This is a genomic window from Agarivorans sp. QJM3NY_25 (assembly GCF_050870875.2).
In the GTDB taxonomy this organism is placed as follows: domain Bacteria; phylum Pseudomonadota; class Gammaproteobacteria; order Enterobacterales; family Celerinatantimonadaceae; genus Agarivorans.
Genome location: NZ_CP194041.2, coordinates 2,015,247 through 2,130,589, shown reverse-complemented (window position 1 = coordinate 2,130,589; position 115,343 = coordinate 2,015,247). Strand labels below are relative to the sequence as shown.

Annotated in this window: 101 protein-coding genes, 1 tRNA gene, 1 other RNA gene and 2 pseudogenes (2 of these 105 cut by a window edge); 36 read left to right on the top strand and 69 right to left on the bottom strand. The window is 43.6% G+C overall.

What is annotated here, in order from left to right; genetic code table 11:
• The 5 genes from ACRRSW_RS09865 to ACRRSW_RS09845 form a co-directional block, all read right to left on the bottom strand.
• Positions 1–598, bottom strand: partial view of a phosphotransferase gene (locus tag ACRRSW_RS09865; protein ID WP_432459235.1) — the 5' portion only. 182 nt of this gene lie to the left of the window's left edge; only the first 598 of its 780 coding nucleotides appear in the window; it begins with the start codon at positions 596–598; the stop codon falls past the left edge of the window.
• Positions 599–875: 277 nt separating this feature from the next.
• Entirely contained in the window at positions 876–2,372 is a 1,497-nt protein-coding gene (locus ACRRSW_RS09860; RefSeq protein WP_432459234.1) for a DHA2 family efflux MFS transporter permease subunit, read from the bottom strand.
• A 12-nt stretch (positions 2,373–2,384) separates the two neighbouring features.
• On the bottom strand, positions 2,385–3,578 hold the full coding sequence (locus ACRRSW_RS09855) for an efflux RND transporter periplasmic adaptor subunit (protein WP_432459233.1): 1,194 nt from the start codon (positions 3,576–3,578) through the stop codon (positions 2,385–2,387).
• Positions 3,579–3,598: 20 nt separating this feature from the next.
• Positions 3,599–5,044: an efflux transporter outer membrane subunit gene (locus tag ACRRSW_RS09850; protein WP_432459232.1), complete on the bottom strand. Its 1,446-nt coding sequence runs from the start codon at positions 5,042–5,044 to the stop codon at positions 3,599–3,601.
• On the bottom strand, positions 5,041–5,529 hold the full coding sequence (locus ACRRSW_RS09845; protein WP_432453395.1) for a MarR family winged helix-turn-helix transcriptional regulator: 489 nt from the start codon (positions 5,527–5,529) through the stop codon (positions 5,041–5,043). The genes ACRRSW_RS09850 and ACRRSW_RS09845 overlap by 4 nt, the downstream gene beginning before the upstream one ends.
• A 1,035-nt stretch (positions 5,530–6,564) precedes the next feature.
• On the opposite strand from ACRRSW_RS09845, the pseudogene ACRRSW_RS09840 reads away from it, so the two are divergent.
• Positions 6,565–6,705, top strand: a pseudogene (locus tag ACRRSW_RS09840) (IS3 family transposase); the annotation flags it as partial.
• A gap of 224 nt (positions 6,706–6,929) precedes the next feature.
• Here the strand turns inward: ACRRSW_RS09840 and ACRRSW_RS09835 are convergent.
• On the bottom strand, positions 6,930–8,372 hold the full coding sequence (locus ACRRSW_RS09835; protein WP_432459231.1) for a DUF2971 domain-containing protein: 1,443 nt from the start codon (positions 8,370–8,372) through the stop codon (positions 6,930–6,932).
• Between the two features lie 214 nt (positions 8,373–8,586).
• Between ACRRSW_RS09835 and ACRRSW_RS09830 the strand changes: the two genes are divergently transcribed.
• Both ACRRSW_RS09830 and ACRRSW_RS09825 read left to right on the top strand, forming a co-directional pair.
• Positions 8,587–8,802 carry a phage integrase N-terminal SAM-like domain-containing protein gene (locus ACRRSW_RS09830; RefSeq protein ID WP_432459230.1) on the top strand — a complete coding sequence of 72 codons (216 nt, stop codon included), beginning with the start codon at positions 8,587–8,589 and terminating at the stop codon, positions 8,800–8,802.
• A complete protein-coding gene (locus ACRRSW_RS09825; protein ID WP_432459229.1) occupies positions 8,799–9,128 on the top strand; it encodes a tyrosine-type recombinase/integrase in 330 nt (109 codons plus the stop codon). Before ACRRSW_RS09830 ends, ACRRSW_RS09825 begins: the two co-directional genes overlap by 4 nt.
• A 4-nt stretch (positions 9,129–9,132) precedes the next feature.
• On the opposite strand, the gene ACRRSW_RS09820 is transcribed toward ACRRSW_RS09825, so the two are convergent.
• The gene (locus ACRRSW_RS09820) at positions 9,133–10,257 is read right to left on the bottom strand and encodes an ISAs1 family transposase (RefSeq protein WP_432459228.1); all 1,125 of its coding nucleotides are present in this window, start codon (positions 10,255–10,257) and stop codon (positions 9,133–9,135) included.
• Between the two features lie 93 nt (positions 10,258–10,350).
• Here ACRRSW_RS09820 and ACRRSW_RS09815 point away from each other — a divergent pair, with 93 nt between their 5' ends.
• From ACRRSW_RS09815 to ACRRSW_RS09805, 3 genes are all read left to right on the top strand, one after another.
• Positions 10,351–10,716: a tyrosine-type recombinase/integrase gene (locus ACRRSW_RS09815; RefSeq protein WP_439037772.1), complete on the top strand. Its 366-nt coding sequence runs from the start codon at positions 10,351–10,353 to the stop codon at positions 10,714–10,716.
• 2 nt (positions 10,717–10,718) lie between these two features.
• Positions 10,719–11,759 (top strand): IS91 family transposase, encoded by a 1,041-nt coding sequence (locus ACRRSW_RS09810; protein ID WP_432459226.1) that lies wholly within the window; start codon positions 10,719–10,721, stop codon positions 11,757–11,759.
• Between the two features lie 457 nt (positions 11,760–12,216).
• Positions 12,217–13,167, top strand: coding sequence for an IS110 family transposase (locus ACRRSW_RS09805; protein WP_432452353.1), 951 nt, complete (start codon positions 12,217–12,219; stop codon positions 13,165–13,167).
• A gap of 28 nt (positions 13,168–13,195) precedes the next feature.
• Here ACRRSW_RS09805 and ACRRSW_RS09800 read toward each other — a convergent pair whose 3' ends face one another.
• The 3 genes and pseudogenes from ACRRSW_RS09800 to ACRRSW_RS09790 all read right to left on the bottom strand — a co-directional run bounded on the left by ACRRSW_RS09800 (position 13,196) and on the right by ACRRSW_RS09790 (position 15,747).
• Positions 13,196–13,561, bottom strand: a complete 366-nt coding sequence (locus ACRRSW_RS09800) for an SMI1/KNR4 family protein (protein WP_432459225.1) — start codon at positions 13,559–13,561, stop codon at positions 13,196–13,198.
• Between the two features lie 104 nt (positions 13,562–13,665).
• Complete coding sequence (locus tag ACRRSW_RS09795; RefSeq protein ID WP_432459224.1) at positions 13,666–14,271, bottom strand: hypothetical protein; 606 nt, start codon at positions 14,269–14,271, stop codon at positions 13,666–13,668.
• Between the two features lie 247 nt (positions 14,272–14,518).
• Positions 14,519–15,747, bottom strand: a pseudogene (locus ACRRSW_RS09790) (ISL3 family transposase).
• A 592-nt stretch (positions 15,748–16,339) separates the two neighbouring features.
• On the opposite strand from ACRRSW_RS09790, the gene parS reads away from it, so the two are divergent.
• Positions 16,340–16,762, top strand: coding sequence for a type II RES/Xre toxin-antitoxin system antitoxin (gene parS, locus ACRRSW_RS09785; protein WP_432459223.1), 423 nt, complete (start codon positions 16,340–16,342; stop codon positions 16,760–16,762).
• Positions 16,762–17,223: an RES family NAD+ phosphorylase gene (locus ACRRSW_RS09780; protein WP_432459222.1), complete on the top strand. Its 462-nt coding sequence runs from the start codon at positions 16,762–16,764 to the stop codon at positions 17,221–17,223. The genes parS and ACRRSW_RS09780 overlap by 1 nt, the downstream gene beginning before the upstream one ends.
• 176 nt (positions 17,224–17,399) lie before the next feature.
• On the opposite strand, the gene ffs is transcribed toward ACRRSW_RS09780, so the two are convergent.
• An RNA gene (ffs, locus tag ACRRSW_RS09775) (signal recognition particle sRNA small type) lies at positions 17,400–17,496 on the bottom strand.
• Positions 17,497–17,618: 122 nt separating this feature from the next.
• Here ffs and ACRRSW_RS09770 point away from each other — a divergent pair.
• Positions 17,619–18,347 (top strand): DUF547 domain-containing protein, encoded by a 729-nt coding sequence (locus ACRRSW_RS09770; protein ID WP_432459221.1) that lies wholly within the window; start codon positions 17,619–17,621, stop codon positions 18,345–18,347.
• A gap of 52 nt (positions 18,348–18,399) precedes the next feature.
• On the opposite strand, the gene pfkA is transcribed toward ACRRSW_RS09770, so the two are convergent.
• Entirely contained in the window at positions 18,400–19,362 is a 963-nt protein-coding gene (gene pfkA, locus ACRRSW_RS09765) for a 6-phosphofructokinase (RefSeq protein ID WP_432461108.1), read from the bottom strand.
• A 456-nt stretch (positions 19,363–19,818) separates the two neighbouring features.
• Here pfkA and ACRRSW_RS09760 point away from each other — a divergent pair, with 456 nt between their 5' ends.
• Entirely contained in the window at positions 19,819–19,959 is a 141-nt protein-coding gene (locus tag ACRRSW_RS09760; RefSeq protein WP_432453397.1) for a hypothetical protein, read from the top strand.
• A gap of 54 nt (positions 19,960–20,013) precedes the next feature.
• Here the strand turns inward: ACRRSW_RS09760 and ACRRSW_RS09755 are convergent, their stop codons facing one another.
• The 9 genes from ACRRSW_RS09755 to sdhC form a co-directional block, all read right to left on the bottom strand.
• Positions 20,014–22,101, bottom strand: a complete 2,088-nt coding sequence (locus tag ACRRSW_RS09755; protein ID WP_432453398.1) for a hypothetical protein — start codon at positions 22,099–22,101, stop codon at positions 20,014–20,016.
• Positions 22,102–22,503: 402 nt separating this feature from the next.
• The gene (sucD, locus tag ACRRSW_RS09750) at positions 22,504–23,376 is read right to left on the bottom strand and encodes a succinate--CoA ligase subunit alpha (protein WP_432459220.1); all 873 of its coding nucleotides are present in this window, start codon (positions 23,374–23,376) and stop codon (positions 22,504–22,506) included.
• The gene (sucC, locus tag ACRRSW_RS09745) at positions 23,376–24,542 is read right to left on the bottom strand and encodes an ADP-forming succinate--CoA ligase subunit beta (RefSeq protein ID WP_432453400.1); all 1,167 of its coding nucleotides are present in this window, start codon (positions 24,540–24,542) and stop codon (positions 23,376–23,378) included. Before sucC ends, sucD begins: the two co-directional genes overlap by 1 nt.
• 92 nt (positions 24,543–24,634) lie before the next feature.
• A complete protein-coding gene (odhB, locus tag ACRRSW_RS09740; protein WP_432453401.1) occupies positions 24,635–25,825 on the bottom strand; it encodes a 2-oxoglutarate dehydrogenase complex dihydrolipoyllysine-residue succinyltransferase in 1,191 nt (396 codons plus the stop codon).
• 22 nt (positions 25,826–25,847) lie between these two features.
• Positions 25,848–28,649, bottom strand: a complete 2,802-nt coding sequence (gene sucA / locus ACRRSW_RS09735; RefSeq protein ID WP_432453402.1) for a 2-oxoglutarate dehydrogenase E1 component — start codon at positions 28,647–28,649, stop codon at positions 25,848–25,850.
• Between the two features lie 121 nt (positions 28,650–28,770).
• The gene (locus ACRRSW_RS09730) at positions 28,771–29,484 is read right to left on the bottom strand and encodes a succinate dehydrogenase iron-sulfur subunit (RefSeq protein ID WP_432453403.1); all 714 of its coding nucleotides are present in this window, start codon (positions 29,482–29,484) and stop codon (positions 28,771–28,773) included.
• A gap of 9 nt (positions 29,485–29,493) precedes the next feature.
• The gene (gene sdhA, locus ACRRSW_RS09725) at positions 29,494–31,263 is read right to left on the bottom strand and encodes a succinate dehydrogenase flavoprotein subunit (protein WP_432453404.1); all 1,770 of its coding nucleotides are present in this window, start codon (positions 31,261–31,263) and stop codon (positions 29,494–29,496) included.
• Positions 31,264–31,268: 5 nt separating this feature from the next.
• On the bottom strand, positions 31,269–31,610 hold the full coding sequence (gene sdhD / locus ACRRSW_RS09720) for a succinate dehydrogenase, hydrophobic membrane anchor protein (RefSeq protein WP_432453405.1): 342 nt from the start codon (positions 31,608–31,610) through the stop codon (positions 31,269–31,271).
• On the bottom strand, positions 31,604–31,981 hold the full coding sequence (sdhC, locus tag ACRRSW_RS09715) for a succinate dehydrogenase cytochrome b556 subunit (RefSeq protein WP_432453406.1): 378 nt from the start codon (positions 31,979–31,981) through the stop codon (positions 31,604–31,606). The genes sdhD and sdhC overlap by 7 nt, the downstream gene beginning before the upstream one ends.
• 402 nt (positions 31,982–32,383) lie before the next feature.
• Here sdhC and gltA point away from each other — a divergent pair, with 402 nt between their 5' ends.
• Positions 32,384–33,655: a citrate synthase gene (gene gltA, locus ACRRSW_RS09710; protein ID WP_432453407.1), complete on the top strand. Its 1,272-nt coding sequence runs from the start codon at positions 32,384–32,386 to the stop codon at positions 33,653–33,655.
• An 84-nt stretch (positions 33,656–33,739) separates the two neighbouring features.
• Here gltA and ACRRSW_RS09705 read toward each other — a convergent pair whose 3' ends face one another.
• Genes ACRRSW_RS09705 through ACRRSW_RS09680 form a run of 6 tightly spaced genes read right to left on the bottom strand, consistent with a single transcriptional unit; the run spans position 33,740 to position 40,156 of the window.
• On the bottom strand, positions 33,740–34,216 hold the full coding sequence (locus ACRRSW_RS09705) for a DUF2947 family protein (RefSeq protein WP_432459218.1): 477 nt from the start codon (positions 34,214–34,216) through the stop codon (positions 33,740–33,742).
• A gap of 32 nt (positions 34,217–34,248) precedes the next feature.
• Positions 34,249–35,013: a 3-deoxy-manno-octulosonate cytidylyltransferase gene (kdsB, locus tag ACRRSW_RS09700; protein ID WP_432459217.1), complete on the bottom strand. Its 765-nt coding sequence runs from the start codon at positions 35,011–35,013 to the stop codon at positions 34,249–34,251.
• Entirely contained in the window at positions 35,010–35,198 is a 189-nt protein-coding gene (locus ACRRSW_RS09695) for a Trm112 family protein (protein ID WP_432453410.1), read from the bottom strand. The genes kdsB and ACRRSW_RS09695 overlap by 4 nt, the downstream gene beginning before the upstream one ends.
• Complete coding sequence (gene lpxK, locus ACRRSW_RS09690) at positions 35,182–36,168, bottom strand: tetraacyldisaccharide 4'-kinase (protein ID WP_432453411.1); 987 nt, start codon at positions 36,166–36,168, stop codon at positions 35,182–35,184. Before lpxK ends, ACRRSW_RS09695 begins: the two co-directional genes overlap by 17 nt.
• Positions 36,168–37,916, bottom strand: coding sequence for a lipid A export permease/ATP-binding protein MsbA (gene msbA, locus ACRRSW_RS09685; RefSeq protein WP_432459216.1), 1,749 nt, complete (start codon positions 37,914–37,916; stop codon positions 36,168–36,170). The genes lpxK and msbA overlap by 1 nt, the downstream gene beginning before the upstream one ends.
• Positions 37,917–37,972: 56 nt before the next feature.
• Positions 37,973–40,156 (bottom strand): DNA internalization-related competence protein ComEC/Rec2, encoded by a 2,184-nt coding sequence (locus ACRRSW_RS09680; protein WP_432459214.1) that lies wholly within the window; start codon positions 40,154–40,156, stop codon positions 37,973–37,975.
• Positions 40,157–40,224: 68 nt separating this feature from the next.
• On the opposite strand from ACRRSW_RS09680, the gene ACRRSW_RS09675 reads away from it, so the two are divergent.
• Positions 40,225–40,728, top strand: coding sequence for a DUF2062 domain-containing protein (locus ACRRSW_RS09675; RefSeq protein WP_432453414.1), 504 nt, complete (start codon positions 40,225–40,227; stop codon positions 40,726–40,728).
• Between the two features lie 206 nt (positions 40,729–40,934).
• Here the strand turns inward: ACRRSW_RS09675 and lolE are convergent, their stop codons facing one another.
• The 3 genes from lolE to ACRRSW_RS09660 are packed head-to-tail and all read right to left on the bottom strand — an operon-like array spanning position 40,935 to position 44,093.
• Complete coding sequence (lolE, locus tag ACRRSW_RS09670) at positions 40,935–42,173, bottom strand: lipoprotein-releasing ABC transporter permease subunit LolE (RefSeq protein WP_432453415.1); 1,239 nt, start codon at positions 42,171–42,173, stop codon at positions 40,935–40,937.
• 2 nt (positions 42,174–42,175) lie between these two features.
• Positions 42,176–42,874 (bottom strand): lipoprotein-releasing ABC transporter ATP-binding protein LolD, encoded by a 699-nt coding sequence (gene lolD, locus ACRRSW_RS09665; protein WP_432453416.1) that lies wholly within the window; start codon positions 42,872–42,874, stop codon positions 42,176–42,178.
• Positions 42,867–44,093 carry a lipoprotein-releasing ABC transporter permease subunit gene (locus ACRRSW_RS09660; protein WP_432453417.1) on the bottom strand — a complete coding sequence of 409 codons (1,227 nt, stop codon included), beginning with the start codon at positions 44,091–44,093 and terminating at the stop codon, positions 42,867–42,869. Before ACRRSW_RS09660 ends, lolD begins: the two co-directional genes overlap by 8 nt.
• 170 nt (positions 44,094–44,263) lie before the next feature.
• Here ACRRSW_RS09660 and ACRRSW_RS09655 point away from each other — a divergent pair, with 170 nt between their 5' ends.
• The 4 genes from ACRRSW_RS09655 to ACRRSW_RS09640 are packed head-to-tail and all read left to right on the top strand — an operon-like array spanning position 44,264 to position 49,832.
• On the top strand, positions 44,264–44,845 hold the full coding sequence (locus tag ACRRSW_RS09655; RefSeq protein WP_432453418.1) for a PilZ domain-containing protein: 582 nt from the start codon (positions 44,264–44,266) through the stop codon (positions 44,843–44,845).
• A gap of 7 nt (positions 44,846–44,852) precedes the next feature.
• Positions 44,853–48,308, top strand: a complete 3,456-nt coding sequence (gene mfd / locus ACRRSW_RS09650; RefSeq protein ID WP_432459213.1) for a transcription-repair coupling factor — start codon at positions 44,853–44,855, stop codon at positions 48,306–48,308.
• On the top strand, positions 48,292–49,440 hold the full coding sequence (locus ACRRSW_RS09645) for a peptidoglycan binding protein CsiV (RefSeq protein WP_432453420.1): 1,149 nt from the start codon (positions 48,292–48,294) through the stop codon (positions 49,438–49,440). Before mfd ends, ACRRSW_RS09645 begins: the two co-directional genes overlap by 17 nt.
• An 8-nt stretch (positions 49,441–49,448) precedes the next feature.
• Entirely contained in the window at positions 49,449–49,832 is a 384-nt protein-coding gene (locus tag ACRRSW_RS09640; RefSeq protein ID WP_432453421.1) for a DUF2919 family protein, read from the top strand.
• 42 nt (positions 49,833–49,874) lie between these two features.
• Here ACRRSW_RS09640 and ACRRSW_RS09635 read toward each other — a convergent pair whose 3' ends face one another.
• The 6 genes from ACRRSW_RS09635 to ACRRSW_RS09610 all read right to left on the bottom strand — a co-directional run bounded on the left by ACRRSW_RS09635 (position 49,875) and on the right by ACRRSW_RS09610 (position 55,443).
• Positions 49,875–51,170 carry an NAD(P)/FAD-dependent oxidoreductase gene (locus ACRRSW_RS09635; protein ID WP_432453422.1) on the bottom strand — a complete coding sequence of 432 codons (1,296 nt, stop codon included), beginning with the start codon at positions 51,168–51,170 and terminating at the stop codon, positions 49,875–49,877.
• Positions 51,171–51,353: 183 nt separating this feature from the next.
• Positions 51,354–51,902: an alpha/beta hydrolase YcfP gene (gene ycfP, locus ACRRSW_RS09630; protein WP_432453423.1), complete on the bottom strand. Its 549-nt coding sequence runs from the start codon at positions 51,900–51,902 to the stop codon at positions 51,354–51,356.
• A gap of 44 nt (positions 51,903–51,946) precedes the next feature.
• Positions 51,947–52,978, bottom strand: a complete 1,032-nt coding sequence (gene nagZ, locus ACRRSW_RS09625) for a beta-N-acetylhexosaminidase (protein WP_432459212.1) — start codon at positions 52,976–52,978, stop codon at positions 51,947–51,949.
• 13 nt (positions 52,979–52,991) lie between these two features.
• Positions 52,992–53,582 carry a penicillin-binding protein activator LpoB gene (lpoB, locus tag ACRRSW_RS09620; RefSeq protein WP_432453425.1) on the bottom strand — a complete coding sequence of 197 codons (591 nt, stop codon included), beginning with the start codon at positions 53,580–53,582 and terminating at the stop codon, positions 52,992–52,994.
• A gap of 14 nt (positions 53,583–53,596) precedes the next feature.
• On the bottom strand, positions 53,597–53,989 hold the full coding sequence (locus ACRRSW_RS09615) for a YcfL family protein (protein WP_432453426.1): 393 nt from the start codon (positions 53,987–53,989) through the stop codon (positions 53,597–53,599).
• Between the two features lie 14 nt (positions 53,990–54,003).
• Positions 54,004–55,443: a COG3014 family protein gene (locus tag ACRRSW_RS09610; RefSeq protein ID WP_432459211.1), complete on the bottom strand. Its 1,440-nt coding sequence runs from the start codon at positions 55,441–55,443 to the stop codon at positions 54,004–54,006.
• Between the two features lie 638 nt (positions 55,444–56,081).
• On the opposite strand from ACRRSW_RS09610, the gene ACRRSW_RS09605 reads away from it, so the two are divergent.
• Entirely contained in the window at positions 56,082–58,118 is a 2,037-nt protein-coding gene (locus ACRRSW_RS09605; protein WP_432453428.1) for a methyl-accepting chemotaxis protein, read from the top strand.
• 46 nt (positions 58,119–58,164) lie between these two features.
• On the opposite strand, the gene ACRRSW_RS09600 is transcribed toward ACRRSW_RS09605, so the two are convergent.
• Positions 58,165–59,046, bottom strand: a complete 882-nt coding sequence (locus ACRRSW_RS09600; protein WP_432453429.1) for a 6-carboxytetrahydropterin synthase — start codon at positions 59,044–59,046, stop codon at positions 58,165–58,167.
• 147 nt (positions 59,047–59,193) lie between these two features.
• Between ACRRSW_RS09600 and ACRRSW_RS09595 the strand changes: the two genes are divergently transcribed.
• Entirely contained in the window at positions 59,194–59,889 is a 696-nt protein-coding gene (locus ACRRSW_RS09595; protein ID WP_432453430.1) for a PilZ domain-containing protein, read from the top strand.
• Positions 59,890–60,121: 232 nt separating this feature from the next.
• Here ACRRSW_RS09595 and ACRRSW_RS09590 read toward each other — a convergent pair whose 3' ends face one another.
• The 5 genes from ACRRSW_RS09590 to yejK form a co-directional block, all read right to left on the bottom strand.
• A complete protein-coding gene (locus tag ACRRSW_RS09590; protein WP_432453431.1) occupies positions 60,122–61,258 on the bottom strand; it encodes an ABC transporter ATP-binding protein in 1,137 nt (378 codons plus the stop codon).
• Positions 61,259–61,347: 89 nt separating this feature from the next.
• Positions 61,348–62,238, bottom strand: coding sequence for a maltose ABC transporter permease MalG (gene malG / locus ACRRSW_RS09585; protein ID WP_432453432.1), 891 nt, complete (start codon positions 62,236–62,238; stop codon positions 61,348–61,350).
• A 12-nt stretch (positions 62,239–62,250) separates the two neighbouring features.
• The gene (gene malF / locus ACRRSW_RS09580; RefSeq protein ID WP_432453433.1) at positions 62,251–63,882 is read right to left on the bottom strand and encodes a maltose ABC transporter permease MalF; all 1,632 of its coding nucleotides are present in this window, start codon (positions 63,880–63,882) and stop codon (positions 62,251–62,253) included.
• An 86-nt stretch (positions 63,883–63,968) separates the two neighbouring features.
• The gene (gene malE / locus ACRRSW_RS09575) at positions 63,969–65,150 is read right to left on the bottom strand and encodes a maltose/maltodextrin ABC transporter substrate-binding protein MalE (protein ID WP_432459209.1); all 1,182 of its coding nucleotides are present in this window, start codon (positions 65,148–65,150) and stop codon (positions 63,969–63,971) included.
• Positions 65,151–65,433: 283 nt separating this feature from the next.
• A complete protein-coding gene (gene yejK, locus ACRRSW_RS09570; RefSeq protein WP_432459208.1) occupies positions 65,434–66,438 on the bottom strand; it encodes a nucleoid-associated protein YejK in 1,005 nt (334 codons plus the stop codon).
• Positions 66,439–66,512: 74 nt separating this feature from the next.
• Here yejK and ACRRSW_RS09565 point away from each other — a divergent pair, with 74 nt between their 5' ends.
• The 4 genes from ACRRSW_RS09565 (at position 66,513) to fabV (ending at position 70,442) form a co-directional block, all read left to right on the top strand.
• The gene (locus ACRRSW_RS09565; protein WP_432453436.1) at positions 66,513–66,731 is read left to right on the top strand and encodes a DUF1414 domain-containing protein; all 219 of its coding nucleotides are present in this window, start codon (positions 66,513–66,515) and stop codon (positions 66,729–66,731) included.
• A 28-nt stretch (positions 66,732–66,759) separates the two neighbouring features.
• Positions 66,760–68,574: a DUF3413 domain-containing protein gene (locus tag ACRRSW_RS09560; RefSeq protein WP_432459207.1), complete on the top strand. Its 1,815-nt coding sequence runs from the start codon at positions 66,760–66,762 to the stop codon at positions 68,572–68,574.
• An 87-nt stretch (positions 68,575–68,661) separates the two neighbouring features.
• A tRNA-Pro gene (locus ACRRSW_RS09555) sits at positions 68,662–68,738 on the top strand.
• Positions 68,739–69,236: 498 nt separating this feature from the next.
• The gene (gene fabV / locus ACRRSW_RS09550) at positions 69,237–70,442 is read left to right on the top strand and encodes an enoyl-ACP reductase FabV (RefSeq protein WP_432453438.1); all 1,206 of its coding nucleotides are present in this window, start codon (positions 69,237–69,239) and stop codon (positions 70,440–70,442) included.
• A gap of 122 nt (positions 70,443–70,564) precedes the next feature.
• On the opposite strand, the gene ACRRSW_RS09545 is transcribed toward fabV, so the two are convergent.
• The 6 genes from ACRRSW_RS09545 to ACRRSW_RS09520 form a co-directional block, all read right to left on the bottom strand.
• Complete coding sequence (locus ACRRSW_RS09545) at positions 70,565–70,927, bottom strand: hypothetical protein (RefSeq protein ID WP_432453439.1); 363 nt, start codon at positions 70,925–70,927, stop codon at positions 70,565–70,567.
• A gap of 66 nt (positions 70,928–70,993) precedes the next feature.
• Entirely contained in the window at positions 70,994–72,883 is a 1,890-nt protein-coding gene (gene ppiD / locus ACRRSW_RS09540; protein ID WP_432459206.1) for a peptidylprolyl isomerase, read from the bottom strand.
• 88 nt (positions 72,884–72,971) lie between these two features.
• Positions 72,972–73,244, bottom strand: a complete 273-nt coding sequence (hupB, locus tag ACRRSW_RS09535; protein ID WP_432453441.1) for a nucleoid-associated protein HU-beta — start codon at positions 73,242–73,244, stop codon at positions 72,972–72,974.
• A gap of 212 nt (positions 73,245–73,456) precedes the next feature.
• A complete protein-coding gene (gene lon, locus ACRRSW_RS09530; RefSeq protein ID WP_432453442.1) occupies positions 73,457–75,805 on the bottom strand; it encodes an endopeptidase La in 2,349 nt (782 codons plus the stop codon).
• Between the two features lie 124 nt (positions 75,806–75,929).
• A complete protein-coding gene (ruvC, locus tag ACRRSW_RS09525) occupies positions 75,930–76,451 on the bottom strand; it encodes a crossover junction endodeoxyribonuclease RuvC (RefSeq protein WP_432453443.1) in 522 nt (173 codons plus the stop codon).
• A 6-nt stretch (positions 76,452–76,457) separates the two neighbouring features.
• Entirely contained in the window at positions 76,458–77,201 is a 744-nt protein-coding gene (locus ACRRSW_RS09520; RefSeq protein WP_432453444.1) for a YebC/PmpR family DNA-binding transcriptional regulator, read from the bottom strand.
• A gap of 473 nt (positions 77,202–77,674) precedes the next feature.
• Between ACRRSW_RS09520 and ACRRSW_RS09515 the strand changes: the two genes are divergently transcribed.
• From ACRRSW_RS09515 to ACRRSW_RS09505, 3 genes are all read left to right on the top strand, one after another.
• On the top strand, positions 77,675–78,073 hold the full coding sequence (locus ACRRSW_RS09515; protein WP_432459205.1) for a hypothetical protein: 399 nt from the start codon (positions 77,675–77,677) through the stop codon (positions 78,071–78,073).
• Positions 78,042–79,247, top strand: a complete 1,206-nt coding sequence (locus tag ACRRSW_RS09510; RefSeq protein WP_432453446.1) for a hypothetical protein — start codon at positions 78,042–78,044, stop codon at positions 79,245–79,247. Before ACRRSW_RS09515 ends, ACRRSW_RS09510 begins: the two co-directional genes overlap by 32 nt.
• Positions 79,248–79,325: 78 nt before the next feature.
• On the top strand, positions 79,326–81,824 hold the full coding sequence (locus ACRRSW_RS09505) for a putative bifunctional diguanylate cyclase/phosphodiesterase (protein ID WP_432459204.1): 2,499 nt from the start codon (positions 79,326–79,328) through the stop codon (positions 81,822–81,824).
• A gap of 67 nt (positions 81,825–81,891) precedes the next feature.
• On the opposite strand, the gene aspS is transcribed toward ACRRSW_RS09505, so the two are convergent.
• The gene (gene aspS / locus ACRRSW_RS09500; protein WP_432459203.1) at positions 81,892–83,652 is read right to left on the bottom strand and encodes an aspartate--tRNA ligase; all 1,761 of its coding nucleotides are present in this window, start codon (positions 83,650–83,652) and stop codon (positions 81,892–81,894) included.
• A 251-nt stretch (positions 83,653–83,903) separates the two neighbouring features.
• Between aspS and cmoA the strand changes: the two genes are divergently transcribed.
• A complete protein-coding gene (gene cmoA, locus ACRRSW_RS09495; RefSeq protein ID WP_432453449.1) occupies positions 83,904–84,632 on the top strand; it encodes a carboxy-S-adenosyl-L-methionine synthase CmoA in 729 nt (242 codons plus the stop codon).
• Between the two features lie 33 nt (positions 84,633–84,665).
• On the opposite strand, the gene ACRRSW_RS09490 is transcribed toward cmoA, so the two are convergent.
• Together ACRRSW_RS09490 and ACRRSW_RS09485 are read right to left on the bottom strand one after the other, a co-directional pair.
• On the bottom strand, positions 84,666–85,085 hold the full coding sequence (locus ACRRSW_RS09490) for an HIT family protein (protein WP_432453450.1): 420 nt from the start codon (positions 85,083–85,085) through the stop codon (positions 84,666–84,668).
• Between the two features lie 278 nt (positions 85,086–85,363).
• Entirely contained in the window at positions 85,364–87,229 is a 1,866-nt protein-coding gene (locus ACRRSW_RS09485) for a methyl-accepting chemotaxis protein (protein WP_432459202.1), read from the bottom strand.
• A gap of 78 nt (positions 87,230–87,307) precedes the next feature.
• Here ACRRSW_RS09485 and ACRRSW_RS09480 point away from each other — a divergent pair, with 78 nt between their 5' ends.
• The 5 genes from ACRRSW_RS09480 to ACRRSW_RS09460 all read left to right on the top strand — a co-directional run bounded on the left by ACRRSW_RS09480 (position 87,308) and on the right by ACRRSW_RS09460 (position 92,447).
• Positions 87,308–88,075, top strand: a complete 768-nt coding sequence (locus ACRRSW_RS09480) for a hypothetical protein (RefSeq protein ID WP_432459201.1) — start codon at positions 87,308–87,310, stop codon at positions 88,073–88,075.
• Positions 88,076–88,199: 124 nt separating this feature from the next.
• Positions 88,200–89,174, top strand: coding sequence for a tRNA 5-methoxyuridine(34)/uridine 5-oxyacetic acid(34) synthase CmoB (cmoB, locus tag ACRRSW_RS09475; protein WP_432453453.1), 975 nt, complete (start codon positions 88,200–88,202; stop codon positions 89,172–89,174).
• Positions 89,175–89,245: 71 nt separating this feature from the next.
• Positions 89,246–89,962, top strand: coding sequence for an ATP-dependent zinc protease family protein (locus ACRRSW_RS09470; RefSeq protein ID WP_432453454.1), 717 nt, complete (start codon positions 89,246–89,248; stop codon positions 89,960–89,962).
• A gap of 5 nt (positions 89,963–89,967) precedes the next feature.
• On the top strand, positions 89,968–91,491 hold the full coding sequence (locus ACRRSW_RS09465) for an inactive transglutaminase family protein (protein WP_432453455.1): 1,524 nt from the start codon (positions 89,968–89,970) through the stop codon (positions 91,489–91,491).
• Positions 91,491–92,447 (top strand): alpha-L-glutamate ligase-like protein, encoded by a 957-nt coding sequence (locus ACRRSW_RS09460; protein WP_432453456.1) that lies wholly within the window; start codon positions 91,491–91,493, stop codon positions 92,445–92,447. Before ACRRSW_RS09465 ends, ACRRSW_RS09460 begins: the two co-directional genes overlap by 1 nt.
• 86 nt (positions 92,448–92,533) lie before the next feature.
• Here ACRRSW_RS09460 and purF read toward each other — a convergent pair whose 3' ends face one another.
• The 10 genes from purF to fabB all read right to left on the bottom strand — a co-directional run bounded on the left by purF (position 92,534) and on the right by fabB (position 104,449).
• On the bottom strand, positions 92,534–94,057 hold the full coding sequence (gene purF / locus ACRRSW_RS09455) for an amidophosphoribosyltransferase (RefSeq protein ID WP_432453457.1): 1,524 nt from the start codon (positions 94,055–94,057) through the stop codon (positions 92,534–92,536).
• 14 nt (positions 94,058–94,071) lie between these two features.
• Positions 94,072–94,563 (bottom strand): CvpA family protein, encoded by a 492-nt coding sequence (locus tag ACRRSW_RS09450; RefSeq protein ID WP_432453458.1) that lies wholly within the window; start codon positions 94,561–94,563, stop codon positions 94,072–94,074.
• A 76-nt stretch (positions 94,564–94,639) separates the two neighbouring features.
• Positions 94,640–95,173, bottom strand: a complete 534-nt coding sequence (locus ACRRSW_RS09445) for an SPOR domain-containing protein (RefSeq protein WP_432459200.1) — start codon at positions 95,171–95,173, stop codon at positions 94,640–94,642.
• A 13-nt stretch (positions 95,174–95,186) separates the two neighbouring features.
• Positions 95,187–96,449, bottom strand: a complete 1,263-nt coding sequence (gene folC, locus ACRRSW_RS09440; RefSeq protein WP_432459199.1) for a bifunctional tetrahydrofolate synthase/dihydrofolate synthase — start codon at positions 96,447–96,449, stop codon at positions 95,187–95,189.
• A 1-nt stretch (position 96,450) separates the two neighbouring features.
• The gene (gene accD, locus ACRRSW_RS09435; protein ID WP_432459198.1) at positions 96,451–97,389 is read right to left on the bottom strand and encodes an acetyl-CoA carboxylase, carboxyltransferase subunit beta; all 939 of its coding nucleotides are present in this window, start codon (positions 97,387–97,389) and stop codon (positions 96,451–96,453) included.
• Between the two features lie 131 nt (positions 97,390–97,520).
• The gene (truA, locus tag ACRRSW_RS09430) at positions 97,521–98,309 is read right to left on the bottom strand and encodes a tRNA pseudouridine(38-40) synthase TruA (protein ID WP_432453462.1); all 789 of its coding nucleotides are present in this window, start codon (positions 98,307–98,309) and stop codon (positions 97,521–97,523) included.
• Between the two features lie 170 nt (positions 98,310–98,479).
• Positions 98,480–100,735, bottom strand: coding sequence for a FimV/HubP family polar landmark protein (locus ACRRSW_RS09425; protein ID WP_432459197.1), 2,256 nt, complete (start codon positions 100,733–100,735; stop codon positions 98,480–98,482).
• Positions 100,736–100,919: 184 nt separating this feature from the next.
• A complete protein-coding gene (locus ACRRSW_RS09420; protein ID WP_432453464.1) occupies positions 100,920–101,930 on the bottom strand; it encodes an Asd/ArgC dimerization domain-containing protein in 1,011 nt (336 codons plus the stop codon).
• 12 nt (positions 101,931–101,942) lie between these two features.
• Positions 101,943–103,055 (bottom strand): 4-phosphoerythronate dehydrogenase, encoded by a 1,113-nt coding sequence (locus tag ACRRSW_RS09415; RefSeq protein ID WP_432459196.1) that lies wholly within the window; start codon positions 103,053–103,055, stop codon positions 101,943–101,945.
• A gap of 176 nt (positions 103,056–103,231) precedes the next feature.
• Positions 103,232–104,449, bottom strand: a complete 1,218-nt coding sequence (fabB, locus tag ACRRSW_RS09410; RefSeq protein WP_432459195.1) for a beta-ketoacyl-ACP synthase I — start codon at positions 104,447–104,449, stop codon at positions 103,232–103,234.
• A 114-nt stretch (positions 104,450–104,563) separates the two neighbouring features.
• Between fabB and mnmC the strand changes: the two genes are divergently transcribed.
• The gene (gene mnmC, locus ACRRSW_RS09405) at positions 104,564–106,591 is read left to right on the top strand and encodes a bifunctional tRNA (5-methylaminomethyl-2-thiouridine)(34)-methyltransferase MnmD/FAD-dependent 5-carboxymethylaminomethyl-2-thiouridine(34) oxidoreductase MnmC (protein ID WP_432459193.1); all 2,028 of its coding nucleotides are present in this window, start codon (positions 104,564–104,566) and stop codon (positions 106,589–106,591) included.
• Here mnmC and ACRRSW_RS09400 read toward each other — a convergent pair.
• Positions 106,577–107,149, bottom strand: a complete 573-nt coding sequence (locus ACRRSW_RS09400; RefSeq protein WP_432453468.1) for a DUF922 domain-containing protein — start codon at positions 107,147–107,149, stop codon at positions 106,577–106,579. The genes mnmC and ACRRSW_RS09400 overlap by 15 nt on opposite strands.
• A gap of 287 nt (positions 107,150–107,436) precedes the next feature.
• Here ACRRSW_RS09400 and ACRRSW_RS09395 point away from each other — a divergent pair, with 287 nt between their 5' ends.
• Together ACRRSW_RS09395 and ACRRSW_RS09390 are read left to right on the top strand one after the other, a co-directional pair.
• Positions 107,437–108,498 carry a response regulator gene (locus ACRRSW_RS09395; RefSeq protein ID WP_432453469.1) on the top strand — a complete coding sequence of 354 codons (1,062 nt, stop codon included), beginning with the start codon at positions 107,437–107,439 and terminating at the stop codon, positions 108,496–108,498.
• The gene (locus ACRRSW_RS09390) at positions 108,479–109,441 is read left to right on the top strand and encodes a diguanylate cyclase (RefSeq protein ID WP_432453470.1); all 963 of its coding nucleotides are present in this window, start codon (positions 108,479–108,481) and stop codon (positions 109,439–109,441) included. Before ACRRSW_RS09395 ends, ACRRSW_RS09390 begins: the two co-directional genes overlap by 20 nt.
• A 167-nt stretch (positions 109,442–109,608) precedes the next feature.
• On the opposite strand, the gene ACRRSW_RS09385 is transcribed toward ACRRSW_RS09390, so the two are convergent.
• From ACRRSW_RS09385 to prmB, 5 genes are all read right to left on the bottom strand, one after another.
• The gene (locus ACRRSW_RS09385; RefSeq protein ID WP_432459192.1) at positions 109,609–109,797 is read right to left on the bottom strand and encodes a hypothetical protein; all 189 of its coding nucleotides are present in this window, start codon (positions 109,795–109,797) and stop codon (positions 109,609–109,611) included.
• A 70-nt stretch (positions 109,798–109,867) separates the two neighbouring features.
• Positions 109,868–111,031, bottom strand: coding sequence for an ATP-NAD kinase family protein (locus tag ACRRSW_RS09380; protein ID WP_432453471.1), 1,164 nt, complete (start codon positions 111,029–111,031; stop codon positions 109,868–109,870).
• Between the two features lie 13 nt (positions 111,032–111,044).
• Positions 111,045–111,572 carry an elongation factor P hydroxylase gene (locus tag ACRRSW_RS09375; RefSeq protein WP_432453472.1) on the bottom strand — a complete coding sequence of 176 codons (528 nt, stop codon included), beginning with the start codon at positions 111,570–111,572 and terminating at the stop codon, positions 111,045–111,047.
• A 54-nt stretch (positions 111,573–111,626) separates the two neighbouring features.
• Positions 111,627–112,715, bottom strand: coding sequence for a chorismate synthase (gene aroC, locus ACRRSW_RS09370; RefSeq protein WP_432453473.1), 1,089 nt, complete (start codon positions 112,713–112,715; stop codon positions 111,627–111,629).
• Between the two features lie 11 nt (positions 112,716–112,726).
• Positions 112,727–113,650 (bottom strand): 50S ribosomal protein L3 N(5)-glutamine methyltransferase, encoded by a 924-nt coding sequence (gene prmB / locus ACRRSW_RS09365; RefSeq protein WP_432453474.1) that lies wholly within the window; start codon positions 113,648–113,650, stop codon positions 112,727–112,729.
• A 62-nt stretch (positions 113,651–113,712) separates the two neighbouring features.
• Here prmB and smrB point away from each other — a divergent pair, with 62 nt between their 5' ends.
• Positions 113,713–114,252, top strand: coding sequence for an endonuclease SmrB (gene smrB, locus ACRRSW_RS09360; protein ID WP_432453475.1), 540 nt, complete (start codon positions 113,713–113,715; stop codon positions 114,250–114,252).
• 30 nt (positions 114,253–114,282) lie between these two features.
• On the opposite strand, the gene ACRRSW_RS09355 is transcribed toward smrB, so the two are convergent.
• Entirely contained in the window at positions 114,283–114,492 is a 210-nt protein-coding gene (locus ACRRSW_RS09355) for a DUF1107 family protein (RefSeq protein WP_432453476.1), read from the bottom strand.
• A gap of 186 nt (positions 114,493–114,678) precedes the next feature.
• A complete protein-coding gene (gene sixA, locus ACRRSW_RS09350) occupies positions 114,679–115,143 on the bottom strand; it encodes a phosphohistidine phosphatase SixA (protein WP_432459191.1) in 465 nt (154 codons plus the stop codon).
• A gap of 156 nt (positions 115,144–115,299) precedes the next feature.
• On the opposite strand from sixA, the gene ACRRSW_RS09345 reads away from it, so the two are divergent.
• On the top strand, positions 115,300–115,343 hold the 5' end (the start) of the coding sequence (locus ACRRSW_RS09345; protein WP_432459190.1) for an insulinase family protein. The gene runs 2,746 nt beyond the window's last position; 44 of the gene's 2,790 nt are visible here — the first part of the coding sequence; it begins with the start codon at positions 115,300–115,302; the stop codon falls past the right edge of the window.

Below are 115,343 nucleotides of genomic sequence, written 5' to 3'. Positions count from 1 at the left end.
ACTGGACACGCTCGGAATATGGCAAGCCATATGAATCACAAAATTGCTTTGCACGAATGGATTGCAGCCTTAAATCCCCCAAGGCATCATTCGGTTTAGTCTTAAATGGTGCCCAGCAATAAACAGCGTAAGCGACATCCCAAATTCTTGGAGCTGGATGCGCGGTATCAAAATCAAAAATACCAACCACTGTATTTCCATTTAATGCCACATTGTATGGTGCATAATCACCGTGGCAGATAACTTCTTGTGGTTCTCTTGCCGGTAGCAACCACTTTAATTGATTGCTTTGTCCACACTGAACAAATGAAACGGTGGCATCGTGATATAGACGTAAAACAGCGGCTGCAGAACATAATGCAGCTTTCGTTGCGATAGCACCGACCAATGGGTAGTTGTAAACATCACCAAGTATATAAGATAGGATCTCATGTCCCTGCTCATCGAAACCAAATGATTCTGGAGCGCCGTAAAACTGCTCACGTTTTAAGTGCCTGAGTAATTGATGAATCGATTGCGACCAAAATCCACAGGGACGATAAACCTTGTCTGCTAAACGAAAAACCGAGCCTTTTCGGCCACCTTGAAGTTCTTCCATAAGGCTCCTGCTGTCTCATATTTGATGCATTGATTACTAGGTGTGTTATCACGACTTCATATTGATTTCAGTAGCATCAATCATAAATCAACAACTAAGTTATGCTAAAAAGGATTATTGTCGATGGAAGAACAACATTAGAACCAAGTAAAAATCACAGTTAAAATAGTACTCACCTGCAAAACAGAAAACCCCCAAATATAAAGAAAAGCCAGTCATTTCAATTGACTGGCTCTACACTTAAAAGAGCGATTGAAAGCTTACTCAGCAACAGTATTTAAGCATGTTTCACCGCCTTCCTGGTCAAGAAGATAAACGGAACTAAGGCGATAAATAACACCATCAAAATGGTAAACAAGTCAATCGTCGACATCATGAATGATTGCGTCGTAATTGAACCATTTAAAATGGCTAAGGTAGTTTCAGAATGTCTCTGTAGCGAAGGCGCAATCAAAGGATTATACGGAGAGATATGCTCCGCCATAACCGAATGGTGTAAGCTAGCATTTCTCGACCAAATCCAAGTGGTCAACGACGAAGCAAAGCTAGCGCCAATGGTGCGTATAAAGGTCGACAATGAGGCGGCATCAGAGACATCGGGCCCACTAAGATCTGACAACAAAATAGTTGTCATCGGCATAAAGAACAACGAAATACCGATCCCCATAAACAGTTGAACCGCCGCGATGCTCGCAAAATCAATCTCGATATTGAATTTAGCACGCGCGTAACAACTGATCCCAATGACCAGAAATGATGTCGCGGCTAATTTCCGCATATCAAGATGACTACCAAACCGTCCCAGAATAGGAGTCATAAATAGCGGTATCACGCCCAATGGTGCCGCTGCAAACCCAGCCCATAAAGCGGTATAGCCCATTTGACTTTGTAACCACTGCGGCAGGATCAAGTTAATACTAAAAAAGCCAGAATACCCCAAGGTCAATAAAATAGTACCAATGCAAAAATTACGATTGGCAAAAAGGCGTAGGTTGATGATTGGATTCTCATCGGTGAGCTCCCAAATCACCATAAATACCAGCATAATCACCGCAAATACGGTGCCGCCAATGATCCATGGGTTTGCAAACCAATCCAGCTCATTTCCTTTATCCAGTACAATTTGTAAGGCACCGACCCCTAAAGCCATGGTTGCTAAACCAATAATATCCAGTCTTGACTTAACCGGCTTATGTGGACGGTCTTTGAGCTGGGTCAAAATAACCATCACGGTAAATATACCGATAGGAATATTGATTAAGAAGATCCATGGCCAACTATAGTCGTAGGTTAACCACCCACCTAAGATAGGCCCAACAATCGGACCCACTACCGCCACCATCCCCAGCAATGCCAAAGCCATACTGCGTTTTTCTTTGGGAAAGATAGACAACAGCAAGACTTGACTCATCGGAAACAGCGGTGCAGCGGCAAAACCTTGCAAAGTACGGAATAACACCAGCTCGCCCATACTTTGCGAAATACCGCAGAGGAAGGAAGTGACACTAAAGGCGATTAGCGCACCAACATACAACTGTACTTCCCCTACTCTACGACTCAACCACGCGGTAATCGGCAAACCAATGGCATTACTCACGGTGAAGGAGGTAATGACCCAAGTCCCTTGATTGAGACTCACGCCCATATTCCCCGCAATTGTCGGTAGTGATACGTTGGCGATCGTAGTGTCGAGTACTTGCATGAACACACCAAGCGCAATTGCAAATACACACAGGCCCATATTGGCGGGTCGAAACCCCTGTTGTTCACTCATTTCACTACCTTTCTATTTCTGGGCAACGTATAACTCGCCCAAAATATCGTTTTCAGAAATAATGTGAACGATCAAATCATCAACGCCTTGCAACGATTGTGCGTATACATCGGTTTGGTAACGCGCTACCGCCTTTGAGTTCTTTTGCGCCAATAACTGACCACTGGTGTCTTTGGTATCAACGTGTACCATCATCGATAAACCGATCCGCAGTGGCGATTTTTCAATTTCGCGTTTATCTAAGGCAATTCGCACCGGTAAGCGCTGTACCACTTTAATCCAGTTACCAGTGGCGTTTTGCGCCGGAAGGATAGAAAAGGCACTACCAGTACCAATCCCTAAACTCTCAACCGACCCGTGAAACTCCACCTCATCACCATACAAATCAGAGGTGAGAGTCACTGGCTGACCAATCCGCATATCATTGAGTTGCGTCTCTTTGAAGTTGGCATCAATCCATACTTCATCCAATGGAACCACAGCCATTAAGGTTGAACTTTGATTAATCCGTTGACCCACTTGCACATTGCGCTGTGCGACATAACCTGAAACCGGAGCAACCAAACGAGTACGTTGCTTCGCCAAATAAGCTTGTTTCACTTTAGTGATTGCAGTTTTGACCAAAGGATGGGTTTCAACAGTGGTGTTATGGATCATCGCTTGGTGGGATTTCAACTGCTGCTCTGCAACTGCCAGTGTTTTCTTGGCTGAATTCACCATGTCTTTGGCATGGCTTAGATCTTCTTGAGAAAGACCACCCGCTTTCACCATATCTGCACGACGTTTTAAATCACTTTTAGCTTTATTTAAGGCGATGGTCTTCTCATCAACCACAGCTTTTGCTTGTGCAACATTGTTAAACAAACCACGAACTTGGCGAACCGTTTGCGCTAGGTTTGCCATCGAACTTTCAAAAGCGACTTCGGCATCGGCATCATCAAGACGAACCAATTCTTGGCCTTTTTCAACATAATCACCGTCGTCGGCCACAATTTTAGTAACAGTCCCGCTAATTTCTGGGGTGATTTGAACCACGTTACCATTCACATAAGCATCTTCGGTTTCTTCATTGTCTACGACATAATTTGTGTAGTAATAACTCACGCCTACACCCGCAAGCAACAGCACTGCTGCAAAAATAGTGAAACTTTTTTTACGCTTACCTTTTTGGGGAGACGCTACATTTTCAATATGTGTATCTTGCATTCTTATAACCTTAATAACGACTAGTTATCAGCACGAGTAGAGGGAACTGATTGCGCTTGGCGAAAGCCACCGCCTAAAGCCCGCACCAGTAGCACTTGCTGTTCTTGCTGCTGATTTTTTAACAATGTAAACGACGATTCAGCCAAAATAAGTTGCTGCTCCGCCATAAGAACTTCAAGCTGGCTTCCCATCCCAGCTTCGTAACGTTTTTCGGTGATCACGTAACTCTTGTCTGCCAAGTGCATACTTTCGTGAGCATCTTTGAGCTGAGTCTGAATAGACTGGAGGGACAAAATGCTATCACTGACTTCACCCAGCGCATTCACCAAGGTTTTGTTGTACTGCGCGACAGCAGTATCGTAACCCGCTGTTTTTTCGATTAATGTTGCTTTTAAGCCAGTGGTGAATAGCGGCAGAGAAATCGCAGGTTGCACGCTCCAAGCACGACTCGCATCTTCAAACACTGCATCACCAAGCATGGCTTTAAATCCAGCGGTCGCACTAAGATTCACATTTGGATAAAAACGCGTTTTTGCAGAATCAATTTCTTTACTCATGGCTTCTACCCGCCACTTCGCAGCCACAATATCGGGACGGTGAGAAAGTAAGTTTGCAGGCACCTCGCGCGGTAACGCTAAGTGAGTATCCATATGGACGCTTGGACGATGAATGCTCGTTGCAATATCTGGACCTTGGCCAACTAAAGTCGCTAAGACATTTTTAAGTTGCTTCACCGCCAGTGTGCGTTTCTTTAGGGTTTGCTTAGCCGACGCAGCACCGCTTTGTGCAGTGTAGAGTCGATCTTCAGAAGTTAAACCGTGTTTAAACAGACGTGATGTAATATCAACAATCCCCACAGTACGATCTAAATCTTTCTGCGCCAAATCTTGCAAAGCGTAGGCATTCGAGAGTTGAACATAGCGATGAACAATCGCTGTCGACAGGGTAATTTTCGCGGCCTGATGATCAACTTCAGCCGCCCGTTGGTTATTCACCGCAGCTTCCCAGCTATCGCGCTCTCCCCCCCACAAATCAAATGAGTAATAGCCATTCAAACCAAGGTTATAAACAGTGCCATAGCGATTCCCCTGCAAACTATAATCTTGGGAACGGGACAAACGCGCTCTTGATACACCGGCGTCGGCGGTAATCACCGGATCAAATTGAGCGTCTGCCGCCATCACCATCGACGACGCATTGACTAAAGCTGCATTTGCCAACTGAATATCTGGGCTATTTTTTAAAGCTGTTTTAATCAAACGCTCTAATTGAGGGTCATCAAGTGGTAGCCACCAATTCTCGGCGGGCCATAGTGCAGGTGACAAATGCTGTGCATTAAGAGCTTCACTGTGCTCAATTATCGATTTTTCGGCCAATTGATTGTGGGGCTGGATATTTTTCGGTGCAGCACAACCATATAACAGCAGCGTCACCATCACTGGCGTTAACTTTGTGTATTTTCTCATTCAGGATCTGTACCTTTCAAATATTTTTTCTGGCAATTCTCAGGAATTTTAGAAGTGACAATCTTTATCAGACAATGACGAAATTGCTCGATTTCTTGCTTCGATAGCGCTTGAGTTAACTCATCGATAGCACTTTTCGCAAGCGGTAGCGAACGTTCGACCACCGAACTCCCTGTCGGGGTTAAATGGATGATCTGCGAACGACGATCCGTAGGGTCTGGGACTCGTTCTATAAGTGATTTTTTTTCAAGTCTATCCAACATTCGAGTAATCGCACTATTATCAACATTGAGCGATTTTCCTATTTCTGAAGGCCTATTCAGGCGAAAATGATAAATCTGAAACAAGACCTTTGCCTGGGTAGACGTAATGTCCTCGGGGATAAGATGTTGGTCTAAAAGCCTATCTTTGATGTAACAGCTTTTACCTAGCAAAAAGCCGATATTATCTAGCATAAAATCTTTTTGTTCTTTGGTTACGGTCATCACTCACTCACAAAATGATTGCCACTGCATTAGTTGCCTATGCAATTATTGTTACTGCAATGATAATTCCAAAAAATGTGATGTCAATCGATATATCTCATTTGAGGATAAAACCGGCTATAACTCATTGGGAAAATGCCTGTAAAAACCTTCACGATTGCTGAAGCTGCGCTATATCTGAATGAGGCTGATAAAACACGAGCATCACTTTCACACAAAATAAAATGTGTTATTTATCAGGTATTAAACTAAGTTATAAGCTCGATGAAGGCATTAATTTAAATGATAAGTAGAAAGCATTTAGCGAAGGCGTATCTATCGGATTGAAGCTAAGAAAAACTAAGTTTGGACCGCTATTCAAATAAATAGACGTTCAAATAGTGCTAGTGAGGCAAGCTTATACCAATCTGATTCATTATATGATCAACTTATTGCGCCGAGTAAATCTGCCGATAACCAGCCATGAAATGCAGTAACTAGTGACTCTAATTACAAGATACATCATACATTTAGCGCTGATTTAGGTTAACAAGAATGAACAATTAATGAGTTCGATTGGCATTAGGCCAGCCCAAGCTCCAAAACGCTATTGGTATAGCCTACGCCGCAAAAAAGACTAAGCTAAGTGATATAAGCAATCGACTGATTCAATTGAAATTTATGGAATGTAATAGAATATGTGGCTTGCAATTGAAGTTGACATATGGGGTAGCTAAGAATCAAGCGATTAGCCAACATTTTGCATATGATATTGGCATAGAATTGCAGTAAAAGATGACATAATTCTGCTTTCATCAATTTAGATTAAAACGAATGAAAGAAATTAACTTACAACTTATCAGAGATTACTTTATTGTATGAACCCACCGCCCTGCCAAAAAGGTATTTTGGTAAGGGTAAATGTAATTCTCCTAACGCTTGCACCGCACTAATAATTAGGTATTTATGAATCGCCTAGTTCAACCGCTGAAGCACGTTTTTGTCGGATAGGCGACACTTGTTACCAAGTGCCGCCCTCCTAAGAACCGTACTATGAGGTTTGGCTTAGTGAGTAAGTATTTGTTTGACACACTTGAAGAGGTTCAAGGTCGGGCGACCCAATGGTTATGGTTCTACAATCATCAACGACCACACCTTGCAAATGGAGGGTTCCCACCACTAAAAACGGCAGCATGAATTCTACGAATAAATGCGGTTAATAATGGGAGGATTACCCTGTGCAGCTCATTGTCTCCGTATCCGACCGGACTGAGGAGTCATGGCGCAAAAACAGAAGCCATCATTGGAATGCAAAGGAGCTAATCGGCCGTTGTATTTTAACCGTTTTCAGGAAACGCCCTGTGCGGAGCCGCATGCAGGGTGTTGTGGGGGCTGGAGGTTAGATTCCTCCGGCTACCCGATTACACCACTGATTTATATTTAAGTAGCCCCATTTCAGAATAATTAACACATTTCTCTACTGATGAGTAATGAGCCTGATAAAATTTAAAATCAGTTCTACCAATTTCTCGGCATTTGTTTTCAATTATTTTTATAATTTCTAACTTATCTTCTGTTTTCGTTTTAATTCCAAATATGATCCCCTTTAATGACTGAAAGTCATAATTTAAAGACCGATCTTTTGGCTCTGAGAAGCTCCCCAGCATATTAGTTAGTATTAGTCGGTGTTCATTTTCGTATTCCCAATCTTTGGATTTTATTGTTATATCCCTATAAAAATTGTTCCAATAATTCTCTCTCCACTGATCTTCCGCGTTAATCATATCATCAGCACACTTGCTAACTTTACCATCTAATGAATACCACATAGAATTAAGCTTTGGTACAGGTAAACGACCAAGCATTCTGAAAAAATCTATTTGGCCATAACCTTCTTTATAGTCAACTTCATAAAACTCTCGGTTAGCAAATCCATAAGTTGCACCAGATGACGAACTACAACCATTTCTTCCTTTCATACTTAAATATTTTTTTTCAGCAATAACTTCCGCATTAAATATTAAACATGCACCAGAATGATTATCCCCATAATGCCCCCAAACAGATGAGCTTTTACATTCAGACATAAAACAGGCGGTATACCATTCAGGAAAAACAAGTTTTTCAAGTTGAGAGATATATTCATCGGAGAATTCAATGACCACTAAGTTTCTATTCTTCATATCATTATCGACATTGCCGTTATGACGATAAATCAGATCCATTTGAGAATGAGAATGTTTTTGTGCTGAGAATACTGCACTGACAATTTTCTCGTCTCCATTATTTTCAAACATGCTTTTTTCAAGCATTCCAATGAAGTCGCTCGAAACTAAATCTTCTATTATTTTTCCTGCCTCTGAATTCTTTATGTCTCTCTTGGGAATTAAACCTTTAGATTCATATTTATCGTAGATTACCTCAAGTGCGAAACTATGAGTGTTACTCAGATAGAAAAATAGTTCATCCCTTCTAACAGGCGATGTTCTTTCAGATATAGACTTTATAAGAGTTATAAGATTCTTATTTTCAAAGAAACTAAGTAATATTTCATTGAATAGTTCTTTATACATTGGAGTTGGGAAATCTTCTTCACCGCAGAATATTGGCATATCATCTTTTGATATAGGATGCTCTTCTCCTGAGATTAACAATTGCGAACAGAGCCTTTCTAGGCATAATAGGTAATGCTTAAATAAGTTTTTCCAAACGATGTAGTCCCCACTCCAGTACATATCCCGAAACCCTTCCATAGGGTCATTTAATGATTCAGGCTCAGCAAAGTAAATACTTTGATTCTTTAACTCTTCAAACTCACCAATTAAACTACTAATACGTCTAAACCTGTAAAACTCATTGCTCATAGAAAGTTACTCTGATTGAAGTGGTGTAACGCCAGCTTAAGCGGACTAAAATAGTTGGCTATAATGTGGAGCGAAGCGAAACGTAGCCAACTGTTTTTATTCCGACTTAAAGCTCTTGTTGAACGAAGCCGCTCTGCGGCAGAGTGCATAGCACCTGATATCTCATACTCAATGTGACACGGCCAATCGGTCGTGATGAATCGGAGTATGCAGCATGAACCCTACCCAACAACATCGTTATCATGTCTTATATAAACAACACCTTACCAATTTAACCTTACAAGGGAAACGACCAGCCACCATTGATGCGTACTCGCGTGCGGTACGTCGGATTTCTGCCCACTTTGACCGCTCCCCCGATACCTTAAGCACCGCTGATTTAAAGGCCTATTTTGCTCAACTGATTAGCAGCCATTCTTGGAGCCCGTGAAGCTAGACCGCAATGGCTTGCAATTTTTTTATCACTACACCCTCGAGAAACAATGGCAGTGGTTAAACATTGTAAAGCCTCCTCAAGTGAAGCGCTTACCCGATATCTTAAGCCCTGCGCAAGTCGGCTTCGTGATTAGCATGACGTCGCAACCCCGCTATCAAGTCTTCTTCTTGGTGTTGTATTCCATGGGGCTGCGCTTGAGCGAGGGCTTACACTTAAGCATTCATGATATTGATAGTCAGGCCATGCAAATCCATGTGCGGGATGCTAAAGGCGGTAAAGACCGCTTCGTGCCCATGCCACATCGCAGGGTGAGAGCGTGAATGGTTACTTTTTGCTCTCATCCCGCGAGAACCCTGCCGATAGCACCTGTTCAAGGTAAGTCGTATTCATTGCCGCGATATTTTGCTTACGTCTGATACTGGCCTTTTTACCCTTTTCCTGTCGCAGCAGGTTCAGTGCTATATGGCGGATAATCGCCAAAAGCTCAGCAGCGTTCTCTCGGTAGATTTGGCAGTCATCTTCGTTGAACGATGTATCAAGCACCCAGTGAAGGCTGTTTTCGATACCCCAATGGCCTCGCACTGCATCAGCGAATTGTTCTTTGTTCAACTCTGCCGAGCTGATGTAGTAGCGGTACTCTAGCGACTCTTTGCCGTTAGCTGCCATGCGATAACCCATTGCAACACCGAGCGTTTTCAGCCCGGGCCAATGCGCGAACTCTTTCGCCAGCTCGTTGGCAGGCAGCACCGCATAGGCTCTCGCCTCCTTGCGGCCTCGGCCTTTCTCTATACATACAATGGGGTCATCAATTACGGGGTTCAGTTGAGCTTGCACAGCGTTATAGAGTGACTCTTGATTACCTTTTACTGCCAGCAAGTAATCCGCTTTTCTGTCTGTTATGGTTTTTGCGATATTGGTTTGGCAACCCATGGCATCTATCGATACAAGCGCCCCCTTGAGCTCTAGTGCATTGAGCAGCTCTGGGATAGCGGTAATTTCGTTGGATTTAGCATCGGTTTTTACTTGCCCCATTACGACACCATTGGCGGTGGCAAACGCGCTGACCATGTGTATCGTAGACTTGCGGTCATCCCGACTGTAGGAGCTGCGGAGCACCTTGCCGTCTACTGCGATTAGCTGCCCACCGGTTTGCTCACTCACCGCTAACATCCACTTGCTGAAGCACTGCTGAAACTGCGATGGGTCAAGCCGTGAAATCAACCGAGCAATGGTATCGTGTACTGGTAGGCCTGAAGCAAACAGGCCCTTTTCACGTAACCAGTTGAAGTGGGCTTCACCAAAATCTTCGATATCCTCCCAACCTTTGGCTCCGCCAATAGTTGCACATACGGTAAGGAACATCACATCGAACAGCGGATAGCTTACTTTAGCGCTTTGGCGAGGATCTTTAATGCTGGCGAAATGCTCAAAAAATACGTCGATGGTCATGGAGGGCTCCCGAAAAAGGGAGTATAAGATCACAGCGCGAACGTCAGGTCAAATAGCTTGTGCTTGCTCAAAAAACGTTCGCGATCTCACCCTGTGCCACATCGCACCCTTCAGGTTTTACGTCACCATTGGCAAAGCCATCGCCATGCTCGTCTGCTGTTTCCACGCCAAGGTAAACAGGTGGATGTGCCTATGGATAAAGGCGGCGTACAAAAAGCCTTGAAGCGGGTATTGCGCGATTGCGGTATTCATAAAACCATTAGCCCGCATTCGCTGCGCCATTGTTATGCCACCCATCTGCTTGAACAAGGCTTGGATTTACGCTCCTTGCAACACTTGCTGGGACACGCCAGTTTAAATACCACTGCACGTTATACCCAGTTGACCCAAGTGAAGCAATTAGATGCCGTAAAGGCAGTGAATAAACTCACTGACTCTCTCACTCTCATGTGGCCGTAACCATGAGCACCTTTATTGATTTACTTCACCAACATGAGGCCGAGCTTGCACCGCTTTTAAGGGCGGATGCTAAACGGGCAATGTATGCCATGCTGCGTTGTAAAACTGAGCAACAAGGTCACAGCCTTTGGCAGTGTGAACATTGCCCGCATCAAGACCAATTGACGCTGTCTTGCGGCCATAGGCATTGCCCGCAGTGCCAACACCATTGCACCACTGGCTGGTTAACTCGCCAACAACACAAGCTGCTACCCACGACTTACTTTATGGTGACCTTCACCCTGCCTCATGAGCTAAGGGCTTTAGCCCGCGTGCAGCCTAAAGCCTTATACCAAATCATGTTCAAGGTGGTATCAAGCCTGTTAAAGGACTTTGCCAAACGCCAGAACCAGGGGGAATTAGGGTTTACCGCCGTACTGCATACCCATAGCCGCCAGCGTAATCTGCATCCCCACTTACATGTATTGGTGGCCGGTGGGCGCTATCACCGTGCGAAGCAGCAGTGGCATCACTGCAACAAGAAGTACTTGTTTAACGCCTTTGCGCTGGCCAAGGTATGGCGAGGGAGAATGCTAGATGCGCTCAATCAACACCCAAACATCAAGTTGCCCCCGCATATCCCCACCAAATGGGTGGTCGATTGTCGCAACGTAGGTTTTGGGCTGCCCGCGCTACAGTACTTATCTCGCTACTTGTATCGCGGGATCTTATCCGATAACGACATCATCAGTACCGATAATGACCAAGTGAGTTTTAGGTATCTAGATAGCCAAAGCCACACCACCAAAATCCGCACCTTGCCTACCTTAAGGTTCTTAAGGCTTATCTTGGCGCATGTATTGCCCAAGGGATTACAGCGGGTGAGAGATTATGGTTTTTTACGGGGCAACGCCAAACACATATTGCGGCGCATTCAGTTACTCCTGCGAGTGCCGCAACGCGTGAACCTCGCCGCGCTCCAAACCGACAACCACAGCGCGACCCGGCCATGCCCTTGCTGCCAGCACCCCATGCACTGCACAGGCGTGAGTCGAACGAGCTAGCCGAAAGGCGAACAGGATAAGGAGAATGGCAGGGCTTAACATGAGGATGAATACATACAAAAAATAACAGCTTAGCACCATGTATGACAGGCAAAGGCTTAACGCCATTCACCCAGTCTTAGCCAAACTCGCCTTGTAAAAAGTAACAAGGCCTTGGCCCCGCCAACATCAATACCGTTATTTACTATAGAAGGGAGCATCGGGCTTGTTCAACACCCGAATAAGGTGGCGGCTACGCGACACCTATTCTTATTGTATGGATAATTATTAAGAAATATGAGTAAAGTGAGACTCAGGCTTAAGCAGCAACTTAAGCTTCTATTTAATAGCTCGATATTCTTAAGGCTCCTTTCAAAGGCCGATAACAAACGTGAGCATTAAGTGGAACTCCAAGCACCACACTCGAATAGTCTACAGGGTCTAGAACCCGTATTACGCAATATAGAGTCAGCTTATTATGAATACAGTAACAAATAAATGTATTAACGTCGGTGTCGATACAGGTAAAGAACAACTTGATGTTTATATTAGACCCCTCGACATTTTCTTCACTGTCTCCAACGATGATAAAGGTATCAAGCAAGCCATAAAAATCATTCAAAAACACACGCCATTACGAGTCGTGATTGAAGCTACAGGTCGATTAGAAATGCCTTTTATTATAGCTTGTCACAATGCCAAACTACCGTATGTAATAGCCAACCCTGTTCATGTAAGACGTTTTGCAGGCGCTATCGGGCAGAGGGCTAAAACAGACAAACTTGACGCAAAACTTATCGCGCACTACGCCGAAGCTATAAAGCCCAATTTAACGACACTAAAGCCAGATTCTATGCGACTCATGGCAGATTTAGTCATCCGAAGAAACCAGCTTCTTTCGATGCAAACAATGGAAAAAAATCGCATGAAAATTATGCCCTCGCAACTCATTCTGACGATTAAACCTATTTTAACTGCGTTTAAAAATCAGATAGAGAAAATTGAAAGCAAGATTATCAAGCTAATTGAAAGTAACCCTGAGTATCAAGCCAAGAATGAGATATTACAAAGCATGCCAGGAATAGGGAAAATTGCAGCGGCGTCTATCATTAGTAACCTTCCAGAGTTAGGGTTAATAACCAATAAACAAGCCTCATCTCTCGTCGGAGTGGCCCCAATGAACCGAGAAAGTGGCCGCTATAAAGGGCTCAGAAAAATTCAAGGGGGACGAGCTCAAGTAAGAACCGTTTTATACATGGCCATGATGTCAGCCATCCAATGTAACCCCATTTTTAAGAGCACATATCAGAGGCTTTTAGCTGAAGGGAAACCTAAAAAAGTAGCCATCATTGCATGCGTAAGAAAGATGGTAACCATCCTAAACTCAATGCTACGAGATGGCGCCTTATGGGATGCAAAAATAATTTAATCTAACTTATTGACACCATAGTCGTTTGTTAGTTGTTTTGACCCGAGTTATCAGAAAGCAAAGAAAGCAGTTCTGTATAATTAGCAGCAACCCTTTCGAGCGAGTCTATTCCTACAATAAGATCACATACGTTGATAGAGTTATCACTCATATTTAGAAAGTATGTTTCTCCTCCACCATTTGAACCAATTGCTAGGAGTGATGAAAAGTCGGAATCATAATCTGGTTGGTAATTTTCAACTTCATCTTTGCCCCATAAAATGAATGGTGAATACCAATACTTTTCTTCGTTTTTAAAGTCCAGTTCCCAAGTTGCATCACTCAATAGTGCTTTTTGGTAATCATTAGGAAGAGATACTAACAACTGTTCCATATTTTTAGTCAAACTACTCATTATGAAATTCCATGAACAACTAACGCCACAATAACCGAGCGGAGCTAAGCGTGGTATTGTGAGCAAAGCGAACCACGCTTAGCAGAGTCCGGTTGATTGTTTTGTTACGTGCTGATTTTGCACAACTGCTTGATCGCTTTTTCATGCTCTTTACCCACCAATCCAACGTCTTGATGAAAACGAAACCCGGATCTTTTTACTTTGGCCGAATCCAGTGCTTTTTTCGCTTCAGCACCATCATTATTGATTAATGCTTTAGAAGCATGCCACTTAAAATAATCAAGTGGAAACGTGAGCCTATCAATATGTTCATCTAGAACATCGAGCGCGCCGACAAACTCATGCTCTATTCTTTGCATTGCCACCAAATACGGATAATCAAGATACACCCCTGTTTGGTGGTTAGGGAATTCTCGCTCTCTCTGCAGTACTTTTTTGTAAGTAGCCAAACACCCTTCTAAATCACCTAGCGCGATAAAAGCATTAGACTTTGCTAACAAAGCACGGACGTCATCATATTTCTCTTTTCTTGATTCGAAGTACTCATCAACTAATCGGAGTGACACCTTTGGGTGCTTGTCAGTCAAGGTTAGAGCTTGAATCACCAAATACTGATCCCTTTGTGATCTAGCTCGCTTTAACTTCGAATAGAAATTCTCTTCGATTGATTCGTTCCAATCTTTATTTCTATACCAATCATCAGATGACACGATGACTCCTTAAGGCACGTAACGCTAAGTAGGCCGCACGTGCGGTCTATCCCATTCAATGAGCGCGCGGCCTATCACAAAAAACATGACCTTCATCACATTCGCTCATCAATTAGTGATTTGATATTAACCCATTGTCTACCATAGTTTTTTACTCGGCATCAATCAATCGTCGATCCATTTCTTTCATTGATTGCTTTGACAAATGACGCAAACGAAACTAAAAATACTGTATGTATATGGCTCTTCACCGTTCTTGGTGGAAAGTCATATCAAGCCCTCCAAAGTGAAATAAAATAGCTCGCTTAAAGTGTTCTTTATTTCTAAAACCCATCGAACGTATTTTTAGGCGCTGAATGTTTCCATTTATCGCTTCCGCTAAGCCATTTGATACCTTATAACGCATCGCATTGATGATGCCCTTTAAGTGCGTTTTCACGGTTTCTGCTGCTGTCATCATCGGCCTGATTTGACTGACCTTTATGAGTGCTAACCAATCATTCCAAGCCGCTTTGGCGTTAGCTGCATGGCCATACCAAATGGCTCTTGCTTGCTCTTTAAATATCCAGCTCAAGCCAGTATTTTGCATCATTTTGGCCAGCGCATTCACTCTTTCTCTCAATGTCCCATGTAGGTGGCTGTTTCGTTTTAACCATCCATACCGTGTTTGGTGGCACTCTCTTTTTAAATGCTGGGGCAACGCCATGAGTTCGCTTTTTCTCACTTAATTCACCGCTTTAGTGAGCACCTTTGCGATATGAAAATGGTCTATGGCTATCACCTGCTTAGCCCGCTCACCGAAGTAGTCATATGCTGCGTTTATATATGCTCTGCTCATGTCCATCGATATGGAACGTGTAACCATTGTTGACTCAGGGGGCAATGCCTTAAAGCAAGCAGATAGGCTCAGGCCTGTTCGACCGTCTTCAACCGATATCACCTGACCATCACGATTGGATAATACCGTGACATAGTCATGGCCTTTCTTAAATGCCGTTTCATCGACCAACAGGTCTTGGTAGTTGATGGTGGTTCTGGCTGTCAGGCCGCGTTGAACGGCCCGCGTCATCATGCGGTCAATGGCTCCCCAGCTAAGCCGATAGGTTTTACTCACCGCGTATCATGAACTGACTTTAAGCATGTCTATAACGCGAGTCTCAAACAGCTCTGTGTAGCGACTATGACTGGTAGCCCAAGGCACTTGAAGTGTTTGTACCCCATGCTCTGGGCAATCAGCCCTAGGTACTTCAGCCTCAATGCGCGTTTCAAACTGACAGGTATCTAAATGTCGCCAAACCCGCCGCCGAGTATCGTGTCGACGAACAGCCTTACCGCAAGAGGGCAAGCCGTTAATGAGCCTCGGTCATAGTCAACGCGTACGGTGATGGTTTGGGTTAACTCATTGAGTTCAACAGATGAAACAGCTCAAGGATGAGTTAATCCAAGAATGGATTGATAAAGCGTCGTGTCTTGCATAGTCGCGAGGTATTCATGAACGTTTACTTATTATCTCGCTCATTCATGTTTGTTGAAAGTGTTTCCACTACATTCGGTGAAGAGCCGCAAATACACAGTTAAAAAGTGTGCAAACCTTGGAAGCTCAACTAATTCAAAATTTTCTCGTTAACAACTAGTAAAGTCGAGATTTAAAACCAATAGTTTTGCTATGGAAAGAGCCATGGGAGATTGTGTTTTTCATAAGAAGGCGTAACAAGCTTTGGGGCAATTTTGAGTTACGGTTAATCGTTTCTTAGAACCCGGAAAGTGTCGAGAGTCCTCAGGCCTTACCATTCTGTGGCATTCCCGGTCATGGCATTGATCAGGAACTCATCTATCATTTCGGTGGAAGTCCTTTTTTATTTGAGACCCCGCCGATTCACTAGGAACTCTGCGATATCAACGGGTCATACATCATTCGACTTGGGAATGGAAAGTTCCGCCTATTGTCCGATTGTATGTTTAAGCGGCTGTTTGAGAGCGATGCTTAGACCACCCCGTACAATGTCGCTTGATGTGGCGACATTTGTCGCCTATACTTGTTGTGTAAATTCTAAATGAGGATTAGATTATGTATGAAAGTGCTTATCAAATGCTGAGCGGTACAAAAGTTAAAATTGGTTCAGTGCCAGAGATACTTACGATTATTCGAACGGGTCTACCTGTATCTATTCTTGATAGTGGCACCGATTTGCTTGGCGTAAATAAAACCGAATACGCTCAATTGATAGGAGCAAACCTTCGAAGCATTCAGCGTAAGCAACAAACAAGTGGCAAGCTAAGTCCCGCATCCAGCGAGCATGCGTTGATGCTTGCTGAGTTAGTTCGGCTTGCCGACGAATACTTTAAGGACAGAGATGCCACTTTACGCTGGCTTAACCGCCCTTCATTGGCTTTCGGTCATTATTCACCATTGTCTGTCTGTGACACTGTTACAGGCATTAATGTGGCGATGGAAGAAATCAACAAAATGAAATATGGGTTTACTGCATAATGGAAATGTTCAGATTGTCACATGCAGATTTCCCTGACTTATCTGGTGCTGGTGGCTTATATGGCTCTGGTCGCTGGCATGAAAAAGGGGTTCTTGCTTGCTATACGGCTTCAGCAAGAGCTCTATGTGTTTTAGAACGAATGGTGCACGAGGCATTAGAAGACCTACCAAGCTTGGTTATGTTGACTCTATGGATCCCAGATGATGTAAGCATAGAACGCTATTCAAGTAAGCAACTCCCAGAAGGTTGGGACAGCATTCCAGATTCAGGAGAGGGACGGTCAATCGGGCAGGATTTCTTTTCAAGGGGTGAATCTCTTCTGATGCAAGTACCAAGCGCCATAATTTCTGAGGAGTACAACTACATTATTAATCCTCGGCACAAAGATTCAGGTAAGATCAAAGTCGTTGAGACAAGAGATTACTTTTACGATGCAAGACTTCAGAAAATGATTCGATAAAATAATCTAGCTTAACTTAAAAATACTTTTGTGGGTAGAAGGGCCAATAACTCTAGACTTCATAACCAGCACTCATATATTGTAAATTTACAACTTAAGGATAGGCTATGTCATGTTATGTTGCAATTTATGTCAACTTCAATTGCAAACAACAAATATATGGAATTGGGTGGCAACCCTATCAGCCACATCCCGGCACTCGAGTCGTCTGCTGCGGTTGCTCCCTTCCGGGCCTGGCCGAGTTCACAGAGTATCAATGCGGGAGGACCAACAGGGCCACCATAGATGAGCTTCCGAAGAAGCGAGGCTATTCTCGCTTAAGCCTTCCCTTATTGCAAACGCTAAAAGTACTTTTCCACCCTAGAATCGGTCTGTTTGCTCAAGTTTTAATCCTTATGAGTCTATTAAGTCAACCTATGGCGGTTGCTCAGCCCTTTGATCAGCAACTATGGGATGAATTACTACAAGAATATGTGCATTGGCCAGTTGCTAATAATGAAAGTCGAGTTGATTACAACAATTTTGATCAAGCTAAATTGCAGCGTTACTTGGTATCCGTTGCGAAGGTAAGCCAAGTCCAATTTAATGCCTGGACTCAAGATCAACAACTGGCCTTTCTAATTAATGCTTATAACGCTTATACAGTGCAATTCGTCTTAAGTGCCTACCCAAACATTACTTCTATTCGAGACTTAGGATCGTGGTTTCAATCGCCCTGGAAGAAAAAGCGCTTTGATCTATTTGGGGAAAAGGTCAGCCTTGATGATATAGAACATGAATTGATTAGGCCTGTTTACAATAATCCATGGATCCATAGCGCAGTCGTTTGTGCCGCAAAAAGCTGCCCGCCCTTACAAAGCACAGCCTATCGTGCGGAGCATCTGCAACAACAACTAGAGCGCGCGTTTCGAGCTTTCTTAAACAGTGACAAAAATACTTACCATGCAACAAATAACCAGCTACAGTTATCATCGATATTTAAGTGGTATAAAGAAGATTTTGGTGCTGACTTAAAACGTTATTTAAGTCATTATTCGAAAGAATTAAAGGCTGAACCGCGGGTGATCCAAGCCGCCTCAATTGTTTATCTGGATTATGATTGGTCACTCAATGCTTATGAGTAAGGCAATAAACATAAAAAAACCTGCATCCGCAGGTTTTTGTTAAAGTAGAAGCTTAAAACAAACGACGAGATAGTTCGTATAAGTCTTCATTAAATGGACGTTTCATATTTTCGATACAATCAATAATATCGTGATGGACCATTTTATTATTTTGAATACCAATGCAACGACCACCCTCGCCTTCAAGTAGCAAGTCGACCGCGTAAGCCCCCATACGACTGGCCATCACTCGGTCACGACCGGTTGGTGTACCACCACGCTGAATATGGCCCAGAATCGTCGCTCGAGTTTCCCGACCCGTCGCCATTTCAATACCTGCCGCCAACTCATTCACATTAGTGATATGCTCGGTGATGGCAATAATCGCATGTTTTTTGCCTTTTTTCTGGCCATCTTTTAAGCTTTGGAGCAACTCTTCGCGACTAAAGCCCTTTTCAGGAATAATCACATACTCTGCACCGCCTGCAATACTCGCCTGCATCGCAAGATCGCCACAGTAACGTCCCATGATCTCGATCACCGAAATACGATTATGTGAAGAAGAAGTATCCCGAATACGGTCAATCGCATCAATCACAACATTGAGTGCCGTATCAAAACCAATCGTATAATCAGTCCCTGCAATATCATTATCGATGGTACCTGGCAAACCAATACATGGAAAACCCATTTCAGTTAACTTTTTGGCGCCCATGTATGAGCCATCACCACCGATGACAACTAAAGCTTCAATACCGTGTTTCTCTAAATTTTTAACGGCAACTTCCCGAACCCCGAGCTCTTTAAACTCAGGAAAACGAGCGGAGCCTAGAAAAGTACCACCACGGTTGATAACATCGGAAACACTGAAGCGGTCCAATTTTTTAATATTGTCTTCATGCAGGCCCATATAACCATCATAAATACCATAAACTTCAATGCCTTGAGACAAGGCACTACGTACCACTGCTCGTACGGCTGCATTCATACCAGGGGCATCACCACCACTAGTTAAAACACCAATTTTTTTAACCATCATTCCCTCACTAAAAGCTGAATTGACCAAATTTACAAAAATAATTCAACAAATATGTTCGATAGGATCATTTCTAAACCAAAGATATACCGTGATAAACAGATCTATCAGAACAAAAAATCTTTAAAATAATAGAGTTATTGCGATATACATCGCCATTAGAGACTCTTTTTTGTGTCGGCATTGTGCCATGCACAAGATTAACCTTTTATGACCCTAATCAGATAACGCCGACATTTTGGAACAAATTCTCATACTTGTCCAAAGTTAATCTGAGCCTCATTAGCTATCGCCGATTGATTCAGGCATACAGCGCATTTATTTAGTTAAACATCAATTTAAACCACAAAACGAAGTAAATAGTTCATTTTTGATTCACATTTATGTAGCATGGCGCCCACATACTGAATGTCATACAAATGATTTTTCAGTTTTTATGCTTTAAAAGGAGATCACATGAAGTCTGAACTTCACTATATTATTGAACGAAACATCGCAACTAACCGCAAAGCCGTGATGAATTACAATTTACTAAAACAACAACAGCAAGATACTACGCCCGAGTCCCAAACAGCAGCCACCACAACCTCTGCATAAGCAAGCGCACAGATACCAAAAAGGAGGCTTTGCAGCCCCCTCTGGTATTTGTATTTACTTAGCTTTAATGACCGGATCTATTGCATGTAACGTTGGTGATAAATGAATCACGCCATCGGCTTGAGTATCCAAGGAAAGAATATTTGTCTTACTAATTCGATGACGATATATCTCGCGTAGATATTTCACCGCATTCTCCACATTTTTAAAGCCAAGACGAATATCGTTAATTGACACAAACTTGTTTGAGTCTCCAATCAGCTCTCGATATTTTTTTTCATACATAGGCTTAATCGCGTACCAATTCGTATCAAGAATTTTAGCCGGATTTTCAAACTCCCACAAAAATGCATGTAACTCTTCGGGCTTAAACTCATCTTCCATAATAAAGCGCAATATAGCTTGATCAATGTCGTCATTATAACGGAACTCATCTTTCGCAAAGCAGCGCTTAATATAAGCGACAACCAAGGTTAAAAAGTCATCACTCAAACATGGGCTTTTCGCAACCAGTGTCGTTAAGGATAAATTCGCTGAAGCCCCAATTACCAAGGCATAACGCTTTAAAGTAGTATTTGGAAATAACTTATTGATATGTACTTTTAATTTATTTAGGTCCATGAACGACAATTTATAGTCTTTCGGTAGAGAAATAATGGAAATCACCGACGAACAATGCTTGAAGAAGTGTAATTGGTTTAACTGTTCTGCATCGTAGTGGCTATCTTGATATTTCTTTAATGACTGCTTATAACGTTGCGACTCAATCGGCAAAATACTAATGCCTTCGATGGCTTGCGTATCTTGATTGAAATGAGGAAGATCAATAGACCGAAAGAATAATTCATCAATATCTATATCATCATGTACTGCTTTGTTCACCACACTCTCAGCATAGGCAACGGCCACGGGACCCGCCATACTCATAAATAGATCATTGGCGTCTAAACGAACGGTTTCTGAAATATCAATCCCCGCTCGCCTAAAGTAATTTTCATCATAATCGGTTGTAACAGCTTGCGCAGTTAGAATATTAAAGATCTGCTGAGAGATATATTGGTTGGCGTGTTTCTCCATCGTATTGACATCGATATCTTTAGCAATATCACTCTCGTCCTGTTCTACATAGCGCATAATATCGTTAGAAATCAACATCATTGAGTTCCATGGACGGATCCGCCGCATGACATCGTCTGGCGTATCGATGCTCTCTCGTTCAACGTTATAAGAAAAATCCCACTCTTCCGATAGATACTTACAAAGCAGACGTCCAGCATTAATATGTAAGGCTTCGGATACCTCAATACTATTACCTGAGATGTTTGGTAAAATACAGATACCGGAAGTAAAAATAGGCTCAAATACAAATGAGTCGCGCTTGTCTGGTTGATTTGATGGATTGACTTGATAATCAAACGTTTTACTAAGGTAGGAAAATTGTTGGGCTAAACCAAACTCAGAAGCCATGCCTGAGCCTGTGCCACCTCCCGCACTAAAAATATAAAAATACAAGCGTGACTGATTAGCTTTTATCCCACAAGAATCAACCAAATAAGAATGAATATGCCGCCAATCTTCGTTTCTAAAGCTTCCGGTGTCTTTGTTTAAAATAATTTTCGCAAGATATTGCCCTAGGATCGGTGCATTACCGGCACCACCCGCGTGTACCTCCGACAAATCCATTAACTGCAGCTTTTTATATTCGTCTAAAAACTGTTGACGACCTGACTGTGAGGAATACTTGATTCGGCCCGCGATATCCTTGTCTAAATCTCCGACTAATACTACTGGTTCAATCAAGAAAACAGGATTGTCTTCATTACCAGAATCAATCGGTAAATGATTTTTAATCCAGCGCATCGGCTTAAACTCTCGCTCCTGCGCCAACTGGTCTTGATACTCAATTTCTTTAAGATAATGCGTTCGAGAGTTGTATACTAAAGTGGCCACATCCAACGCGATATTTGAGCCACATCGGCCGAGGCCAATCAAGCAAACCGAGGGGAAGCTTTGCTCCAATATGTCTTTTTCTTCGGATAAATTGGGAAAGATATTTTGTCTCACCTTATCCAAGTTGCTCAAAATTTTTTCTAAGCTACTTTCCGTGTAATACAAATGTTCTATAGGCAGAGAATCCTTCATGATGCCTCCTTGTCGTTAGTCTATTGATTATTATATTTGCATCCGTGTACCCATCGTTGTTGATCCGCTTGATAAAATCAAGTGATTCAGCTCGCTAACATCACTTATTGTGATATTAAGAATAAGTGATGTGACATTTGAAACTGAATGACTCGCATAAACCTCTTCGTGATACCCATCTAACTTATTATCGCTTCATTCTTGCTGACCTAAATAACCACTAACTGCGTGATGTATCGAGTTATTAGAGCCACTAGTTACTGCACTTAATACCTCGTTATCGGCAGATTTATTCTGCGCAATAAGTTGATCATATAATGAATTAGATTGGTATGACTGGTCAGTCATACGATTCGAGACATAAAAAAAGCGCCCTTAGGCGCTTTATAAGATTAATAGAAATTACCAGCCGGTGACTTCACGTAAGGCTTTGCCAATATCAGCTAAACTTCGCACTGTTTTTACACCAGCATCTTCAAGAGCAGCAAATTTATCCGCCGCCGTTCCTTTACCACCAGCAATAATCGCACCGGCGTGGCCCATACGTTTACCCGGAGGCGCAGTAACACCCGCAATATAAGAAACAACTGGCTTGGTGACATTCGCTTTAATGTATGCGGCAGCTTCTTCTTCCGCGCTACCACCAATTTCACCGATCATCACGATGGCTTCCGTTTTAGCATCATTCTGAAACATTTCTAGAATGTCGATAAAGTTTGAACCTGGGATGGGGTCTCCGCCAATACCAACACAAGTTGACTGGCCAAAGCCCTCATCGGTAGTTTGCTTAACCGCTTCGTAAGTGAGCGTACCAGAGCGCGATACAATCCCCACTTTACCCGCTTTATGAATATGGCCAGGCATAATACCTATTTTACATTCATCAGGCGTAATCACACCCGGACAGTTAGGGCCAATCATACGCGCCCCAGCTTCATCTAACTTCACTTTTACTTCAAGCATATCCAAGGTTGGAATACCTTCGGTAATCGTAATGATGATTTTAATGCCAGCAGCAATCGCTTCTAAGATAGCGTCTTTACAAAATGGGGCTGGTACATAGATAACAGTTGCATCGGCGCCTGTTGCTTGTACGGCTTCACTTACAGTATTAAATACCGGTAGGCCTAAATGCGTTTGACCGCCTTTACCTGGTGATACTCCGCCAACCATTTGGGTTCCGTACTCTATCGCTTGCTCTGAGTGGAAAGTACCTTGTCCACCAGTGAAACCTTGACAGATTACTTTGGTATTTTTGTCGATTAAAATGCTCATTATTTGGCCTCCGCAGCTTTAACGACTTGCTCTGCAGCATCCGTTAAGCTGGTCGCTGCAATAATGTTAAGGCCAGACTCAGCCAAACGTTGGGTTCCTAATTCAGCGTTGTTGCCCTCAAGGCGAACGACCACCGGAACATTCACGCCAACTTCTTCAACCGCACCAATAATACCATCGGCAATTAAATCACAACGAACAATGCCACCGAAGATGTTTACCAGTACCGCTTTCACTTTGTCATCAGACAAAATAATCTTGAACGCCTCAGTAACCCGCTCTTTGGTCGCACCGCCGCCAACATCTAAGAAGTTAGCGGGTGAGCCGCCATGCAATTGCACAATATCCATGGTTCCCATCGCAAGACCAGCACCATTCACCATACAACCAATGCTACCATCAAGAGCGACATAATTGAGCTCCCATTGAGCAGCATGCGCCTCACGCTCGTCTTCTTGCGAAGCATCGTGCATTTCACGCAGTTTCGGCTGACGATACATCGCGTTTGAATCGATATTAATTTTTCCATCGAGACAAATTAAGTCGCCACTACCAGTGACCACTAACGGGTTAATTTCTAGTAAGGCTAAATCGTGATCGGTAAACATGTCAGCCAAACCAATAAAGATTTTAGTAAATTGGCGAATTTGATTCCCAACTAAACCTAATTTAAATGCAAGCTCGCGGGCTTGATATGGCTGAGGCCCGACCAATGGGTCTATTGCCATTTGATGGATCAACTCAGGCGTTTCTTCGGCGACTTTTTCAATCTCCATACCACCTTCTGTTGAAGCCATAAAAACCACTCGACGAGAAGCACGATCGACAACAGCACCTAAATATAGCTCATTGGCGATATCGGAAGCTTCTTCAACCAAAATTTTAGAGACTGGTTGACCATTCGCATCCGTTTGATAAGTGACTAAGTTTTTGCCTAACCACTGCTGCGCGAAAGCTTTGATCTCTTCTTTATCAGAAGTGACTTTTACGCCCCCTGCTTTACCACGTCCACCCGCGTGAACCTGACATTTTACAACCCAAGTTGAACCAGGGATTTTACCTGCAGCTTCAGCTGCTTCTTGTGGGGTATCGCAGGCGTAACCTTCTGGCACTGGCAAGCCATAATCGGCAAATAATTGCTTGGCCTGATATTCATGCAAATTCATGATGTTCTATCCATAGTGTTAGGGGATACATTAGAGGTGTAATACACCTTTCCGAAATAGGGCCTGAAGATCAGGCCCAAAACAAACTTGTGTTAAACGTCTAGCAACAGGCGAGTTGGGTCTTCGAGTAACTCTTTAATGGTGACTAAAAACCCAACCGACTCTTTTCCATCCACCAAACGATGATCATAAGACAATGCGAGGTACATCATTGGCAAAATTTCCACTTGCCCATTCACCGCCATTGGCCGATCTTGAATTTTATGCATCCCTAAAATAGCGCTTTGAGGTGGGTTAATAATTGGTGTAGACATCAATGAACCAAACACCCCGCCATTGGTAATTGTGAAATTTCCACCCATCAGCTCATCAACGGTTAACTTACCGTCACGGCCTTTAATCGCTAGTTCACGGATCCCTTTTTCGATATCTGCAACACTCAGCAAGTCACAGTCACGAAGGACTGGAGTAACCAAACCACGTGGCGTTGAAACGGCAATGCTCACATCAAAATAATTATGATAGACAATCTCGTCCCCATCGATTGATGCATTGACTTCTGGAAAACGTTTTAGAGCCTCAACCACGGCTTTCACATAAAACGACATAAATCCAAGTCGAATATCATGACGTTTCTCAAACACCTCTTGATATTGCTTGCGCAACTTCATGATCGGTTTCATGTTCACTTCATTAAACGTCGTTAACATCGCAGTGGTGTTTTTAGCTTCTAATAAACGTTCTGCCACACGTTTACGTAAACGTGTCATTGGCACGCGTTTTTGGCTGCGCGATGATAATGGTGGTTGAGCGACAGCCGGAGCTTGAGCTTTGACAGCTTGAGGGGCTGATGCAGCTGCTGGCTTAGCGACATGCGCTTCAACATCTTCTTTAGTAATTCTCCCACTCGGGCCCGTTCCTTTAATTGCAGAGGCATCGAGGCCTTTTTCTGCCACCAAACGGCGAACTGAAGGAGAAAGCTCTTCGTTACTTTGTTTATTCTCTACGACCGTTTCTGCAGGTTTCGCTTCTTCACCTGCGACCGCGCCCGCTTTCATTTTACCAATTAATTGTTGACCTAATACCGTGGCCCCTTCGGCTTCGATAATTTCTTCAAGTACACCGTCTTCCATTGCTGGAACTTCAAGTACAACTTTGTCGGTCTCGATATCCACAATCACTTCATCACGCGCGACGGCATCACCGGGTTGCTTATGCCAAACTGCGATGGTTGCGTCAGCTACTGATTCGGGTAGGTCTGGCACTTTTATTTCAATGCTCATTAAGGCTTCCTTTAATTCTTAATTATTCAACGGTCAACGCATCAGTAACTAGGGCGCGTTGTTGTTTCAAGTGAAGGGACATGTAACCCACTGCTGGCGACGCCGAGGCTGGTCGTCCAGCGTAACGTAAATTTGCACCTGCTGGGATAACCGATTTGAAATTATGCTGGCTGCTATACCAAGCACCTTGATTAAGCGGTTCTTCTTGACACCAAACAAAACGTTCAACATGCTGATATTGCTCAAAAATCTGTTTCACATCTTGCTCTGGGAATGGGTACAATTGCTCAATCCGTATTAACGCAACATCTGTCTGTTCATTTTTACGACGCTGCTCGAGCAAATCATAGTAAACTTTACCTGAACACATGACAATTTGACGAACCTGGCTCGGATCCAGTTCATCCACCTCATCAATCGCGTTGCAGAACTGACCATTGGCGAGCTCATCCAGAGAAGACACCGCCAGAGGGTGACGCAGTAACGATTTAGGAGACATCACGACTAAAGGTCGACGCATCGGTCTGATTTGCTGACGACGCAACATATGATAAACCTGAGCGGGAGTAGAAGGCACACACACCTGCATGTTATGTTCAGCACACAACTGTAAGTAACGTTCTAAACGCGCAGATGAGTGTTCAGGACCCTGCCCCTCATAACCATGAGGTAATAACATCACTAAACCACACATCCGACCCCATTTTTGCTCACCAGAAGACAAGAACTGATCGATCACCACTTGTGCACCATTGGCAAAATCACCAAATTGAGCTTCCCAAATAACTAAGGTTGAGGGCTCTGCAGTGGTATAACCATACTCAAATGCGAGCACAGCCTCTTCCGATAATACCGAGTCAAATAAGGCCAGGTGCCCTTGCTGCTCAGATAGGTGCTTGAGTGGGATATAGGTAGAAGCGTCATTTTGGCTATGCAACACCGCATGGCGATGGAAGAAAGTACCACGACCAGAATCTTGTCCAGTAAATCGAATATTCTGCTTAGCGTCTAATAAACTGGCATATGCCAAGTTTTCAGCAAAGCCCCAATCAACCGCCTTCTCACCACGGCTCATTAAGATCCGGTCATCATTAATTTTCTTAACCCGCGGATGCAACTTGTGCGTTTCTGGTACAGTGGTTAATCGCTCACCCAAGCTATAAATATCCTCGATGGGTAAACTAGAATCGTAAGCCATATCCCATTCATGCCCAAGATATGGCCGCCAATCCACACTGTGCTGTGTCATCGGACGCCATTCTTCAACCACGCAATCGCCGTTATCCAATTGGTCACGGTATCCATTGACTAGCGCTGTCGCATCGGTGCTTTCAAGCTGTCCACGCTGTATTAACAAATCAGCATAAACTTTACGCGGCGTCGGATGTTTTTTGATTTGTTGATACATTAAAGGTTGAGTTGCGTTCGGTTCATCCGCTTCATTGTGACCATGACGACGGTAACAAACTAAATCAATCACCACATCACGTTTAAAAGTATTACGGTAGTCCAAAGCCATACGGCTAACAAAGGCAACGGCCTCAGGGTCGTCACCATTAACATGGAAAATAGGCGCCTGAACCATTTTTGCAATATCGGTACAATATTGGGTAGAACGCGTATCTCGAGGATTCGAGGTGGTAAAACCAACTTGGTTGTTTACCACAATACGCACTGTCCCTCCCACCTTAAAGCCACGCGCTTGCGACATATTAAAGGTTTCTTGCACCACACCTTGCCCAGCAATAGCCGAGTCACCATGAATGGTAATTGGTAAGCAGTTCTCGCCTTCCCGACGATCCTGTCGAGCTCGAACTGATCCCATCACCACCGGATTAACAATTTCCAGATGCGAAGGGTTAAATGCCAAAGACATATGAACTTTACCACCGGGGGTTTCAAAATCGGAGCTAAAACCTTGGTGATATTTAACATCCCCGGTGCCCCAACTTTCATCATGCTTACCGGCGAATTCATCAAACAATTCTGAAGGGTTTTTGCCTAGAACATTAACTAGAACGTTCAAGCGCCCTCGGTGAGCCATGCCCACAACCACTTCTTTAGTACCTTGGATCCCAGCAGAACGAACGATTTCCTTGAGCATCACTAATAGGCTATCGCCACCTTCAAGAGAAAATCGTTTAGCTCCGGGAAATTTCGCACCAAGATATTTCTCTAAACCTTCAGCGGCAGTTAAGCTTTTTAATAAGCGCAACCGATCCTCTTGAGTGAATTCACCCTGACCTTCAACAGATTCTAAACGACTTTGGATCCATCGTTTTTCTTCAGTGTCGGTAATGTGCATGTATTCCGCACCAATCGAACCACAATAGGTTTTGAGTAAAGATTTGTGCAGGTCTTTTAATGCCATCGTTTCTTTACCAATAGCATAAGAACCAACATTGAAGGTTTCTTCAAAATCAGCGCTATCTAGGGCATGAAACTCTGGAGATAAATCGGCTACACGCTCTTGCTGCCATAAACCGAGTGGATCAAGTTGAGCATGCTGATGGCCACGAAAACGATAGGCGTTAATCAATTGCAGTACTTTAACTTGCTTGGCACTATGCTGAGGGTCTTCAACCGGTGAGCTAAAGCGTGAATTATCTTTAGCTAAACGGCGGAAATAATCACGGATTGGAGCGTGGGGGGTGTCTTCGACTGCACCGTTGACTGCAGGGAGCTCTGAAAATACTGCCTGCCATTGTTCAGATACAGATGAAGGGTCTTCTAAAAATGCCTCATAAAGATCTTCGACATAGGTCGAATTAGCACCAGCTAAATGCGAGGAATCTAGCCAGGCTTTCATTACGCCATTTTGCATTTAAACGCTATCCCTTTCTTTTTGCGTCATATTAGACTTTGTAGGGTTTGATAAAAAAATAGCCATTCTACCGAGGTAAAATGGCTATTTAGAACCAGTTAATTAAAAATTAACTGTATTACTAAACAGCCCGTTTGATCAGCATCGACTTAATGTGACCAATCGCTTTTGTAGGGTTTAATCCCTTAGGACAAACACTTACACAATTCATAATGCCATGGCAACGAAAAACGCTAAAAGCATCATCTAATTCTGATAAACGTTCATCAGTCGCCGTATCTCGACTGTCTGCCAGCCAACGATAAGCGGCAAGCAAACCCGCTGGACCAACAAACTTATCAGGGTTCCACCAAAATGAAGGACAAGCCGTAGAACAGCAAGCACAGAGAATACACTCATACATACCATCCAATTTTTCACGTTCTTCAGGGCTCTGCAAATTTTCGCGAGCCGGAGGCATTTTCTGTTCGCTGATTAAATAGGGTTTAATACGGGCATAATTATCATAAAACTGTCCCATATCGACAACTAAGTCACGAACAACAGGCAAGCCAGGTAACGGGCGTATCACAATATCACCTTTACCTAATAGATCTGACAAAGGCGTGATGCAGGCTAAACCATTTTTGCCGTTCATGTTAAGCCCATCTGAACCACACACGCCTTCTCGACAAGAACGTCGAAATGCAATGCTAGGATCTTGTTCTTTCAGCTGAATTAATGCATCCAGCACCATCATATCAGAGCCTTCAGGGACCTCAAGATGATATGACTTCATATGGGGTTTTGTATCTGTTTCTGGATTATAGCGGTACAAAGAAAAGTTAACGTTCATTGCCGCCTCCTAATAAGTGCGAATTTTAGGTTCAAAAGCTTCACGTAGATTGGGTGACATATTCACCTCTCTACGTCCCATAGTTTCAGTGCTCGGTTCAAATATAGAGTGGCATAACCATTGTGCGTCATCACGCTCGGGGTAATCGAACCGGCTATGAGCACCACGACTCTCGGTACGGAAATTAGCCGCATGAGCAGTCGCAATAGCGGTTGCCATCAAATTATCTAACTCTAAGCACTCAACCCGCTGGGTATTGAAGTCTACCGATTTATCATCGAGGCGAGCGTTTTCCAAACGTTTACGGATCTCTTGCAGCTCTTTTAAACCTTCGGCCATTGACTCGCCTTCACGGAACACCGAAAAATTAAGTTGCATGCATTGCTGTAAGTCTTTACGAATTTGCACTGGGTCTTCACCATCATGGCTCGAATTTTCCCAGCGATTATAACGCTGCATTGCCGCTTCCAGATCTGCTTCTGAAGCATCAGCCATATCGATATCGCGGCTCAGGTATTCACCCAAGAATTTACCCGCAGCGCGGCCAAATACCACTAAGTCGAGTAAAGAGTTACCTCCGAGGCGGTTTGCACCGTGAACCGACACACAGGCGATTTCGCCAACCGCAAATAAACCATTTACGATTTGATCTTCACCTTTGTCATTTTGCCTAATCGCTTGACCATTCACATTACAAGGAATGCCCCCCATCTGATAATGACAGGTTGGGATCACTGGAATGGGTTCCTTCACAGGATCTACGTGTGCAAATGTACGAGACAATTCACAGATCCCTGGCAAACGACTTTCTAAGACTTGCTCACCCAAATGATCCAACTTCAACTTAAGATGTGGACCCCAGGGGCCATCACAGCCACGGCCTTCACGGATTTCGGTCATCATTGAGCGAGCTACCACATCTCGACCAGCCAAGTCTTTCGCGTTAGGCGCGTAACGCTCCATAAAACGTTCGCCGTCTTTATTGAGCAGGTAACCGCCTTCACCACGGCAACCTTCTGTAACCAGAACCCCCGCGCCAGCAATGCCAGTGGGATGGAATTGCCACATTTCCATATCTTGAATTGGTACGCCTGCTCGTAGCGCCATGCCCACACCATCACCGGTATTAATATGTGCATTGGTCGTTGAGGCAAAAATTCGTCCAGCCCCACCAGTCGCTAATACGGTTGCCTTCGCTTTGAAATAAACAACTTCACCACTTTCGATATCCATGGCTGTACAACCCACCACATCGCCATCAGCATTCTTCACTAAATCCAATGCGTACCATTCGGAAAAAATCGTCGTCTTATTTTTTACATTCTGTTGGTAAAGCGTGTGTAATAAAGCATGACCAGTTCGGTCTGCGGCAGCGGCTGTCCGTGCAGCTTGCTCACCACCAAACTCTTTCGACTGACCACCAAAAGGACGTTGATAAATGGAGCCATCATCAAAACGAGAAAACGGTAAGCCCATCTTCTCTAGTTCAATGACCACTTCCGGTCCGACATTACACATATATTCGATCGCATCTTGGTCACCAATATAATCAGAGCCCTTTACGGTGTCGTACATATGCCATTGCCAGTTATCTTTATGCGAATTGCCTAAAGCAACAGTAATTCCACCCTGAGCTGATACAGTATGAGAACGTGTCGGAAATACCTTAGAAATAAGAGCGCAAGACTTGCCCTCTTTAGAAATTTGTAAAGCTGCGCGCATACCCGCGCCGCCTGCGCCGACCACTACGGCGTCGAATTCTCTGATAGAAATGGCCACTCGACCTACCCCCAAATAATGAACAAGCCACTAGCAACATAAATAAGCGCTAGTACTGTTAAAGAAAACTGCAGACCCATTCGTAATGCTGTAAATTTCACGTAATCGGTCAAAACTTGCCATAAACCAATCCAAGCATGTATCAGCATGGAAATGAGTGCTAGCAAAGTGAATACCTTAGTTGGGAGCCAAGCAAAAAAACCACTCCATGATTGGTAAGTCACGTCGGTACACGCAATGAAACCAAGCATATAGAGGGTATATAAAGTTAAGATGATGGCGGTTGCGCGAATGAGTATAAAATCATGTACTCCGCTCCGGCCAAATGTTGCAGCATTAGTTACCATACAATTACTCCCATTAACAACGCCAATACAGCGGTGATGATGAATGAGACTTTAGCGCTAGAAGATGCTGTATCTAGCTCTTCCCAATAGCCCATATCCATAATGAAATGACGTATTCCACCAACAATGTGATACATCAACGCACTTAGGCTCGCCCATAGAATCAATTTCACAAAGAAATTGTCAATGATGGACAAAACATTCGCAAAACCTTCTGCCGATTGAAGGGATTCGGCAAGCAGGCCTAACAAAATAGCTAAGGCGAAAAAGGTAATCACACCGGAAACACGATGCAAAATAGATGCAATGGCAGTGATGGGAAGTTGGATGGTTTGTAGGTCGAGGTTTACTGGTCTTTGTTTTGTTTTCACGGTTCTCTGCCCACTCAGTTCCTAGAGTTTTATTATGATGATAAAGTTAGGCTCAGTATAGGGCATTGAGTTGCGATAATGTTAATTTTGTGAACTTAAGCTCTAAAACTAGACTAAAGTCTAAAAAATACATTTCCATTGTGCAAAAAATGCTCGTGCCAGCGCCATACTTCGCAAGAATTATAACGCCCACATAACACAAATACAATTAACATTTCCTTCATTTAGCTATTTCAATGCAACTAAACAGCCAAATTAAAGCTAAATATTAACACATCCGACACAAACAACCACAAATCATAACAACAGCCAATTGACAATTGAAGTCATTCTAGGTCAGAATGTACCTCGCTTTGTATCCAAAAAAATTAATACAATTAGAATAAGCAAGGGAGACATGCTATGGCTGATAAGAAAGCCACCCTCAAGCTGCCAGGACAAGATGCATACGAAATGCCCATCATGTCAGGTACCGCAGGACACGACGTAATAGATGTTCGAACTCTAGGTTCGAAAGGTTATTTTACTTTCGATCCAGGCTTTTTAGCGACTGCTTCATGCGAGTCAAAAATCACCTATATCGACGGTGAAAAAGGCATTTTGTTACATCGGGGTTACTCGATAGAAGAATTAGCAAAACATGCCGATTACCTTGAAGTTTGTTACATTTTATTGTTCGGTGAACGACCAAACGTTGAGCAATACGAAAGATTTAAGACAACTGTTACCCGCCATACCATGGTGCATGAACAATTAATCCACTTTTTCCAAGGATTTCGTCGTGACTCTCATCCCATGGCAATCATGGTCGGTGTTGTTGGTGCGCTATCTGCGTTTTATCATGATTCCATGGATATCACGAATGTGCGTCACCGTGAAATTGCGGCCTACCGTTTGATCTCTAAAATGCCAACCCTCGCGGCAATGAGCTACAAATATTCAGCAGGCCAACCTTTTGTCTATCCTCGTAACGATTTGAGCTACGCTGCAAACTTTCTCAATATGATGTTCTCGGTACCAACTGAAGAATATAAAGTGAGTCCAGTGGTAGAACGTGCGATGGATCGGATATTTACGCTGCATGCCGATCATGAACAAAATGCCTCGACTTCAACGGTCCGTTTGGCAGGTTCTTCTGGGGCCAATCCATTTGCTTGCATCGCAGCAGGTATTGCCTGTTTATGGGGTCCTGCTCATGGCGGTGCTAACGAAGCCTGCCTCAATATGCTAGAAGAAATCGGTTCGGTTGATCGCATCCCAGAGTTTCTTAAACGCGCGAAAGACAAAAATGATCCATTCCGCCTGATGGGCTTCGGTCATCGCGTCTACAAAAACTACGATCCTCGAGCCACCGTAATGCGCGAAAGCTGCCATGAAGTTCTCAATGAATTAAACATTGATGACCCTCTATTAGATGTGGCGATGGAGTTGGAACGTATTGCACTATCCGACCCTTACTTTAAAGAGAAGAAGTTGTTCCCCAACGTCGACTTTTACTCAGGCATCGTACTGAAAGCGATTGGTATTCCTGTGAGTATGTTTACCGTGATTTTCGCACTTTCTCGTACCGTGGGTTGGATCGCCCATTGGAAAGAAATGATGGAAGAAGATACTCAACGGATTGGTCGACCTCGCCAGCTTTATACCGGTGAGCCTCAACGACCGTTTAAGTAAGTTGTTATTTTAGTCTAATCAATATACACAAAAATCCGAGACTCAGTTCTCGGATTTTTTATTCGAATCAAAAACCAAATATGTTTAGCTGGCCTTACTTCCCCACTGAAAACTACCGTTCGCCAAGAACTGAACCACCTCGTTACGCTTTTTTCCTATCAACAGAGCGCCATCATCCATAAATAAGAAGTTTTTCCAACAACGTTGAAATGTACTCCATGTCGTTTCAATAATATGACGTTGATCGTTACAGTAATAAACCACAGTGTTGTCTTGCCATTGTAAATGCGTGACTAATGCCTCAGGAAGACTCGCTTGTTCACTGTCCCAAACATTCTCCCAGTTCCCTTGTCCTTGCCAAGTTTCGATACTGAAAGCCCAATCTCCCTTACGAAAAAAATCAGGATGATCAACTTGCTTACTGACTAACTCTTTCCACAGCATACTCGCCCTAGTTTCAGTCATTGGTTTTATCGCAATAGCATCTTGCTCGCTAATCGGCATATCGGCTCGACTAAAGATCCACGATTTTTTATGTTCAGTTAAAGAAATATAATTCATAATAATTCTAATTAATAAATGAAATCACTCAATCAGTCTAAAGACTTAATTGAAGAGCACTTTAGCTTAAATAAGGCTCTGACTTTTTCAAGATCTTCCGGAGTATCAACCCCGTGTGCCGGAGTTTCTAAAGCCCTTGCCATTTTTATCTTGTAGCCATGCCACAATACTCGCAACTGTTCTAACTTTTCCATTTTTTCCAGAGGAGAAGGCGACAGCTGTATATATTCATCCACGAAATGAGCCCGATAAGCATAAATTCCAATATGCCTTGAATAAAGATCAGCTTGCCACTGACCATCCCGTTCAAAAGGGATCGGGGCGCGGCTAAAATAGAGAGCGTGATTATCCTTGTCACACACCACCTTGACCACGTTTGGATCATGAATGTCAGTGTCTTCAAGAATAGGCACTGAAAGGCTAGCCATTTTTACTGCTGGTGCGTCTTCTAATAAGCCAGCTACCTGAGCAATCACCTTCGGTGGGATCATTGGCTCATCCCCCTGAACATTAACCACGATAGTATCGGCAGCAAACGCTAAACGCTGACATACTTCGGCTAAACGTTCAGTGCCCGACTCATGGCTCTGGGCCGTGAGTACGACTTCGGCTTGAAAGGACTTTGCGACATCAACAATTCGTTGGTCATCAGTGGCAATCACGACTCGTTCGGCACCTGACAATAAAGCTTGCTGATAAACTCGCTCGATCATGGTTTTACCAGCAATATCTTGCAAAGGTTTAGCTGGTAGTCGAGTTGACTGATAACGCGCCGGAATCACCACGACAAACTTCATTGCGGTAACTCATTTAAAGACATCTCACGGGCTTCACTGGTTAATAACACCGGAATAGCGTCTTTTATGGGATAAGCTAGGCGATCAAACTTACAGACTAATTCGTTGTTTGGTTTATCATAATGAAGCTTACCTTTACACAAAGGGCAAGCGACTATTTCAAGTAAATTATGTTCGACTGACATTGGTTTTTTCCTGTAATAAAGAGAAAAAGTGCTGATAAAATGCAGCTGGCAGCACACTATCTACAGGCAAATAATACCAATCAGTACCTGCCGTATGGCGATATTTTATCGCATCTTTTTCCGTCATAATCAGTGTTTTATTAAACAGTTCACGTTGTTGTTGCAAAGTTAAGGGTCGATGGTCATCTAAAGCCATATGCTCTATTGCATGAATCCCTAAAGGGATAAGCGATGAAAAAAAGCGTTGGGGATTACCAATCCCCGCGAGCGCAAGATCTACCGTAGATAAGTTTTGCACCACCGAATCATCCATTACTTTTCGAATTGCAGAAGCCTGCAAGCTTAAAATGTAACTCTCCGCCGAGAATGCTGGCTCCCCATTGCTAATCACAATATCGGTGCGAGCTAAACGCGAAGCTGGTTCTCGTAACGGACCAGCCGGTAAACACAAGCCATTCCCCAAACCACGTTGCGCATCAATTACGGCAATTTCAATATCTCGCGCTAAGGCATAATGTTGCATGCCATCATCACAAATAATAAGGTCAACGCCAGCTTGCAAAATAGCATGGCAAGCACGACTTCGGTTTGGGTCCACCATCACCGGACATCGACTACGCAAATAAATCAGTAAAGGCTCATCACCACAATGTTCGCTGTCGCTTGAGGCATCGACTTGAAAAGGATAATGTGGAGCCTTGGCCCCATACCCTCGGCTCACCACACCAGGTTTGAAGCCATGCTTTTTTGCAGCTTCCACTAAGGCCAGTACAACCGGTGTTTTGCCATTCCCTCCAACGCTAATATTCCCCACGACCACCACCGGTACGGGACAAACATATTGACCCAGCCATCCTTGCTGATAAGCCAAACGACGCAGCCTCGCAATGAAGCGAAATAGATAACTGAATAGCAGCAATGGGACAATTTTAAACCAGTGCTGCTTAGCGCTTTGGTACCAAAACTTCACTATTTTTGGCCAAATTGAATTTGATGTAACTGATAATAGGTCCCTTTTAAAGCCATAAGCTCGGAGTGACTACCTTGTTCTACAATACATCCCTCATCAATCACCACAATGATGTCGGCATTCTCAATGGTGGAAAGGCGATGCGCAATCACAATCGCAGTCCTGTCAGAGCATACGCGATCGATGGCTTGTTGGATTTTACGTTCTGATTCAGTATCTAAAGCTGAGGTGGCCTCATCGAGGATCAGCACCGGGGCATCTTTTAACAAGGCACGAGCAATGGCAATGCGCTGTCGTTGTCCACCAGATAACATCACCCCTTTTTCGCCAATGATGGTATCGTAACCTTCTTCAAATTGATCAACAAAGGCGCTTACGTTAGCCATCTCGGCCACCCGCTCTATTTCTTCTCGAGTAGCATCATCTTTGGCGTAACCAATATTTTCGGCGATAGTACCACTAAATAAGTGAACCATTTGAGACACTTGAGAAAACTGGTCACGTAAATTCTTCAACTCATAGTCTTGCAATAAACGTCCATCTAAAGTGATTTCACCAGCCGTAACTTCATAAAACTTGGGTAACAAACTGGCAATGGTGCTTTTACCACTGCCCGAACGCCCGACCAAAGCAACGGTTTGGCCCGCTTGAATCGTTAAATCGATCCCTTTGAGTACTAATTCGTTTTTAGTCGGGTACTTAAAGTTCACTTGCTTTAAACAAATGTCGCCTTGCGCCCGTTTGGTTTTGTAGCTGCCTGTATCGGATTCAGTATTCATATCCATGACCGTAAACAGACTAGTACAAGCCGCCATCGCACGTTGCACATCATTGTTCAACTGAGTCACCACCCTTAACGGCTTTAACAACATCATCATCGAGGTGACAATAATCGTAAACGTACCCGGCGTTAATTTGTCAACTAACTCAGGAAATGACGCCACATATAGCACAACGGATAAACCAATCGAGGCAATAAATTGAATAGCAGGGTTGGCAATGGCGCTGACCGTTGCCATTTTCATTTGCTGGCGACGGATCATATTACTGGCATGATCAAAGCGCTGTGCTTCTTTGTTCTGGCCACCAAAAGACAAAATTTCACGATGGCCATTCAACATTTGTTCGGTAGTGGTGGTCACATTACCGACAGCGTGTTGTAAATGAGTGCTAATTTTACGAAAACGACGACTAACGAGATTAATTGCAAAACCAACTGGTGGACCAATCAAGAAAAAGATCAGGGATAACTGCCAGCTGTTATAAAACATTAAGCACAGCAAACCGATAATGGTAGCGCCTTCTCGAACTAGATTCACCAAACTAGCGGTGGCAGCAGTACTCACTTGGTTCGAATCATAAGTAATTTTTGAGAGTAAGCTCCCCGTTGGGTTTTTATCAAAAAATGACACTGGCATGAGCATCAGATGATTAAAAATCTGTCGCTGGATTTTCATCACCAAATGGCCACCCACCCAAGACATACCGTAACCGCTAGCAAAACCACATATTCCCCGCAATAACACAATACCGAGAACAAAAATCGGCATATAGGTTAATACTGCAGGGTTACTGCCAGACAATCCCTCATCGATTAACGGTTTAATTGAATAAACAAACATAGTATCTACCGCGCCGTAACCAATCATGCCAATAACGGCAACAATCAAGCCAATTTTGCGGTCTTTCACATAGCCTAATAAACGGATAAAGTTAGCTTTTGTATCAGTAGCTGTATCTGGAATCATAAGAACAGAGTTATTCCATCGGAAAAATTGCCTTAGTTTAGCGGTTTATAGACAAATCACCAACTGATGATTTTTTGGTACCAAGGGCTGAATAATTTATCTCGCTGCGAGCTAATTTGATATGAACGGTCATCGATTTTAATGTTTATCGCGCCCACCTTGCCGGTTATGAATTGCTGGCTTGCCGCATATCGTTGTGTCACTTGAGGTTTGGGGAAACCAAAACGGTTAAAAGCAGCACTGCTGTGAATGACTATTTCGGGTTTAAATTGCTGAACAAATGCCTCAGAAGAAGAACTATTGCTGCCATGATGAGGGCTAAGCAACATGGTGACGGGCGCCGTAAACTGGCTCAGTAATTCAACTTCAATCACTTGTTCAATGTCTCCAGGAAGTAATAAACTATAATGTCCATCATCGATTCTCAGCACACAAGAACCATTATTACCCTCCCCTCGCTCAGCCAACCAAAACTGAAGTCGCAGTTTTTTCCATTGATGAACCCCCATACAATTCGCCTCAGGCAAACGCGGATCTCTACCATAATAGCGCTTCGCTTCCGGATAATGCTGTTCCAGAACAAATCGCCCACCGGCATGATCGTTATCTCCATGACTAAACACCAACCAAGGAAGTCGATTCACCGATTGGTCAACCAACAAAGGAATGGTGACACTTTGCGCATAACTAAAGCCACTTCGGTAGCGAGGACCACTGTCATAAATCAGCGCTTCATCTTGCTGAATAACCACCACCGATAGGCCTTGTCCAACATCTAATACTATGATTTGCCACGAGTCGTCTGGAGCAAGAGATGACGGCCAAACAGGTACGAACATGAGCAAGCTTAGCCAAGCCAGATGGACTTGCCTCCTAAACAAACCAAAGGCCCAAACATAAGCAGCAAACAATAACAGCATAGCAATAGTAAAACGCGGTAAATGAAAGCTAAGTAACTGCCACTGATTTAAAGCCATCAAACTTTGATGGAAGAGACCAAAAACATCATTGAGTAAATCGGCCCACCAGTCAGCCAATGGTAAACCGACGATATATAGAACAAATAATGCCATGACCGCAGGTACCAAAAGCACGCTAAACAGTGGTACCGCAATAAGATTGACCAACAGCGCACAACTCGGAATCACACCAAACATCAAGACTTGAAGCGGCATCAAGATGATACCAACCATCAACTGAATAAATACCAACATCATTAGTTTGTGACTGGGACCGCACCACAGTGCCAGTAATACCACCACAACGGCGGCAAACGACAACCACAGACTGTTGCCATACATACTAAATGGCCATAGCGTTAAAATAATAAATAAACTGATCAGCACCCCGTGCCAAGCTCGCCGCCGATTGAACAATCCAATACTTATAATAACGCAGCTGTACATCAACAACGCACGTAACATCGGCAGTTGCCAATTGGCTAACCAACAATAAAACCCGCAACACATTAAACTCAGCGTCAAGGACCACAACCGTTCCTGCCGACGCATCAGCAAAAACAACAAATTAGCCATATACCATGACCACAACGCCACGATGCCAAGGTGTAAGCCGGATAATACAAATAGATGACTCAGACCCGATTGGCGATACAACTGCATATGCTGGTGATTCAAGCTGCGCTTATCCCCTACCATCAACGCGAGGATCTCGCCGCCGTATTCAAGGCCTTGTAATTGCTGGTTGAGAAAGCCAAGCCATCGCTCCCGACTAGAGCTTTCCGCCTGCGCAATGCGAAGCGACAATACCGAACCTCGGGCGATAATCGACTGGGAGACCAACCAACGGGCATAATTAAAACCCGCAGGATTTAAACTAGCAAACGCTGGTTTTAAACGCGCCCCAACATCAATGGTCTGCCCAGCAAGCACGATCTGCGATCGGTCACTAAGCTTAGACTGATACAATACCAACTTAGGCCGCCACCACAGCCAACTAGAGCGTCCATCTAACTGATGTATTTCTAAAGTAATTTTTTGACCATAAACGTTATTTTGAACTGCCAACACCTGACCAATTATGCTAGAGTTGTGCGCTTTTTGATGGATGCTCTCAATCCAAGATTGATAATATAGCGCATGGCTAGTTATCCAGCAGATCCCGAATACGAGGCCTGCTAAAAAATATCTTCGCCGCCAAAACAAAGCAAATAGAGCGATGTAGCAACTATATAACGATGGTATGCTAAGTAAATTAGCCCATAATAACGATGATGTCATAGCTAGCAAACTTGCTAGTAAAAATGCATTCATGTGCGATAAAAAGTTTATTGTCAATAACAAACTATATGCCAAAAAAAACCTTACAACGATTTATTCCAAAAACTGAAGATTTAAAATCCAGTAAACATCTCAAGTTTTTTGGTCAGTGGCTTCATAACCCAAACCTATGGCATCTCAATCGTCGCTCTGCGGCTGGCGCATTTGCAGTCGGTTTATTTGTTGCGTTTGTCCCTTTACCATCACAAATGGTGATTGCGGCTGCATTGGCAATCATGTTTCGGGTGAATTTACCTTTATCGGTTGCCTTAGTATGGGTATCCAACCCCTTAACCATCCCACCGATCTTTTATCTTTGCTATTTAGTGGGCGCAAGCATATTGCAGCAACCTATTGAGTACTATCATTTTAAATTTTCATGGCATAGTATCGAGCATTTGATAGCCACTATTGGCCCGGCATTTTTGTTAGGTTGTCTTGTTTGTTCAATCTTCTTTTCAGCACTCGGCTATTTTTCAATTAATGCTGCTTGGCGTTACTCGGTCAGACGACGCTATAAAAAACGTCGATAAACAAACCTTGATGCGGTGAAGGTGAATTGAACTTTGAAGCGCTTGTGTCACTTGTTGGATATGCGAACACTTTTGTGTATGAAAAAGAGCTACCTCGGGACCCGAAGAAGTCACAAAAAGTAATTTATACGGTTGCTCACGAAACACAATGAAAAGACTTATAGCATAGGGTCTCCTCACCTCAAATCGTTCACAGTGCTTCAGCCTTAAGCAAGTTCTTGCGCTGGTTTAACTCGAGCCGCCTGCCATGCAGGCCAAATCGTGGCAAAAATACTCAGTAGCAAAGCTGCGCACACCACTGCAATGACATCACGCCATAGTAACTGAGTGGGTAAAAAATCAATAAAGTAGATATCTGCCGACAACAGACTGTGACCCAGTATACTTTCGACAACAGCAGCCAACTTAGGAAGTCCTAAACTGCCTAAGATCCCCAATATTGCCCCCCAACAACAGCCGATCACGCCATTGTATGAACCATAAACAATAAAGCTTCTCACCAAACTTGCATCGGTGGCCCCCATTGTTTTCAAAATGGCGATATCCCCTCTTTTTTCACTCACCGCCAAGATCAGTGTGGAAATGATATTAAAACTTGCCACTGCAACAATCAGCAACATAATTGCATACATGATTGTTCTAACCAACTGAATATCTTGATATAAATAGCCATGCTGGCGAGTCCAACTTTTAATATACACTAGTTGGGGAAACCCTTTGGCGACTAAGCGAACCACGCGGTCTGCATCAAGCGGATCCACTAAGCGCAAACTGATGCCAGATACCCCATCTTGCCATTGCATCAACTTTTGGGCATAAGCTAAGTTAATGAAAGCCAGCTGATTATCTAACTGACCACCAGCATTCATTAAGCCAACCACCTTAACTCTAACTCGCTGGGGCGCGCTCAAATGCTGACGGGTTCCAGCTTTAGGTAATAATAGCGTCACCGGATCACCTACGCTAACCTCGAGTAAACGGGCAATACCGGCACCCAAGACAACTTGTGGCAGATCCGACTGTAACGCTTGCCACGCATCGTCTCCAATATACTGATGTAAGTCCGTCACCGTGCGTTCAATAGCGGGATCGATCCCTTTCAAGGCAATCGCTTTCATCTTCCTCCCTTTTTGCGCTAAGGCGCTCAGCGTCACGTAAGGTGCTGCACCTAAAACTTCGGAGTGTCTGGTTGCTTGGGTCAGCAAATCTTGATGATCAACCAGCGGCGGATTAACGGCTTCTAATTCGCCATGACTCACGATGCCCAAAAACCGATCCCGAAGTTCCCGCTCGAAGCCGTTCATCACCGATAAACCGATAATGAGTACTGCGACACCCAGTACAATCCCTAAAGTGGAAGAACGGGAGATAAAGGAAATAAACCCATTACTATGTTTAGCGCGGTGGTAACGCAAACCAATTAAAATCGATAAAGGAAGCCGCATCGTTACTGCGCCTCTTCACTAAAGTTGCCATCTTGCATAAAGGCTTGACGATTAAATTTGGCAGCTAAAGCTAAATCATGAGTCACAACCACGAAGGCGGTGCCCAAATCTTGGTTGAGCTCCAAGATTAATTGGTAAATTGCGTCGGAGCTATGGCTATCCAAATTCCCCGTAGGCTCATCTGCCAACACCAAACGAGGCTGGTTCACCAGAGCTCGTGCAATCGCCGTTCGTTGACGCTCCCCTCCCGATAACTCGGCGGGTCGATGTGCTAATCGATGCCCCAAACCCACTCTGTCTAATAACTTTTGGGCCTTAGCCATCGCAACTTTTTTTGTCTCACCGGCGATCAATAGCGGCATTGCCACATTCTCTAAGGCTGAAAATTCTCCTAATAGGTGATGAAATTGATAAATAAACCCTAGTTTTTGATTACGCAACTTAGCAAGCTGTTTGGAATTCATTTGGTTAAGCGCTTGATTATCAATACTAACTTCGCCCTGATTAGCATCATCCAGGCCGCCCAAAATATGCAACAAAGTACTTTTACCGGAACCGGAACTTCCCACAATAGCCACCGCTTCACCGGGATATACAGTGAAATCGACGCCATGTAATACTTCAGTAAATTGGCTACCATCTTGATAAGTTTTAACAATATTTGTTGCCACTAAAACGGGCTGAGCTGTTTGCTCACTCATAACGAAGTGCCTCTGCGGGTAAAATTTTGCTGGCGCGCCAAGCAGGATAAATGGTTGCTAAAATACTTAATAACATTGCAACCACCGTAATAAAGATGATTTGCTCACTACGTTGCAATACTGGTAAACCTGCACCACCGAGACTCGCGGCGAAATTCAAGCCAATGGCAGACATCACGCCGTTAATATGATGACTTAAAAGCCAGCCTGCGAAAGCACCAACCCCCGCACCAATACAACCGCTCCAGGCACCTTGAACCATAAATACCAAAACGACTTTCTGTTGCGTCAAACCTAGAGTTTGTAAGATCGCAACGTCACTGCGTTTTTCTCCAACCATCATCACCAGACTAGATAAGATATTGAAGGCAGCCACCGCAATAATTAAACAAAACAACATCCCCATCATGTTTTTTTCCATCTTAACCGCAGCAAATAATTCACCATAAAAACGCCGCCAATCTTGATATTGAATACCTTGTTGATCCAAGGCAACACTGAGAGACTCGATCTGGAAAGGGTCATCGAGGAAGAGTCGCTGTTGGCTCACCGCTGCCACAGAACTTCGCAACAGCCGAGCACTATCATCGATATTCACCAGAACAAACTGCTTATCAACTTCTGCTGCAAACTCAAAAATACCGGAGACCACAAAATTACGTTGTGAAGGCATTTCACCAAGTGGCGTGAATAGCACCCGGTCGGTTGCCATCAAACGAATGCTATCGCCTAAACGAACGCCAAGCGCATTTGCGACACCAATCCCGATGACCACCTTGTAAGAACCTGGCTTAAGACTATCCAGCTCGCCGATTAACAAATGTTGTCGCAATAAATCAATGTCGGCCTGTTGCTTAGGATCAATTCCTTGCAACGTTACCGCCGTCAGTTGATGACTGCTTTGCAAAACAACTTCACTTAGCACTAAGGGCGAATGAGGGAACTTAGCTAAAAACGGCGGTAGTTCAACTTGCTGGCTAAACGTAAGATGAGGGACCAAGTTTAAAATACGTTGTTTGAGTTGATTCTCAAAACCGTTCATCACTGAAATGACGGTGATCAATGCCGCCACGCCAAGCGTAATTCCTAGCGTTGAAAACCAACTCACAAATGATGCAAAACGTTGCTGTTTGGCTCCTCGAGAGAAGCGCCATGCTATAAAGCCAATCAAATTCATCGAGGCTAAGGTCATCCGTAGGCGAAAAAACGCGGTCATCATACCGCGCCCATGATCCGTCAACAAGTGACAGCCCAAGCTTAATCCGGTAAAACATAAAGATAATTAGTTTATTTGCATTCCATGACACAACTTGTTGTAATTTCTACCTCAACTAGGCTTTATGCATGGTTTTATGGAATAACTTCGCCGCGTGGCACTTGTAGGAAAATATGCAAGATCAACATTACTTTAGTGTGACTCATCAGCTTAATGTGAATTTAGAGCTCATTGAAGATGATAACTTACCCTCTTCGTACAGCGAGTTTGAGGCCCTAATTCCAGAGCCATTCATCCTCGCTAATAGTAGCCACCACCATGGTTTGCTTGGTTTACGTGCGCTAAAACAACTCGGCGAAGCTGGCGAACAACTACTCGCTTATCTACAAGCTCAAGAACAGAAACTGAATCGGGTTTTAAGCTATGTCTTAGTCCAGCAAGATAGTAGTGAACATCGCACCACTAGCCATCAGTTTGGAGGCTCAGAAATCCACTGTTTTTGGGATAGTCCCTTAAAGGCCGGACAAATGGTGAGATTAAAAATATTCTTACCTGAAGAATCCAGCGCGGTATTTTGTTATGGTCAAGTTCAAGGTTCACAATCGGTGGCCCACAGCCAGCAACAATTACTGCATATCAATTACCACTGGATCCGTGATGAAGATATTGAAACCTTGGTCCGTGCCAGTCTTCATGTGCAAAGCCAACAATTAAAAGCGCGAGCCGACGCTCGCCTATTAGCCGAAAAAAAATGAGTCAGTCGTGTTATTAAATCTACCTTGCCCTGAGCATGCGGGCGACAATAAACAAGTCACTAATTTACCGGGCAGTGCGTTGGCCTTGGTGGTCCATCAATATGTAACCACCTTAGATGCGCCCTTAGTTATTTTAACGGAAGATACCCGCAGCGCGCTGCAAATAGAACGAGAAGTGAATGGCTTACAACCGCAACGCGCAGTGCACTTACTTCCAGATTGGGAAACGCTTCCTTACGATACCTTCTCACCACACCAAGATATCATTTCCCAGCGGATCCTCAGTCTTAATCAGCTTAGTCAGGACAAAAACAGTGTCGTCATCGCACCGATTGCAACCTGGTTACAGCGCTGTGCTCCGGCCGAATTTTTAGCCAAACATAGTTTGCAACTTAAGGTTGGCCAGCAGCTCAACATCACGGCTTTTAAAGAACGCTTGGTTAGCGCGGGTTATCAACATGTCGACCAAGTCATGGAACATGGCGAATTTGCGCTACGCGGCAGCTTACTCGATCTTTACCCCATGGGCAGTCGCCAACCATTTCGTTTAGACTTTTTCGATGATGAGCTAGACACCATTCGTCAGTTTGATCCCGACACCCAGCGCAGTGAGCAAACGCAGCAACAAATTACCTTGCTGCCAGCCCATGAGTTCCCCACCGATCAAGCCGGCATCGAAACCTTTCGCCAACAATGGCGTGATCGATTCGAGCCAAGCCGAGAGGCGGAATCAATCTACCAGCAGGTATCAAAAGGGATCATGCCAGCGGGTATCGAATACTACCTGCCGCTATTTCACTCACATACAGAAAGCCTGAGTGACCAACTATCGGCCAATACCATCATCTTAAAAATTGGCGACTTAGAACATGCTGGAAAACAGTTTTGGCAAGATCTCGAAGAACGCTATCAAAACCGTCGCCATGACCGCTCTCGGCCCATTTTGCCGCCAGATGAACTCTATTTAAATGTTGATCAGTGTTTTAAGGAATTAAAAAGTTTTGCTGGCATTAAGCTGCGTAGCGGACCGGCCAAAAATGCCCAAGGACGGCTCAATTTAGCCGCTCATGCATTACCAGACCTCAGCGTCAATCATCGACTCAATTTACCATTACAGGCCCTAAGCCATTACCTAGAGCATCACCCGCATCCTAAAACCTGCTTTATTGCCGAAACCGAGGGACGCAGAGAAGCACTCAAGAATTTACTTCGCCCCCTCAAGTTAAAGCTTAAAAATCATCAAAGCATTTTTAACTTTGTTGCGAGTAACGATAGTCTGGCGATTGTGGTCGCGCCTATCGAAAAAGGCTTTGAACTAAACACACCAACTTTGCAGTTGATTACTGAAACCGACTTACTCGGTGACAAAGTTCGCGCTAAACAGCGCAAGGCCTCAAGTAAAACGCTCAATCCCGATGTTCTGATCCGCAATTTAGCAGAACTATCAATTGGTCAACCAGTGGTGCACCTAGAACACGGCGTGGGCCGTTATCTGGGCTTAACCAGCTTTGAAAACGGCGGCATAAAAACTGAATTTTTAAGCCTTGAATATGCCAATCAGGCAAAATTATATGTACCTGTAAATGCACTCCATTTAATTAGCCGTTACTCTGGAGCCAACGACGAAACGGCGCCACTGCACAAGCTAGGCAATGAACAATGGCAAAAAGCCAAGCAAAAAGCGGCCGAGAAAATCCGTGATGTCGCCGCAGAGCTGCTAGAAGTATATGCCAAACGCGCCGCTAAACCTGGGTATGGATATCAACTTGACGAAGCGGCCTATCAACAATTTAGCGCCGATTTCCCCTTTGAAGAAACCGACGACCAACAGCAAGCTATTACTGCGATGTTACAAGACATGCAGACGCCAAACGCAATGGACCGGCTGGTTTGTGGCGATGTTGGTTTTGGTAAGACAGAGGTGGCGATGCGTGCCGCATTTGTCGCCGTGAACAGCGGAAAACAGGTGGCCGTGCTCGTCCCGACCACCCTGCTTGCCCAGCAACACTTTGACAACTTTAGTGACCGCTTTGCCAATTGGCCGATTGAAGTCGCTTCTTTATCACGCTTCAACACCACCAAAGAACAAAATCAAGTACTCACAAAACTGGCTGATGGTCGTGTCGATATCGTAATCGGAACCCATAAGTTATTAAGCAAGGATGTGAAATTTTCTGATTTAGGGCTGCTGGTTATTGATGAAGAACACCGCTTTGGAGTGCGTCAAAAAGAGCAAATAAAAGCGATGCGGGCGAATGTTGATATTCTCACACTCACCGCAACACCAATACCTAGAACCCTGAATATGGCAATGAGTGGCATGCGTGATCTATCGATCATTGCGACCCCTCCGGCAAAACGCTTAGCGGTAAAAACCTTTGTGCGCCAATATGATAATGCACTAATTAAGGAAGCGATTAGTCGCGAAATAATGCGCGGGGGGCAGGTTTACTTTCTACACAATAAGGTTGAAACCATTGAGCGAGTCGCCCAAGAACTCTCTGAATCGCTGCCACAGGCACGTATTACTGTGGCCCACGGACAAATGCGCGAACGTGAGCTAGAGCGCATTATGGGAGACTTTCACCATCAACGTTTTAACGTTCTGGTTTGTACTACCATTATCGAGACTGGGATTGATATCGCCAGTGCTAATACCATTATTATCAATCGTGCTGATAATTTTGGCTTGGCTCAGTTACACCAATTACGCGGTCGAGTTGGCCGTTCTCATCACCAAGCCTATGCCTATTTACTCACTCCACCACCAAAACTATTGAGTAAAGACGCACGTAAACGTTTAGAGGCGATCGCTCAACTAGAGGACTTAGGCGCAGGCTTTACCTTAGCTACCCACGACCTGGAAATTCGCGGAGCTGGTGAACTCTTAGGAGATGACCAAAGTGGACAAATAGAAGCCGTTGGCTTTACCCTATATATGGAAATGTTAGACCGAGCGGTAACAGCCCTCAAAAATGGTCAAGATCTCAATTGGGATCTCAGTCAAAGCGAACAATGTGAGATTGAATTACGCTTACCAGCACTACTGCCTGACGATTATATTTTTGATGTCACAACTCGACTCACTATGTACAAACGCATTGCTAATTGCGGGAATTCTGCAGAAATGCGCGAATTACAAGTCGAGCTGATTGACCGTTTTGGCTTATTACCGGAACCTGCTCAAAACTTGTTCAACGTGCAAAGGCTTAAAATTGAAGCCGACCACCTCGGTATTAAGCGCTTAGAGGCCGGACCGAAAGGCGGCGTTATCGAGTTTGCCGAATCAACAAAAGTTAATGCCGCTTTTCTGGTAAGCCTGCTACAATCTCAGCCAGCTATTTATCGAATGGAAGGCGCCAACAAGCTAAAATTTGCGGTTCCAAGCGACGGTCCCGAACAGCGCCTCACCCTCATAGAATCTATATTGGAGCAATTTAACGCCAATGCGAGCAACTCTTAAACAGGCTATACAGCTTCTTGGCTTGGCCGCAATCGTTACGACCAGCGCGCCTAGCATGGCAGATGGACCGCGTTGGTTTGACATTGAAGTCATCGTTTTTAAACGTAATGTTAGTGTCGAAAGCAGTCAAGAATATTGGCCGCAACCACAAACGTTCAGCGTAAATACCAGTGAACCGTTGCTCGCACCGTTGTTTGCTTGTAACACCGAGCCCTGCATTCGGCCTCGATTTGAACAGTTACCTGTAACCATTGACGGACGCGGTTGGCCTATCACTGGTGCGACCCATCGACAGATGCTGAATGCCGACCAACTAGAGTTAGGTGAACAATTTGCCAAATTAAATCAGCACGCAGCCTTTACACCGCTCATACATCTAGCTTGGCGGGAAGTCGTTGCACCCCGTCATCGAGCCAAATTTTATCAGTTGCAAGCAGGCCAAGACTTTTCGCAACGCTTTCAAGCCGATGGCCACCTGATTAACTTTGCAGCTCATAATGACGCAATCGTTAACGCCAAGAGCGATGAGCAGAATAAGCTTGGTGAAACCAGCTTGTTTGAGCAAGCAACGCCGCTAAATGGTGAAACTAGCAGCGACGCCGTTGCTCAGGTACCGGCCGAAATTTGGGAGCTAAACGGTGGGATTAGAATTTACTTGCAACACTACTTGTATATCGAGAGTCAACTGATCCTAAAACGTCCTGTTGAAGTTGAAAGAGAGGTTCTTCCCTCTGATCGCCAAACACAGCTCACCCCCCCCAATCCCCTGCCAAATAATGAACCGCAGCAAGTGGTGATATTAAGTGGAGAACAAAAGGGAGTTGAAGATGGCAGTTTAATTGCGAATTATCAAACAGAAGAGGAGCTACATAGCTTTAAGTTTGATCAAAAACGTCGTGTCCGTTCCGGAGAAATACATTATTTCGACCATCCACTAATGGGCATGCTGATCCAAATTCGTCGTAGTCCAGAAAATCAAAGTGCACTTTCACCAACATCCATAGCGGATGGTCAGGACAACGACATGGCAGAGATTATTGCACCAGAACAGAAATCACTCGAGGGCAACTCAGCCGAGTCAGCCACTACTGAAGCAGTATTCACGGCTCCCGCGAGCCAAACGGCTTCGTAAGCGCTGCAGTGGTCGTTGCGAACCAACCAAGTGTGCTATTCAGCTGCGCCTTATTAAGTCGCACCTGGCTATTGCTAGCAATCGCGGCTAGCTCTCGTCAAATGGGAGAAAAGCTGCTCAGCTTACTATATCCCGACCATCATTGGTTTTATGTCGGCTTAGCTTTAGGCGCACTTCCGCTATCTCGTCTTCTCTTGCCCAAGCTGTGGCAGACGGTCTCTTTAACGTTTCAGTTATGGGGGGTATTCGTGTTATTGCTGGCCGATATTCTCAGCCAGGCCTATTTAATGAATTTACATCATTGGCGATTTGAAGCGCTGAGTGCGCTCACACTGTGGTTGAGTTTGATGTTCGCTTTTATCGTAGTAAAAGCCGGATTAGAAAGGCAATAACCAGTAGTTATTGCCTTTCTAATAGAATCTTAAAGCCTGTATTTAGTGGAGCTTTAACTTCGGTCTTAATACCTGATTAATTCGCCCAACGAGCATCATTAATCCTGTTTTAAAATAACCATGTAAAGCAATTTGGTGCATCCGGTATAAAGAGATATAGACCATTCTAGCAATCCGCCCTTCAATCATCATAGAGCCTTGCATCAAGTTACCCATCAGTGACCCAACGGTAGAATAACGACTTAAAGACACCAACGAACCATGATCTTTGTACTCAAATTCAAGTAACGGTTTTTCTTCAAGCTGACGTAGGATGTTTTTGTAAACTAAGGAAGCCATCTGATGTGCAGATTGAGCCCTCGGAGGAACAAAGCCTTTCTCACCCAAGGCACAACTGGCACAATCACCTATCGCATAAACATTACTGTCACGTGAACTTTGTAGCGTAGGCCTAACCACTAACTGATTAATCCGGTTGGTTTCTAGCCCACCGATTTCTTTCATAAATTCAGGGCACTTAATGCCAGCCGCCCACACCATCAAATCGGCTTTAATTAACTCGCCATCTTTTGTCGTTAACCCTTCCGCAGTGGCTTCGGTAATCATGGTGCTGGTGCGAACATCAACGCCCATTTTTTGCAATTCTGAATGCGCTGACGAAGAAATTCTAACCGGTAATGCTGGCAAAATTTTATCACCCGCTTCAACCAGCGTAACCGCCAAACTTGAACTGCTAAGATTTGGTACACCATAAGCCCGCAGTTGATCAAGCGCGTTGTATAACTCCGCCGATAACTCAACACCTGTGGCACCAGCCCCAACAATGGAAATTCTGACCTTTTCTCCCTGTTGTGATTCATCGCCTTGAGAATACTGCAAGAATCGATTTAACATTCGAGAGTGGAATAAATTGGCGCGACTCGGATTATCTAAGAAAATGCAATGCTCTTTGACACCCTTCGTATTAAAGTCATTGGACACGGAACCGATTGCCATCACTAAATAGTCATAGTCGATCTGCCGAGCTGGTAATACTTCCTGCTCCTCTTCGACCATGGCTTTTAGCGTCACCAACTGCTCTTCGCGATCAATATCAGCAACTTCACCTAATTGAAACTCAAAACCGTGATTGGCCGCATGAGAACGATAGCTTAAGGCATCGATTCCGGCATCTAGCGACCCCGTCGCGACTTCATGTAGTAATGGTTTCCACAAATGCGTTCTATTTTTATCAATGAGAACTATCTTGGCTTTACCTCGTTTGCCAAGTTTGTGACCCAAACTCGTCGCGAGTTCTAAGCCACCTGCGCCACCACCTACAACAACAATTTTAGTCATTCTTGCTTATTTCCTTCTCACAACTTGAAGTGTTTAGCGCTTTTTAAAAGGCTTTATCATTATGTACTACGCCTTTGAATAATCGCTCTGCTGCGTCATATTATACGTAATGAGAGTAGGATCACAAAAAAAAGGCTTATAAAAACGAGGGGGAAATGCCTCTATTCGCTGATCTCAATCATTTCATAGACGAGGTAGACTCCGCAATGACTTAATTAATTGTAAATGACGACTAATATCTTGAAATTTATGTGCTTGCTGGCTATCCCAAATAATCGGATAATAATCTTGTAACTCTTCAGCTGAAAGTTGGCTATCTAACACACCATCATTTTCAGACAACACAACCGTACAATTACCACGATTTTTGTCTCTAAACTCTGCAACACATTTAGTCGCAATATCTAAATACTCCTCGGGCCGCTCTATTTTGCCCTGCATGTTCCGCTCTGGGTGCAAATTCGGGTTAAACAAAACGGAGGGAATTCCACATAGATAACCAATCCGCTCACTCCAATACCCGCCTAAACCAACACCACAAATCACCACTTCCTCTTCAGCACTCAACATTAACTGTTTGTGGACTTCTTTGAGTAAGTGACTCATATCGTGTCGAGGATGAATGGTACTGTAACTGATTTGACGCACATCGCTATCGACAAACTGAAGCTGTAGTACTTTTTCATGGTTACCCGGACTTGTAGAATCAAAGCCGTGTAAATAAATAATCATGATGCGATTCCTTGTTTATATTCCCGCATGAATACTAAGTGTATTTAGTTCTCACTCAGTTCACTACTAATTTGCTGAATTTCTAGGGCGCGCGCAGCGATTTGTCGATATTGAGTCAATGCTGTGAGCTCCGACCAAGTCATAGGATAAGCTTTTGCTCGCAAGGCATCGGGGTGTGCAACCTGAGTATGTGGTAAGCCATCTAATAAGCGAATACTGGCATCTCGATCGTTGCAGGCCAAAAGGTAATCACAGCCCGCGGTCAAGGCTTGCTCGGCTCGTTGCACATGATCACCAGCAAGGGCTGCGCCCTGCATCGACAAATCATCACTAAATATAACCCCCTTGAAACCTAAATCTTTACGCAATACTTGTTGTAACCACCGCTTAGAAAATCCTGCGGGTTTATCGTCAACATCACTATAAATTACGTGTGCGGGCATCACTGCGTCCAATTTATTTTGACTAATTAAACGCCTAAATACACTTAAATCATAACGTTTAATCTCATCAAATGAGCGCGAGTCAGTGGCTTCAAAGTGATGAGTGTCTGCTTTAACATTCCCATGTCCGGGAAAGTGCTTGCCAGTTGCCTTCATCCCTGCGTGATGCATTCCAGAGATAAAACCACCCGCATCACTAACGATCTGTTCAGGGTTAGAACTAAAAGCACGAGTACCAATCACATCACTACAACCGTTGATATCCAGCACCGGAGCGAAACTAATATCAATATCGCAAGCTCTGAGCTCAACGGCCATTAACCAACCCAACTGTTCAGCCAGATCGACACTAGCCATCCTCAGTTGCCTTGCCCCTGCATCAATATCCCCCATCGCAGGTATGCAAGAAAACTGATGCCGAAAACGTTGTACACGTCCTCCTTCTTGATCCACAGCAATCAATAAATACTGTTTACTCGCAGCTCTTATTGAGCGAACCAGTTCAATTAACTGGGCACGCTCCTGATAATTACGACTAAATAAAATGACACCTCCCACAAGGGGATGCTGTAACATATCTCGCTCTTCAGCACTCAGCTCGGCGCCCAATAAATCTAAAAACAGCGGTCCCATCGGCTCGATACCCCTACCAGCCAAAGGTAGATTTAGTTTCAGCCTTACGGATCTCGGTTTCATCGGCCCATTCTACTAAACCAGTTTTAAGATCAAGTAAACGCATCGTCATCTTATAATAAACATCTTTGGTCTTTTTGTTGGTTTTAACAATACTCGCTAAGTTGCCATACAGCATATACTCTGCCCCGACTTGTTGACCGAACGCAATTGCTTTAGCGGGATCAACTAAACCACCGTCATTTTGAAAGTTCAACTGTTCACGCACTTGGTTCACCGTGGTCATATCTACAAATCGAAACTTACCTGACTGTAACAAGCGGGTACTGATAGTATCGCTAACAGATTCAGTATCGATATGCTCACTCGTTTTATTTTTTATCTTATCAACAAATACGATTGGCCGTTTGTTACGAGTTAGTTCCGTTAATAAGGGCGACGCAACCATTGAGTCTGTCATTTGACCTGCAATTGTCTGTAAATCCGTAGAGCCAAAGGCAACATCCACCGTTTCTACGGCTTGCGGATCACCATAACTTACCTGGCTAGAACAACCACTTAGCATAAGGGCTGCCATCGAAACGGCTAAAACATATGTTTTCATAACTTATCTCTCTGTTATTGAACTTCTCTAACATAAACTTTGAAGTGGTGGGCATTAGCAACTAACGCGACCGACTGAATCTGAACCTGTTCACGACCATGTAGAGTGAGCGGTGTCCATGCGGATCTCGCATCATTGATTTGAATATTATCGCTATCATACCAGTTGAATCGATATTGCAAACTCAAGTCGCCTTTAAATAAAGATTGAAGCGTTGCGATACCCAGTAGTCGATCGGCACTTTGAGTACTCCTCGCCTCTGTGATGGTTAACTTTCGTCCTAAATTTAAGTTATCAACAATCAGCCATTGTTTCCCCTCTGGCTTTTGTGAATTGGCTATCATACCAGATGTATCGGCAGTACAAGCCACCAGCAATAACGACAGCATTATCAGTATATATTTCATAACCAACTCCTCTTTTATAAGTTAAATAACTGAACTGTAGAACCAAGATCGTTGGTCAACACCAAGGTCACTCGACCTGGCCTTATGTTAACCGAAACTTCTGATTCACCCAGACCAGACATCGTCAATTTATGTTTTCCCACAGCAAACGGTTTAATCGCTATTTGCGCCAATGCTGGTAAGCTTTGCCAACTTCGAGTATCCGCTCGCTCAGACACTATATTGTATACATTTGCGAAAACATTCGCCCAATTCTCCCCTTTCTTTGCGTCGCCTTGGTTCACTTCTCGACGCAGCTGGTCTTTAGCCAGCACTCGTAAAATTTGCCGCACCAATACTGCAGGTAAATCTTGTTGTAGTTGCTTGGCAGCTAAAGCATCGATTTGAACTAATTGTTGCGTTGCAAAATCGTGTCCTTCCAAAGACAAAGCTAACGGGATCGCCAGTTGAGGTTTGGTAGAAATAACCGGAAGTGCCAAGGTATAAGTTTGCCAACGCTGCTGGTGATAGAGAGGTAAGGTAAAGCGTACTTCTTGCCTTGCAGCCACTATAGATTGCTCATGTAAAACAACGAGTAAGCCTTGATCTTCAGTCAGCGGCTGAGCTTTCAATGGGGTATATTGCTGATAATCACTCATCGCCAGTTTTTGCCCCAATCGAGCAACTTCAGCCTGCAAATAATGATTTTTAGGCGCTAAAGCTAAGGCTTTACGATAATCAATATAGGCATCATTATCTTGACCCGCCGCCATATACAAAACTGCAGACAAAGCATAACTAAGGCCGTTCTGATAAGCATTTGGAAGCGTTGTATCGGGACTGGGATATTGCTTCAACAGTTCATCGTATTGCTGTTGATAGTCTTGCAATTGCGTCTCTAAGCTCACTGGCTGTTCTTCCATCGCCAACTGCTGTAGTTGTCCTGCGCGGCGAATTTCAACCAATGCGGACTCCAAACCACCGCTATGCAAGTAATTGATCGCTTGATAATGGTGCAACATGACTTGTTCATACACTGGAATATGGTAGCGAATAAAATTATCGTTGGTCGCTAAGGTAGAAAGCTGTTGTAAGCCTGTGGAAAGGCGATATTCGGCTTGACTCGATAACCATTTTAACTGTTGATCGACGCGACTAAAGTGTTGCTGACTCGCCTCAAAGTCTCCCGCTAAAAACAACATTCGACCAAGTTCCAACTGCTTTAAATAATAGCTATTATCCGTTACCTTTCCCTCTGCCAGTAACTCGGCCGCGTGTTCAAATTGTCCTGCGGTCAATTGATAACGACTCGCTCTTAACTGTTCAGAATAAGTGGTAAAAAGATCACTGAACACTGCTGTTGAACAACCAGTAACGAGCGCCGCAATAACAAATATTGCAATTTTCGGCCAAGTACACCGCAACTGGCTACGGCGGTCCCCAATGTTGCTATCGACACGCCAAAATTGATGCATTATTTACTATCCCAAATACCCAAATACAAATGCTCGCAACATAGAATTAATCATGATGGAATATCAAATCTATGATTCAATCAATATAAGCATTCTCGAGAATAAACCCTAAACTGTTCATCTTTCGCTATGCATTTATGTTCCAAAGAACGAAGACAGACAAACTACTGAGAGAAAGCCTCTAGCTGAGCACTCACCCATCTATCCTATTGAAACAAAAAACAATAATGACTAATTAATACAGAGGAACCAGATCACTTGGATTTTAAGTTTGTCGCAATATGTAGTAAAACACATCTACATATAACTCGCTTATCAAGCTAGCATAAATTAACAGACGACAAATTGATAAGCAGTCCAAAGCCTATTTATAAACCATTTTTCGGTCCACGCCTAACCTTCGCGCCAATTTACCACCTCTCAACATCTAACCGGTGAATATTCAGACAATTTTTTCGCCTAACGATAGCAAACACTCAATTATCGAAGCTTTCTTTATCGAAGCTGATAAACAAAGGGTTTATCCGAGTAGAGTTGTGATCTAATACCTAGTATATCAGCACGAGTAAAGGCATAATTTTAATAAATAAAAAAACATAATAACTATAAATAGCTAGCAAAAAATTTGTCGAGGAATTATGAATAAAAAGTCAGCTCGCTTAGGCGTATCGCTCCAGTTTTATAAACACATATCTATTGTTCACCGAGTCAATATAGGTTTCGGTTTTTTAGTACTCATGATGGTGCTAACAAATGTCCTTTCCCTGCAAACGGGGAATCAATTCAAACAACAATTAAATGTTGTTACCGAAGAAGCAACACCACTGGTACTGCAGAGCAGCGACTTTGCTGTAGATTTACTCACCGCGGATAAGTTTTTTAAAGATGCATTAACATCGACTAAACCTGATGCGATTAAAGTCAGTAGCAAAGCCTTTGAACAGAGCGAACAAGAGTTCGTTTCTTCACTCGCAACCTTACGCAAGATGGCTCAGGGGAATAGCGAATTAGGCTCTCATTTAGATTCCTTAAGCAATCTGGATGAACGTTACTTTCAAGTTGCCAAGCAGGTCATGGCAGATAACATTAAATATCTAGCTGATTTGCAAACAGTAAAACGCAGTACCAATCAGCTATCAGTCATGCTGCCTCAATTGAAGAAAAATTTGTCAGATAAAGTCGTTGAATTAGATGACGATTATATTCGCTGGGCCTCTGAAAGCTTTCTCAATGCGATGGTAGTGATCGAATTGAATACCCTCGATGGACTCAATACCAGCGAATCAGAAAAAATTGCAGTGATTTTGCAACGTAATCAAAAGTTGCTAAAAAACTTCAACTCAGCCAATGCCGATCTTGAGGATGAAATCCCAGACTTGCGCAACGACATGGGCCATCAAATCGATCAATTTATTAAAGATACCACTGCAAAGGATGGTGTATTAGCCCAGCACTTAAAGGTCTCACAAGACAAAGAGGCAATTTCACGCCGAACCGACGAAACAGCATTGCTGATTACCGAAGCCATCGAACAACTCACCAACATTAATCAAATCGCCAATAAATTGGTTGACGAAGCGTCGGCCAATGCGAATACAATGCTAGCGACCAGTCGGCTACGACTATATATCGCAATGGCAATCGTTATCCCTTTAGCCTTCTTGGTTGCCTGGAATGTAGCAAGTGCGATTAAAGTACCCTTGCAACTACTACTTAAAACCTTGAAATCTGCGGCTGCAGGTAATATGACTGAAACCGTCGATTATCAAAGTAGTAACGAATTTGGTCAACTTGCGGATTCAGCGAATAGCATGATGAAACAGATGCGATCAGTACTGCACGATATTAGCGAAGCTGCCGAAAGCTTATCCAATGTATCCCAAGGAAACTCAGTGACGTTGCATACCGCGACCACCGAACTCAACAATCAACGGCAAGAAACTGCGTCGGTCGCAGCCGCAATGACTGAAATGGAACAATCGGTTCGTGAAGTTGCCCAGAGTGCCAATATGACCCTTGAAAAAGTGATGGAAGTAGAGGCCGCGGCCAATTCAGGGCGCTCTGTAATGAGTAACAATATAACCACCACCCATCAGTTATCAGAGCGACTCGACGATAGTAGCGCGGTAATTGGTGAGGTAGATGCAATGAGCAACAATATTGGTTCAATCTTAGATGTGATCCGAGGTATCGCCGATCAAACCAACTTGCTAGCGTTAAATGCAGCTATCGAAGCAGCAAGAGCTGGGGAACAAGGGCGCGGTTTCGCTGTCGTCGCCGATGAGGTTAGAGTTCTGGCCCAAAAAACGACGAATTCAACCACCGAGATTCAAACCATGATTGAGAACTTACAAAAAAGTGCACAACGCGCAGTCACAGTCATGTCTGAATGTTCTTCAGAAATGCAAGCCAGTATTGATCAAACTTCTGATGCAAATGGAGCAATGGAAGAGATCCAAGGGATTATTACTCAAATTTCAGATATGAGTAGTCAGATCGCCGCTGCCGCCGAACAACAACAAGCCACCGGAGCTGAAATTTCTGCGAACCTCAATAGAATTTCAGACATTAGTGACGAAAACTATGAAAGTATTGAAATCGTGGCGAGCACCAGTGAAGAACTAGGTGGATTAGCTCAAGAGCAAGATGCGTTAGTCAAACGATTTACTTTATAACGCCGCTCTATGACACTCAAAGCGCCTATCAACAGGCGCTTTTTATTTACCATGACGAACCATGAACCTCTGAAATAGCGCCTTTCCCAACTCCTTCATAAGCAATTACTTCAATAGAGTGTTCTGGCATCGCGGCAGACAAAGTACTTGCAATATAAGCGGCCAAGTTCTCAACAGTTGTCTCGCAGGGAAGAATATCAGTCTCATGTTGGGGTAATACCAACTCAAAAAAACCCTGTGGAGATTGATATGCAAAAGCATAGTGCTTTTGCCAATTTTGAGCCTGATAAAAGCTTATATTGCTTGGCTCAATTTGGTCAGCTTTGCTCGCCAAATATATATTTCGCCACTTCATCGCCCAACTTGTTGCTAAGTCCAAATCTTGCTCACCGTCAACCATAATTTCGAGAGTCGAACGGTGCCCATGAGCGATCCGTTGACAATTACCGTCATGCTTTTTTAAGCCATGAGAATAATGATAATAAGGTCCATCGATCGCTTCATGGCGTAATTTAACTTTTAAATCTTGAATATTCGAAGGTAGCTTTTGTAAAATGATCCGCTGTACATAAGTAGTCAAAGCATCGTTGGTCACTTCTAGAGTGTCAATAAACGCAAACGCTTGAGTAGGACAACGCAGCTGGATGCTTCCACCATTTGGCCGCGCAAAATCAATATGAGTATAACCATTAAGGGTTTCGGTTTTGCATAAAGGTGACCGCTGAGGCACTAACAACTTATGATCGACTTCCTGATCAATGAGTTGCTTGATTAGTTTCTTCACTTGGCCAAAATCTAACAACATATCCATATCATTCAAAGCGCCAGCTAATTCTATGTCTACTAACCAACTTTCTCCCACTAAACCACGGTCTGGGCACAGGTAGGTGGAGTCGATTACGGTCAAATCTTTTACAAACAATTTCATCAGAACTTTCCATATTAACCAAGGTCGCTAATTATAACCGTAAGCTGCGCTAATAGTCCGTTTGTTACACATTTCTCATCAGCACTAAAACACAAACACGATTTATATGATATTGTTATAAGATTATCAAAATATACAGAACCAGCCGTGGAACCGATTTCCCCAGATTTATTAGCTGAATTCAATGCCCTGCCCTGTCAAACCGAGGTCCATTTACAAATTCCGACGGCCACAAAACCCTTGCGTTTACGTAGTCGTTTAATCGGAATTGAACCTGGTATGTGTTTGATCCTTTCGAGGGGAATAGATCAACAGTGGGAAGCCGCTAAAGAGAAAATTCGAGAAGGTCAGTCGATTGTGATTCGCCTAGTTAATCAAGGCGATCCTAACGCGACCATTTTTGCTTATCGAGGCAATATATCAAAACTGATGAGTAGTGTTGGCCGATGGTTGGTGGTGGATTACCCTCGTCGGATCCAAAAAATAAGTTTGCGTCAGCATAGCCGCATGCCCATTGCCTTAGCTAGCACACTACTTTGTCAGCACCAAGCACAGACGTCGTTTCATGGGGTCCTAAAAGATTTATCACTTAATGGAGGCGGTTTTGTTTGTGAGCCAATCCCATTACCTTTGAGTTCATTGCCTTTTAAATTACAACTAAACCTCGATAATAATCCAAGCATCAGTATTGATGCGAGTATTTGTAATCAACACTTAGAGCAAAGAACACCTGAACGTCTGCACTATGGCTTAACCTTTAACGCCAAGAACGCCGAAAAGAAAAATTTTGTTCAAATGGCATTACTGGAAATGATGCAACGCGAGAATAAAACCAACCCATAAAGCCAAATAATAGCAATCTGATTAATGATATGATCAACTTGTTGCGCAGAATAAACCTGCCGATAACGAGGCATGAAGTGCAGTAACTCGTGGCTCTAATTACAAAATACGTAAGCCAGTTAGCGATGATTTAGGCCCGCAAGAATCAACAGATAATGAGTTAGATTGACTATAAATTAAACGCTTATAAAAAAAGCGACCGAAGGGCCGCTTTGCTATTACTGGTCAACTTCTAGTCTTTGTTGTACTTAGCAGTACGTGGGAACGCATTGCCTTTACTATCAAACAAGTAACATGCTTTAGTTGGCAAGCCAACACGAAGATCATCACCATTGTTAGATGGAAATTCGCTACGTGCTTTAAAGGTGAAATCAAAGCCTTTCACGTCCATATAAACGTAAGACTCGGAACCTAAATGCTCGGCAACTACAACCGTACCTGTAATGAAGTTCTCTGCATGAGCATGGGTATCTTCTACCAAGTGCTCGGGACGACAACCTAACTCAACCGTATCGCCCATTTTAGCTCGGGTGGTGTCAATTGCAGCACTAATGATGTCACCTGTCACCAATTTTATTTTGCTTTCTTGCTCACCGACTTCAATCAGCTTACCTTCGATAAAATTCATTTTAGGTGAACCAATAAAGCCAGCAACAAATTTATTGGTCGGATTATGATATAGCTCTAATGGCGAACCATATTGCTCCAAATTACTGGACGCATTTGGCTCTAGAGGGCTAAGGACCACAATCTTATCCGCTAACGTCATCGCTTCCACTTGATCATGAGTCACGTAAATAATGGTAGATTGAAGTTCTTTGTGTAACTTCGCTATCTCGATGCGCATTTTCACTCGAAGCGCTGCATCTAAGTTTGACAAAGGCTCATCAAATAGGAACACTCCTGGCTGTTGGACAATACAACGACCAATAGCAACACGTTGGCGTTGACCACCACTTAATTCTTTAGGTTTACGGTCAAGTAAAGGGTCTAAGCCCAAGATATCTGAGGCATTAGAGACACGTTTTTCAATAATCGCCTTATCGACTTTCTTCAATTTCAGACCGAAAGACATATTCTCACGTAAATCCATATGTGGGTATAAAGCATAAGACTGGAACACCATACCAACATTACGTTCTACTGGCGGTACGTCGTTCATATAGTTGCCGCCAATCTTTAACTCGCCGCTAGTGATATCTTCAAGTCCGGCAATCATTCGTAATAAAGTTGATTTGCCACAACCTGACGGACCCACAAACACCACAAACTCACCATCTTTGATATCTAAGTTAATGTCACGCAAAGTGTCTTGGTGAATACTCGGATCATAGTTTTTACGTACATTGTTTAAAATTACATCAGCCATTATCAGCTCCAAACTGAATAAAGCGCTTTGCTTTATTCATCAATCGATTTTGTATTGCGTCGTTACACCTGCAACTACGCCCAAATAATTTAACCTTTCACACCACCCGCAGTTAAACCTCCAACCAACCATCGTTGCGCCATGAGGAATACCAAGGTAATAGGGAAACCTGACAATACTGCCGCTGCGGCGAAATCACCCCATAAGTAGTTTTGCGGGTATAAGTATTGCTGAGCACCAACAGCAAGGGTGAGCTTATCGACATCTTGCATCAATACAGAAGCCATAGGCACTTCGGTAATCACACCGATAAATGCAAGGATAAACACGACCGCTAAAATTGGCACAGACAGCGGCAACAAGACCAACCTAAATGCCTGCCAAGGTGTTGCGCCATCAATTGCTGCAGATTCCTCTAAGGCCGGGTCGATGGTTTCGAAGTAACCTTTAATCGTCCAGACGTGTAGTGCAATCCCCCCAAGATAAGCCAATATCAAACCACCGTGAGTATTTAAACCTAACCATGGAACATACTCACCAATCTTATTGAACAAGGCATAAATCGCGACCAAGGCCAATACCGAGGGGAACATTTGAAAGATCAACATCCCATTTAAAATGGTTGCCTTGCCTTTAAAGCGCATCCGCGCAAAGGCATAAGCACTGGTCGTCGATAGGGCTACAATCAGTAATGCTGAAATGCCCGCAACTTTAATCGAGTTCCATAACCAAATCAGTACCGGAAATGGTGGTGGCGTGGTTGAACCATCCGGATTTAACACCGAAATACCTAAAGCCAAACGCCAGTGATCGAGCGTGGGATTTGACGGAATCAACTCTCCAACAGCAAAGTTACCAGTACGGAAAGAAATAGTGATGACCATCAATAATGGAAAAATTATTAAACATAGAAATAAACATAAGCTAACGTGAGTTGCTAGTTTTCTATACTTCAAAGACTTAGCTTGAACCATTGCCATAACAACTCCTCCTTATGCCGTTTTATCAGCTTTTGTTAATTTCAAATTGACTAAGGCTAACGCGCCAACCACCAAGAAGATCAGGGTAGCAATCGCACTGGCAAGTCCATAGTCTTGTCCACCATCGCCTTGGAAGGCAATGCGGTAGGTATAACTTACAAGTAAATCGGTGGTACCCGCTGGGGTTGAGGCACCGATAATATCGGGCCCACCATTGGTGAGTAACTGAATCAACACGAAGTTATTAAAGTTAAAGGCAAATGAAGCGACTAACAAAGGCGTCAATGGTTTCATCAGCAGCGGCACAGTAATATTTAAAAAATTACTGATAGGGCCTGCACCATCCATTGCAGAGGCTTCATAAAGATCTTCAGGAATAGACTTAAGCATCCCTAAACATAAGATCATCATGTATGGGTAGCCTAGCCAGGTATTCACGATCAGAATCATCGACTTGGCCATAAGGGGATCGGTGAACCAATCCGGCTTGATGCCAAACAAAGATTCCAAAATGCCGTTTATTTCCCCAAAGTTTTGATTAAATAAACCTTTAAACACCAAGATAGAGATAAATGCAGGGATAGCATAAGGCAGAATGAGCACCACGCGATAAATCGCTCGACCTTTGAGCTCTTCCCATTGAATGAGGCAGGCGAGAACCATACCGATCGCAAGAGTGAAGGCAACGGAAGCGGCCGCAAAAATAACCGTCCAAATAAAGATCTCAATAAAAGGTTCTTTAATCCCCTTATCGGTCATCACTCGATCAAAATTCTTCCAACCCACTTTCACAGTAAAACCAGGGGCTAAACGCTCACCAACGAACTCACCATCACCATCAATATACTGAAAATAACCAGTCTCCATATTCGGCAACATCAGTTGACCCGTCTGGTTATTCCGTAAGATCGAAGGGCCAGGCAGAATAACACCACTATCTTTCAGTACCACGCCGTCTTGTAAACGAGAGTATAAAGGCTTCATCGCAGAAAATTTACGCAAGCCATTCATCACTAACTCATCACCATTCGGAGTCACAAGAATTAAACTACCTAAAAACTGCCGATGAGTAATAATGTCCTTAATTGGGGTTACGGGAGAATTTGGCAAACTATCAACAACTTTCAATTTAAGTCGTGACGTTTCCAAACTAAGCTTTTTAGCCTTAATGTCCGCATTAGAAATAGCGTCAATGGGACGTGTAATAAACATCACTTCATCTTGCTTCAGCGCAAGAATATACTTCCCATCCTCAGCTCGATGCAATTGAAAGCCAAACGAGCCACCTTTCGCCATATATATTTTCTGTGTATGTAATTGTTCTACCCGCTCCAACGATAACAAATTTGTTCCGCTGTAATTGGTAAACGCAATACCAATGGTATAGGCCAAAGGGAAAATAATAAACACAACCATGCCGGCAATGCCGGGGAAAATATAGCGATGTGCATACATTTTTTTATTCACAAAAACATACACACCAGTAGAAACAACAACAAGGGTGAGCAATGCAAATGCATACTCACCACCTGCATACATCAGCACAATTGCGTAGCCGTTGAGCAACACAATCGCTGAAACCAGTAGCAGTTTTAGCCAAGCATACTTGCCCTGCATAAAACCTGGAGACGCAGAATGACCCATCTTATGTACAACCTTTGAGTTAGACCGAAATTAACAAGAGGAGGGTAGACCAAGCCCCTCCCCCTAATCGAAATAATATGACCGTATTATTTCGCTATACGACGCGCAGCGGCGTCTAATGCTTTATCAATCGGCTGACGACCGCTGGTAATGTTGGTGAGAGATGTTGCCATCGCCGACCAAAATTTACCCATGGCCGCAACATTAGGCATTGGCTCGCCATCCTCAGCATTCGCAAAGGTCGCTGCAATACGAGGATCACCCGCTAACTGTTTCATAAATGATTTAAGAGCAACAGCACCTAACGGCACATCATCGTTTACCGTTTTCAAACCTTCGTTGGTGACCAGATAGTTTTCTAAAAACTCTACCGCTAAATCAGCATTGGGTGAGGCCGCGTTAATTGCACCAGCCAATACACCAACCATTGGCTTAGCTTTTTGTCCATTAACCGTTGGGATGTAAGTTACACCGTAATTAATGCCACTTTTATCGAGGTTATCCCAAGCCCAGGGACCATTAATCATCATCGCCACTTCGCCTTTATTGAAGGCTGAATCCATCACCCCGTAATCAGCTCCCTTCGGCATTTGACCACCATCGATCAGGTCTTTAATCACTTTCGCGCCCATTTTCGCGCCAGCATTCGCTACACCGGTATCTTTTACGTCGTAAGCACCATTCTCAAATTTGAAGATGTAGCCACCATTGGCTGCCAATATCGGCCATGAAAAATAAGTGTTGTTGTAATCCCATAAAATAGCGTGTTTACCATCTTTTTGTAGCTGAGCATCTAAAGCTGGAATTTCTTCCCAAGTTTTTGGGGGAGTCGGTACTAAATCTTTATTATAAATAAGACCAATTGATTCAATCGAGATAGGGTAACCATAAACTTTGCCATTAATCGTGACCGCATTCCAAGCAAAGTCCTCTATAGCCGCTTTTTTCTCGGCGCTCGGTTTCAGTTCTGCTAATAGACCGGCATCAACCCAATCGCCGAAACGGTCATGTGGCCATAAGAAGATATCTGGGCCTGAACCAGTTGAAGCAGCCTGTTGAAATTTACCAGGGGCGTCGTCTGGGTGAGCAACACTCACTTTAATGCCGGTATCGGCTTCAAAGCGTTTGCCTACTTCTGCTAAGCCGTTATAGCCTTTATCACCATTAATCCAAATAGTGAGCTGACCTTCCTCAATTGCAGCAAAAGCATTCGATACCATGCCCAAAGAAGCAACCGCAATAGCAGATGCAAGAATTGTCTTTTTCATTAGCCTTTCCTTAACTGTCGTTATGATTATTGTAGTCGCAAGAGTAACTTGCTGAACTTGATTCTAGCTCAACAGAACTGAAACTCACATGACTCAGCTCGCAATTTTGAAACTATACTACATAACGAAAAAGCAAGGAAAGACGGGGCCTTAAAGGCAATCCAATCTCAATAAGTTGGTAATAAAACAACAAAATTAACTACATTAGCACTTGAAAACCTTTGCATGTGGTAATTTTACAACAACAATGAAACTGACAACCTTTTCAAACATAGCTACTGACTTAATTGTTATTTTTAAGTTGTTCTCTCAAATTAGGCGGGATACCAACAATTGTCAAAGTATCGCTCGCCTCATCATAAAATACCCGCTCTCCTAACAGCTTTTGCTCAAAGCTAATAGAAACGCCTTTCCCTTGACCAAAACACTTAGCAAGTTTTTTCAAAGTGCTGCGGTCTGCTGGAAATTGCTCTTCCAAAGGATAGTTTTCGGCCGCAAACTGATAAAAATCGACATTCTCATCGTCGGTCGGTAAGGCCTTAGCAAGTTCACCCACAACGATTTCTTCACCATCTTTAAGCTGCTGCTCACAATAACTTTTCACTTCAGCTTTATAAGCTTGTTTCTCTTCTTTATCTAACTGCGTCGCTTGGCAATAATCATCGACCGCTTGCATCAATACGGTATTTTGCAACTTCACATCAAGACCATCATCACAACCAAGAAACTCAACAAAAAAATCTGCAATTTTACGCCCAGCCCGACCTTTCACATAAGAAACATAACGTCTCGATTCAGCGTTACGCTGCATATCGGTAATATCGATCCGGGCTGCTAATTGAATTGAACTGGTTTCCAAATAACGACTCGCGGTCAGCTCTAGACTCTCATCAACCGCCGGTGAAGTTTTATTTTCGAGCAACATAATTAATAAATACTCGCCAGCGACATGTTCATAATGAGCCAGTAACAAAACCCCCTGCTCTATAAACTCATATTTTTTGAGTTCTTCAACCAGTACTGAGCCGCTATCAACACTAAACCGATGAAAATCCAACTCGCGACTCAATAACAGATCGAGCTTCTCTTTAAAGGTACTGGTGTTTTCTGGCGGGTAGTAGCCAAAGCCTTTGGCTGCACGGCCACTAAAGTTCAAGTGTAAGCTCTCAATGAGACTGAGCGCCTGCTCGCTATGCAGCATTTCTTCGCTGCGGGCCTGTAAGGCGATTTGGCCGTCGGCTGCCAATTCTAATGAATGTAAAATAAGATGTTTTAATGAAATACTCATAGTTTTTGCTGTTAGTGTTTACTGACAAGGTGGGGTATTATACGCGTCTTTATCGTTAATTTTGCAGAGAAGAAATGGCAATAGTTTCAAAATATTCCACAGAGCAAGTGGAACAATTACTAAATGATGTACTCAAAGTAGTCAACAACCATAATGTAACCACCGATTTAGCATTAATGGTGTTAGGTAATGCAACGACTTGCCTGATTAATCAACGTGTTGCTCCAGAGCAAAGGAAGACTCTTGCCGAAGGTTTCTCAAAAGCACTGAAAAGTTCAATCAGTGAATCATAGGCTACCCTGAAGGACTTAAGAACAATCAATGGTAAATAACTCAAAGCAGTACCGAGACAAGGTGTCACAGTTAATCAGCTGGGGACATTGGTTTTGTTTGTCTAATATCATTCTTTCATTAATTGTAGGCTTACGTTATTTAGTGTTGGCCGCAGCGCCAGAGACATTTTTAGGCCAGAGTTATTTACTGATCAGTTGGTTGGGCCAATTTTCATTTATTGGCTTTGTACTTTTTTTGGTGACCCTATTCCCCCTCAGTTTTGTATTCCCCAGCAATCGCACCCTTCGTTTTGTTGGCGCGCTCTTTGCCACTTTAGGGGTTAGTCTACTGATTGTTGATACCGAGGTATTCGCCTCCTTTAATCTTCATCTTAATCCAGTCTTACTGGAACTCTTAGTCGATAAAGAGCAAAATAGCCAAGCAAACACCCTTAACTTACTATTTGTCGCGGTACCGTTCATCTTCTTGCTAGAGTTATGGCTGGCCCGACTCTGTTGGAAATATTTACGACGTTTAGAGCATGCCCATTTAGGCGTACCTATCGCCGTATTACTATTTATTTGTTTTTTGCTTACTCATCTGGTGCACGCTTGGGCAGACGCAACCGATTATCGCTCGATTACTCAACAAAAAAACAACTACCCATTGTTCTACCCACTCACTGCTCGTAGTTTTTTACAAGAACAAGGGATTTTCGATGTTGATGCATATTACCAACAAGTCAATAAACGCGAGACAGCAAAGCTAGGCGGATTACGCTACCCTATCTCTTCACTGAAATATGCACCTACGGCACAACACTACAATGTGATGCTGATTGTCGTAGAAGGCCTACGCTGGGACGCCCTCAATCAACAAACAATGCCCAACAGCTGGAAACAAGCCAAACGTTCTAGTCAGTTTTTTAGTCACTATAGCGGTGGTAATCGAGCACAAGAAGGTTTATTCAGCTTGTTCTATGGCATCCCAAGCAGCTATTGGTCTAATATTATCAAGCAACATCAAAGCCCAGTACTCATATCCGCACTGCAAGCACATAACTACCAAATCGAGCTCTTCAGTAGCCGTGGAGTAAACCACCCTGAACTCGCCGGAACCAGCTTCGCCGGTGTTAAAAACCTCGATATGACCGAATGGCCAAGCGGGGCGAAAGGCGATAAACAAGCGATTCAAAAATGGTTAATCTGGCAGCAAAGCAAGTTCTCCCAATTACCTTGGTTTAACTTTCTTTATTTAAATGGCGTTGCTGCGTTTGATAATGGTAACGGTGACGCCATCCAAGTCGTCACCCCCGACTCATTACGTAGCGGCTATCAACAAGCAGCCCAGCAGCTCGATCGACAACTTGCAAAAGTTTATGAACAACTAAGCCAAAGTGACCAACTAGAGAAAACCATACTCATCTTCACCTCTGATTATGGTAACGAATTAGGCGATAACAACAGCAACTACTGGGGCAATGGTAGCAACTTTAGCCGCTATCAAACGCAAGTTCCGTTATTTATATCTTGGCCCAAGCAAACACCAACGCTACAACATGGTGATACCAGTCATAACGATCTAGCACCCACCCTATTAGAAGGTTTGCTCGGCGTAAACTCAAACCCAAATGGCTATAGCAGTGGGCAAAATATCTTCAAAAAACGCAAGCGTGATTGGATATTAATTGGCAACCAGGAACAACAAGCCGTTGTTCAACAAAATCAAATTACCTTGTTTAATAAATCCGGAAGTTATCGGGTATTTAATCGGGAACTAGAGCCCAGTAATGCCCCTGTTTCAGTCCCGATGTTGGTACAAGTATTGAACGATTTAAAACGTTTTTATCAGCCACAGCCCTAATTTGCCTATTCACTGAGCAATCGAACACAAATTAGTAGGCCGTGTATTGACAGCGGACCGATACCTAAGTAAATTCACAGCTCAAATCGGTACGTAGCGCAGCTTGGTAGCGCACTGTCATGGGGTGTCAGGGGTCGGAGGTTCAAATCCTCTCGTACCGACCACATTAAAGCCCGTCGCCTAATCGCGACGGGCTTTCGCTTTTCAAAGGCTATTATCTTCGGCTGTTTAAGCCCTTTGCCTATGAATCGTCGGCCATCGTTTTAAGTTTGCTTGAACTCACCAATAGCGGCTATAAGTCCACCACTCATATCTTTGTATGCGTAGCTGCAAAACGACCCGCTGCCATGAGTAAAATCAAAATATATAAATTGAGAAATTCTATTACCTACCAACCCAAAGTTTAAAGTCATAAATGTCATAATAATAGACGATAGTACACGCGCGTAATTGGTACTCAATAAGCCAGCGTGACGCATTGTAATAATCAGTAAGAGCACCTTAAATAAACCAAATCTACCTTTCTTCAGAATATTTTAGGCAACTGCTCTGATCAGCCCGCTGCCATGCCACTTTATAAACAAACGTGCTAAAATCGGCGCATAAAAAATAGTGATGAAACAAACTACTTCCCCCTCTTTGGGTGACTTTAAGGAACGAATATGATTATCAAACCTAAGATCCGTGGTTTTATTTGTACAACCACCCATCCGCTTGGTTGTGCTGCCAATGTCCAAGAGCAAATTGACTACACCAAACAGCAAGGCCCAATAAAAAATGGGCCAAAAAGAGTATTGGTTGTCGGGTCATCCAGCGGTTATGGTTTATCTTCACGTATCGCAGCGGCCTTCGGCAATGGCGCCGCAACCATTGGTGTTTTCTTTGAGAAAGCAGCAACAGAAAAGAAACCAGGAACTGCTGGTTGGTATAATGCTGCGGCCTTCGATCAAAAAGCTCACGAAGCTGGTTTATATGCCAAAAGCATTAATGGTGATGCCTTCTCACATCAAGCCAAGCAGGCAGCTGTTGACTTGATTAAGCAAGATCTAGGACAAATTGACTTAGTAGTTTATTCCTTAGCGTCTCCAGTAAGGAAGCTCCCAGATACCGGAGAACTAATACGCTCCAGCCTAAAACCTATTGGTGAAACCTACAGCGCAACCGCCGTAGATACCAATAAAGATACCATTATTGAAACCAGTGTTGAGCCTGCGACAGAACAAGAGATCGCAGATACAATCACGGTAATGGGTGGCGAAGACTGGGAGCTTTGGATTAAAGCGCTGGATGAAGCGGGCGTACTCGCCCAAGGCTGTAAAACCGTTGCCTATAGTTATATTGGCACCGCATTAACTTGGCCAATTTACTGGGATGGCGCTTTGGGTAAAGCCAAAATGGATTTAGATCGTGCCGCCGTATCTTTAAATGAAAAATTAGCCACACGTGATGGCAGCGCCAACGTTGCGGTACTGAAGAGTGTCGTGACTCAAGCTAGCTCAGCGATCCCTGTGATGCCACTTTACATCTCAATGGTGTTTAAGATCATGAAACAAAAAGGCGTTCATGAAGGCTGTATGGAACAAATCTATCGGATGTTTAGTCAACGCCTCTATCGTACAGACGGCAATGCTCCAGAGCTTGATGAGAGCAATCGCTTACGTCTTGATGATTGGGAGTTAGCCGAAGATATTCAACAAGCTTGTGTTGATTTATGGCCACAAATCACCACCGAAAACCTGCGTCAACATACGGATTACGACTACTATAAAGCCGAGTTTTTGAAACTATTTGGTTTTGGTATTGCCGGAATTGACTATGAAGCAGACGTCAATACCTTGGTTCCTTTCAACGTGATTGAAGTCGCCTAATGACAAAAGAGCCGCCCAACAATTGAGCGGCTCTTTATTCTTTCACTTTAAACAGAATTCGGAATATAGAAAGAGTAATACCAACGTCATCAAGCGATTGATTATCCCGAGTTCAATTTATGTTATTTATTCACCTTGTTATATCTCACTCGACCCGCTCTCGGTAAATAAGCATCAAGATATAAACCGTCTTTTGCGATTTTATACTCTACCACTTTGTCTGCCGAAGTGACGATCACGCGTTCACCTTTGATTTCGTATTGAGTGGCGACCCGACTCCCAGACTTTAGCTGTCCTATTTGATCAAATACCAAGCGATCTTTCTTGCCATAAAATGCCTGCTCAGATTCCCAAGTTCCGATTAAAGGATTAATCGTCACTCTTCGCTTTGCTCCAACTAACTCTGGATAAGAAAAATACAAAAATGCTAACACCCCTAGGGCGATAACCACCAAAGCCGAAATTAATACTAAGGATTTTTTCACCAACGTCTCCGATAAATAAAAAGGGCGAAACCGCCCTTCTATTCGCTTGTTAACTCAACATAAGGTTTACAGCAAAGTTTTAATCTCTGCTTTACTCTTTAATAAGTCAATCAAGGTTTGGTAACTCGCTTCTGTTTTAATGCTGGCCAGCTGTTGTAACCAACGCTGAGTCTCTGTGCTTTCTACGGTTTCCACCTCATTGACAGCGGTAAGCTGTAATACTAGCTGATCACCATTCATTGTGCTTATTCGCCCGGCAACTTTCTGCGCTAACGGTTTAGCCATCATAAATAAATGCCGAATAACTTGCGGCTCTAACTCTTGGCTATCCCGAGTCAATTTACTCTTAGTCGTAAACTGTAAGTGTTGCTGATAAAGCAAATCATCTAAGCCTTCACCAGATTTTAGCGCAGCAATCAACTTGTCTGCATATGCTTGGGCTGCTTGAGTCGCTCTAGATTGGGTTAAATTACTGGCAATTTGCGATTCAACGACTTCGAAAGGTTTCACGATCGCCGCCGAGTGTCCAGTAACACGAACCACTACAGAGCTATTATCCGCCAGTTGAATAACATCACTATTTAAACCTTCAGCAATAAATTCTGGGTCGAATAGCTTACTTATCACCTGCGCTTGCCCTAAAACTGCATTTGCATTAGTACGACTTAAACCCTTAACCGTTTCAAGCTTAAGGCCTGTCTCGCTAGCCACTTCAACTAAAGAATCAGGAACTTCAAAAGACAGCTCAGCCACTTTTTGCGCTTGTTCATAAAACGCTGTTTGTGCCTTTTCATGTCGTAATTGTTGGCTGATTTGCTCACTCACTTGGTCGAGCGGCTTCACTTGTGCAGTTTGTACATCAAGCAACTTAATTAAATGGTAACCAAAAGCGGATTTAACAATTGGACTCACATCGCCTTTCTGTGCAAGCGCGAAGGCGGCCTCATCAAATGCTGGGTCCATCACTCCACTTTCGAACCAATCAAGCTCACCGCCTTTTTCACCACTAAAGCTATCGTCGGATGACTCTGCAGCTAAGGCCGCAAAATCTTCACCTTGATTGAGTTTGGCTAATAACTGTTCTGCTTTTGTTAGCGCAGCGGCTTCGTCGTCACCAAAATTAACCAAAATATGGGCAACTTTACGCTTTTCTGGCTGAGTATAAGTTTGACTATTTGCCTTATAGAATTGATCTATTTCCTCAGGACTTACTGCGATAGTTTTAGCCAATTCATCAGCATCAACTAAAATATACTCAACATCAACCGACTCTTCTGTTTTGAAGCTATCTTTATGTGCTTGATAATAAGCCTTTAAATCTTCGCTTGAAGGCTTCTCTGCCGCAACGAAATTTGCAGTTGGGATCGTCACATAGCGAACATCACGAGTTTGTTGATTTAACTTCGCCAGTAGCTCTGCTTCACTCGGTAACGCAAACTCACTGCCTAATAAAGCGTTTTGCAACTGTTGACGAGTCAAGTCATTACGCATCATATCGCGAAATTGACTCGGCTGAAAATGTGCTCGAGAAAGTACCGCTAAATAGCGGTCATTATCAAAACGCCCGTCAACTTGGAACTCTGGCATTTTGAGAATTTGCGACTTAAGCTGTGCATCACTGATTCTGAGTCCATACTGTTCAGCGGCTTGATCAAGTAAACGTTCTGACACCATACGGTCTAACACGTTATTTCTAAATTGGGCCATATAGCTTGGGTCAGCGGCTAATTGATTAAAGGCGTCACCAAATTGATTTTCTAATCGCGCCCGTTCATTTTGATAGGCTTTATCAAATTCGGCACGACTAATTGATTCGCCATTCACGGTTGCTGCTAATTGTTCGCTTGGACTCGCAATATAACTACCAACACCAGCCAGTGCAAAAGATAAAATGACCAGACCGAGGATGATCTTGGCTACCGGACCTTGGCTTCCTTCACGGAGCTTTTCCAACATGCTTAGTTACTCTTTACCACATAAATAATGAAAAAGCGCATCGTAGGATGCGCCTTTGACAGACCGCAAATCAATCTACAGCTGACAATTAGTTTACTGCGTCTTTCAACGCTTTGCCGGCTTTAAACGAAGGTACGTTAGCAGCGGCAATTTGAATTTCTGCACCGGTTTGTGGGTTACGGCCAGTACGAGCCGAACGTTCTTTCACTTGAAAAGTACCAAAACCTACTAAGGCAACATTATCGCCTTCTTTCAACGAATCAGAAATAGCTTCGATAAAAGAATCAAGAGCACGACCGGCAGCGGCCTTAGAAATATCTGCACCTTCAGCGATTTTGTCTACGAGTTGAGCTTTATTCACAATGGGTTCCCCTTGTTGTTATTCCTTTTCATTTTACCGCGGGAAAAGTTCCCTATTGTTTGCGGCTCAGAACCAGGCTAGTCAGTCTACAGTTAGTTAATTTATATACTATTAATTTATCATAACAGCTTATATGCCAGCCTTAGGCTATAGCCCTTAAACAAGGCTGGCAAGAATTATTTTACGATTGAATTGCGTTTATTTGCATTGACTCAAGCTTTTACCTCAAAGGCTTCAGGATTTTGCTCTAAAGCAGCTTCTAACACCTGCTCAATCCAACGCACTGGGATGATTTTTAAGTCTCCAATGACATTTTGTGGTATTTCTTCCAGATCTCTTTCATTTTCCTTTGGAATAAGCACCGTTTTAATTCCACCACGGTGAGCTGCCAACAGTTTCTCTTTTAAACCACCAATCGGCAATACTTCTCCGCGTAAGGTAATTTCGCCAGTCATCGCAACTTCGGCTTTCACTGGATTTCCCGTTAAACTAGACACCAAAGCAGTACACATTGCGACACCCGCACTTGGTCCATCCTTTGGTGTTGCACCTTCAGGAACATGCACATGGATATCGCGTTTCTCATAAAAATCACTATTGATCCGCCACTTATCGGCTCTCGAACGAACCACTGTCATCGCAGCTTGAATTGACTCCTGCATCACGTCACCCAAGGAACCGGTATAAGTTAACTTACCTTTACCCGGAACAGAGGCGGTTTCTATGGTAAGTAGATCCCCACCAACTTCAGTCCATGCAAGGCCTGTGACCATACCCACACGGTTATTCTCATCGGCTTTACCATAATCGCAGCGTTGCACACCTAAATACTGACTGAGATTCTTTTGGCTAATTTCGACTTTCTTGATCGATTTATCCAACAAAATTTCTTTTACCGCTTTACGGCATAACTTAGAAATCTCGCGTTCTAAGTTACGAACCCCAGCTTCTCGGGTGTAATAACGGATAATGCCAATAATGGCACTATCGTCAATGACGATCTCATGCTCTTTCAAACCATTACGCTTAATTTGCTTACTAATGAGGTGCTGTTTGGCAATATTAAGCTTTTCATCCTCGGTATAACCCGATAGCCGAATCACTTCCATTCGATCGAGCAAAGGACCCGGAATATTCATTGAGTTTGAAGTTGCCACAAACATGACATCAGAAAGGTCGTAGTCAACTTCTAGATAGTGATCGTTAAAACTATTATTTTGCTCCGGATCGAGAACTTCGAGTAGCGCAGAAGCAGGATCGCCACGCATATCAGAGGCCATTTTGTCGATTTCATCCAACAAGAAGAGTGGGTTTTTCACCGCAACCTTCGACATTTTTTGAATCAACTTACCCGGCATAGAACCAATATAAGTTCTACGATGCCCACGAATTTCGGCTTCATCGCGAACGCCGCCTAAAGCCATACGAACGTACTTACGCCCGGTGGACTTAGCAATCGATTGGCCTAAGGAGGTCTTACCTACGCCAGGAGGCCCCACTAAGCATAAAATGGGTCCTTTCAATTTGTTCACTCGGCTTTGCACCGCCAAGTATTCCAAAATGCGCTCTTTAACTTTTTCTAAACCATAGTGGTCTTGATTCAGTACTTCCTCAGCTTTGGCTAAATCACGTTTAACTTTGGAGCGTTTTACCCAAGGAACACTGAGCATCCAATCAACATAACCACGCACCACGGTCGCTTCAGCTGACATGGGCGACATCATTTTCAACTTATTTAATTCGGCCAAAGTTTTTTCTTTGGCTTCCTTGGGCATGCGAGCTTCGTCAATCCGCAAAGAAAGCTGTTCAAATTCATCTTGACCATCTTCAGATTCACCCAGCTCTTTTTGAATCGCCTTCATTTGCTCATTCAAATAATATTCGCGCTGGCTCTTTTCCATTTGCTTCTTAACACGGCCTCGAATTTTTTTCTCAACCTGCAACAAATCAATCTCTGACTCCATCATGGCCATCAAATATTCGAGTCGCTCGGGGATACTAGAGAGCTCCAATACTGATTGCTTATCTTCAAGCTTCAACGGCATATGCGCAGCCATGGTATCCGCTAGACGTGCAGCGTCATCAATTCCAGAGACTGAGGTTAATACTTCAGGTGGAATTTTTTTGTTCAGCTTGATGTAACCTTCAAATTGGCTAATCGCTGAACGAACCATAACTTCTTGCTCTTTCTCATCAGGCAGCACAGAGACAACATACTCAGCAGAGGCCACATAGTACTCGTCTTCCTGAATAATTTCTTCTAACTTAGCCCGTTGGCTACCTTCAACCAACACTTTTACAGTGCCGTCAGGCAGTTTTAAGAGCTGCAGAATATTAGCCACCGTGCCTACAGTGTATAAATCTTCCACTTGTGGATTATCATTGCTTGCATCTTTTTGCGCCACTAATAAGACTTGTTTGTCTTGGTTCATCGCGCTTTCTAAGCAACGAATAGACTTTTCACGACCAACAAATAGTGGAATAACCATGTGTGGATATACCACTACATCACGTAGCGGCAATACAGGAATTTCAAATCGTTCTGAACGCTCTAAGGTCATGTCGTCCTCTTTACCTTAGCTAATAGACTCTATCAGCTATATTGGGTCAATTTTTCGTGTTTCAATTCGACCTGGAGTATTTTTAACAAAAAAACTGCAGGCCGCTGCTTTTTTAATCAATCACTTACCGTAAACGGCGCCGAACAGTACCAGTTACTTTACCAGCCATACTAATTAAACTTTGCCGAGTATGACAATGACACAAAGCGACTGCCAAAGCATCTGCTGCATCGGCTTGAGGGCTAGCCGACAAACTTAATAGCTGGGTTACCATATGTTGAACCTGTGATTTATCTGCCGCACCAGTACCCACTACGGCTTGCTTGATTTGCCGAGCCGAGTATTCCGATACTGGGATGTCACGAGAAACTGCTGCAACAATTGCAGCCCCTCGCGCTTGACCAAGCTTCAATGCCGAATCGGCATTTTTGGCCATAAATACTTGTTCAATCGCAAACTCGTCAGGAGTGAATTGTTCAATTATTTCGCTCACACCCGCATGAATTTGCTTTAATCGTAATGGTAATGCCTCCGCTTTAATACGAATACAACCACTGCCCAAGTAAGTTATTTTCCCATGAACTTGCTGAACTAAACCATAACCCGTAATCCGAGAGCCTGGATCGATGCCTAAAATTATACTCACAATAACTTATAACTGTGCCGCAACATCATCAGAAATATCCCCATTATGATAAACCTCTTGAACATCGTCGTCGTCTTCTAACATGTCAATTAAACGTAATAGTTTAGGCGCGGTGGTCGCATCTAATTCAGCTTGAACAGAAGCGATCATTGTCACTTCGGCATTTTCTGCGATAAATCCAATCGCATCGAACGCATCTTTCACTGTCCCAAACTCATTGGGGGAAGTGATAACGTCAATGCTTCCGTCATCGTGACTCTGAATATCTTCCGCACCACTGTCTAACGCGACCTCAATAATCCGTTCTTCGTCGCTGCCTGCCGTAAAACAAATAATACCTTTTTTCTCGAATAAATATGCAACACTTCCGTCAGTACCTAAGTTCCCACCACTCTTACTAAAAGCATGTCTCACACTTGATACAGTACGATTTCGATTATCGGTCATCGTTTCCACTAGGACCGCAGTACCTCCTGGCCCATAACCTTCATAGATAACCGTTTCCAGTTGTTGTCCATCAAGCTCACCAGCTCCACGTTGTACCGCCCGATTCACAGTGTCCCGAGTCATATTATTAGATAGCGCTTTATCAATTGCGGCTCTTAATCGAGGGTTCGCATCGGGATCGGAGCCCCCTTCTCTGGCTGCGACCGTAAGTTCTCGAATAAATTTTGTAAAAATTTTCCCGCGTTTAGCATCTTGAGCAGCTTTGCGGTGTTTTATATTTGCCCATTTACTATGACCGGCCATCGTTATCCCTATAAAGTAATATACATTGCAATGATAAACTCGATAAACGCGACAAGCCTAGCATTATCTTCCTCTCCATCGAACTTAAAGCGCCTTATCATACTGATAATTAAGGTGATAATAGGCTGCAAGAGCAAAGCAATCTTTACATAACATGGATCTTAATCCTAGTCGTAGCATTGACTTTACATCTTGCACCAAGTCAAATACTGACTAGATAGTTAATATAGTAACTCTATTATTATTATTATTTTTGATACCCATCGATAAATAACCTTTGATAGTCTCGGTTCTACTGTTCATTTGTGAGCCATAAACAACTATTTATCACTAAAGTTAACGAGCTGATAAAATCAGCCTATATTTGTATAGATGAATAAATTATCAATAGTATTCCATGGAAGGTTATGACAGCAATTTGTTGGCCACTTATCAGTCTGCTCATGAGACATATATGGGTAGCAACAAGAACAATGGTGTTCTGTAGCTTATTCAGTTTAAGCTTCGCCATTGATGCCCAAACTTGGATTGTGAGTAATCCCAGTCATCAAACAGAAGTGACGCCTAAGAGCATTCGTTCAATTTTCTCCTTACGTCAAAAAAATTGGTCCAATGGACGAGCTATTCAAGTCGTGGTTATGGAAAACAACAGCGACTTACACAAAGACTTTTGTTTAGATGCCCTTAAATTATTTCCTTATCAATTAAGCCGTATCTGGGAGAGACAAATTTATACAGGTACCGCCATCGCCCCCATCGTTGTATCTACCGAGCATGACATGTTAAATATGATTAAGCTAAATCCTAATGCCATTGGGTATGCCAGCCAAGAGGTGGAAAATGAAGAACTTCATTCTTTTAATCTTGACTAGCTTACTAACCTTACTTCCTGTTTCTTTCGCACAAGCGAAAATATACTGGGGGGGGTTTATCTCTGCCAGTTATATCGATGTAAGTGCAAATAATTACTATGGCTATAATTCCGGTGATAGTGGCCCTCTATATGAGGCCGGTTTACATGGCTATTGGTACATCGATCCTCGTTGGTCGCTGTCAGGTTTATTGATTGCTCGTGAGAGTGGGGATTGGTTTGAAACAGGCCTTGCAATCGATTACCTTAGCCTAAACTATCAACCACAAACCAGCGAAGACTGGGCTCTGGCATTTAAGTTAGGACGCTTTAAGCTCGCCAATGGCATTTACGGTGCAACTCGCGATGTTCCGTTTACCCGACCAAGTATTATCTTGCCATTTTCTGTTTATCCGCATGTTTTTAAAGAACAAAGCTTACGTGCAGATGGACTCCGTATGGATATCGATTATTTCAGCCCTTCTGGGCAACAATACAATTTTGCTGCATCAATTGGCAAAGAAGCCTTCGATGAAAGCTTTAGCCGACGTTTTTTTGGGCGAAGTCAAGAAGGTAAATTCACCGCCGATTGGAACACATCACTGCATTTATCCATCCAACCTAATGCCAATTGGTCCGTGGCCTTCGACTATCGACGCTTAAAAACTCAACTTATCGATGCGATTAACCTTGCCATCCCAATTCCTCCTAATGGTGAATTAGTTTATGCACCCTTTGATTTTTTTATCGACCTTGACCAGTACATACTCTCTTTACAGTATGCTCAAAAAAAATATGAACTCACGGCTGAATACAGCCTACGTCGAGGTGGTACCTATGCAAAAGGGAAAAATGCTATGGCCCAAGGCTTAGCGTCTAATTTTGACGGCAGTATCGATATGAATACCTATTATCTTCAAGGTATTTACATGTTGACTCCTCAATGGAGCCTGTTTGCACGCTACGATAATAGCCATTTTGTTGATGCGGATATCACTCCTAACCTAAGGGATATCGATGATTTAGCCCTCGGAGCTAGCTGGAATTTTCATCAGCATTTCCAACTAAAAATAGAACACCACTGGCTCACGGGAACCTCCATGATCCCCCCAGTTAACGATCTAAATTCAAACGCAGTCAACAACCCAGAACGTTATTGGCGCTTATTCGCGATACAACTTAGTTATCGTTTTTGACAATTAACTCTATGCTTAATAAATTAAAGTGGCGACTGTTTTACCACGCAGTAAAAATAATAAACATCGGGATGGTCAATGAAGCTCCGTAAATTCCCATTAATTGATATTAAAAATCGCTATATCAGTGTAAGACTGAAACTAACCTTGATATGGGTATTAGCTGCTGGCGTAGTCGTCTCTATCTTTGGCTTGACAGCCATGGAGCACAACAAACATCAACAAACTCAATTAAAACAAAGTTATCTTGATAACTATGCATTGGAATTTAAAGACCAAATTGACCGCTTAAGTGACAGCATCACCTACATTTTTGAAACCCAAACCTTGTTTAGCAAGGCTGAGAATATGGTTCAGTTGGATCACTATTTAAGCCAACAATTACCTGAATTACAGTGGCTACTTCCCATTGTAAATGGTTGCACCGTATACGATCTCGACAATTATTCTTGTAGCTTGCCAGAAATAATGCCACCTAAAAGCTTACTCGAACAGGTCACAATACACACGAAACCGATGAAATTACTCGAATGTGAAGAACGATGTTTTCTCTGGGTTTCACTCCCGGTGCGAACTCGCAGTGCTGAACTAGGGGTTCTGGCATTTCAATTAGAATTGGCCGATGCACTCATCAATGTAACTCAACTCGATGACATAGAATTGGCGATCGTTGATGTTGACCGACCGATCTACAAAAGCGTGCTACTCGCAACCAATACTCAAGTACTGAGTCAAAAATGGTTTGACAGTGCAATAGAATACCGTAACCACGATGATTTAACCTTTATGGTTGAAGACAAAACCATTGTCGGCAAACTTTACTCAATCCAAGACAGTGCTTCGAATAGTCTAAAACTAGTGGTACTTAAAGATTGGAGTGAGCAAGTCTCTCAGCTCACCGACTTCCGCAATAAACTCGCACTGCTATTGCTGTTTACCATGCTTTTAAGTATCTCCATAGGCTTACTGCTGATGCGCCGTCCCGTCAAAAGTTTACGTTACCATACCACTCACTTACCGAGCATATTGGAAGGCAAGGGATACCAGCCACAAAAGCATATCCACCTATTCAATGATGAGTTTGATGCCTTAGATTCGATCTCTATTCAGCTAGCCAATAGCTTTACTGAAATGCGAACCAACATTGCTGCGAATACAAAAGTGCTCGAAAAAATGGCAATGGAAGATCCATTGACCGAATTACCGAATCGCAGTGCCTTCTTACAACACTTAACCAAGGCCCTAAAAAACGCTGAACAAAAAGACGAAGAGCTCTGCCTCATCTATATAGACCTCGACAACTTTAAAACAATTAACGACACACTCGGCCACGACTTTGGCGATTTGCTTTTAATTCAAGTCGCTAAACGGATCTTACGTTTAAGTCAATTTGCCTCCAACACCTTTCGCCTTGGTGGTGATGAATTCACCCTCTTAGTCAATCAACAGGATAAAGACAGTGTATTAGGTTACGCCTATAGCTTGGCGCGAGAAATATCTCGGGATATTACAATTTCCGGAGTGTCGATGCGGGTCACCCTCAGTATTGGGATCGCGACTGCGAAACAGGCCGAGTATGAGCCACAGTTGTTGGTAAAATATGCTGACCTAGCCATGTACTCTTCCAAACGAAAGGGCCGCAATTGCTGTACTCACTTTGATATCGAATTAGCACGCAACAACGACATGGTGTTCACCATTGAAAACCAATTTCAAAATGCAATGAGTAACAATGAACTGGAACTGTTCTTGCAGCCTCAAGTATCGATGCAACAACAGAAAATAACTGGTTTTGAATTGCTACTTCGCTGGAATCACCCGACCCAAGGTTTAATGAACCCAGGCCAGTTCTTAGATATTGTCGAATCCGGTCGTCACATCCTGCCTCTGGGCTATTGGGTCATCGATAAATCTTTGGCACTGTTAGAAGAATTCAATGCTCTTGGTTACCAAGGCCTCACCGTTGCTTTTAACATTAGCGGCCACCAGTTTGAAGACAAACTCTTTGCTCAAAAACTAATTAGTAAATATAGGACCATTAGTCCTGGAAATAACTTACTAGAACTGGAAATTACCGAGAGTGTCGCGGTACAAAACTATCCCCAAGTAAAAAATCAACTCAAGGAGATTCGAGGCGCTGGCATTAGAGTTGCCTTCGATGATTTTGGTAAAGGCTTCACCTCACTCAGTTATTTAAGTAATCTAGCCTGTGACAAAATAAAATTCGACCGAGAATTTGGTCATAATGCGATCACTTCCATACCGACTCAGAATATCGTACTCAGTATGCGTAAATTAATGTACACCTTAAATTACGAGATATTAGTGGAAGGAGTGGAAACCATAGAGCATGCCAATTGGCTAATCAAGAATGGTTTTGACAAAGTTCAAGGCTATTTATTTGGTCGACCGCAAACCAAGGAGGCAGCCCTTGCCTTTTATCAAGCTTGCTGCGATAAAGGCGGCCTGTTAGATAAAGACGGTAAACTGATAAAGCTTTACCCCGTAATTGAACTACCGAAGCCAGCTGACCCACCGCAAAGAAACCAATCACCATCATCAATCAACAAAAGCTGAAAAATAAATACTGACAAAAAAACGACGAGCTTAGCTCGCCGTTGATACATAAAACCGCACCACTCTGCTAAGCGGGTTTGTTGATACTCAAAGCCAACTCAGCCAAAGCCAATGGGTTAGCGGCACTCGGAGCACTAGTGAGAGGGCATGCCGCAGTCGTGGTCTTTGGAAATGCCATCACATCACGGATCGAACTGGCTCCTGTCATCAACATCAACAAACGATCCAAACCAAAAGCTAAACCAGCATGCGGTGGAGCGCCGTATTGTAACGCTTCTAATAAGAAGCCAAATTTTTCTTGGGCCTCTTCATCGCTTATGCCTAACACCTTGAAGGCCGCTGCTTGCATATCCTGTTTATGAATACGAACACTACCGCCGCCAAGTTCACAACCATTGAGCACCATATCATAAGCATTAGATAATACACCCGCTGGGCTTTGGGCCAGCTGTTCAGCACTAACGCCTACAACAGGCGCGGTAAACGGGTGATGAATCGCATGGAATTGACCGTCAACTTCTTCAAACATTGGGAAATCGACCACCCATAGCGGTTTCCATTGATCACTGACTAGACCTAAATCTTCGCCAACTTTAAGACGCAAAGCCCCCATCGCCTCGGAAACAATGGTTGCCTTATCAGCACCAAATAAGATTAAATCGCCATCTTGTGCCTTACAGCGCTCAACAATGGCCTTGGCAACATCTTCCGTTAAAAACTTAAGGATCGGTGATTGCAACCCCCCGATACCAGCAGCAAGATCATTAACCTTCATCCACGCTAAGCCTTTCGCGCCGTAGATCCCAACATACTTACCATAATCATCAATTTGCTTACGTGAGAGCGAAGCGCCTCCCGGGACTCGTAATACCGCAACTCGACCTTTTTCATCATTTGCGGGGCCAGAAAATACTTTAAACTCAACCTCTTGTAGTAAGTCAGCTACATCAACCAGTTGCATCGGATTACGTAAATCAGGTTTATCTGAGCCGTATAAACGCATCGCTTCGGCATAGGTCATCTTTGGAAACTTACCGAGATCGACACCTAACATCGCAATAAATAATTCACGGACCATTTGCTCCGTAACCGCCATAACTTCATCCGAAGTCATAAATGAAGTCTCGATATCAATCTGTGTGAATTCAGGTTGGCGGTCAGCACGTAAATCTTCATCACGGAAACATTTAACGATTTGATAATAACGATCCATGCCGGACATCATCAATAATTGCTTAAAGATTTGCGGAGACTGAGGCAACGCAAAAAACTGTCCTTTATGAGTTCGACTGGGAACCAAGTAATCACGCGCACCTTCAGGCGTAGCTTTAGTCAAAATAGGGGTTTCAATGTCTAAGAAGCCATGCTCTTCCATGAAACGACGCACAAAACCGGTGACTTTTGCACGGAACATCATCCGTTGAGTCATCTCTGGACGACGTAAATCCAAGTAACGATATTTAAGACGTTGTTCTTCTGAATTATCTTGATTACTATCCAGAGGTAATGGCGCAGAACGGTTTAATACTTCTAACTCCAAACCTAACAATTCTATTTCACCAGTTGTCATATCTGGATTAATTTGGCTGTTAGGGCGAGCACGAACACGACCTTTTAAACGCACACAAAACTCATTCCGCAAGCTATTCGCTGTATCGAACACCGCAGCACGATCTGGATCAAAGACGACTTGTACAATGCCTTCTCGGTCGCGCAAATCAATAAAGATAACACCACCCAAATCACGACGACGGTTAACCCAACCGACTAAATTTATTTCTTGATCAACTAACTCTTTGGTGACTTGTCCACAGTAAACAGTGCGCATTTGGCCTTTCCCGTTTTACGTTTTAAAAATTCAGCGAGTATTCTACTCCAATAACAGCTACAAAATTAACTGTCACCGAGAGAAAAGGCGATAGTATAAAGGAAATCTGCCGTAAATAAGAATAGATAGACCGTAATAAATCTTTACTAAAAGCTATATTTGACAAAGACAAGCCACGATTAGCTGGTTACAATGCGCGCCAAGTGATGCTTTAAGCCATCTTTTCATTATTACTGGTACGAGAAGCCGCCATGCAAGGCAAAGATAAACTATTTTCACAACCCATAACCCAACTTGGAGAATTTCGCTTCGACGAACAAGTCGCTGAAGTTTTCCCTGATATGATCCAACGCTCGGTACCGGGTTACAGCAACATTATCTCAACCATAGGCCACCTCTGTGGTCAATTTCATCAAGCCAATAGCAATATCTATGATCTAGGCTGTTCGTTGGGGGCGGCTAGCCTGGCGATGCGGCGTGCCGTGACGCAAAAAAATGTAAATATTATCGCAGTAGACAACTCACCAGCAATGGTCGAACGCTGCCAGAAACACTTAGATGCATTTCGCGCCGAGACTTCGGTCAGTGTCATCTGTGAAGACATCAACGATGTTGAGATCAGCAACGCATCAATGGTAGTGCTTAACTTCACCCTGCAATTTATTGCGCCCGAGCAACGTTTAACACTGCTCAAAAAAATTTATCAAGGTATGCTGAAAGGTGGTTTATTGGTACTGAGTGAAAAGTTTCTTTTTGCGGAGCCAGCAGTACAAGAACTAATTAGCGAATTACACATAGATTTTAAACGCGCAAATGGCTACAGCGAGTTAGAAATTAGCCAAAAGCGCAGTTCTTTAGACAATGTCTTAGTCCCTGATACCATTGCTCAACACAAACAACGCTTTAAAGACGCAGGCTTTAGTGCCAGTGAGTTGTGGTTCCAATGTTTTAACTTTGGTTCTTTAGTCGCGATTAAATAGGCGAGCGTCACCCGCCCGCTCCCTCTCATACTATTAATTGGCGAGCAAAGCCGCAATTTTTTCCGCAATAGGTTTAAGAGTGTCACTATCAACCACCGTTCGTGCGTGACTACGTGCCGCCGAGAGTGAGCCAGGAATAATATGAAAATGTAAATGCGGCACAGTCTGCCCTGCAGCCTCTCCATTAAACTGGACGAGGCTGATGCCTTCAGCCTGCATCACTTGCTTAACCGCCGAGGCTACTTTTTTAACTGTTTTGATGGTCGCAGCAGCGCCTTCATCTGAAAGCTCAAACAGTGTTTCTGCGGACTCTTTAGGTAATACTAATGTGTGTCCATCGGCTTGTGGCATGATATCCATAAATGCCAAAGTATGTTGGTCTTCGTAGACTTTTAAACAATCCATTTCTCCGCGAATTATTTTCGCAAAAATATTATTATCGTCGTAACTCATCAACTCGATTCCTTAAAATTTTGGTCACATTATTACTGCTTGCTAGCAAGTGCATTATGACACAGCCACTAAGAGCAATACCAAATTCATCAGTGAACAATTCATTTCGACGAGTAAAAAATAATCGCACCACAGCTGGTTTGGCCTTTAACGCAAGGAAGAATGACAACAATTGACCATCAACGTTCTACAGACGCAAAGTGTCACATGGTCAATAAAAAAACCGATGCATTGATCGGTTTTTCATCAGCATTCATACTCAATAAGCCACTATAAGCTTAGATTTTGAAAGCACTCACTTCTTTGTGCAACTTGTCGGCAATAGCATCCAACTCTGTCGCACGTTTAGAGCTTCCGGAAGCTTGTTCGGCTAACTCAAGGGAAGCATCTTGGATCCCTTGAGTATTTCGCCCAACTTCTTCAGTAACCGCACGCTGCTCTTCGGCAGCACTAGAAATCTGGGTCGCCATATCACTAATATGAGTAATCGAGCTGGTGATATTTTCTAGCATTTCTGCAGCTTTGGTCGCTTCCTCAACACTAATTCTGACTAACTGCTGACTTTCGTCCATGGTTTGTACGGTGCTTTGGGTGTTACTTTGTAAACGCTCCAACATCGCTTTAATTTCTTCAGTAGAGCTTTGAGTTCGTTGAGATAGATGACGAACTTCATCAGCAACAACCGCAAATCCTCGACCTTGCTCACCGGCTCGCGCGGCTTCGATAGCAGCATTCAACGCAAGTAAGTTGGTTTGCTCGGCAATACCTTGGATCGTGGTTAAAATATCACTAATTTCTTTGGTGTTTCGTTCCAACTCTTGAACGGTATCTGCAGCACCATCCAACTGCCCAGCCAAACTATTGACTTGCTGCTGATTACGACCGATCAAAACTTTACCTTGTGCACAAGAATCGGCTGATTGTCGAGCCGCTTCGGCCGTTTGCTCCGCATTATTTGCCACTTCATTGGCCGTCGCAGCCATCTCGTTGACCGCAGTAGCCACTTGGGTCACCTCACCCTGCTGACGCTCAATTTGGGTATTCGACTCAGCGGTTGACTTACTGGTTAAGGCCGCTGCTCGTTGCAGATGATCAGCGTCCTCAGAAATCTCTATCATTAAGTCATGTAACTGCTCAATGAACCGATCAACGCCCTCGGCAAGTGCACCAATTTCATCACTGCGTTGTAAGTTAATACGCTTGGTTAAATCACCATCGCCAGAAGAAAGATCTTGGATAGCGTCCCCGAGGACTTGGATTGGCTTCAACATGACGGTAATTACCTTAAACATAACCAAAGCCACAAGGACAAATAAAACCACTGCAAATATGACCGAACTTTTCACCATATCGACAACTGGCGCCATCGCTTGCTGTTTATCATAAACAAATAATAAGTACCAATCGGTGCCACTAATTGTCGTCACACTAACAAAACTGTCTTTCCCATTAACCTGCAACTCGCTCATGTGCGCATTACGTGCTTCCTGAGCCAAAAAGTTCGCATTCATATCTGCAGAAAGTTCTGAGACATTCTTAAGAACCAAGTTTTTATCCGAATGAATAATGATTGAGCCTTGGGTATTCACAATGACCGGATAAACTTGTTTATTAGCTAAATTAAGCACTCGCTGAGTGACCACATCTAAACTCAAGTCGCCCGCATATACCCCCCCAGCGACTCTTTGAGCAACCGAGATCACCATCGACCCCGAAGTGACATCAACATAAGGTTCAGAAATATATGATCCGTTACTCTGCGCACCTTTATACCAAGGTCTGGTACGAGGATCGTAACCCTCGGGTAAAGTGTCATTCGGGTCATTCATCGTCATTTCACCTTGCTCACTGCCAAAGTAAAAATATAGGAAATCACCACTTTGCTTCGCTTGAACCAAATAGGACAAAAACTCTTTAGAACTCGGTTTGACCGACATCGCTTTCGCAACCGCCAATTTAGAGTCAAACCATAAGCTCACTTGGTCACTGGCAGCCTGAGCCAACTGCTTGGCATCACTCGCAATATCGGCTCGAGTTTCCTCTGATAAATTTCTAGCCTGAAACCAAGCTTGAAAACCACTTAATACCGCTAGTAATATCAACACCGTTAATATCAGGCGCTTCTTAATTGACAAATTACCCATTATTGTTTTTCCTTTTACGAACCTAGCAGTCTTATCTATAGAATGGACATATAAAGCCAACAACCAAGAGGCAAATTTATGTTAATGTTGGTCTTTACTTACGTTTACAAATTATCTCGATTTATGAATAACTTTAGCAGAAAACTACTTTTAACAGCCGTGATTTGCTGTATTTCTCCTGTTGGAGCGGCCGTAGAAATAAGTCACTTAGACTACGACTCGTTACTGACAAATGACTGCTCTCGTGCCGCCATAACAATCAGTAGTACTTACGAGTCGCAGTTACAACAATTGAGAAATGAAAATACCGAAACAAAAGCCTTAATCGATGACAGCACCTTGGTCAATCGTTTTCCCCAGCTAAGTATCGACGGACAAAGCAAAACCTATAACGATTTCTTATTACCAAATAAAAACATCAGCCAAAACAATACAAAATCACCGAATACCAGACTCAGTTATTTTTGGCAAACTAGCGATTTTGAATGGTTTACAGCCTATCGCTCCAATCAGAGTTCATTATCTCCTCGTCCTTACCTGGCTTTAATGCGAATTAATAAACAAACTTGGGCTAGTGCGAGCGCCTTGTTAAGTCATCCACAACAGCTCACAACCCTATTGATGGATGATTTTATTCAACAACGCAGTCCGCTCTTGTTATTTGTGTCCAGTGAACAAGCATTTAGGCAATCCGACTTGGCTCGGCTCAAAGCCCAGCACTTTAAAGTACATCAATTTGGACAACAGCTGATTGCGAGTAAGGATATCCCAGTGTGTGATAGCGGCTATATCGGAGATCAAAAATCAAATCGATTGGCTTGGATTAAAATAGACTTAGCGCAATAAACAAACAAAGATTGATAAAAACCATAAATCATCGACTTTTATAGGCTCAATTCTCGCCCGATTGAGCTAAAACTTGCTATAATTACCGACTAAATAATTAAGCAGTATCAAGCCTTTGTCCTCCATGATAGATTTTTCTGACTTCTACCAAATTATCGCTAAAAACCGCCTCAAGCATTGGTTATATACGCTCCCTGCCCAGTTAGGTGATTGGCAAAATGAACATGCCCACGGCGATTTTCCTCGCTGGCAGCGAGTACTCAATAAGCTCCCGACATTAACCAGCTCTGATATTGATCTAACAAGCCAAGTCAGTATCGGTAAAGCAGAAGATATCCAACCGGGCGAACGAAAAAAAATTGAGAGTCTATTACGCCACTTTCATCCTTGGCGCAAAGGACCCTTCAATATCTACGGTATTCATATTGACACCGAATGGCGCTCAGACTGGAAATGGGAACGTCTGCGCAAGCACATATCCCCGCTTCAGCACCGCTATGTTCTCGATGTAGGCTGCGGCAGTGGCTACCACATGTGGCGAATGTTGGGGGATGGCGCTGAATTTGTCGTTGGGATCGACCCTTCGACTTTATTTTTGATGCAATTTGAAGCCATTCGTAATTTTGCCAACCGCGATCAACGCATTCACCTGCTGCCATTGGGGATCCAAGAGCTACCTAAATTAAAGGCCTTCGATACTGTATTCTCGATGGGAGTACTCTACCACCGTCGTTCGCCAATGGATCATCTAATCCAGCTGAAAGAACAACTCCAACCTGGAGGAGAGTTAGTTCTTGAAACCTTGGTGATCGATGGTGATGAACAACAAGTGCTAGTTCCCGCCGGTCGTTATGGCAAGATGCCGAATGTTTGGTTTTTACCGAGTACTGCTGCATTAAAACTTTGGTTGGAAAAAGTCGGCTTTGTCGACGTGCGTATTGTCGATATCGACATCACCTCCACCGATGAGCAACGCAGCACACCTTGGATGACTCATGAGTCTTTAAACGACTACCTAGATCCAAGCGACAAAACGAGAACAGTGGAAGGCTTACCAGCCCCCAAACGTGCTGTTTTAATTGCCATTAATCCAGACTAATAACAGCTGTTAGACTATGCTAAAAGCAATAATTAGACTGTCATTTTTACTTTATTCGACGGATTCAAACTATGAAAAAGCTTTCCGTAATTTCATTTTCACTCGCTCTCACCGCTTGTGCGATTCAGCAACCGAACCAACAAGCTGAACAACTAACACAACAGTTAAGCCAGCTCAGTCAGCAACAAACCACGATATTAAGCCAATGTGAAGCCATCAATGGTCAATTGTTGAAGCAAGAGCAACATTTTAAACAACTCGAACAAAAAGTTTCCGAGATCACCCCCGCTCCGGTAATTATCAGCGAACCCCAAACAAAACCAAGTTGCAGCAATATCAGTCGCTACCAACTGGGTAATAAAACTGTAATCGGTGAAACAGAATGGGTCAGCCTCGAGCATCAAAAAATGGCCTTTCAAGCGCGGATCGACACTGGCGCTGCAACTTCCTCTCTCAATGCTGTCGATATCGTAAAATTTGAACGTGATGGGAAAAACTGGGTTCGTTTCAACCTTCGCCATGACACAATTAAACAAGATATCATGATTGAGCGTCCAGTAATTAGAACTGCAGAAGTGATTCAATCGTCCAGCAATAGCGCTGAGAAACGCCCCGTTGTATCGATGTTAGTCAAACTGGGGCCAATTTCCGAAAAAGTGCAGTTTACCCTAAGCGATCGCTCTCATCTAAGTTATCCGGTATTACTTGGACGAAGCTTCTTGAAAGACATTTCAGTCGTTGATATCAGTCACAAGTTTAGCCAGCCAAAGCCGACTTTTAAGGATTAACTTACATGAGTTCTCGTCATATTTTTTACCTCATCGTCACTCTGTGTATGCTGCTAGGGATCAGCATGACCTTCTATCGACATATCAGCTTTGAAGTACCTTGGTTTCCAGGAGAGAAACGCCAAATATGGTCAATTGAAGCAAAGGTTGAGTTTGATGCTAAAGGCGATAGCGTTGAAGCCGTACTAGCCCTACCTCAAACTCAGCAAGGTTACACTCGGATCCATGAATCAACGGCTTCATTAGCTTACGGCTTGTCTTTTGTGAATGAGCAAAACAACCCTCGCGCGATCTGGACCAAGCGACAAGCCAACGGTCATCAAGAAATGTATTACAAAGTAGACTTCTTAGTGGATCCAAAGGCTGGTGATACCTACCAAAGTCAAATGCCCGAGACTCTATTTACCGAGTATCCCGAACCCTACTTTACCGCGGCTAACCATTTAGCAAAGCAGGCAAAAGAAGTCTCTGCAGATGCTTATAGCTTTGCACGAGAACTCATCAAAGCGCTGACTATCGACGCAGCCAGTAGCAACCAAAATACTGGCCTCATCTTAGATTACAAACCCAAAAATCGCCTAATTGTAGATTTGTTAAATAATGCCGATGTCCCTGCACGAATTGTAAGGGGCTTGCATCTCGAAGATGGGCGACGCAGGCAAACAATTACCGAATACATCCAGGTATTTAAAGACGAAAATAATTGGCAAATATTCGACTTAAACACTGGGACCCAAGGTCGTCCCGAGAATACTTTATTGTGGGAGTATAACGGTAACAGCTTACTAGAAGTCATCGGAGCGCAAAATTCGCGGGTCAGCTTTTCGATGTTGCTGGTTGAACAAAGCGCTCAATCTGCAGTTGCACCGAAAATTAGCGAGGCTGATTTCCTTAATTTCTCTATCGACAGCTTACCCTTGGAAGAACAAGCCCTATTTAAGGGGATTTTATTAATCCCAATTGGGGTGCTGATTGTGGTATTGCTTCGAGTTTTAGTCGGTTTAAAGACCTCGGGTACTTTTATGCCCGTACTGATTGCAATGGCCTTTATGCAAACCTCATTAATCACCGGTTTAATCGGCTTTTTATTGGTAGTTGGGACTGGTTTAATCATCCGCGGGTATTTATCTCACCTTAACCTACTGCTGGTCTCGCGAATATCGGCGGTCATTATTACCGTGATTGGTATTATTTCAATATTTAGTGTGATTAGTTTTAAAGTTGGATTGACCGAAGGTTTAAAAATCACCTTCTTCCCAATGATTATTTTATCTTGGACGATTGAACGGATGTCGGTGTTATGGGAAGAAGAAGGTCCTAAAGAAGTTGTACTACAAGGCGGTGGGAGCTTATTAGTTGCGGTACTCGCGTTCCTAGCAATGAACAACGAATATGTACGCCACTTAACCTTTAACTTCATGGGTATTCAATTTATCGTTCTTGGCATTATCCTCATTTTAGGAAATTACACTGGATATCGCTTATTGGAATTACGTCGCTTCAAACCATTGGCTGATAGGGAGGACTGATGTTTAATCAATTTTGCAGTCCATTTGCCCTTGCTCGTAAAGGTATTATGGGCATGAACCAGCGAAATACCGGATATATTAGCCGTTATAATCCACGTAAACTTTTTCCGCTGGTGGACAACAAACTTAAGACCAAAATTATCGCTCAGCGGGATAACGTCACCATCCCTGCTCTGATTGGTGTAGTACGTACCCAACATGATATTCGCTCCATTATTCCGATGTTACGCAAACACTCAGGATTTGTCATCAAGCCTGCTAAAGGCTCTGGTGGCAAAGGTATTTTGGTGATCACCAAACAAAAATCTGGGGTGTTTTATAAGCCCAGTGGAGCTCCTAGCCATGATGAAGATATAAAACGACACTGCTCAAACATCCTGGCAGGCTTATTTTCCTTAGGAGGTAGCCCAGATGTAGCGGTAATTGAAGCCTTAATCGAGTTTGATTCCTGTTTTGAAGGCTTTAGTTTTGAAGGCGTCCCCGATGTACGAGTCATCGTTTTTCAGGGCTACCCTGTGATGGCTATGATGCGCCTATCAACTGCCGCTTCCGATGGCAAAGCCAACTTACACCAAGGTGCCGTAGGCGTCGGTATCGATATAGGCAGCGGTCGCGCCTTGCACGCAGTACAGTTTGATCGCCCAGTCGAAGTCCACCCCGATACCGATCGGCCCTTAAAAGAGCTGATAGTTCCTCATTGGCAACGCTTGCTAGAACTGGCATCCAGCTGCTACGAAATGTCTGGAATGGGTTACTTGGGAACGGATATGGTTCTAGATAAGTCTGATGGACCGATGTTGCTCGAGCTGAATGCTCGCCCAGGCTTAGCCATCCAAATCGCCAACGGTGAAGGCATTTTACCTCGTTTGAAGCTGGTTGAAGAACAAGCCAAACAAGGTCTCAAACGTTCCGCCATAGAACGTGTTGAATTTAGTAAACAGCATTTCTCGCGCTAAGTTTATTTAATACCTGTACTTAAAAAAAGCACCAAACAAGGTGCTTTTTTTATCACAGTAGCAATCAACAGCTGTTTCCAGTCTGCTTAACTATCTTCGTTATGGATTTCTAAGCTAACGACATCTTCTTCTGCTTGTAACGCTTTAGAGTCGTTATTTCGTAGCTGATCGAGGTAATTCAAATAGTCTTGGTCAATATCATTGGTGACGTACTTACCATTAAATACCGAGGTCTCAAAATTATGAATTTCAGGATTACTTTGTCGACAGGCTTCAATTAAGTCATCGAGATCTTGGAAGATGAGCCCATCAGCCCCTATTAGCTGACAAATTTCATCAACTTCACGTCCATGGGCCACCAACTCATTAGCCGAAGGCATATCAATCCCATAAACGTTAGGGAAGCGGATCTCTGGTGAGGCTGATGCAAAATACACCTTATTCGCGCCAGCTTCTCGGGCCATTTCGATAATTTGCTCCGAGGTTGTACCACGCACGATCGAGTCATCAACCAACAATACGTTTTTACCTTTAAATTCCACGTCAATTGCGTTGAGCTTGCGACGTACCGATTTACGACGCTGAACTTGGCCTGGCATAATAAAAGTACGACCAATATAGCGGTTTTTTACAAAACCTTGACGATAAGGGAGATTTAAATGCATCGCAATCTGCAAGGCGGTATCACAAGAAGTTTCAGGGATTGGGATCACCACATCGATATCCAAATCGTCCCACTCTCGGCTAATTTTTTCTCCCAACTTAGTTCCCATGTTCACTCGAGCACCATAAACTGAGATTTTATCAATCGTCGAATCTGGTCGCGCAAAATAGACATATTCAAAAATACAAGGATTGTAGCTAGGGTTCTCTGCACATTGCTGAGTATAGAGTTGACCCGCTTCGGTTACATACAGCGCTTCACCAGGAGCGACACTACGGACAAACTCAAAACCCACGGCATCTAGAGCAACACTCTCAGATGCAACCATATATTCCATCTTATTTGCATCAACATCACTAACTTTTTGACCCAAGACCAAAGGGCGGATCCCATGAGGATCACGAAAAGCGACCATACCCTGACCGATAATTAAGGCCGCAACCGCATATGCACCACGGACTTTCTTGTGTACTGCACTAATGGCTCGAAAAACTTGTTTTTCACAAAGTTCGTCTTGAACGATGTTGTCTAACTCATGGGCCAACACATTTAACAATACTTCAGAATCCGAAGTCGTATTAATATGGCGACGCGCACTTTGTGCCATTTCTTCTCGTAACTCTTTGGCGTTGGTTAAATTACCATTATGCGCTAAGGCTAAGCCAAAAGGAGAGTTCACATAAAATGGCTGAGCTTCTGCAGCACTAGAACTACCCGCAGTTGGATAACGCACGTGACCAATACCCAAATTACCACGTAAACGCTGCATATGTTTGACTTCAAACACATCTCTGACCAATCCGTTGGCTTTACGTTGCTTAAACATTCCTTCGGTAATCGTCACAATCCCCGCGGCGTCTTGACCTCGATGTTGTAACACGGTTAGTGCATCGTAAATGGCTTGGTTAACGGGACTAGCACCGACAATACCGACAATACCACACATGAAGCTTTTCCTTATTAAGATTGGTAGTTATGCAAAAAACTAGAAGAATCTTTTAAAAATTCAAAAAACCATTGAACAATCACGGTGAACTCAGGGATCAATATTGAGCCCTTCCACCAAAGTGATTCTGGAAATCCGGTAAACGACAACACAAAGAGCAAAGCGCTTACCACCAAAACACCGCGAATTGCACCAAAACAAATACCCAAGACCCTATCGGTCCCAGTTAGTCCGGTGGAAGTGACGAGATGACTGAATAAGTAATTCACTAATGCGCCAAGCACTAAGGTGGCCACGAATAGCAAAACAATGGCTAAACCACTGCGATAATAGGGGTTTTCGATAAGCGTGAAATAACTAGATAAATCATGATAAAACTGACTGGCGATAAAAAACGCAGCGACCCAAGAAACTAAGGAAAGCGCTTCCTTGATAAAGCCACGAACCAAGCTGATTAATGCTGATAATACTATTACGCCAAGAATGACGTAGTCTACCCAAGTCATAAATTTTCTACTTGTTGAAAAACGCTGCGAATTCTACCAGAAACAAAAACAAATGCGTCTATGTATTTTTTTATCTTCATTTAAATAAAGGGTCAAACTGGCGAATTGAACCACTCAAGCCCGTCAGCTCTTTCAATTTTTTTTGTTGCTGCGCCAAGGTCGGTTTCGACACGTTGGGTCCAACAAATACCCGATTCAACTCCCCTTCAACCGCTGGCTCCGGGAAAGAATGAGCCTGAAAACCTGCATTGCGTAACTTAGTCACTAAACGCAGCACATTTTGGGCATTCTTAAAAGTACCTAGCTGAACAATATAGGCTGGTTTTTCAAATTTAACCTTAGGGACAACTTCACTAACAGAAGGTTTATCTGTGACTTGTTGTTCCCTAGATTTAGCCTCTATCTGGTCAGACGATTCGACTAAGGTTTGCTCATTCTCGAGTTCAATAAGCAACGGCGGTAAAGAGCTTACGGTCGGCGCAAAGGGGATCGCATTAAACTCTTCCTCTACCCTCGTTTTTTTCCCATCAAGAATATCAGGAATTATGATCACCCCCAAAGCTACCAAAATAATGGTGCCCACGAGGCGATTCTTAAACTGTGCAGTCAAAATAGACTCTCTGCTAAGTAGGGGCTGAAGAGAATTCTAATACCTCTGCAACCGTAAAAAAAGAACCAAATACAATTAACATTGAGTGTTCATCCAAACTTCGCCGAGCAGACTGGTAAGCTTCGGTCAGCGATGTAAAGCGCTGCTGCTTAATTGGAGGCGCTAAGCATGCTGCCAAACTCGTACCATCATCGCCTCGAGCACCTTCCAGACCACTGATATACCAGCGTTCAACCAAACTTAACAAAGGTGCTACCGATGCAGCAATATCCTTATCAGAAAGCATCGCGCATAAAGCGAACACCTTACGACCCTGCGCCAATTTAGGTAACTGTGATGCTAAATAAGTGGCCGACTGGGGATTATGGGCGACATCTGCAACAATCAGAGGCTGTTGCAAAATCGTTTGTAAACGCCCCGCTAAACGCCACTCACTAATCGCCTGCTGAATAAGCAAGGGGTCGATATTTAAGCCCAGCTGTTCAAGAACTGCCAACACCGTCGCCGCATTGCTTAAAGGTAGCAATGGATAAGGTAGCTCCTGATAACAAAGTGTCTCTCCTTGATAACTCCAACTATTAGCGGACTTCACGACATGATATTCTCGACCCGCAGCCAACTGCTGGCAGTTGAGCGATTCAGAACATTGCAATACACTACTGACGATATCTTCATCACCGATCACCACCTTCCCTTTTGGGCGGAAGATCCCAGCCTTTTCTCGACCAATTTGGGCTAAATCATCACCTAGCCAATCAATATGATCCATTGCCACTGTGGTTACAACACTCACATCGGGCTCAACAATATTCGTCGCATCTAAACGCCCTCCCAATCCAACCTCTAGGATCAAATAATCGAGTTGAGACTGAGCCAATAACCACACTGCGGCCAAGGTACCAAATTCAAAATAACTTAAACTAGTATCACCTCGTAACTGCTCAATGGCAGCGAAGGAGCGACAAAATACTTCGGCCTCGGGTGAGTTGCCATTAATTCGAACCCGTTCTCGATAATCAATAATATGTGGAGAACTATAAACCCCAACTCGAAAACCCTGAGACAACAATATTTGTTCTAACAACGCACAACTGGAGCCTTTCCCATTCGTCCCCGCAACTGTGATAACCGTCGCATTGACGTGACACAAACCACCCTGTTTAGCGACTTTTTCAACTCGCTCCAAGCCCAAGTCAATGGCACTATGGTGCTGATTTTCCAAATAACAAAGCCAGTCTGCAAGAGACCGGCTTGATGGTTCAGTTGTAACTGGCATATTAATCTTTTTCGTTGGCCGGTTCGGCAAACACGGCGTCTTCATTGGCTTCGATGGTGTCGATGACCACTTCAACAGCCACCTCATTTTCTACGATCCCCATCATTTTAGAAGCCATGCTCGCGATTCGGTCCCGCATATTCCGCCGATCAATAATAATATCGATGGCTCCTTTCTCGAGCAGGAACTCACTGCGTTGGAAACCTTCGGGTAATTTTTCTCGAACAGTTTGTTCAATCACTCGAGGCCCAGCAAAGCCAATTAAGGCTTTAGGCTCAGCAATGTTAATATCACCTAACATCGCAAAACTTGCTGAGACGCCGCCCATGGTAGGGTCGGTGAGCACCGAAAAATAAGGTAAACCTTGTTCTCTCATTTTTGCTAAGGCAGCTGCAGTTTTTGCCATTTGCATCAGCGAAAACAACGCTTCTTGCATCCTAGCGCCACCGCTTGCTGAAAAGCAAATTAAAGCGCGGTTTTCCGCTAAACATTTATCTACCGCGGCAACAAAGCGAGCGCCCACCACAGAACCCATAGAACCGCCCATAAATGCAAATTCAAATGCACAGGCCACGACCGGTAAACCTTTTAGTTCACCCTTGATAACCACCAAAGCATCTGTTTCATCAGTATTACGCTGTGCGGCAACTAAGCGGTCTTTATACTTTTTGCTATCTCTAAACTTTAATTTATCACGCGGCTCTAAATCAGCCGCTAATTCTTCGCGACCATCTTTATCTAAGAATGCGTCTAGACGCTCACGCGCCCCAATCCGCATGTGATGATCACATTTAGGGCATACATTATGGTTACGTTCAACCTCTGCACGGTACAAAGTTTGCTCACATGAAGCACACTTTGTCCATACACCTTCTGGTATGTTACGTCGCTTACCAGAAGCACTTTTACTCTTAGGAAGAATTTTCTCTAACCAACTCATCGGGAACCTTACTTCTCAATAGGCGCTAAACGCCGAAAATACAGAATGCATCGAATGGCCGCAATTAAACCACAATTAGCCACAATGTTTTACTTAAAACTGGTCTAACCCTTCATCACGTTACATTTTTTTTAACTTGCTGGCAAAAACAACGGCCCCATTGCTTGTTCCGGTAAATTAAATTGCTGCGGATAATCAACCTTTACCAGGTATAGGCCCGCAGCTTTCGCGGTTGCAGCAGCTTGTGCTCGATCCTTCAGGGCCAACAATTCAGCGATCCATTCAATGGGACGTTCTTTTTGCCCGACTTTGAGTAAGCTACCCACGATATTGCGCACCATATGATGCACAAAGGCATTCGCTTTAATGTCTACGACAACATAATCGTTATACCGGGTCACCTTCAAGTGCTCCAAGCGACGACAGGGGCTACGACTTTGACATTGTAGCGCACGAAATGAAGTAAAGTCTTGCTCACCCAATAATGCTTGTCCAGCCTGCTCCATTAATTCTACATCTAAAGGATGATGGTAGAAACTCAACCCTTGGGACAACACCGCAGGGCGATAACGACTATTATAAATAACATACCGATAACGCCTAGCCGTTGCGCTAAAGCGAGCATGAAATTCATCACTCACAGGCTGGGCCCAACGTACCGCAATATTTTTAGGTAAATTGGCATTAACACCTAGGGTCCATGCAGCCATCTTTCGCTCAACAGGCGAATCAAAGTGAACCACCTGCCCCGTGGCATGCACGCCAGCATCGGTACGTCCTGCACACTGTACTCCAATACTCGTATTTGCCACGACCGATAAGCTGGCTTCCAATTCTTGTTGAATTGATTTTACTTCTCGTTGGCGCTGCCAACCAAAATAACCGGCACCATCATATTCGATGCCCAGAGCAATGCGCATAATTTTCCACTAGTAATAACTTTAGCCGCATATAATAAAAAAATGACTGAATAAAGTCACCGCTTATTCAACGTTAAGGGGGATAGCGACAATATGCTGTAAATATCGAGCCGGACGGGTCGGAACAGAATTGAACCAACAATGGTATAAAACCATTGTTGGTCTTAATGCTAACTAAAACGAGCGAGTAAGTCTTCGGCTTCCTTTTTCAGTGACTGATCATCACTGACCATGACTTCCTGTAAAATCTTTTTCGCACCATCTTGATCATCAATTTCTAAATAGGCTCTCGCCAAATCTAACTTCGAAGCAAGTTCTGCATTAATATCAACATCAGTCTTATCATCCTGCGGTAAGACGTCTGGGAAAGAGTCTAATTCCAGATCTAAACTTGGCTTATCGTAGGGATCATTATCATCACCCTCCTGCTCATCGGCATCATTTAGCAACATGTCGATATCCACAAACTCGCGTGCTTCGATTTCGCTACGGGAGGGAAGCTCACTATCCGTTGGTTCCGCATCTTGCTTAAAGATATCTTCACCAAAATCAGCAAACATCCCATCGATATCGTCATCAGCATCCATAGCCTGCTCAGCTGAAACCTCTGGCTCCGCAGCAATGTCAACGACGTTGTTCTCAAGCTCTAAGTTAGCTAAATCGACGTCTAATGGCGCTTCTGGTTGGCTTGCTTCAGCAAACTGGTTACTATCGCTCTCATCTTCGATAGTCGGATCTGCTAATTCTATATCTGCCAAGTCGACTTGATCATCATCTAAATCAAAGTCGACCAACTCAGATTCCAGCTCTGTAGCGAGCGGCGTTTCAGTTTCAGTTTCAGTTTCAAACTCATCTTCCGATCCAACTTCAGCTTCCGGAGACTCTTCCTGAATTTCAGGCGCTGCAGTACTCGCCTGCTCGGTTAGCTCGTCATTAACCAAGTCTTCTGATAAATCAATATTATCGAGGTCTATTTTATCTTGATCGCTAACCTCTGAAAGTTCCGCCTCCATTGCTTGCTGCTGCTTTAACGCATCTTCAAAAGATATCTCTTCAGATTCATCGAGTGGTTCGCTTTTGGCAACATCAAATAGATCTTCATCATCGTCCAAAGCTAAAGCCGCGGCTAAATCATCGGCACTAATGATCGAATCGGAGTCCTCCTCTGGCTCTGATGTATTTAGCGGGGCATCAGTATCATCAGGCACCAAATCATCCATCTCAAAATCATCTAAAGCTGACATTTCGCTTTCATCAAGCGCTATCTCATCTTCTAAATTCTGCTGAGTGGATGCAAAATCTTCAAAACTAGCTTCCTCTGTTTCTGGCTCTAAATCATCCGAGTCTTCGTCGGCGACCAATGCTGCGTCTTCAACACTTAAATCGGGTTCTTCAGCAAAGTCACTCGCAAATTCATCTGAGGATTCATCTTCAGGATCTAGATTTTCACTAAATAACTTAGAAAATTCATCTTCTTCATCCATTAACGAAATCGTCGACTCAGCCATTTCTTTATCTTGCTCTTCCAACTCTCGTTTAGCCTTACGCCGAAGCACTAAGGTGATCACTAAAGCAATGAGCAAAATAGGAATAAAGACAACTAAGCCAATATTCAGCGGCGAGGAGAAAAACTCAGACATCCAGGAGGTTTCCGGTTGGTTCTCGAGAACATCAACTTTGGGCTTTTCTAATAATTGTAATATTTGCGTCTGATTCTTACGGTTTTCATTTAATTCTTCACGGATACCAGCCAATTCATCGCTTAACTCTTGGATGCGCATCTTCATCCGATGATTGACTTCAGCCAAACCCATCATTTGTTGGCTAGACTCATCCATTTGCTGTTTTAATACATCAAATTCTTGACGTTTCAGTTGTTCTAACTCGTCGATACGAGTTTCTAACTTGTCACGCAAGGAATCTAAATTGTGCTCTGTTTGCTCTAAAGCCGCTGCATTAACCTTTACTGACTCGGCCATTACTGGTTTTTCAACCGCTGAACTAGCTGTAGGATTGGTAACAACAGTCTTTTTGACAGGTTTCGGTTTAGGTTTTGGCGCTAATGCATTCACCGCCATTTGATGGTTAACAGACTCCACCTCTGCCGCAACAGGCAAGGTTAAGAAGCTACCATTAATAATCGAATCTATATTACCGTTATTGAAGGCTTGTGGGTTTTTTTTCAAGATTGCGTACATCATCTGATATACGCTGACTGAGCGGGAGGGCCGATTTAGGCTGGCAATCGCCCATAAGGTATCGTTGCTGCGTACTGGGCCATAAATTTGCGGCTCAGGCTCTCCAACGACTTCGTCGGGGCCAACTAACTCGACATAAAAGGTTCCATTGTCTTCGGCAATGGCAGGTCTTAATACCATCAGTGATAAAACGGCTGACAATGCAACGAGGGAAATCTTCCGCCCCATAGTATTTCCTTGTGTTCATCCTTTAGACTGAATAACTCAATCCTTGTTATCTCTTTAATATAACCAGCTAACAAAAGCTGATCTAGCTAAACAGCTAACAGTTTACGCCTAGATCCCATTTTACTGCGCTTTTCCTCAACTAGAGTTATCGGCGCAGTGTCAATAATCTAAACCGCTTACTCAATTAAATATATTGTTTTATCAAGGTTTCGCCGATCTGCGCAGCATTCTTCACCACCCCCGCTAATGGATTATTAGCCATCAAGCAAAGATTCAAGCCACGTTCATCACTCAAATTCTGCCTTAAACGGCTAATCGAGATGGTATCGCTATTCGCAATATTGCTAACGGGGGTCACCAATTCGTTTTCTATCAATTCAAAAGCGGAGTGTTGCTCCAAGTATTCACAAATAGTCAGCCTATCTAAAGCATAAGTCGCATATAGATGCACAGACAAGCTATCACCATAAAATACTGGAACATGCATAGCACTAACATTGATACTTAATTCAGGGGCTTGCAACAGATAGCGACATTGCAAACTTAACTCAGCTTCAAACTCACTGCTCCCCTGTAGCAGCTCATTTCCTTGTTCAGGTAGCATATTAAAGGCTAATTGCTGAGGGAAAAGCTTGGCTTCTACAGGAAGACCATTTAACAAACGCGCTGTTTGTCCCGCTAACTCATCAACCCCCGCTTTGCCTTTGTTGGCCGCACTAAGCAGCGCGTTCACTTCGACCCGCTCAAGCTCGACATCTTGCTGAATGATATGCAACAACAAAGACAGCTGTCCGGCCAAACTAGAAGGACAAGACAACCAACGCTCGGTGACCCCCTCAGCAATATGTTCGGGGTTAAGGTCTGCATGAACCCAAGTCGCAGTCTCAGGTTTCGCGTCAACCATATCAATCACGATACAACCCAACTGACAGGCTTGTTCAGCCAGATCGAGAGCGGATTCCTGATTAGACATTAACCAAGCAATACTCAATTCTGACCAATTCACTAATTGCGGATCAGCCGCATCTATTGACTGCCCTTGCCACTTTAACTGGCGATCTTCTTCGACTTCAGCTTCTACATTGATGGGAAAAAGCTGCGCCAGAGGAAACTCACGTTGTTCAAGCTCACTCAACAAATGTTGGCTTAACTCACTTTCGGCGCCAATAATGGCGACATTATGAAACTGTTGCATCTATTTTTTCTCTTAACGATTAAAACCAAGTTGAGCTAACTCAGCTTGCTTCTCTTGATTAACCACCCGCAATACACTAAATTCGCGGCGCTGCGGGTAATGTTTTCTTAATTGGTCAAAGCCTTCTGGGCTTAAACCATGGCTTCGAAAGCGTCGATCGTCGGCAAAAATATCGTACACCAACTGACTCAGTTTGGTCAGTTGTGCCTCACCAGATAATGCCGCAACACGGATCTCATTAAACTCGGCCAACGGCAATAGCTGGTCACTAATATCATTCACCTTTAAGCCTAAAGCTTGACACATGGCCTGATAAACCATACTAGTGCCACGCATTTTTCCTTCAAGGCTATAGCCAGCAATATGTGGTGTCGCGATAAATGCATGCTTAACCAAAGGAGTCAGCACCGCTGGTTCTCCTTCCCAAACATCTAAAATAAGTAATGGTGCCAATTGCTGCTCGGCCAAAGCTAATAACGCTTGGTTATCGATGACTTCTCCACGACAAGCATTGACTAAAATTTGCCGAGGCTGCAGCTGACTTAACACCGTTTGATTAAACAAATGGTAGCTTGGATATTCGCCAGTTTTAGTCGAAGGTACGTGTAAGCTAATGATATCTGCAGCGAGCACTTGTTCAAAGCTTACCGAGTGACTTAGCTGTCCCAGGTCGGCCAGAGGTGGATCATACAACAACACTTGCATGCCAACTGCAGCTGCACATTTAGCGACTTGGCTCCCGGTATTACCTGCGCCAACAATCGCTATCGTTTGACCTTGTAAAGGCTGCTGACGAAAATCAGCCGCAGCCAGCAAAGCAGTAATAACATATTCACCAACCGCAACGGCATTACAGCCCGGCGCGCTAGCAAAGGCAATCCCTTGCTGCGCCAAATAGCATTGATCGACATGTTCGGTACCAATGGTTGCGGTGCCAACAAACTTCAGATGTTGCGCCTGCGCAAGCAATGCTCGATTTACTTGGGTTACCGAGCGCACCAGCAGCGCATCCGCATCAAGCAACTGCTCAGCCCGTATCGTCCGTCCATCGACTGGCACAACTTTGCCATGTTGACTTAATATTTGCTGGGCGAAGGGGATATTTTCATCTACAACTATTTTCATTTCGCGTTCAACTGCAATCCACGATTTTCAATAGCAGCAATATAACACAAGCGAGAGTTCGGTGAACTTTAAGCTTGCAGATACACGGCGTTATTTTTTAGTGAAAAATACCAGTTCAGAGATCTAAAAAACAAAAAAGCCGCCTGCTGGCGGCTCATTCACCTAGCACTAGGTTTTTAGTCTTGAAAGCGTTCCATCACTAAAGTGGCATTTGTGCCACCAAAACCAAAACTGTTCGACATCACACGATTTAATTTGGCCGGTTGAGCTTGATTGGCCACAATATTCAGACCTTCGGCTTGATCGTCCAAGGTATTGATGTTGATGCTCGGTGCAACAAAGTCATTTTCCATCATCAATAAAGAATATATTGCTTCATGTACACCGGCGGCCCCTAGCGCATGACCCGTCATCGCTTTAGTTGCACTAATCAGAGGGCTATTACCAGCAAACACTTCCTGAATCGCCCCTAACTCTTTTACATCACCGACAGGAGTAGAGGTACCATGAGTATTCACATAATCAATATCACCCGTCAGATTCTGCATGGCTTGACGCATACAGCGTACTGCGCCCTCGCCCGAAGGCGCAACCATGTCATAACCATCAGAAGTTGCGCCATAACCGACGATTTCAGCGTAAATTTTAGCGCCCCGAGCCAGTGCATGTTCAAGCTCTTCAACCACCACCATACCGCCACCACCTGAAATTACAAAACCATCACGGTCTGTATCATAGGTACGAGAAGCAAGTTCTGGTGTCTCATTAAACTTGGTTGATAAAGCGCCCATGGCGTCAAATTCCATAGCCAGGCTCCAATGCAACTCTTCCCCACCGCCCGCAAATACCACGTCTTGCTTACCTAATTGAATTAACTCAAGAGCATGACCGATACAGTGTGCACTGGTTGCACAAGCACTACTAATTGAATAGTTCACACCTTTTATTTTAAAAGGTGTTGCTAAACAGGCTGAGGTGGTGCTCGACATCGTTCTCGGCACCATGTAAGGGCCGATACGACGAACACCTTTAGTCCGTAAGATATCGGCAGCTTCAGTTTGGTTTTTCGAAGACGCACCACCGGAACCCACCACTAAACCGGTGCGCTCGTTAGATACATGAGCTTCGCCTAAACCCGCATCAGCTATCGCCTGCTCCATAGACATATATGAAAACGCAGCAGCATCGCCCATAAAACGCATGACCTTACGATCAATATGCTCCGCAGGATTAATTTTTAAATCACCCCATACTTGGCTACGCAACTTCATTTCTTCAAATTCAGCTGAATGAGTAATGCCTGACTTACCAGCCTGCAATGATGCTAATACTTCTTCTTTATTGTTACCGATACTAGATATAATACCTAGCCCGGTGATAACTGCTCTTTTCATCAGATGGTCTCACGGATTGTATTTGCTGCTATGTTACCCATTTTGCAGCTTAATCTGGTCGGATGAGAGTACACGTGTACGCTTAAACTTTCTAGTAAAAATCGAGGTTAAATTTTGTCTTCGACAAATAATGAGAACAACAGCACCATTGCAACCATCCATTGGAGTCCCGAAGGCACACCAGTGGCGACCGACTACGACGATGTCTATTTCTCTATCGATAATGGATTAGCCGAAAGTCGTTATGTATTTATTGAACAAAATCAACTTACTGAACGTTGGCTTAACCACAATAAAACCAGCTATGTCATTGCCGAGACCGGGTTTGGAACTGGCCTTAATTTTCTAGCCACCTGGCAACACTACCAACAATTTTTAGTTCAGCAGCCATCAACGGCTGTCAAACGACTGCATTTTATTAGCTTTGAAAAACATCCTTTAGCAGTAAAAGATCTAAGCCAAGCCTTAGCTCAGTGGCCCGAATTAAATGAATTTGCCAGCCAGCTAGTGAAATATTATCCAGAGATTATGACACCAGGATGTCATCGCATAAATTTTAGCCACCCGGTTGCGATCACCTTAGATATTTGGGTCGGCGATGTGCATCAGCACCTTCCCGAAATACCGTGCCCCGACGAAGGTTTAGTTCATAGCTGGTTTCTCGACGGCTTCGCTCCCAGTAAAAATCCCGACATGTGGTCGCAGGATTTATTTAATGGTATGGCAAAATTGTCCGTTCCTGAAGCTAACTTCGCCACCTTCACCGCCGCAGGTTTTGTCAGACGAGGCTTAATCAGTGCAGGCTTTGAGGCAAGAAAAACCAAAGGCTATGGTCGAAAACGAGAAATGCTAATCGGCCAATATCAGGCAGCTCAAGAGCTGCCTAGCCTAGCGCAAGGTTTATATCATCGTAAAGGCATCCAGGCAAAGGACGATGTTGCGATTATCGGAGCTGGCATTGCAGGTGCCAGCCTCGCCTATGCGCTAGTTAAGCGGGGCATCAAAGTCACCATTTACGAACAAGCGACACAAGCTGCAGCCGAAGCGTCGGGGAATCGACAAGGTGCGGTTTACCCCCTGCTCAGTCCTAATCAGCCACATGTGAGTGACTTTTTTCAACACGCCTTCAACTACCAACGGCAAATCATTGCCCAGTTAACACAACAGAACTTGAGTATCGAACATCAGTATTGTGGGCTACTGCAATTAAGCCACGATAGTAAATCAGCCAAAAAAAATCAAAATATTGTGCAAGCAGGTTATCCTAAGGAGCTGGTCGATATAGTTTCTGCCGAACTAGCGAGTGAATTAGCTGGCTTAAAATTATCCAGTGAAGCCTTATATTATCCTAAAGCTGGCTGGATCAATGCCAAGCAATGTGTTGAGGCGCTATTAATTGCGGCACAAAATAGCGGTCTACTAAATATTCAATATCAGCATCAGCTTAAAAAATTCGATATTGCAGAGCAAGGCGTTCAACTGCACTTCGAAAACGCCACTATTGAGCATGACAATCTAGTTTTTTGCAATGCGCACCAATTGTTAGCGTTAGAGCAAGGCCGTCAATTACCACTCACTCCAGTGCGTGGCCAAGTGAGCCATATTCAGAGCAGCCCGCAGCTTTCTAAACTAAAGAAAATCTTATGTTATGAGGGTTACCTCACGCCAGCCAATCATCAACAACACTGCATTGGCGCGAGCTATAAAAGAAACAACTTAGAGACCCAGCTCAATGAGCAAGAAGGCCAAGAGAACTTACAGTCGTTGCGCGATTGCCAAGCCCAAAGTTGGAATACACAACTTGAATTTGCGGACCTAAAAGGCCGAGCCGCGATACGCTGTGTAGTGCGAGACCACTTCCCGCTATTAGGACAATTACCAGATCTAGAACGGATCTATCACCCCGACTATTTACTGAACTGGCAGAAGCAAAGTCCTCCCGCCTATCCTCGCTGTTTTGTTGCCACAGGCTTTGGTTCACGTGGTATTTGTAGTGCGCCTTTTGCTGGTGAATTGTTAGCTGCTCAGCTTTGTGAAGAACCGATCCCTGTGAAGCTATCCACCTTAAATAATCTGCATCCACACCGATTTTGGAATCGACGCCTACTTAAAAATCGCCCCTTAGAATTAAGGTATCGTTAAACCTAATGATTCACCATAGGCAGTTTGACGTTGGTAGGTTCGGATTTTTTGCCGCGCATTCGCTAAAGCAGCTCGCCCTTTAGCATTGATAAGCGCTTCTAGTTGTTGGCAACCAGCAGCCGACAAGCCTTTGGTTTGTTGAACAAAACGTTCTGCACTTTGTTCAATGAGCCAAGCAATTTTTTGATGATATTGCTGGGCCGCAGCAATATAGCTTATCCATGATTGTTGAGTCGCAAAGTCAGCTTTACTTTGGCTTATCCAGCGCGGCATAATTAACTCGGCGCGTAACAATAGTTCGGGACTTAAAGACTCACAACGCGCGTTTCTACGCGCAACTTTCGGAGTCCAATTAAACAAATATTGTCCAGAAATACTATAATGATGCCCTCTTTTCAGCGGGCCTTCAGACATGAGTTGAGCGCGAAGTTGCTTTAAATCCCCCGCATTAACATCATAATATTCGATCTCGCTTTGTACCGACGCAGCATGGACTACTGGAGAAAATAATATAAAAACCAATAGGATAACTCTACCATTCCATTTCGCTCGTCTCACATTTGGTCCTCTAGATAATCGATTATCGGCACGAAATCGAGATTTAAGTCATTGGACATATTAAATACTTGAGCTTTCAGCATATCAGCTGTTTTAGTTAAGCATAAAACTTTAACGAATAATCAAATACTTCTCGACTAAACTTATCTTTAGATATAAAACCAAGGCTGTTTTTGTGAAGAACGTCAAAGCGCAGCCCCTCAATGTAAACTTTTACCGCTTCCGCCTTAGCAAACAAGGCATTTCGTCTCATACTGTAAAAAGACAAGGAGAGTTGATAATATATTATGTCGTTACCTATTTTAATCTGCGATGATTCCAATCTCGCTAGAAAACAAATGGCACGTAGTCTACCGCCAGGCTGGGATGTCGAGATCAGCTTTGCCACAAATGGACAAGAAGGCTTAGACTTAATTCGCCAAGGAAAAGGCGATGTGGTGTTTCTCGACCTAAACATGCCAATCATGGATGGCTACGAAGTACTACAGCAAGTTCAAAGCAATGATTTACCAGCACTGATCATTGTAGTCTCTGGAGATATTCAGCCAGAAGCCTACTCTCGCGTAAAACAACTCGGCGCCTTAGATTTTATAAAAAAACCGACAAACAAAGCCAAAATTGACGAAATACTATTGGCTTATGGCATCGTTGAGTCCCAGCAATTACTCGAGTTAGAGAGCGATTTAGCGGCTTTAGACCAAATGCCCGCGCCTGCAAAAGACACTTTGTCACCCAAAATCGTTGATTATCGAGACCATTATCAGGAAATAGCCAACGTTGCCATGGGTAGAGCCGCTGATTTACTCGCGCGTTTGCTCGATACATTTATTGTATTACCCATCCCCAATGTCAACATTTTGGAAACCAGTGAACTACATATGGCACTGAGCTCGGTTGAAGAAAATGAACAAATGTCAGCAGTATGCCAAGGTTTCATTGGTGCAGGTATTGCCGGAGAGGCGTTACTGCTATTTCATGATTCAAGCTTCACCGATATGTCTAAGTTAATGAAATATAAAGGACAACTTGACGATAACGGTCAACTGGAAGTGCTGATGGACATCGCCAATATTCTGATTGGGGCATGTTTACAAGGCGTCTCTGATCAACTCGACCTTGGCTTTTCACAAGGACACCCCGTTGTATTAGGTCAACATTGTAATCTTAGTGAACTAATCGCAAACAATACCCATCGCTGGCAAAAAACTTTAGCTATTGAGATCAACTACACCATTGAAAAGCACAATATTCAATGTGACTTGTTACTGTTGATTACCGAAGATTCCTTGCCAACACTTAACAATAAAATCTCTTACTTATTTGATCATCATGAACCAACATCAAAATGAAATGAACGAGTTCCACTGGATGCTAGACATGATACAAACCATCGATGTCGGTTTGGTCGTACTAGACAAAGACTATAATGTTCAAATTTGGAACAATTTTATGGAGGCGCATAGTGGTCTTCGCGCCGACCAAGCCCAGCGCCAAAGCATATTTAGCTTATTTCCAGAGCTTCCCGAAGACTGGTTAAAACATAAGATCGATTCGGTATTTTTTTTAAAAAACCGCGCTTTCACAACCTGGGAGCAACGTCCTCATGTATTTCCATTTAAAAACTATCGGCCAATCACTGGTACGGTAGATTTTATGTATCAAAATATCACCATTATCCCGCTCACCTCTCTAACCGGCGTGGTAACTCATATTAGTTTAATTATTTATGATGTTACCGATAGCGCAGTCAACAGACTCGAAACCATAAAAGTAAACGAAAAACTTAAGGTGCTCAGTCGTACCGACAAGCTCACTCAACTTTACAATCGTGGCTACTGGCAAGATCGCTTGGAACAAGAATATGAGCGCTATGTCAGAACGGCTCAACCAACATCGCTGCTGATGTTTGATATTGACCATTTTAAACATATCAACGATAACTATGGCCACCCCACGGGAGACAAAATCCTCAGCTTACTTGGAGAGACATTACGCAACATTATGCGTAAAACCGATATTGCGGGGCGTTATGGCGGAGAAGAGTTTGCAATCATCCTCACCAATACTGACGCCAAACATGCTTTAGTTTTTGCTGAACGGTTACGTCTGGAAGTAGCTCAGATGAACCCGTTAGTTAAAGGTGTAGAAGTCCCCTTTACGATTAGTTTAGGCATCGCCCAACTAGACAAACAGACAGCGAGTGAGAAAGAATGGCTAAGCAATACCGACCAAGCCTTGTACCGAAGTAAAGATCAAGGCCGTAATCAAACCAGCGTCCATCAACCAGAGTAAAACAAATAAAAAAAGCAAAGCCAAGGCTTTGCTTTTTTAGCCATTCGACTCATTAAATTATCGACTTAAACCTAGTCATAGTGGACCTGAGCAAGCAAAATCAATCAGTAATGAGTTTAGTATAACGATAATCCTACCCAGACACTAAAATCGACTTGAATCCATTTTTAAGCAACCGCAGTAATGTCTTGCTGTTGTTTGTCGGCAAATTGAATCATATCACGCCACAATGCTTCTGCTTGCAGCTGCATGGTCTCATCAGTCTCACCATTAAAGTAAGCATCAAGTAAGGCCATATGCATGTGAGACTTTAAACTATGGATCATCGGACAGCGACTTAACTCTGTTTGAGTCACAGCGACTCCCAAGTGATCGTTCAAATACTGCACCACATTTTTTGGCGGCGCATTAAGATTATTTTCGTAACTATTCAGGAACAACTGAAGTAGGGAGACATAATTTTTGAGCATCGGTAACCTCATTTTCAGGGTTCGATACTCGATACATAATATAATCGCGGTAACCAGTAATTACCTTGATGCTTCCAGATAAATATTTATCTAGTTCTGTATCGCCAGTATCAACTATCAACGGGCGTCCATGCAAAGATTTAAGTTTAGTTTTAGTCGCTACCACAACAATATTTTCTCGGCCAATCAATCGCAACACCCGAGGGCTGAGTTGCTGATTGCCTCGACCAAACAAATGACCTTGGCCACCAATAATTGTTAGTAATAACTGCGTTTTTACGGAGGCTATTCTATTTATCAACTCCGCTTCGGTCAAATCCTGTTGAAGGATTTGACGATCTTTAACCAAATCTACTCCCAGAAGCGTATTAGCTAGTGATAACTCCTGCATTATTGCGGCAACAGTCGACCCCGATCCTGCAATAAACTGCTGGTCGTCCATTAATTCGATAACTTCTGCGGCAATATCTTGTAACACAAGGTCTTCGACTTCCATGCCGCCCTGTTTAGTCGCTTGTACATAATGAAGCTCATCAGGCACTCGCATTTCACCAAAACACTTAGCTCGCACCCGCCCCTGACGAAAAGCCTGTTCATCGATATCCATCACCTCAGCAACTTTCAAACTCAAGATCTCACCACGTAGCAACTTTGCAATCACCATCCCGGTCGCCTTTGGCGTGACCCCATATACGGCAGAGTGGATCTTACATCCGGCAGGAATACCCAAACAGTTTTGTTGCGATCCAACAACACTAAGCACATCGCGGGCGGTGCCATCTCCACCAACAAAAACCAGTAGATCCAGTCGTTGTTCGCTGAGCAGGGCAGCAGCCTCCTTGGTATCCACAGCGCTGCTTGGCGAATGGGCTTGATAGAGTACGCGATGATTAAAATCCAATTGCTGACATACTTGTTCGCCCATTTCACCCGATGCGGTCAAGACACAAAAACGCTCCGCCAAAGGTACTAAACATTGCAAAGCCTGAACCGCACGCTGCATCGCTTTCTTTTCTGCTCCCATCGCTAAAGCGCGCTCAACCACTTCGTCGGATCCCTTCAAAGCAACACTACCACCGATGCCAGCCACCGGATTAATCAACAAACCAATTTTAATCATGAGTCCCTCAGAGTTACCCGCTTAATGATGCTCGTAGCTTTGCTAAAGCCTCAATAAACTGTTGAGCACGAGATGGAAAACCTTGTTTTTGAAAATCTAAAAACTGCTGCTGTACCGCTTGGCTAAAAGCTTGCCGATCGCTTTGATAACCCGATAAGTTGTCTACACTCACTTGAAAAGTACGACCCGCCACTTTAGAAAATGCACATTCGATAGCTTGTGGTTTTACCTCAACTCGTTCAAACTTTTGCTGCAACGATTGATCACGACCATCAGGATGATACCAGTAACCATAATCTTCCAGTTGACGTCGAGCATTACCAGCAATACACCAGTGAGCAATTTCGTGTAAGGCACTGGCGTAAAAGCCATGCGCAAATACCACCCGATGTTGACTAAAGCGTTGATCGGCGGGTAAGTAAATTGGTTCTTCGTCGCCTTCGACCAAAATCGTATTAAAAGACACAAAAGTTTGATTAAACAAACCAATCAACTGTTCGACATCATCAAGAATCATCACTGAGCCTCTCAGTTTAGGCAAAATAAAGCCCCTAAGTCGATAACTTAAGGGCTCTATATCGCGTCAAAATTTAACTTAGCGCAAAATGGGCGTTTCGGTGTTTACCGTGCCATTTTGCCCTCTTTGACGCAAGCAATGATCCATTAATACAATCGCTAACATCGCTTCGGCAATTGGCACTGCACGGATCCCCACACAAGGATCATGACGCCCCTTGGTGACAACTTCGATCGGCTGACCATATTTATCAATAGTTTTACCCGGAACGGTAATGCTGGAGGTTGGTTTTAACGCAATATGGGCGATCACATCTTGACCCGAAGATATCCCCCCCAGAATTCCGCCAGCATGATTCGAACTGAAGCCCTCGGGAGTCATTTCATCTCGATGTTCGCTGCCTCTTTGATTGACGACGGCAAAACCATCACCAATTTCTACCGCTTTAACCGCATTAATGCCCATTAATGCATGCGCAATATCGGCATCCAATCGATCAAACACGGGTTCACCAAGTCCTACAGGTACTTGCGTAGCCACCACACTTAAACGGGCGCCAATAGAATTACCTTCTTTTTTAAGGTCTCGCATAAACTCATCTAATTGATCGAGCTTACTCACATCGGGAAAGAAAAATGGATTTTGCTCGATTTGTTCAAAATCAATAATTTCGGCTTTAATTGGACCCAATTCGCTCAAGTAAGCATGGATTTCCACGCCAAACTGTTGCTTAAGATATTGTTTCGCAATCACCCCAGCAGCAACCCGCATTGCAGTTTCTCGTGCCGAAGAACGACCACCACCCCGATAATCACGAGTACCATATTTTTGATGGTAGGTATAATCGGCATGCCCCGGTCGAAACATATCTTTAATGTTCGAATAATCTTTCGAACGCTGATCGGTATTTTCAATCATTAAACCAATTGAAGTACCAGTAGTTTTGCCTTCAAAAACACCTGCTAATATCTTTACTTGATCCGCTTCACGACGTTGGGTGGTGTAACGAGAGGTACCTGGTTTACGACGATCCAGATCTTGCTGAATAATCGCTTCACTGATTTCTAAGCCTGGAGGACAACCGTCAATAATACAGCCCAATGCTGCACCATGACTTTCACCAAAAGTCGTCACCCTAAAAAGTTGGCCGATGCTATTTCCTGCCATTCACTCTATCCTTACTGTTTAAATAGCGAGCCGCAGTCTAACAATTGCTCACGACTAATAATGAAAACCCCATGCCCGCCATTACTAAATTCGATCCAAGTAAAAGGAACTTCTGGGAATTGCTGCTGCATATGAACTTGGCTATTACCGATCTCAACAATCAATAAGCCGTTCGGGTTTAAATGTGCTGCAGCTTCAGCCAAGATTTGTTTGGTTAATTGTAAACCATCAAACCCAGAAGCTAAGCCTAACTCGGGCTCATGTTTAAACTCTTCAGGCAAATTGCCCATATCTTCGGCGTCAACATAAGGCGGGTTACTCACAATCAAATCATAAGTTAAGCCTTGTAGTGCCTTAAAACCATCCGACAAGATTGGCGTAACTTGCTGCTCTAATCCATGGTTTTGAATATTAATTTCTGCAACTGCAAGCGCATCTTCAGATATATCCACTGCATCGACTTCTGCCTCTGCAAAGGCATAAGCACAACCAATCGCAATACAGCCACTCCCCGTACACAAGTCCAAAATTCGCTGCGGAGACTCAATTAACCAAGGAGAAAATTGAGTCTCAATCAATTCAGCAAAGGGCGAGCGAGGCACTAATACCCGCTCATCCACATAAAACTCAAGTCCAGCAAACCATGCTTTGTTGGTTAAATAAGCAACGGGTAAACGCTCTTGAACTCGCTTCACCACTAATTCCACCAGCAGGCCACGTTCTTGACGAGTCAATCGAGCATGTCGCACTTCGGGATCAACATCTAAGGGTAAGTGAAGGCTTGGTAACACCAATTGCACAGCTTCATCCCACGCATTATCTGTTCCATGACCATAGAAAACGCCTGAAGCATTAAATCGACTCACCGCCCAGCGGATCATATCTTGAATAGTGTGTAAGTCATCGATTGCTTCTTCGATAAATATCTTTTCCAATTTGGCCTCCAGATTAAGTACAATCACCCATAAATGGCTTCAGGCACAACTGATATTAATAAATGAAAAAACCAACTGACGAAGATTTTTTAGCCTTCAAGGAAGCCCTCAAAGGGGTTCGCCAGATAAAACAAGATAAAATAAGTCTTGAGCCCACACGAATCAAGCAAAAAAGCCAACAAAGGGAAAAACAGCAACGCGCTCTGTTAAATAATGCGCAATTCTTCTTTTCTGATGAATACCATCCGCTACTGCCCGATGAAGGACCAATGCGCTGGCAAAGTACAGATTGTGATCCCTATGAGCTAAAAAAATTACGCCGGGGCGATTACGAACCTGAAATTTTGTTAGATTTACACGGACTCACACAGCGTCAGGCCAAACAAGAAATCGCCGCTCTGCTGGTGGAATGCCAACAACAACATTACCATGTTGCCTCGGTAATGCATGGTCATGGACAACAGATACTGAAAACCAAGGTGCCTCAGTGGCTTGCTCAGCATCCTGCGGTATTAGCCTTTCATCAAGCGCCGAAAGACCACGGCGGCTCCAGTGCCTTACTCATATTGGTTCAGTCCGGATATGAAAAAACCACTCTTTAGAGTGGTTTTTTCATCAAATACAGATCGGCTTTAAGCCGCTTTTTTTCTGAAGTCATCAATTTGTTGATTGACTTCAGCCACGGTTTGCCGATGCTTGCCTGTTTTATAATTCGGTAGTGTGGCTAACTTGCCATTTTGAAATTGATAAGCTCCGCGTCCTCGGATATACAAGCGTCCTTTAAAAAATGCTTTAACATAACGAGCTATTTTAACTGGCGAATAACGTGAAAATATTTTCATTTGAGGCGTCCACTACTTGTTTCAACACAATCATGATACAAGTAGAGTTTAGCTTGTTCTAAGACTTTCGCAGCTTAATTAATGGTTCCGCGAGCCAGATCCCAAAAGTACAAAAAACTAGGAACCTTTGTGATTTTAAACAATAAACTGGTCAAACAACACTGACGGAGTATATAAAACCGAATATCACAAGCTAATTGGATGTTGTAAGGAAACTAAATCATGACAATCCGTAAGGCTCAATTCAGCCACGGCCGCGGTACTAAACAAAGGTGCACCAGCTTCCGCAGCCAGCCCCCCCACCAGATAACCCACCAAGGGTAAATGTGATACGACAAGCACGGTTGCTGTCGGTTGTTCAATCCCGAGCTCATGAATTAAACCAATCACTGCCGCTTCATCTCCTGAAGGCGTCAACTCTTCCATTTCAATTAATCTAGATGGCTCAGGTAAGTATTCAGCCAAACACTGCCATGTTTGTTGCGCACGCAAATAAGGACTGAGCAAGACATAGTCAAGCTTGGTCAGTTTAGGTGCTAGGTACGCCGCCATTTTGCCAACTTCTTGTAAGCCTGCTTGATTAAGCGCCCGTTCGCTGTCCGTGTTAGCAAACATCTCTGCTTCGCCATGGCGCATAATAAAAACTTGCATAGAATGATTCTTCTTTTTAATAAGGGTGAATAAACGCGTATATTTGATTCTTCGGCTGCTAATTTAATTGAAATGCCACAAAACATCCATCAGAGTTTGCAAGCTCCTCGCAAGAGACTGATAATCATATGACTCACTTCAACAAGGACACTTGCCTTGCGTATCAGCCCCAATGATCCGAAAAATTATCGTTCAATCAC

What these genes read in the sequence shown, in the direction of transcription:
- ACRRSW_RS09860 (WP_432459234.1), bottom strand. Translation starts at nt 2,372, where the DNA reads ATGAGTGAACAACAGGGGTTTCGACCCGCCAATATGGGCCTGTGTGTA.
- ACRRSW_RS09855 (WP_432459233.1), bottom strand. Translation starts at nt 3,578, where the DNA reads ATGCAAGATACACATATTGAAAATGTAGCGTCTCCCCAAAAAGGTAAG.
- ACRRSW_RS09850 (WP_432459232.1), bottom strand. Translation starts at nt 5,044, where the DNA reads ATGAGAAAATACACAAAGTTAACGCCAGTGATGGTGACGCTGCTGTTA.
- ACRRSW_RS09845 (WP_432453395.1), bottom strand. Translation starts at nt 5,529, where the DNA reads ATGACCGTAACCAAAGAACAAAAAGATTTTATGCTAGATAATATCGGC.
- ACRRSW_RS09835 (WP_432459231.1), bottom strand. Translation starts at nt 8,372, where the DNA reads ATGAGCAATGAGTTTTACAGGTTTAGACGTATTAGTAGTTTAATTGGT.
- ACRRSW_RS09830 (WP_432459230.1), top strand. Translation starts at nt 8,587, where the DNA reads ATGAACCCTACCCAACAACATCGTTATCATGTCTTATATAAACAACAC.
- ACRRSW_RS09820 (WP_432459228.1), bottom strand. Translation starts at nt 10,257, where the DNA reads ATGACCATCGACGTATTTTTTGAGCATTTCGCCAGCATTAAAGATCCT.
- ACRRSW_RS09810 (WP_432459226.1), top strand. Translation starts at nt 10,719, where the DNA reads ATGAGCACCTTTATTGATTTACTTCACCAACATGAGGCCGAGCTTGCA.
- ACRRSW_RS09805 (WP_432452353.1), top strand. Translation starts at nt 12,217, where the DNA reads ATGAATACAGTAACAAATAAATGTATTAACGTCGGTGTCGATACAGGT.
- ACRRSW_RS09800 (WP_432459225.1), bottom strand. Translation starts at nt 13,561, where the DNA reads ATGAGTAGTTTGACTAAAAATATGGAACAGTTGTTAGTATCTCTTCCT.
- parS (WP_432459223.1), top strand. Translation starts at nt 16,340, where the DNA reads ATGTATGAAAGTGCTTATCAAATGCTGAGCGGTACAAAAGTTAAAATT.
- ACRRSW_RS09780 (WP_432459222.1), top strand. Translation starts at nt 16,762, where the DNA reads ATGGAAATGTTCAGATTGTCACATGCAGATTTCCCTGACTTATCTGGT.
- ACRRSW_RS09770 (WP_432459221.1), top strand. Translation starts at nt 17,619, where the DNA reads ATGAGTCTATTAAGTCAACCTATGGCGGTTGCTCAGCCCTTTGATCAG.
- pfkA (WP_432461108.1), bottom strand. Translation starts at nt 19,362, where the DNA reads ATGGTTAAAAAAATTGGTGTTTTAACTAGTGGTGGTGATGCCCCTGGT.
- ACRRSW_RS09760 (WP_432453397.1), top strand. Translation starts at nt 19,819, where the DNA reads ATGAAGTCTGAACTTCACTATATTATTGAACGAAACATCGCAACTAAC.
- ACRRSW_RS09755 (WP_432453398.1), bottom strand. Translation starts at nt 22,101, where the DNA reads ATGAAGGATTCTCTGCCTATAGAACATTTGTATTACACGGAAAGTAGC.
- sucD (WP_432459220.1), bottom strand. Translation starts at nt 23,376, where the DNA reads ATGAGCATTTTAATCGACAAAAATACCAAAGTAATCTGTCAAGGTTTC.
- sucC (WP_432453400.1), bottom strand. Translation starts at nt 24,542, where the DNA reads ATGAATTTGCATGAATATCAGGCCAAGCAATTATTTGCCGATTATGGC.
- odhB (WP_432453401.1), bottom strand. Translation starts at nt 25,825, where the DNA reads ATGAGCATTGAAATAAAAGTGCCAGACCTACCCGAATCAGTAGCTGAC.
- sucA (WP_432453402.1), bottom strand. Translation starts at nt 28,649, where the DNA reads ATGCAAAATGGCGTAATGAAAGCCTGGCTAGATTCCTCGCATTTAGCT.
- ACRRSW_RS09730 (WP_432453403.1), bottom strand. Translation starts at nt 29,484, where the DNA reads ATGAACGTTAACTTTTCTTTGTACCGCTATAATCCAGAAACAGATACA.
- sdhD (WP_432453405.1), bottom strand. Translation starts at nt 31,610, where the DNA reads ATGGTAACTAATGCTGCAACATTTGGCCGGAGCGGAGTACATGATTTT.
- gltA (WP_432453407.1), top strand. Translation starts at nt 32,384, where the DNA reads ATGGCTGATAAGAAAGCCACCCTCAAGCTGCCAGGACAAGATGCATAC.
- ACRRSW_RS09705 (WP_432459218.1), bottom strand. Translation starts at nt 34,216, where the DNA reads ATGAATTATATTTCTTTAACTGAACATAAAAAATCGTGGATCTTTAGT.
- kdsB (WP_432459217.1), bottom strand. Translation starts at nt 35,013, where the DNA reads ATGAAGTTTGTCGTGGTGATTCCGGCGCGTTATCAGTCAACTCGACTA.
- ACRRSW_RS09695 (WP_432453410.1), bottom strand. Translation starts at nt 35,198, where the DNA reads ATGTCAGTCGAACATAATTTACTTGAAATAGTCGCTTGCCCTTTGTGT.
- msbA (WP_432459216.1), bottom strand. Translation starts at nt 37,916, where the DNA reads ATGATTCCAGATACAGCTACTGATACAAAAGCTAACTTTATCCGTTTA.
- ACRRSW_RS09680 (WP_432459214.1), bottom strand. Translation starts at nt 40,156, where the DNA reads ATGACATCATCGTTATTATGGGCTAATTTACTTAGCATACCATCGTTA.
- ACRRSW_RS09675 (WP_432453414.1), top strand. Translation starts at nt 40,225, where the DNA reads ATGCCAAAAAAAACCTTACAACGATTTATTCCAAAAACTGAAGATTTA.
- lolE (WP_432453415.1), bottom strand. Translation starts at nt 42,173, where the DNA reads ATGCGGCTTCCTTTATCGATTTTAATTGGTTTGCGTTACCACCGCGCT.
- lolD (WP_432453416.1), bottom strand. Translation starts at nt 42,874, where the DNA reads ATGAGTGAGCAAACAGCTCAGCCCGTTTTAGTGGCAACAAATATTGTT.
- ACRRSW_RS09660 (WP_432453417.1), bottom strand. Translation starts at nt 44,093, where the DNA reads ATGATGACCGCGTTTTTTCGCCTACGGATGACCTTAGCCTCGATGAAT.
- ACRRSW_RS09655 (WP_432453418.1), top strand. Translation starts at nt 44,264, where the DNA reads ATGCAAGATCAACATTACTTTAGTGTGACTCATCAGCTTAATGTGAAT.
- ACRRSW_RS09645 (WP_432453420.1), top strand. Translation starts at nt 48,292, where the DNA reads ATGCGAGCAACTCTTAAACAGGCTATACAGCTTCTTGGCTTGGCCGCA.
- ACRRSW_RS09635 (WP_432453422.1), bottom strand. Translation starts at nt 51,170, where the DNA reads ATGACTAAAATTGTTGTTGTAGGTGGTGGCGCAGGTGGCTTAGAACTC.
- ycfP (WP_432453423.1), bottom strand. Translation starts at nt 51,902, where the DNA reads ATGATTATTTATTTACACGGCTTTGATTCTACAAGTCCGGGTAACCAT.
- nagZ (WP_432459212.1), bottom strand. Translation starts at nt 52,978, where the DNA reads ATGGGACCGCTGTTTTTAGATTTATTGGGCGCCGAGCTGAGTGCTGAA.
- lpoB (WP_432453425.1), bottom strand. Translation starts at nt 53,582, where the DNA reads ATGAAAACATATGTTTTAGCCGTTTCGATGGCAGCCCTTATGCTAAGT.
- ACRRSW_RS09615 (WP_432453426.1), bottom strand. Translation starts at nt 53,989, where the DNA reads ATGAAATATATACTGATAATGCTGTCGTTATTGCTGGTGGCTTGTACT.
- ACRRSW_RS09610 (WP_432459211.1), bottom strand. Translation starts at nt 55,443, where the DNA reads ATGCATCAATTTTGGCGTGTCGATAGCAACATTGGGGACCGCCGTAGC.
- ACRRSW_RS09605 (WP_432453428.1), top strand. Translation starts at nt 56,082, where the DNA reads ATGAATAAAAAGTCAGCTCGCTTAGGCGTATCGCTCCAGTTTTATAAA.
- ACRRSW_RS09600 (WP_432453429.1), bottom strand. Translation starts at nt 59,046, where the DNA reads ATGAAATTGTTTGTAAAAGATTTGACCGTAATCGACTCCACCTACCTG.
- ACRRSW_RS09590 (WP_432453431.1), bottom strand. Translation starts at nt 61,258, where the DNA reads ATGGCTGATGTAATTTTAAACAATGTACGTAAAAACTATGATCCGAGT.
- malG (WP_432453432.1), bottom strand. Translation starts at nt 62,238, where the DNA reads ATGGCAATGGTTCAAGCTAAGTCTTTGAAGTATAGAAAACTAGCAACT.
- malF (WP_432453433.1), bottom strand. Translation starts at nt 63,882, where the DNA reads ATGGGTCATTCTGCGTCTCCAGGTTTTATGCAGGGCAAGTATGCTTGG.
- malE (WP_432459209.1), bottom strand. Translation starts at nt 65,150, where the DNA reads ATGAAAAAGACAATTCTTGCATCTGCTATTGCGGTTGCTTCTTTGGGC.
- yejK (WP_432459208.1), bottom strand. Translation starts at nt 66,438, where the DNA reads ATGAGTATTTCATTAAAACATCTTATTTTACATTCATTAGAATTGGCA.
- ACRRSW_RS09565 (WP_432453436.1), top strand. Translation starts at nt 66,513, where the DNA reads ATGGCAATAGTTTCAAAATATTCCACAGAGCAAGTGGAACAATTACTA.
- ACRRSW_RS09560 (WP_432459207.1), top strand. Translation starts at nt 66,760, where the DNA reads ATGGTAAATAACTCAAAGCAGTACCGAGACAAGGTGTCACAGTTAATC.
- fabV (WP_432453438.1), top strand. Translation starts at nt 69,237, where the DNA reads ATGATTATCAAACCTAAGATCCGTGGTTTTATTTGTACAACCACCCAT.
- ppiD (WP_432459206.1), bottom strand. Translation starts at nt 72,883, where the DNA reads ATGTTGGAAAAGCTCCGTGAAGGAAGCCAAGGTCCGGTAGCCAAGATC.
- lon (WP_432453442.1), bottom strand. Translation starts at nt 75,805, where the DNA reads ATGACCTTAGAGCGTTCAGAACGATTTGAAATTCCTGTATTGCCGCTA.
- ACRRSW_RS09520 (WP_432453444.1), bottom strand. Translation starts at nt 77,201, where the DNA reads ATGGCCGGTCATAGTAAATGGGCAAATATAAAACACCGCAAAGCTGCT.
- ACRRSW_RS09515 (WP_432459205.1), top strand. Translation starts at nt 77,675, where the DNA reads ATGGTGTTCTGTAGCTTATTCAGTTTAAGCTTCGCCATTGATGCCCAA.
- ACRRSW_RS09510 (WP_432453446.1), top strand. Translation starts at nt 78,042, where the DNA reads ATGAAGAACTTCATTCTTTTAATCTTGACTAGCTTACTAACCTTACTT.
- ACRRSW_RS09505 (WP_432459204.1), top strand. Translation starts at nt 79,326, where the DNA reads ATGAAGCTCCGTAAATTCCCATTAATTGATATTAAAAATCGCTATATC.
- aspS (WP_432459203.1), bottom strand. Translation starts at nt 83,652, where the DNA reads ATGCGCACTGTTTACTGTGGACAAGTCACCAAAGAGTTAGTTGATCAA.
- cmoA (WP_432453449.1), top strand. Translation starts at nt 83,904, where the DNA reads ATGCAAGGCAAAGATAAACTATTTTCACAACCCATAACCCAACTTGGA.
- ACRRSW_RS09490 (WP_432453450.1), bottom strand. Translation starts at nt 85,085, where the DNA reads ATGAGTTACGACGATAATAATATTTTTGCGAAAATAATTCGCGGAGAA.
- ACRRSW_RS09485 (WP_432459202.1), bottom strand. Translation starts at nt 87,229, where the DNA reads ATGGGTAATTTGTCAATTAAGAAGCGCCTGATATTAACGGTGTTGATA.
- ACRRSW_RS09480 (WP_432459201.1), top strand. Translation starts at nt 87,308, where the DNA reads ATGTTAATGTTGGTCTTTACTTACGTTTACAAATTATCTCGATTTATG.
- cmoB (WP_432453453.1), top strand. Translation starts at nt 88,200, where the DNA reads ATGATAGATTTTTCTGACTTCTACCAAATTATCGCTAAAAACCGCCTC.
- ACRRSW_RS09470 (WP_432453454.1), top strand. Translation starts at nt 89,246, where the DNA reads ATGAAAAAGCTTTCCGTAATTTCATTTTCACTCGCTCTCACCGCTTGT.
- ACRRSW_RS09465 (WP_432453455.1), top strand. Translation starts at nt 89,968, where the DNA reads ATGAGTTCTCGTCATATTTTTTACCTCATCGTCACTCTGTGTATGCTG.
- ACRRSW_RS09460 (WP_432453456.1), top strand. Translation starts at nt 91,491, where the DNA reads ATGTTTAATCAATTTTGCAGTCCATTTGCCCTTGCTCGTAAAGGTATT.
- purF (WP_432453457.1), bottom strand. Translation starts at nt 94,057, where the DNA reads ATGTGTGGTATTGTCGGTATTGTCGGTGCTAGTCCCGTTAACCAAGCC.
- ACRRSW_RS09450 (WP_432453458.1), bottom strand. Translation starts at nt 94,563, where the DNA reads ATGACTTGGGTAGACTACGTCATTCTTGGCGTAATAGTATTATCAGCA.
- folC (WP_432459199.1), bottom strand. Translation starts at nt 96,449, where the DNA reads ATGCCAGTTACAACTGAACCATCAAGCCGGTCTCTTGCAGACTGGCTT.
- accD (WP_432459198.1), bottom strand. Translation starts at nt 97,389, where the DNA reads ATGAGTTGGTTAGAGAAAATTCTTCCTAAGAGTAAAAGTGCTTCTGGT.
- truA (WP_432453462.1), bottom strand. Translation starts at nt 98,309, where the DNA reads ATGCGCATTGCTCTGGGCATCGAATATGATGGTGCCGGTTATTTTGGT.
- ACRRSW_RS09425 (WP_432459197.1), bottom strand. Translation starts at nt 100,735, where the DNA reads ATGGGGCGGAAGATTTCCCTCGTTGCATTGTCAGCCGTTTTATCACTG.
- ACRRSW_RS09420 (WP_432453464.1), bottom strand. Translation starts at nt 101,930, where the DNA reads ATGCAACAGTTTCATAATGTCGCCATTATTGGCGCCGAAAGTGAGTTA.
- ACRRSW_RS09415 (WP_432459196.1), bottom strand. Translation starts at nt 103,055, where the DNA reads ATGAAAATAGTTGTAGATGAAAATATCCCCTTCGCCCAGCAAATATTA.
- fabB (WP_432459195.1), bottom strand. Translation starts at nt 104,449, where the DNA reads ATGAAAAGAGCAGTTATCACCGGGCTAGGTATTATATCTAGTATCGGT.
- ACRRSW_RS09395 (WP_432453469.1), top strand. Translation starts at nt 107,437, where the DNA reads ATGTCGTTACCTATTTTAATCTGCGATGATTCCAATCTCGCTAGAAAA.
- ACRRSW_RS09390 (WP_432453470.1), top strand. Translation starts at nt 108,479, where the DNA reads ATGAACCAACATCAAAATGAAATGAACGAGTTCCACTGGATGCTAGAC.
- ACRRSW_RS09380 (WP_432453471.1), bottom strand. Translation starts at nt 111,031, where the DNA reads ATGATTAAAATTGGTTTGTTGATTAATCCGGTGGCTGGCATCGGTGGT.
- aroC (WP_432453473.1), bottom strand. Translation starts at nt 112,715, where the DNA reads ATGGCAGGAAATAGCATCGGCCAACTTTTTAGGGTGACGACTTTTGGT.
- smrB (WP_432453475.1), top strand. Translation starts at nt 113,713, where the DNA reads ATGAAAAAACCAACTGACGAAGATTTTTTAGCCTTCAAGGAAGCCCTC.
- ACRRSW_RS09355 (WP_432453476.1), bottom strand. Translation starts at nt 114,492, where the DNA reads ATGAAAATATTTTCACGTTATTCGCCAGTTAAAATAGCTCGTTATGTT.
- sixA (WP_432459191.1), bottom strand. Translation starts at nt 115,143, where the DNA reads ATGCAAGTTTTTATTATGCGCCATGGCGAAGCAGAGATGTTTGCTAAC.